This is a genomic window from Amycolatopsis eburnea, from assembly GCF_003937945.1.
In the GTDB taxonomy this organism is placed as follows: domain Bacteria; phylum Actinomycetota; class Actinomycetes; order Mycobacteriales; family Pseudonocardiaceae; genus Amycolatopsis; species Amycolatopsis eburnea.
In genome coordinates this window covers 55,527-168,143 of the sequence record NZ_RSEC01000066.1, presented here as the reverse complement: position 1 = coordinate 168,143, position 112,617 = coordinate 55,527, and the positions used below count along the sequence as shown (strand labels likewise).

Sequence of the window (112,617 nt, the reverse complement as noted above, 5' to 3'; positions counted from 1 at the left end):
CGAGGAGTACGCGGCGATCAAGGCGGACCTCGCCGAGCGGGGCGTGCCGAGCCGGGACGCGTGGGAACAGCTGGAGACGCTCAACGTCGGGCGCCTCCGCCTGGCGAGCAAGGGCATCGAACGCGTCGGCGCCGAGCTGCGCGACGTCGGCGAGGACCGGCAGCTCGCCGAGGGCATGTTCATGGCGGGCGAGGTCGCCGTGCTGCGCTCGGCCGTGACGACGATCGCCGACTTGCACCATGCGGGGGGAGAGGGTGCGAACGCCTTCCTGCGGGAGCGCGCCGTGTCCTTCGCGGCCGCCACGGCGGAGCCGCCCGCGCCCGAACCGCTCGACATCGCGATCGTCGGGATGGCGTGCCTGTTCCCGCAGGCACCCGACCTGGCGTCGTTCTGGGCGAACGTGCTGTCCGGAGTGGACGCCGTCACCGAGGTCCCGCCGCGGCGCTGGGACACCTCGCTGTACTACGACGCGGACGGGCAGGGCGAGAAGACGCCGTCGCGCTGGGGCGGGTTCCTGCCCGAGATCGGCTTCGACCCGCTGCGCTACGGCATCCCGCCGTCGTCGCTGGCCAGCATCGAACCCGTGCAGCTGCTGGCGCTGGAGGCCGCGCACCGGGCGCTGGTGGACGCGGGTTACGAGCAGCGCGCGTTCGACCGCTCGCGGACGTCGGTGGTGTTCGGCGCCGAGGCGGGCAGCGACCTGTCGAACGCGATGAGCCTGCGCACCGTGCTGCCGTCCTATGTGGGCGAACTGCCGTCCGAACTGGACGAACGGCTGCCGCGGCTCACCGAGGACTCGTTCCCCGGCGTGCTGGCCAACGTCATCGCCGGGCGGATCGCCAACCGGCTCGACCTCGGCGGGGCGAACTACACCGTCGACGCGGCCTGCGCGTCTTCGCTGACCGCCGTCGACGTCGCCTGCAAGGAGCTGACCGCGGGCACCAGCGACCTCGTCCTCTGCGGTGGCGCGGACCTGCACAACGGCATCAACGACTACCTCCTGTTCGCCTCGGCGCACGCCCTCTCGCCGACCGGGCGGTCGGCGACGTTCGACAGCACGGCGGACGGCATCGCGCTCGGCGAAGGCGTCGCCTGTGTCGCGCTCAAGCGGCTCGCCGACGCCGAACGCGACGGCGACCGGGTGTACGCGGTGATCAAGGGCGTCGGTGCGGCGTCCGACGGCCGCGCGCTGGGACTGACCGCGCCGCGACCGGAGGGCCAGCACGCCGCGCTGACCCGCGCGTACCGCAACGCCGGCGTTTCGCCCGCGCGGGTCGGGCTGGTCGAGGCGCACGGCACCGGCACCGTCGTCGGCGACCGGACCGAGCTGACCACGCTCACGAAGGTGTTCACCGAGGCCGGCGCCGCCCCGGGCAGCTGCACGATCGGGTCGGTGAAGTCGCAGATCGGGCACACCAAGTGCGCGGCGGGCCTGGCCGGGCTGATCAAGACCGCGCTCGCGCTGCACACCGGCGTCAAGCCGCCGACGCTGCACCTCTCTGCGCCGAACCCGGCGTGGGACGCTGCGACGAGCCCGTTCGTGTTCCAGTCGGCGGCGCAGCCGTGGGCCGCGCCGGCCGCGGACCGGATCGCCGGGGTGAGCGCGTTCGGCTTCGGCGGCACCAACTTCCACGTCGTGCTGGGCGCGCACGACAGCGTCCCGCCGGCCCAGGCGGCCGACGAGTGGCCCGCCGAGCTGTTCACCTTCGCGACGGACGCGGCGGCGCGGGACCTGCTGGCGCTGGCGGCGGACGTGCCGGCCGGCTACGAGCCGTGGCGGTTGCGGGACCTGGCGCTGAGCGCGTCGCGGCGGGCGGAGGGCCGGGACGCGCGGCTCGCGATCGTCGCGTCCACTGTGGACGAATTGGTTTCGCTGCTGCGCGAAGCACTCGACGGGCGGGACCCGGCTGGGGTGTTCCGCGGCGAGGGGGCCGAACCCGGTGAGGTGGCGGTGTTGTTCCCCGGTCAGGGCAGCCAGCGGCCGGGCATGTTCGCGGAGTTGTTCGTCGCCTTCCCGGACCTGCAGCGGTACCTGCGCCTCGACCCGGCAACGGCGGGCGTCGTCTTCGGCCCGGCGGTGTTCGGCGAGCCCGCGCGGCAGGCGGCGGCGGACCGGGTCACCGACACCCGTGTCGCCCAGCCCGCGCTCGGCCTGGCCGGGCTCGCGGCGTTCCGGCTGCTGACCCGCGCCGGCGTGCGGCCCGCGATGCTGGGCGGCCACAGCTACGGCGAGCTGACCGCGCTGGCGGCAGCCGGGGCCTTCACGCCCGAGGGGCTGCTGCACGCGAGCCACGCCCGGGCGGGGGCGATCCTGGACGCGGTGCCCGCGGGAGACCCGGGTGCGATGGCGGCGGTGTCGGCTTCCGCGGCGGAAGTCGAGGCGGTGCTCGGCACGTCGCCGGTGGTGCTGGCCAACCACAACTCGCCCAAGCAGACGGTGATTTCCGGCGCCACCGAAGACGTTTCGGCGGCGGTCGAGCGCCTGCGCGCCGCCGGGCTGGGCGCGAAACGGCTCCAGGTGGCGTGCGCGTTCCACAGCCCGCTGGTGGCGGGCGCGGGCGAGGCGTTCGGCCGCACGCTGGGCGCGATCGGCGTCGTCCGGCCCGCGGTCCCGGTGTACGGCAACCGGACGGCGGCGCCGTACCCGGCCGAACCGGACGGGATCCGCGGCGAGCTGGCCGCGCAGCTGGGCGCGCCGGTGCGGTTCGTCGAGCAGATCGAGGCGATGTACGCGGCCGGCGCGCGGGTGTTCGTCGAGGCGGGCCCGGGCGCGGTGCTCGCCAAGCAGGTCACCGCGATCCTCGGCGACCGTCCCCATCGGACGGTCGGCTTCGAGCAGCCGGGCCGCCGCGGCCTGCCGGGCTTCCTCGGCGCACTGGCGCGGCTGGCGGTGTCCGGGGTACCGGTCGAGACGGGCTGGCTGTTCCGCGGCCGCGACGCGGTCGACGCGGGCACGGCCCCGCGGCCGAAGCGTCCGGGGTGGACGGTCGACGGCCACCTCCTCCGCACCGCGGACGGCACGATCCCGGCCGGCGCACTCCGCCCGGCTGAGCGGATCTCCCTGGCATTTTCCCCCACGGCGGCTCCGACCTCGGAGGCAATGGTCGCGGACTTCCTCCGCACGAGCCGGGAGATGATCGCCGCCCAGCGCGACGTCCTGCTCGGCTTCCTCGGCAGCAGCGAGGCCCCGACCGTCGTGGTCCCCGAGCGCCCCAATGTGGCGTTGGTTGCGCCCAGCGCACCCAATGTGGCGTTCGGTGCGTCAGATGCACCGAACGCCACATTGGGGCGCTCGGTGCTGGAGACCGTGGTCGAGGTGATCGGGGAACGGACCGGGTACCCGGTCGACATGATCGAGCCGGATCTCGATCTCGAGGCGGACTTGAGCGTGGACTCGATCAAGCGGGCCGAGATCGCGGGCGAGCTGGCCGCGCGGCTGGGGCTGACCGGCGGTGACGTCGAGGAGTTCGCCAAGGCCCGCACGGCGGCGGCGATCGCCGGCCTGGTCGGGACTCCGCAGCAGCCCGAGGCCGGCACGTCGGTGCTGGAGACCGTGGTCGCCGTGATCGGGGAGCGGACCGGCTACCCGGTGGACATGATCGAGCCGGACCTCGATCTCGAAGCGGACCTGAGCGTCGACTCCATCAAACGGGCCGAGATCGCCGGCGAGCTGACCGTCCGCCTGGGCACCGGCGACGTCGAGGAGCTGGCCAAGGCCCGGACCGCGGCGGGGATCGCCGAACTGCTGGGCACGAGCCGCGACGAACCCCGGCCGGTGGCCGCCGAACCCCAGCCCGTGATCATCGCGCTGAAGCGGTACGTCCTGACCGAGGTCGAACTCGCCCCTGCCGGGACGCCTGACCTCGCGGGCCGCCGGTTCCTGGTCGTCGGCATGGGCGCGTTCGCCGAGGATGTCCGCGGAGAACTCGAGACCCACGGCGCCGAGGCCGAAACCGGCGAAGACGTGCGCCCGGGATTCGACGGCTACCTGTTCCTCGACCCCGTCCTGCCCACCGCCTTCCCGCGCTACCAGGACGCCCTCGCCACTCACCCCCGGTGGCTGCTCAGCGCCGGACCGGCCGAGGGTCTCCGCGGTTTCCACCGCAGCCTCGCCCGCGAGTACCCGGACACGCTCACCCGGGTCGTCGAGGGCGCGGACGCCGCGGGTCTCGTCGCCGAACTGTCCACAGCGGACGGCGAGCCGGTCGTCGTCCGCCGCGGGACCACCCGGCACGGCATCCAGCCCACGGAACAGGACCTCGGTCCCCTCGCCACCAACGGAGCCGGACCGGCCGGGGACGGCGTGGCCGAAGCCGCGGCCATCGGGCTGGACCGCGAGTCGGTCGTCCTCCTCGTCGGCGGCGCCAAGGGCATCACCGCCCGCGTCGCCCGGACGCTCGCGGCCACCGCGCGCTGCCGGATCGAGCTGCTCGGCCGGACGGCTCTCGCGACCGAAGACGAATTCCCGCAAGCGAAAGACGCCAAAGAACTCCGCGCCGCCCTCATCGCGTCCGGTCTGACCAGTGCCCCCGAGATCGAGCGGGCCGTCCGGCGGATCACCGGCGAGCGCGAGGTCCGGACCACCCTCGCCGAGCTGGAAGCCCTCGGCAGCCCGGTGCGCTACCAGCCCGTAGACATCCTCGACGCCGAAGCCGTCCACCGGGCGGTCAAGGAGATCCACGCCGAGCACGGGCGGCTCGACGGGATCGTCTACGCCGCCGGCGTCATCGAAGACAAGCTCGTCGCGGACAAGACCGCGGAGTCGTTCACCCGCGTCTACAGCACCAAAGCGGACGGGGCGCGAACCCTCCTCGAAGCGACCGCCGACCTGCCCGACGAGCCGAAGTTCGTCGTCCTGTTCGGCAGCATCGCCGCCGCGCTCGGCAACCGGGGCCAGGCCGACTACGCCGCCGCCAACGACGCACTCGAAAGCCTCGGTCGCCGGTGGCCCGCCGGGCGGGCGGTGACCGTCCACTGGGGACCGTGGGCCCCGTCCGCCGGCGGCATGGTGACAGCCGAGCTGATGCGCGACTACGCCCGCCGCGGGATCGCGCTGATCGACCCGGAGGAAGGCGCTCTCGGCCTGCTGCGCGAGCTGGCCTGGGGCCGCGCCGGCACCGCCGCCGTCGTCCACACCGCTTCCGGGTGGTGAGCGGGATGCGCGTGGCCATCGTGGGGATGTCGGTGCTGCTGCCCGGCGCGCCCGACCTGGCCACCTACTGGCGCAACCTAGTCGGCGGCGTCGACGCCATCACCGAAGTGCCGCCGGAGAAGTGGGACGCCGCGCACTACGCGCCGGCCGAACGGCGGGCCGACCGGGTCTACTGCCGCCGCGGCGGGTTCGTCGACGAACTGGCCGAAGTGGACGTCGCCGGGTTCGGCATCATGCCGACGTCCGTGCCGGCCACCGAACCCGACCAGCTGATCGCGCTGCGGGTCGCGGCGCAGGCCGTCGCCGACGCCGGCGGCCCGGACCGCCTGCCCGCGGACCGGGCGAAGGTCGGCGTCGTGCTCGGCCGCGGCGGCTACCTGACTCCGGGTCTCGTCCGGCTGGACCAGCGCGTCCGCACCGCCACGCAGCTCGTCCGCACGCTCGGCGAGCTGCTGCCGGACCTCGACCCGGCGAGCCTGGACGCCGTCCGGGCCGCGTTCACCGAGCAGCTCGGCCCGGAAGCGCCGGAGTCCGCGATCGGGCTGGTGCCCAACCTCGCGGCGTCGCGGCTGGCCAACCGCCTCGACCTGCGCGGCCCGGCGTACACAGTGGACGCCGCGTGCGCGTCCTCGCTGATCGCCGTCGACCACGCCGTCCGCGAACTGGCCAGCGGCCGGTGCGACGTCGTCCTCGCCGGCGGCGTGCACCACTGCCACGACATCACGTTCTGGAGCGTGTTCACCCAGCTCGGCGCGCTGTCGCCCACCGAGCGCATCCGGCCGTTCCACCGCGACGCCGACGGCGTGCTCATCGGCGAAGGCACCGGCGTCGTCGTGCTCAAGCGCCTCGCCGACGCCGAACGCGACGGTGACCGCGTCTACGCCGTGATCACCGGGACCGGGGTCGCTTCCGACGGGCGGACCGCGAGCCTCGCCAACCCGGACTCCGGCGGCCAGGTCCGCGCGGTCCGCCAGGCGTGGGCCGCGGCCGGGCTCGACCCCGCCGCGCGGGACTCGCTCGGCCTCCTGGAAGCCCACGGCACCGCGACCCCGGCCGGCGACGCGGCCGAACTCGCGACGCTGCACGAGGTCTTCGGCACCCGCGGCGAAGCGGTCCTCGGCTCGGTCAAGTCGATGATCGGGCACACCATGCCCGCGGCCGGCATCGCCGGGCTGGTCAAGGCCGCGCTGGCCGTGCACCACGGCGTCCTGCTGCCCACCCTGCACTGCGACGACCCGCACCCGGGCCTCGCGCGGACCCGGTTCTCCACTTTGGACACCGCGAAGGACTGGGACGCGGCCGTGCGCCGGGCCGGGGTCAACGCGTTCGGGTTCGGCGGGATCAACGCCCACGTCGTGCTGGAACAGGCCCCGGGCCGCCCGGTCCCCGCGGCCGTCGTCCGCGAGCCGGAGCGGGTGCTGCGCCTGGCCGCCCGCAGTGTCGACGAACTGCGTGATCTCCTGGAAACGCCCGGAAAGCCGCCGGCCGGCGACGGCCCGGTCCGCCTCGGCGTCGTCGACCCGACGGAGAAGCGCCTGGCACTGGCCAGGAAAGTGCTCGCGCGCGGCCGGCCGTGGCGCGGCCGCAACGACGTCTGGTTCGCCGACCGCCCGCTGCTCGGCCCGGGCGGCGGGAAGGTCGCGTTCGTCTTTCCCGGCCTGGAGTCGGAACTGGCGCTGAACTGCGGGGACGTCGCCCGCCACTTCGGGTTGCCGTGGCGGCACGCGGACGTCGAAGTCGGCGACGTCGGCCGCCAGGGCACGGCGGTCTTCGAGCTGGGGCGGCTGCTCCACGCCGCGCTCGGCCGCCTCGGCGTCGTCCCGGACGCGGTCGCCGGGCACAGCCTGGGGGAGTGGACGGCGATGGCCGTCGCCGGCGTGCACGCTCAAGACGAGGTCGACGCGTTCCTCGCCGGGTTCGACCCCGACGCGCTCGTCGTCCCCGGCCTCGCCTTCGCGGCGATCGGCGCGTCCGCGCCGCAGGTGACCGAGGAGCTGGCCGGGCGCACGGACGTCGTGCTTTCCCACGACAACTCGCCCAACCAGGCCATGGTCTGCGGCCCCGCCGCCGCGGTCGACCGGCTGGTGGCGGGCTTCCGGGAGCGCGGGATCGTCGCGCAGGTGCTGCCGTTCCGCTCGGGTTTCCACACGCCGATGCTGCGGCCCTACCTCGGGCCGATCCGCGACGCGGCCGCCCGGTTCACCCTGCACCCGCCCCGGCTGCCGATCTGGTCGGCGACGACGGTCGCCGAGTACCCGGCCGCCGAAGCGGACGTCCGCGAGCTGTTCGTGCGGCACCTGCTGGAACCGGTCCGCTTCCGCCCGCTCGTGCGAGCGCTGCACGCCGCCGGGTTCCGCGCGTTCGTGCAGGTCGGCGCGGGCCAGCTCGGCTCGCTGGTCGGCGACACGCTGCACGGCGAGGAACACCTGGTCGTGGCGGCCCACTCGGCGCACCGGCCCGGGCTCGCGCAGCTGCGCCGGGTCGCGACCGCGCTGTGGGCCGACGGCGCCGACGTCGACTTCACCCGGCTGCCCGGCGACCGCCCGGCGCCGTCCAAGGCGGTCAGGCTGGACCTCGGCGGCCGACTGATCTCCCTCGACGAAGAGGTCCGCGCGCGCATCGCGCTCCCGGCTCGCCGGTCCACTGTGGACGACCTGGCCGGGAAGGGCCCGCTCGCCGCGGAACTCGCCGCCCTGCTCACCGACACCGCCCGCCTGGCCTCCACCGCCCTCGCCGGCCGCCCCGAGCGCGCACTTTCACGTGAAAGTGCGGCCGAGCTGGACACGACGCTCGAGGTGTCGGTCGAGGCGATGCCGTACCTGCTCGACCACTGCTTCTTCAAGCAGCCGCCGCAGGCTGACGCGGGCGACCGGTGGCCGGTCGTGCCGGCCACCACGGTGATCGACCACCTGATGGGCTTCGCCGAGCAGGCCGCGCCCGGCCGCCGCGCGGTCGCGGTGCACGACGTCCGGCTCACGCAGTGGATCACCGCGGTCCCGGCGGTCACCGTGGGCGTCCGGGTCCGCCCGCACGGCCCCGGACGGGTCCTCGCCGCACTGGACGGCTACTCCCAGGCCGTCGTCGAACTCGCGCAGGCGTACCCGGCCGACGCGCCGGCGCCGTGGCGGTTCCCGGCGGAAGCGGAGCAGGTCCCGGAGACCACGGCCGCCGAGCTGTACGCCGACCGCTGGATGTTCCACGGCCCGCGCTTCCAGGGCGTCACCGAGCTGACCGCCGTCGGCGAGCGGCACGTCCGCGCGGTGCTGACCACGCCCGCCGCGCCCGGCGCGCTGCTCGACAACGTCGGCCAGGTGCTCGGCTACTGGATCATGTCCCGGCTGGCTGAACGCACCACGGTCTTCCCCGTCGCGGTGCGCGAAATCCGGTTCCACGGCCCGCACCCGGCGCCGGGGGAGCGCTTGGAGTGCCTGGTCAAGATCACCGGGCTGACCGGGGAATTCCTCGACGCCGACATGCAGCTGGTCCACAACGGACAGGTCTGGGCGCAGTTCACCGGCTGGCGCGACCGCCGGTTCGACAGCACCCCGCACATCCGCCAGGCCGACCGGACGCCCGAGTCCTCGACGCTGTCGGTCGAGCAGCCCGGTGGCTGGGCGCTGGTGCACGAGCAGTGGCCGGACCTGGCCACCCGCGAGCTGATCATGCGCAACTACCTCGCCGGCGCCGAACGCGACGCCTACGCGAACCGGTCGCCGCGCGGACGGCGGCAGTGGCTGCTCGGCCGGATCGCCGCGAAGGACGCCGTCCGCCAGTACCTCTGGGCGCGCGGCGAGCCCGCGATGTTCCCGGCGGAGCTGCGCGTCGGCAACGACGACGCCGGCCGCCCGTTCGTGACCGGCGCCTACGGCCGGGAGCTGCCGCCGCTGACGATCTCGGTGGCGCACCGGGCCGAAGCGGGCGTGGCGATCGCCCGGCCCTGGCCGTGCGGCATCGACGTCGAAGAGGTCGGCACGCGCCGGGAGTCCACTGTGGACGCCGCGCTCGGCGCGGCCGAGCAGGCGCTGTTCGCGAGCCTGCCCGGCGACCCGGAACGGTGGTTCGCCCGGTTCTGGACGGCGAAGGAAGCCGTCGCGAAGCTGCTCGGGACCGGCCTGCGCGGCGAGCCCCGCGACTTCGAGGTCGTCGCGGCCGCACCGGCGGAACTCACCGTCCGCGCGGGCGGGCGGAACCACCTCGTCCACTGCGCCGACGCCGACCGGCCGCCGCGCCGCTACGTCGTCGCCTGGACCGAAGAGACGAAGGAGACAGCCGGATGAGCGTCGAGACCACGGCCACGGACGAGGGGACCGTCCTCGCGCAGATCGCGGGGATGCTCCGGGAACTGCTGGAAGAGTACGGCCTGGACGATGCCGAGATCACGATGGAGACGACCTTCCACGACGACCTCGAACTCGAGAGCGTCGACCTGGTCGCGCTGTCCGGGCAGCTGCGCGAGCACTACGGCGACCGCGTCAACTTCGCGACCTTCATCGCCGAACGCGACCTCGACGAGATCATCGCGCTGACGGTCGGCGAGCTGGTCCGGTACACCGTCGCCTCGCTGCGGGCCACGGCGTGAGCCGCGTCCGGGCGGGCGAGCTGGACGTGCACGTCCAGCGGCTCGCGCCCGAGGTCCCGCTCGACGGCGACGCGCCGCTCGTGGTGTGCGTCCACGGCCTGCTCACCGACAGCCTCGCCAGCTACTACTTCACGCTCGGCCCGGCGCTGGCCGCGCGGGGGCTCGACGTCCTGATGTACGACCTGCGCGGCCACGGCCGCACCACCCGCCCGGTGTCGGGGTACCGGCTGGAGGAGTTCGTCGACGACCTGGTCGCCGTCCTCGACGTCTGCGAAGCGACGCGGCCGGTGCACGTGGTCGGCAACTCGTTCGGCGCGTCGGTCGCGTTCGGGCTGGCCGCCGCCCGGCCGGACCGGGTCGCGAGCGTGATCGCGATCGAGGGCGAACCGCCGACGGCCGCGTGGACGCAGCACATGGCGGACGGCCTCGCGGACGCCAAGACCCGGCTGGCGATCGACGAGGTCATCGGCTGGATCGCGGACAACCACGGCGCCCACACCGCACGGCTCTCGAAGGCCGCGCACCGGATCCTGGAGACCACCACGATCGCCGAGGACGTCCCGCGCAGCGCGACCATCGCGGCGGACCTCTCGGCCGTGCGCTGCCCGGTGTTCGCCATCTTCGGCGGGGACTCCGGGCTCGCCGCCCAGGTCCCGGACTTCGAGGCGAACCTGGCGTCCTGCCGCTGCGTGGTGCTGCCCGACCAGGGCCATTCGGTGCTGGTGGAGCGGACCGCCGAGGTGATCGACCTGGTCTTCGAGTGGGTCCGCGACACCTCGCGCGCCCCGGCACGGGTGCGGTAGTGGCCCGGTTCCTGTTCGTCGTCCCGCCACTGGTCGGGCACGTGAACCCGGCCGCGGGCGTGGCGGCCGAGCTGACCGCCCGCGGCCACGAAGTCGCCTGGGCGGGCCACGACGAGCTGCTGCGGCGGCTGGCCGGGCCCGGCGCGCTCGTGTTCCCGTGCGCCCTGCCGCCGGAGGTCCCCGAGCGGCCGCCGGACCTCAAGGGGCCCGCCGCGCTGCGGTTCCTCTGGCAGGACTTCCTCGTCCCGCTGGCCGACGCGATGGCGCCCGGGGTGGCCACCGCCCTCGACGCGTTCTCCCCGCACGTCGTGGTCGCCGACCAGCAGGCACTGGCCGGCGGGCTGCTCGCCGAAGCGCACGGCCTGCCGTGGGTCACCTCGGCGACGACGTCGGCGGAGCTGGTCGACCCCCTGGCCGGGATGCCGAAGGTGGCGGACTGGGTGGGCGAGCTGCTGACCGGCCTGCGTGCCCGGATCGCCGGCGGCCGCGGCACGGCCGACCCCCGGTTCTCCCCGCACGGCGTGCTCGCCTTCACCACCCGCGAACTGCTCGGCCCGGCCGCGCTGCCGCCGCGGGTCCGGCTGGTCGGCCCGGCCCTCGGCGCCCGGCCGTCGCCCGGAGACTTCCCGTGGGAGTGGCTCGACCCGGCGCGCCCGGCGGTGCTCGTCTCCCTGGGCACGGCGAACACCGGCGCGGGCGCGGGCTTCCTGGCGGCGACGGCGGAGGCGTTCGCCGGCCTGCCCGCCCGCGCCGTGATCGCCGACCCGGGCGGCGTGCTCGGCGTGGTGCCCCCGAACGTCCTCGTGCGGCCGTCGGTCCCGCAGCTGCCGCTGCTCGCGCGCGTCGACGCGGTGCTGTGCCACGCGGGGCACAACACGGTGTGCGAGGCGCTGTGGCACGGCCTGCCGCTGGTCGTCGCGCCGATCCGCGACGACCAGCCGATCGTGGCCGCCCAGGTGGTCGCCGCGGGCGCGGGCATCAGGTTGCGCTTCGGCCGCGCGAACCGCGAACGGATCACGACGGCGCTCGAAGAGGTGCTCACGGAACCCTCGTACCGCCGGGCGGCCGAAGCGGTGGCGGCGTCGTTCCGCGCGGCGGGTGGCAGCGCCGCGGCGGCCGGGCACCTGGAGCAGCTCGCGCTGGAGAGCCTGCTGCCGGAAACCTGAGGGCTACCGTGCCGGGATGACTGTTTCCGTGTGCGCTCCGGGTGACGTCCCGGCCCTCGTGGCCTCGGCCGCGGCGCTGTTCGAAGAGGACGGCGGCCGCCGCGATCCGTTCATGGACACCGGCTGGCCCGCCCGCGAAGGCGAGGCCTACTACGCGAGCCTCGTCGCGGACCCGGCCTGCCTGTGCCTGCTCGCCGCCGGCGGGCACCTGATCGGACGGCTGCGGCCCCCGGACCCGCTGCGGCCCGGCGCGGTGAGCGCGGTGCTGGAGAGCATGCGGGTCGGCCCGGAGCACCGCCGGTCCGGCGCCGGCGCAGCGCTGGTCGAGGCTTTCCTCGGCTGGGCACGGGACCGCGGCGCGAACGACGTCAAGGTCACGGCTTACGCGGCCAACCACGGCGCGCTGGAGTTCTACCGCGCGCAGGGTTTCGAGCCGTTCGAAGTGGTGCTGCGTCACCGGAACGAGTGGCTATCCACAGTGGACTCCGCGCACTAGCCTCGGAGGCCGAGCGAGGAGGGCGCGAGATGACGGCCACCGCGGAGGTCGCCCACGAGCCGGGGCCCGTGCCGCTGACCAAGGGGCGGGTCAACGCCGTCTTCGGCGCCGTGCTCCTCGGGATGCTGCTGGCCGCACTGGACCAGACCATCGTCGGGACCGCGCTGCCCACGATCGTCGGCGACCTCGGCGGAGCCGGGCACCTGTCCTGGGTCGTCACGTCCTACCTGCTCGCCGAAACCATCATGACCGTCGTCGTCGGCAAGCTCGGCGACCTCTTCGGGCGCAAGCTGATGTTCCAGCTGTCCGTGGTCGTGTTCGGCGTCGGCTCGTTCTTCGCGGGGTTCGCCGACAGCATGGTGTGGCTGATCGTCTGGCGCGCCGTGCAGGGACTCGGCGGCGGCGGGCTGATGGTCACCTCGACCGCGCTCATCGCCGACGTCGTCCCGCTGCGCGAGCGCGGCAAGTACCAGGGCGTGCTCGGCTCGGTCTTCGGCGTGGTGACCGTCGCGGGCCCGATGCTCGGCGGCTTCTTCGTCGACCACCTGTCCTGGCGCTGGGCGTTCTACGTCAACATCCCGCTGGTCGTCGTGGTGCTGGTCGTGGCGTCCTCGGCGATGCCGAACGCCCGCGCCGCGGTCAAGCCGGTCATCGACTACCTCGGCATTCTGCTCATCGGCCTCGCCGCGACCGGCCTGACCCTGGTCACGAGCTGGGGCGGCACGCAGTACGCGTGGGGCTCGCCGACGATCATCGGGATGGCGATCGGCTCGGTGGTGCTGCTGGCCGCGTTCGTCTTCGTCGAACTGCGGGCGAAGGAACCGATGCTGCCGATGCGGTTGTTCCGCAACCCGGTCTTCACCGTCGGCGGCATCATGAGCTTCGTCGTCGGCTTCGCGATGCTCGGCGCGCTGTCCTACCTGCCGACGTACATGCAGTACGTGCAGGGGACGTCCGCCACCTCGTCCGGGGTCCGGCTGCTGCCGATGGTGCTGGCGCTGCTAGTCGCGTCGATCGCGGCGGGCAACGCGGTCAGCAGGACCGGGCGCTACAAGATCTTCCCGCTGGTCGGCGCCGCGGGCATGACGATCGGGCTCTACCTGCTGTCCCGGCTCGACACCGACACCGGCTTCTGGGAGGCGTCGGCGTACATGGCCGTGCTCGGCCTCGGCATCGGGCTGGGCATGCAGGTGCTGACCATCGCCGTGCAGAACACCGTCGACTACGCCGACCTCGGCGTCGCCACCTCGGGCGTGACGTTCCTGCGCTCGATCGGCAGCTCGTTCGGCGCGGCGATCTTCGGCACGGTGTACGCCAACCAGCTGACGCCCAAGCTCGCGGCGCTCCCGGTACCACCGGGTGTCGACCCGCGCGCGCTGCAGGTGCCGACCGCGCTGCACGCCCTGCCGGCGTCGGTGTCGGCGCCGGTGATCGAGGTGTACAGCGACGCCCTGCACGTCGTGTTCCTCGCCGCCGCGCCGGTCGGCCTGGTCGCGTTCGCGCTGGCGTTCTTCCTCAAGGAGGTCCCGCTGCGCGACACCGCCCGCGCGGCCGCCCCGGACCTCGGCGACGGCTTCGCGATGCCGGAGGCCCGCACGGACGACCGCGAACTCGAACGCGCGGTCGCGACGCTGTTCTTCCGCGAGCGCCGCAAGGTGGCCCCGGCGATCGTCGAGCGGGCGGGCAGCGACCTCGACGAAGGCGGCATCTGGTGCCTCCTGCAGGTCCACCTGCGCGAACGCCGCGGTGAGCCGCCGACGCTCAAGGCGATCGGCGAGCACTTCGGCGTCCCCGCGCCGGTGCTCGAACCGGCGTTCAACCGCCTGGAACTGACCGGCCACCTGCGCTACTCCCGCGACGGCTGGGCGCTGACGCCCGAGGGCCGCACGGAGTTCGCGAAGGTGGTCGGCGCCTGGCACGACTGGCTGGCCGACCGCCTCGGCGACTGGGGCACCGCCAACCGCGCCGAGCTGGACGCGGCGATCGGCCGCGTGGCGGCCCGCCTGCTCGACCAGAGCGCCGAGTCCCGGGCGTACGGCCGCCACGCACTGGCCTGAACGCATCTTTCCTAGGGAAAGTGACGACCTGGGGGCGTAGCTTTCACGTGAAAGCGACCACCTGGGGGCGTAGCTTTCACGTGAAAGCGGCGGGTCTCAGCGGCGCCAGAAGTCGTGTGGGGTGCGGCCCGGCCGGAAGCCGCATGACTCGACGAGTGCGGCGGCGTCGGCGAAGCCGGCGCCGACCAGGCCCGGTTCGTGGGCGTCGCTGCCGAACGCCACCGCCTCGCCGCCGTCCTGGAACCACCAGCGCACGACCTCGCCCGGCAGGGGCACCTTCGTGTTGACCTCCAGGGCGCGTCCGCTCGCCTTCAGCGCGCGCAGCACCGTGCGGAACTCCTCCTCGAACTCCGCCACCGCGAACGGCGGGCCTTCGGCGGGCCACGACCGCAGCGCGTAGTCGATGTGGGCGAGCACCGCGAAGTCCGCCGTCGACTCGACGAGGCCCAGCACTTCCGTCAGGTACGCGCGCAGGATCTCGCCGGGCGGGCGGCCGGACACCACGGTCAGTTCGTGGTGGTGCCCGTCCTCGCCGGGCAGGGAGTGCACCGAGCCGAGCACGCGGTCGAAGCCGTGGGCCGCGAGCAGCGCGTCGGCGCGTTCGCGGTGCCAGTGCGGCTCGCTCAGCTCGACGCCGGAGAGGATCCGCAGGCCGGGGAACCGGTCGCGGCACTCCGCGACGCACGCCAGGTAGCCCTCGACCTCGAGGTCCGGCGGCTCCAGGACGCCGTCCGCGCGCAGCCGCACCCGGAAGTGGTCCGGCAGCAGCGGGCGGACCGGCTCGGGGATCAGCCACGGCGTCAGGTCCGCGTGCTCGGTGAACGCCACCGACGGCAGGCCCAGATCGAGGGCCCGCTCGCAGGAGCCGAGCATCGACCCGGTGACCGTGTCCCAGGACCATTCGGTGTGGACGTGACCGTCCGGCGGCAGGCTCACCGGCCCACCGTAACCACGTTTTTGAGCTAGCGTCTCAACCATGGCGCAGAAGTCTCCGTCGGTGGAGCTGGAGGTCGGGCCGCACGAGGTCCGCATCTCGAACCCGGACCGGGTCTACTTCCCGGCCCGCGGCGAGACGAAGCTCGACCTGGTCAACTACTACCTCTCGGTGGGCGACGGCATCGTCAACGCGCTGCGCGAGCGGCCGTGCATGCTGCACCGCTTCCCGTCCGGCGTGGCGGGGGAGAAGGTGCACCAGAAGCGCGTGCCGAACGGCGCGCCGCCGTGGCTGGAGACCGTCCGGGTCACGTTCCCGCGCTACAACCGGCACGCCGACGAGCTGTGCGTCACCGAGCTGGCGCACGTCGCCTGGGCGGTGCAGATGTCCACAGTGGAGTTCCACCCGTGGAACTCCCGGCGCGCCGACACCGAGAAGCCGGACGAGTGGCGCATCGACCTCGACCCGATGCCCGACTGCGGCTTCGACCGCGTCCGCCGCGTCGCCCACGTCGCGCACGAAGTCCTCGACGAGCTCGGCGCGGTCGGCTGGCCGAAGACCTCCGGCGGCCGCGGCCTGCACGTCTACGTCCGGATCGAACCCCGCTGGGGCTTCGCCGACGTCCGCCGGGCGGCGCTCGCCTTCGCCCGCGAGGTCGAACGGCGGGCACCCGACGACGTGACCACGACCTGGTGGCGCAAGGACCGCGACCCGCGCACGCTCTTCGTCGACTACAACCAGAACGCCCGCGACCACACCATCGCCAGCGCGTATTCGGTGCGCGGCAACCCCGAAGGCACGGTGTCGACGCCGATCCGCTGGGACGAGATCGACGACGTCGAGCCGGGCGACTGCACCATCGCGACCGTCCCGGCCCGCTTCGCCGAGCTGGGCGACCTCCACGCGGGCATCGACAAGGCCGTCTTCTCGCTGGAACCACTGCTGGAGTGGGCCGACCGCGACGGCGTCGAGGAACCACCCGACCCGGACTGACGTATTTCCCGGGCGGGTCCGCGGCTCGGCTCGGGGTGAAGGTCGTGGTGTCGGGTGTGGACGCGGGCGCGTGGAGCCTGCTGGCGTTGCAGGTGGTCCTCGAACGCGAGGGCCACGAGGTGCGCGTGGCGGCGGAGGTGCTCAAGGCGTGCCGCCGCGCGCGGCCGGACTGCCTGGTGCTGTCCACTGTGCACGGCGGTTCGGGCGTGGACGTGCTCCGCCGCGTGCGCGCCGACCCCGCGCTGGGCGGGTTGCCCGTGGTGCTCGCCGGCCGCCTGCGGAACACGCGCGCCGAACTGCTCGCCCTCGGCTACGACGAGGTGTTCCCGGTCGCCGCCGCGGATCCCGGGGGAGCCGTGGCGGCGCTGCGGGCGTACCTGGCGCGTCAGTCCAGGCGTTCGACGATGGTCGCGTTGGCGAGGCCGCCCGCCTCGCACATCGTCTGCAGGCCGTAGCGGCCGCCGGTCTGCTCCAGCACCGACAGCAGCGTCGTCATCAGCCGGGCGCCGCTGCCGCCGAGCGGGTGCCCGATGGCGATCGCGCCGCCGTTGACGTTGACCTTCGCCGGGTCCGCGCCGATCTCGTGCTGCCAGGCCAGCACCACGCTCGCGAACGCCTCGTTGACCTCGAACGCGTCGATGTCGGAGACGGCGAGGCCTGCCCGGGCGAGCACCTTGCGGGTGGCCGGGATGATGCCGGTCAGCATGAGGAGCGGGTCGTCGCCGGTGACGGCGAAGCTGTGGAGCCGCGCGCGAGGCCGCAGCCCGAGTGCCTTCGCCGTCTCGGAGCTGGTGATCATCAGCGCGGCGGCACCGTCGTTGATCGGCGACGAGTTGCCCGCGGTGACGTGCCAGCCGAGGCCGGGGAACCGCTGCTCCCAGACGTCGGCGCGGAAGGCGGGCTTGAGCCCGGCGAGGATTTCCGGCGTGGTGCCCGGCCGCACGGTCTCGTCGGTCGTGACGTCGGCCAGTGCCCCGTCCGGCCCCGGCGCCTTGAGCGGCGCGACCTCGCCGGCGAACTTCCCGTCCGCCCACGCCCGCGCGGCCCGCTGGTGGCTCCGGGCGGAGAACTCGTCCAGCTGCGCCCGGCTGAAGCCCCACTTCGCGGCGATGAGCTCCGCGCTGATGCCCTGTGGCACGAGGCCGTCCGGGTAGCGCGCGGCGACCTGCGGACCGAACGGGTCCCGCCCGGCGGCCTGGCTGCCCATCGGCACCCGGCTCATCGACTCGACACCGGAGGCGAGCACGACGTCGTACGCGCCGGCGATGACGCCCTGCGCGGCGAAGTGGACGGCCTGCTGGCTGCTGCCGCACTGCCGGTCCACGGTCACGGCGGGCACCGACTCCGGCAGCCCGGCGGCCAGCGCGGCCCACCGGGCGGTGTTCATGCTCTGCTCGCCGATCTGCCCGACGGCGCCGCTGATGACGTCGTCGATCCGGGCCGGGTCGACGCCGGTGCGTTCGACGAGCGAGCGGAGCGCGTGGGCGTGCAGGTCGACGGGGTGCACCCCGGCGAGCGTTCCGTTCGGCTTGCCCTTGCCGATGGGGGTCCGTACCGCGTCGACGATCACCGCGTCCGTCATGGCGTCTGCCTCCTCGCAGATCGGGGATGTGTCCGGTATACGCCGGGTGGGTTGGATTACACAACTCACCTGTTCGCGAGGTCACAGGGGTGTTGTTCGTCGGCGGCGGCGGTCGCGAACGACTCATTGGGGACGTTGGCGGGGCCCCGGCAACCTGCCGCGCTCGGCCAGCCTTGCCTCGCCAGGCCACGCCCGACCAAAGTGCTAGGTTGGATTTTCAACCCGATGGAGGTGGCATGGTCCGGCGTGGTCGCGAGTGCTCGGTCGCGGAGGCCCTCGAGGTCGTCGGCGAACGGTGGAGCCTCCTGGCGTTGCGCGAGATCATGCTGGGGAACCGCCGGTTCAACCAGATCGCCGAGAACACCGGTGCCAGCCGGGACATCCTGGCCGCGCGGCTGCACAAGCTCGTCGACGCCGGCGTCCTCGAAAAGGTCCAGTACGAGGCCCACCCGCCGCGGCACGAGTACTACCCGACCGAAGCCGGCCGGGCGCTGCAGCCGATCCTGCTCGGGCTGATGGCGTGGGGCGACAAGTACGTCCACCAGGGCGAACCGCCCACGCTGTGGTGGCACGCCTGCGGTGCGGAGCTGCACCCGGTCACCGTCTGCGCGCACTGCGGCGAGGCGGCCAACGCGCCCGGTACCCGCGCGATCCGCCTGGGAGCCGTCCACTCCTGACCCGACCGGCCCCAGGCCTCCTCGCATCCCCCGCGAGGAGGCCTTTTTGGTGTCCGGGCGTTGACTTGAGACCCGCGTCACGGTAACTCTTGAACGAATCAGTGCAAGAACCTGACAACGCTGTGAGAAATCTCGGCACGAGTCAGGAAGCCCTCGACGAAGAGGTGCCCATGCCGTGCTGCCCCCGTGCGCCCCCGGCGCCGGTCCGCGCGTGTCCGTTCCCTGGTTGTGCCGTCCCGACGCGTCTCCCCTCCTCCCCGGATCCGAGGAACCCCATGAGAACGAAGCGACTCCTGTCGCGCGCGGCGACCTACGCCGCCCTGTCCCTCCTGCTGCTCACCCCCGCCGTGGCCGCGAGCGCCGCCCCGGCCGCCGCGCCCGCCGGTGCCGCCGCGCAGGCGGCCACCGCGACCTACACCGCGAGCAGCCAGCTCGCCGGCTACCCCGTCTCGAACGTCGGCGACGGCAACCAGGCCTCCTACTGGGAGAGCACCAACAACCAGTTCCCGCAGTGGGTCCAGGCCGACCTCGGCACGGCCACGGATATCGCGCAGCTGGTGCTCAAGCTGCCGTCGAACTGGGAAGCCCGCACCGAGACCTTCAGCGTGCAAGGCAGCACCGACGGCACCGGCTTCAGCGACCTCAAGCCCGCCGCCGGCTACCGGTTCGACCCCGCCACCGGCAACACCGTCACCGTCGACGTCACGGCGAACACCCGGTACGTCCGGCTGAACGTCACCGCCAACACCGGCTGGCCCGCCGCGCAGCTGTCCGAGTTCGAGGTGCACGGCCCGGCCGGCGGGGACACGCAGCCGCCGTCCGCGCCCGGGAACCTCGCCTACACCCAGCCCGCGAGCGGCCAGATCCGGCTGACCTGGTCGGCTTCGACCGACAACACCGGCGTCACCGGCTACGACGTCTACGCCAACAACCAGCTGCGCGGCAGCGTGGCCGGCACCGTCCTGACCTACACCGACAACCAGCCCGACGGCACCACCGTGTCGTACTACGTCCGCGCGAAGGACGCCGCGGGCAACCAGTCGGCGAACAGCGCCACGGTGACCCGCACCGGCACCCAGGCCGGGACCAACCTCGCGCTGGGCAAGCCGATCACGGCGTCCTCGACGGAGTTCTCCTTCGTCGCCGCGAACGCCAACGACAACTCGGTGACGACCTACTGGGAAGGCGGCGGCGGGACGTACCCGAACCTGCTGACCGTCGCGCTCGGGTCGAACGCCGACGTGAACCAGGTCGTCGTCAAGCTGAACCCGGACCCGGTCTGGGGCCCGCGCACGCAGACGATCGCCGTCGAGGGCCGCGAGCAGAGCGCGGCCGCGTTCACCACGCTGGCCGCCGCGCAGACCTACAGCTTCAGCCCGTCGACCGGGAACACCGTGACGATCCCGCTCAGCGGCCGCGCCGCCGACGTCCGGCTGCGCGTCACCGCGAACTCCGGCGCGGGCGGCGGGCAGGCCGCGGAGTTCCAGGTCTTCGGCGTCCCCGCGCCCAACCCGGACCTGACGGTCTCCGGCGTGTCCTGGTCGCCGCAGAACCCGGTCGAGACCGACGCGATCACCGCGTCGGCGACGGTCCGCAACGCCGGGACGGCTGCTTCCGGCGCGACGAACGTCAACCTCTACCTGGGCACCACCAAGGTCGGCACCGCGAACGTCGGCGCGCTCGCCGCCGGCGCGTCGGCGACCGTGTCGGCGAACATCGGCACCCGGGACGCGGGCAGCTACCAGCTGACCGCGAAGGTCGACGAGGCCAACGCCGTCGTCGAGCAGAACGAGGCCAACAACTCCTACACCGCTTCGACGGCGCTGGTCGTCAGCCCGGTGCAGAGCTCCGACCTCGTCGCGGCCACGGCGTGGTCGCCGAACAACCCGGCCGCGGGCAACACCGTCACCTTCGCCACGACCCTGCGCAACCAGGGGACCGTGGCGAGCGCGGGCGGCGCCCACGGCGTCACGGTGACGATCGCGGACCAGAACGGCACCGTGGTGAAGACCCTCAGCGGCAGCTACACCGGCGCGATCGCCGCCGGAGCCACCGCGAGCCCGGTCACCGTCGGCACCTGGACCGCCGCCAACGGCCGGTACACGGTGAAGACCGTCGTCGCGAACGACGCCAACGAGCTGCCGGTCAAGCAGGCCAACAACACCAGCACGCAGGCGCTGTTCGTCGGCCGGGGCGCCAACATGCCCTACGACATGTACGAGGCCGAGGACGGCGTCGTCGCGGGCGGCGCGTCCGTCGTCGGCCCGAACCGGACGATCGGTGACCTCGCCGGGGAGGCGTCGGGCCGCAAGGCCGTCACGCTGAACTCGACCGGCTCGTCGGTGGAGTTCACCACCCGCGCGTCGACCAACACCCTGGTCACCCGGTTCTCCATCCCGGACTCCGCGGGTGGCGGCGGGATCAACTCGACGCTGAACGTCTACGTCGACGGCACGTTCCTCAAGGCCATCGACCTGACCTCGCACTACGCCTGGCTTTACGGCGCCGAAACCGGCCCGGGCAACTCACCGGGCGCCGGGCCGCGGCACATCTACGACGAGGCCGGCACGATGCTCGGCACGACCGTGCCCGCCGGGCACAAGATCAAGCTGCAGAAGGACGCGGCCAACAGCACGAACTACGCGATCGACTTCGTGAACTTCGAGCAGGCCACCGCGGTCGCGAACCCGGACCCGGCGCACTTCGCCGTGCCCACCGGGTTCACGCAGCAGGACGTGCAGAGCGCGCTGGACAAGGTCCGGCAGGACAGCACCCTCACCGGCGTCTACCTCCCGGCCGGCACCTACTCGCTGTCGAGCAAGCTGAACGTCTACGGGAAGGCCGTCACGGTGACCGGCGCCGGGCCGTGGTTCACGAAGTTCTCCGCGCCTTCGGGTCAGGAGAACACCGACATCGGCATCGACGTGCAGTCGAGCGCGAACGGCTCGACGTTCAGCGGGTTCGCGGTGTTCGGGAACTACACCTCGCGCATCGACGGCCCCGGCAAGGTGTTCAACCTGACCAACGTCGCGAACCTGACGATCGACAACATCTGGGTCGAGCACCAGGTCGTGATGGTCTGGGGCACCAACGTGGACAACACGACGATCAAGAACTCCCGGATCCGCGACACCTTCGCCGACGGCGTCAACCTCACGAACGGGAGCACCGGCAACCACGTCACCAACATCGAGGCCCGGTCCACCGGCGACGACAGCTTCGCGCTGTTCGCCGCCACGGACCTCAACCCGGGCAACCAGTACGACAACGTGTTCGAGAACCTGACCTCGCTCACCCCGTGGCGCGCGGCCGGGCTGGCGGTCTACGGCGGGTACAACAACACCTTCCGCAACCTCTACATCGCGGACACGCTGACGTACTCGGCGATCACGATCAGCTCGCTCGACTTCGGCTACCCGTTCCTCGGGTTCGGGCCGCAGCAGACGACGGTCCAGAACGCCTCGCTCGTCCGCGACGGCGGCCACTTCTGGGGCCAGCAGACGTTCCCGGCGATCTGGCTGTTCTCCGCGTCGAAGGAGTTCCGCGGCATCCGGGTGTCCGATGTGGACATCGAGAGCCCGACCTACAGCGGGATCATGTTCCAGACCAAGTACAACGGCGGTCCGGAGCACCCGGTGGAGGACACCGTGCTGACGAACGTGTCGATCACCGGCGCGCACCGCAGCGGTGACGCCTTCGACGCCAAGTCCGGGATCGGCATCTGGGCCAACGAGCTGCCGGAACCGGGTCAGGGTCCGGCCGTCGGCTCGGCGACGTTCACCGGGCTCACGCTGAGCGACAACGACGAGGACATCCGCAACAAGACGACCACGTTCACCATCATCCGCAACTAGCCGCGCGAAGTGCCGTCAAGGCCACCTTACCGGCGGCAGACGCCCGTAAGGTGGCCTTGACGGCTTTACGGCGGGAGGCGGCTCGTGCGGATCCTGGTCACCGGTGGCACCGGGCAGCTCGGCTCGGCGGTCGTGGCGCGGCTGCGGGCGGCGGGGGAGGAGGTCCGCGTGCTGAGCAGGCGGGCCGGGCCGGACGTCGTCCGGGGCGACCTGCGGACCGGGCGTGGCGTCGACAGCGCCGTGGCCGGCGTGGACGCGATCGTCCACTGCGCCACCGACTTCCGGCACGAGACGACCCTGGCGCGCACGCTGGCCGAGGCGGCGCGCTGGGCCGGCGGGCCGCACCTGGTGTACGTCTCGATCGTCGGCGTCGACCGCGTGCCGCTGGGCTACTACCGCGCCAAGCACGAGACCGAGCAGTTCATCGCCTCCTCGGGCCTGCCGTACACGATCCAGCGGGCCACGCAGTTCCACGGCCTGGTCCGGACGCTGCTCGCGGGCGCGTCCCGGCTGCCGGTGGTGCCGGTGCCGCGGATCTCGTTCCAGCCGGTGGACGTCCGGGACGTCGCCCGCCGGCTCGCGTCCGTCGTGCTGGACGACCCGGCGGGCCGGGTGGCGGACTTCGGCGGCCCGGAGATCCTGACGGCGGCGGAGCTGGCCGCCGCGGTGGGCGAGGTCAGCGGGCGGGTCCGGCGGATCGTGCCGCTGAAGGTGCCGGGGGAGACGTTCCGGGCGTACGCCGACGGCGGGCACCTGGCCCCGGAGCACCGCGACGGCGAGATCACCTTCCGCGAGTACCTGGCCGAGCACGCTCGTATGTAATCCGATTAATTACGAAGATTCTTGACCACGCTGCCGGATAGGTCATATGTTTGGCGGGCTTCACGGCCGGTTTCCGCCCAACGCCGAACGGACCAGTCATGCCGGATCAGTCGCTCCCGCCGTCGCGGCGGACCTTCCTCAAGCTCGGTGGCGCGGTCGGCGCCGGAGTCGCTGTCGGCGGCTTGCGCCCCTTTGCCGCCAACGCAGAAGTCCTCCGACCAGCCGACGAGGACCTCGTGCCCGAGGCGCGCGCCACCACGCTCTGGTACCCCGCGCCCGCGGCAGAGGACAAGATCATCGAACAGGGCCTGCCGATCGGCAATGGTCGGATCGGTGCGCTCGTCGGCGGCGACCCCGCGGCCGACTTCCTCTACCTCGCCGACGCGTCGCTGTGGACCGGCGGCGCCAACGACGTCCTCGAAGACGACGGGCAGTTCCCCTACGAACGCGAGAAGTTCGGCACCCTCGGCCTGCTCGCGAAGGCGCGGATCACCGTCCCGGCCCACACCGGCGTCACGGACTACCGCCGCACGCTCGACCTCAGCAACGGCCTGGTCACCGTCGCCTACACCCACCAGGGCACGCGCTACCGCCGTGAGGTCTACGCGAGCCACCCCGACGACGTCGTGGTCGTCCGGCTCACCGGTGGTCCGATGACCGGCACGGTCGCGCTGGAGCCGACGCGCGGGGAGACCCTGGCCGGACCCGCGTTCGAAGCGGCCTTCGCCAACGGGTTGAAGTACGCGAGCGCCGTCGCGGCGTCGGGTCGCGGCGGCCAGGTAGCGACCGACGGCACCACGGTCGCGTTCACCGGCTGCCGGGAAGTCCTGATCGTGCTCACCGGTGGCACGAACTACGTACCCGACGCGGCCCGGAAGTTCCTCGACGCGGCCGCGGACCCATTGCGCGTGGCGAAGGACAAGGTGGCCGCGGCACTGCGCGCGGGCGGGGACGCGCTGCGGGCGACGCACGTCGCCGACTACCGGCGGCTCTACGACCGGATGAGCGTCGACCTCGGCCAGTCGCCGCCGGCGAAGCGCGCGCTGGACACGTGGTCGCGGCTGCTGGCCCGCCACGACGACCCGGCCACGCCGGACCCGGAGCTGGAGGCGAGCTACCTGCAGTTCGGCCGCTACCTGACCATCACCGGCTCGCGCGACGGGCTGCCGATGGGGCTGCAGGGCCTGTGGCAGAACACCAACACGCCGGACTGGATGAGCGACTACCACACCGACATCAACGTCCAGATGAACTACTGGCTGGCCGACCGCGCGGGGCTGCCCGGGAGCTTCACTGCACTGGCGGATTACTGCCTGGCGCAGCTTCCCGTGTGGACGGACAGCACGAACCGCCTGTTCAACGACCCCCGCAACAGGTTCCGCAACACCAGCGGCAGGATCGGCGGCTGGGCGGTCGCGTTCTCCACCAACATCTACGGCGGCTCCGGGTGGTGGTGGCACCCGGGCGGCAACGCCTGGCTGTGCAACTCGCTGTGGGACCACTACGCCTTCACCCAGGACAAGGCCTACCTCGCGCGGATCTACCCGCTGTTGAAGGGTGCGTGCGAGTTCTGGGAGGCGCGGCTGCTGCCGATGGTGGTCGGCGGGCGCGAGGTGCTGGTCGACGACCACGACTGGTCGCCGGAGCACGGCCCGCAGGACACCCGCGGGAACACCTACTCCCAGGAGATCGTCTGGGACCTGTTCGAGCACTACCGCGAGGCCGTCGCGGTGCTGGGGCGGGACCGCGCGTACGGCGACCGGATTGCCGGCCTGCAGCGGAAGCTGTACCTGCCGGAAGTCAGCCCCACGACCGGCTGGCTCGAAGAGTGGATGTCGCCGGACAACCTCGGCGAGACCACGCACCGGCACCTGTCGCCGCTGATCGGCTTCTTCCCCGGCGACCGGATCGCGGCCGACACGGCCCCGAAGGAGCTGCTGGACGGCGTCCGGGCCCTGCTGGTCGCGCGCGGCATGGACAGCTACGGCTGGGCGACCGCGTGGCGCTCGGCGTGCTGGGCCCGGCTCAAGGACGCCGACCGCGCGCACCAGCTGCTGCTCACCGTGCTGCGGCCGTCGGTGGCCAACGGCAACGGGACCGCGCCGAACTTCTTCGACATGTACAGCCAGGGCAGCTACACGATCTTCCAGATCGACGCGAACCTCGGCGCGCCGGCGGCGATGGTGGAGATGCTCGTGTACTCCCGGCCGGGCGTGCTGGAACTGCTGCCGGCCCTACCTGCGGCGTGGGCGGCCTCGGGCCGCGTGACCGGCATCGGCGCGCGCGGCGGGTTCGAGGTCGACCTCGCGTGGCGCGCCGGGAAGGTGACGACGGCGGTGATCCGCAGCGTCGGCGGCACCAGGACGGAGGTCCGCGCCGGGACCTGGAAGCGCACGATCGGCCTGCGGCCGGGCGGGTCGGTCACGGTCCAGCCAAGTTGAGGCACGTCCTCCGGAAAGAGGTGTAGTGTTCAACTACTTTCTTCGGACCGGAGGTCACCGTGAACGTCGTCCTGTGGATCGTGGCGGGTGTGCTCGCCGCGCTGTACCTCGCCGCCGGGGGCATGAAGCTCGCGACCCCACGCGAGAAGCTGCTGGAGAACCCGAACATGGGCTGGACGGCGGACTTCTCGGGCGCGGCGGTCAAGGGCATCGGCGCGGTCGAGGTCCTCGGCGCGATCGGGCTGGTCCTGCCGTGGGCGCTGGACATCGCCCCGGTGCTGACCCCGCTGGCCGCCACCGGGCTGGCGGTGGTCCAGGTCGGCGCGATCATCGTGCACGCGCGGCGCAAGGAGACGAAGGCGCTGCCGATGAACGTCGTGCTGCTGGTGCTGGCGGCGTTCGTGGCGATCGGCCGGTTCGTCGGCTGACGCGGCCGCGGTGAACGCGTGCTGGTCGCCGGCGGCCCGGTACTCCATTTCCACCTTGGCCCAGTCGTAGATCCAGTCGCCGCGCATGCCCGACCCCTCACTCTCTCCGGTGCTGGAGCCCACGATCGTGCTGAGGCGGCGCCGCCCGCATCGGGCGAACACGCAGTCCGGGCCGGGAAACCCCTTACCCCGCCTTTGCTACCTTCGGGGCACCATGACCGCGAGGACGTTCCTGTTCGTGCCCGGCGACCGGCCCGACCGCTTCGGCAAGGCCGTGGCCAGCGGCGCCGACGTCGTACTGCTGGACCTCGAGGACGCCGTCGCCCCGGCGGACAAGGACGCCGCTCGCGCGGCCGTCGGCACGTGGCTCGACGGCGGCGGCACGGCGATGGTCCGGATCAACGCCCCGGGCACCCCGTGGTTCGACGCCGACGCCGCCCTCGTGGCCGCGCGCGGGGTGCCCGTCATGGTGCCGAAGGCCGAGCACCCGGGCGTGCTCGCCGGGTTCCGCGAAGTCGTGGCCCTCGTCGAGACCGCGCGGGGCGTCGAGCGGGCCGGTGAGCTGGCGGCCGTGCCGTCGGTGACGCGGCTGGCGTTCGGCAGCGTCGACCTGGCGGCGGAACTGGGCGTCGATCCCGACGACCGGGAGCCGTTCGCCTACGCGCGTTCGCGGCTGGTGATCGCGTCCGCGGCGGCCGGGCTGGCGCCGCCGGTGGACGGCGTGACGACGGACCTGCGCGACGACGACCGGCTGGCCGCCGACGTCCGGTACGCGCGCCGGCTGGGGTTCGGGGGCAAGCTGTGCGTCCACCCGCGACAGGTCGCGCCTGTCCAGATGGGCTTCGAGCCCACCGAAGCCGAGCGCGAGTGGGCCCGCCGGGTCGTCACGGCGGGCGCATCGGTGTCCACTGTGGACGGGAAGATGGTGGACCGGCCGGTGCTGGCCCGGGCCCGCCGGATCCTGGGGGAGTAGGCCGCTACACGGCTCCCCGGCGCCGCAACGCGTCCGCGTCGAAGCCGAACTCGGCCAGCACGGCGTCGGTGTGCTCGCCGACGTCCGGGACGGGGTCCATCCGGGGCGGCCGGCCGGCGACGGTGATCGGCGGCAGCGTGGCCCGGATCGGCCCGGCCGGTGTTCCCACCTCCGCGAACCGGTCGCGAGCCGTCAGCTGCGGGTGCGCCAGGACGTCGGGAAGCTCGCGGCGGCGCGCGTGCGCGATCCGGCCCGCCGCCAGCCGCCTCTCCAGTTCGGTGCCGGTCAGGCCGGCGAAGATCGCGTCGATCTCCCGCTCCAGCGCGGGCCGGTTCGCGACGCGGGCGCTGCCGGTCGCGAACCGCTCGTCGGTCACCCACTCCGGGCGTTCGACCGCGTGCTCGCAGAACGCCGCCCACTCGCGGTCGTTCTGCACGGCCAGCACCAGCTCGGTCCCGTCTCCCGCGGCGAAGGTGCCGTACGGCGCGATCGCCGGGTGGCTGGTGCCGGTCCGCGGCGGCGGCGTCCCGCCGTAACCCGCGTAGTAGAGCGGAAACCCCATCCACTCGACCAGCGAGTCGAACAGGCTGACCTCCAGCTCGGTGCCCTGCCCGGTGCGCTCCCGGTCGTAGAGCGCCGACAGGATGCCGGAGAAGGCGTACATCCCGGCGCCGATGTCCGCGGCCGGGATGCCGCTCTTGGCGGGCTCCGCGGCCGAGCCGGTCACCGAAACCAGCCCGGCTTCGGACTGGATGAGCAGGTCGTACGCCTTCGCGTCGCGGTAGGGCCCGCTCGAGCCGTACCCCGACACCGAGCACGTGATCAGCCGCGGCCGCGACGCGCGGATCGACGCCGCGCCGAGGCCGAGCCGCTCGGCGACGCCGGGGGCGAAGTTCTGCACGAAGACGTCGGCCCGGTCCAGCAGGGCCGCCATGACCTCGCCCGCGGCCGCGCTCTTGAGGTCGAGCGTGATGCTCTCCTTCGACCGGTTCAGCCAGACGAAGTGGCTGGACAGGCCGTGCACCGTTTCATCGTAGGCGCGGGCGAAGTCGCCGCTGCCCGGCCGCTCGACCTTGAGCACCCGGGCGCCGAGGTCGGCCAGGTGCCGGGTGGCCAGCGGCGCGGCGACCGCTTGTTCGCAGGACACGACGGTGACGCCGTCGAGGGGCAACGAGGGCATGGCCGCATCCTGCCACCGGCGTCAGACCGCGCGGGCGATGGCGATGTTCCCGGCGAGCCGCGCGCCCGCCTCGTAGATCATGTACTCGCGGCCCTGGTAGGTGCCGAAGCTCGGCGCCGCGCACCGCCCGTTGTCCGGGGCGCCGGCGAGGGGCGCGTGGAACACCCCGAGGTGGTTGCGCTTCGAGAAGTCGGTGCCGACCTCGGTGATCATCAGCTTCCCGCCGTGCGCGATGTCGGTGTTGTACACGACGTACGTGCTGTTGTTCCGCTCCAGCAGGTGCGGGCCGCCGATGTCCGACGCGCCGACGTCGGTGTGCCGCACCAGCGGCGTCTGGGCGAACGTCCAGTTCAGCGCGTCGGGCGACCAGCCCCAGCCGATGTCGCGGTGGTTGGTGGTGTTGTTGAGCATGAAGACCATGACGTACCGGGCGCCCTTCGCGGGCAGGTCGTGGCGGAACACCCGGGCGTACGACGTCTCGGTGGTGCCCGCGGGCTGCAGCCGCGTCGAGAGGACTTCCTTCTCGTAGGTGAAGTGGATGCCGTCGGCCGAACTGGCCAGCCGGGTCACGGTGTTTTCGCCGTGGAAGTAGAGGTAGAGCCGCTGGACGTCGTCGTTCCACAGGGCGTGCGGGGAGGAGACGTGGCTGACCGAGTACTCGCCCGGCCACGAGTTCTTGATGATCGGGTTGCCCGCGTACTCGGTGAACTCCTCGTCGAGGGAGTTCGCGTACGCCAGGCAGATCCCGCCGGGCGCGTCGTGCGGGGCGTAGTAGAGGTAGTACGCGCCGAGCGCGCCCGGGATGCGGCCCTTGGTGCCGCGGACGCACGGGAAGATCAGCTCGCCGGTGGGGTTGTAGCGCAGCTTGCTCTTCACGAGGGCGAGGCGCTGGTACCGGTAGTCCGGGAACCCGGCCGGCGCCGCGGTGGCGGCGCCGGGCAGGAACGCGGTCGCGCCGAGCGCGGCGGTGCCGGCCAGCAGGCCGCGGCGGGTGAGGGTCATGGCCGCTCCTTCGTCGTCGAAGTGTGCTGGGACGGTCGCATGAGCCGGGCGCGGCGACAAGAGAGTAATACGTATTACTGTCTCGCGGGCAGAGATGCGGGAGTTTCGGGCAAGGCCGCGGCGCCGTCGAATGATAGGAATGGCCGGTGACCGAACCGAACACCATCGAAGCCGCCGCGGCCGAAGCCGTCACGCTGACCAGCGAGCTCATCCGCATCGACACCACCAACACCGGGGACCCCGACACGCTGGTGGGGGAGCGGACGGCGGCCGAGTACGTCGCGGAGAAGCTGACCGACGCCGGCTACGAGATCACCTACGTGGAGTCGGGCGGGAAGAACCGGCACAACGTCTTCGTCCGGCTGGCGGGCGCCGACCCGGGCCGGGGCGCGCTGCTGATCCACGGGCACCTCGACGCCGTCCCGGCGGACCCGTCGGAGTGGTCGGTCCACCCGTTCTCCGGCGCGATCCAGGACGACTACGTCTGGGGCCGCGGCGCGGTCGACATGAAGGACATGTGCGGGATGGCGCTCGCGCTGGCCCGGCACTACAAGCTGAACGGCATCGTGCCCCCGCGCGACCTCGTCTTCGCCTTCCTCGCCGACGAAGAGGCCGGCGGCAAGTACGGCGCCCAGTGGCTGGTCGAGAACCGGCCCGAGCTGTTCGAGGGCGTCACCGAGGCGATCAGCGAGGTCGGCGGCTTCTCGATCACGCTCAAGGACGACGTCCGCGCGTACCTGATCGAGACGGCCGAAAAGGGCATCCGCTGGATGAAGCTGCGCGTGCGCGGCACCGCCGGCCACGGCTCGATGATCCACCGCGACAACGCCGTCACCAAGCTCGCCGAGGCCGTCGCCAAGCTCGGCAACCACCGCTTCCCGCTGGTGCTCACCGATTCGGTGAAGGAGTTCCTCGCCGGCGTCACCGAGATCACCGGCTGGGACTTCCCGGAGGACGACCTCGAAGGCTCGGTCGCCAAGCTGGGCAACATCTCCCGGATGATCGGCGCGACCCTGCGCGACACCGCCAACCCGACCATGCTGACCGCCGGGTACAAGTCCAACGTCATCCCGTCGGTCGCCGAAGCCGCGGTCGACTGCCGGATCCTGCCCGGCCGGCTCGAGGCCTTCGACCGCGAGCTCGACGAGCTGCTCGGCCCGGACATCGAGAAGGAGTGGATGGAGCTCCCGCCGGTCGAGACGACGTTCGACGGCGCGCTCGTCGACGCGATGACCGCCGCGGTGCTCGCCGAGGACCCGGGCGCGAAGACGCTGCCGTACATGCTCTCCGGCGGCACCGACGCCAAGTCGTTCCAGCAGCTCGGCATCCGCAACTTCGGTTTCGCGCCGCTGAAGCTGCCCGCGGACCTCGACTTCTCGGCGCTCTTCCACGGCGTCGACGAGCGGGTCCCGGTCGAGGCCCTGAAGTTCGGCACCCGCGTGCTGGACCGGTTCCTGCGCACGTCCTGATGACCGGCTTCGCGCTCGCCGACGGTACGTCCCTGCAGGTCATCCGCAGGGGCGACCCGGCGGCGCCGGTGACCGTGGTGTTCGTCCACGGCTACGCGCTCGACCAGCGCAGCTGGGGCCGGATCGCGCCGCTGGTGCCGGACGCGGCCGAGGGTCCGGTGGCCGTGCTGACCTACGACCAGCGCGGCCACGGCGGTTCGGGCCGGGCGCGGCGCGGCACCGCGACCATGGCGCAGCTCGGCGACGACCTCGCCGAGCTGCTCTCCCGGGAGGCGCCCGAAGGCCGGGTGGTGCTCGTCGGCCACGACATGGGCGGCCTGGCGATCATGTCGCTGTCGCAGCGGCACCCGGAGCTGTTCGCCGCGCGGGTGTCCGGCCTGGTGCTGCTGGCGACGTCGTCGGGGACCCTCGCCACCGAGGTCTCGGCGGCCTGGCCCAACGCGCTGGGGAAGCTGGCGCGCGACCTCGAAGCGGTGCTCGGCTCGAAGCTGTTCGGCGTCGTGCGCGAGCACACCAGCCGAGCGGTCAGCGCGGGCCTGCGCTGGTGGCTCTTCGGCGACGACCCGGACCCGGAGCTGGTCGAGCTGACCGTGAAGATGATCCGCGGCAACTGGCCGCACACCGTCTCGCTGTTCCGCCCGGCGCTGGACGCCTACGCGCGCGACGCGGCGCTGGCCCAGGTGAGCGGCGTGCCGGTGACGGCGATCGTGGGGGAGCGGGACCGGATCGTGCGGGCCTCCGACGTCGAGCAGTGGGCCGGCGGGCTCGATGACGGGACGGCCGTGGTGCTGCCGGGCGTCGGGCACGTCGTCCCACTGGAAGCCGCGGCCCAGGTGCTGCCGCGGGTCGTCGCGCTCGTCAACGCCAGCTACCGACAAGACAAGAGTTCTTGACAACTTCTCTGTTCGGCGCGAAGCTGGGCGCATGTTTTCCGTGGCGGTGATCGAAGACCCGGCCGCGGCCGAGGTGTCGCTGGACCCGATCCGCGCGCGCCTGCTGGCCGAGCTGGCCGAACCCGCGTCCGCGACGATGCTCGCGGCCCGGGTGGACCTGCCGCGCCAGAAGGTCAACTACCACCTGCGTGCGCTGGAGGCGCACGGCCTGGTGGAGCTGGTCGAGGAGCGGCGCAAGGGCAACGTCACCGAGCGGATGATGCGGGCGACGGCGTCGTCGTACGTCATCTCGCCGGCCGCGCTCGCCGCGGTCCAGCCCGACCCCGCGCAGTCGCCGGACCGGCTTTCGGCCCGCTGGCTGCTCGCCGTGGCCGGCCGGCTGGTCCGCGACGTCGGCCTGCTCATCACCGGCGCGGCCAAGGCGAAGCAGCGGGTCGCGACCTTCGCGCTCGACGGTGAGGTGCGGTTCGCCTCGCCCGCCGACCGGGCCGCGTTCGCCGAGGAGCTGACCACGGCGATCACCACCCTGGTCGGCAAGTACCACGACGAAGCGGCCGAGAAGGGCCGCGGCTACCGGGTGGTCGTCGCCGTGCACCCGAGCATCCCGGAGGAGACCGCCAGTGGGGCATGAGTTCGAGGCGACCGACGTCGCCGAAGTCGACGCGACGCCGGAGCAGGTGTGGGAGGCCATCGCGACCGGACCGGGCATCGACTCGTGGTTCATGGGCCGCAACGAGGTCGAGGGCGGCACCGGCGGCGTGGTCCGCGGCGCGTTCGGCGCGTACCAGCCGGAGTACCGGATCCGCGAGTGGGACCCGCTCGAGAAGCTCGTCTACGGCAACGAGCCGGGGCCGGACGGGCGGAAGATCGCCTACGAGTTCCTCATCGAGGGCCGCGACGGCGGCAGCTCGGTCATCCGCTGCGTCACCAGCGGCTTCCTGCCCGGCGACGACTGGGAGGACGAGTTCGAGGCGATGACCGCCGGCGGCGCGCTGTTCTTCCGCACGCTGGTCGAGTACGTCACCCACTTCGCCGGCCGCACGGCGGTCCCGGTGACGGTGTTCGGCCCGCCGGTGGCGGATTGGGACGAGGCGTGGGCCCGGCTCGGGACGGCGCTGGGGTTGCCGGCACGGCCTGCCCTGGGCGACCGCGTCTCACTCGGCGGCGTCGTCTACGCGGTCAACGACCAGACGGTCGGGATCCGGACGGCGGACGCGATGCTCCGGTTCATGAAGGGCTTCCACGGCCCGATGGTCGCGGCCCACCACATCTTCACCCCGGGCGCGGACGCGGCGACCGAGGAGAAGACCTGGAGCGACTGGCTGAACCGGGTGCTCGGCTGACAGTCGAGCGGCAGGGCCCGACCCCAAGCGCCCCAAGGCGGCCTTGGTTGCGTCTGACGCACCGAAGGCCGCCTTGGTTGCGTCTGACGCACCGAAGGCCACATTGGGGCGCTTGGCCCGGGCGAGGAACAAGGTGCGGTTCGGCTAGGTCGGGAGGGCGCCCGGCAGGCTCTGGGCCGTCTTCTTGCGGCGCAGCCAGACCCGGCGCGTGCCGTCGGCGTAGAGCCGCACGGTGCGCAGTTCCCAGCCCGCGAACTCCGCGTGGATGGAGAGCTGGATCGCCGCCGCACGCCGGGACACGCCCGGGGGGAGGTGCAGGCGGCGGTACTCCCAATCCCCTTCGACCACCGCCTCGCTGACCGTCGTCATGGCTGGATCACCTGGGTCCCTTCTCCGGCGGCCGAGCCGACGAGCACGCGGCCGCTGCTCTCGTCCACCCCGACCGAGTCCGGCTGGCGCACGGTCGGGAACCGGTACTTCTCCACGGGTTCGCCGCCGCGGACGTCGAACCCGACCACTTCGTTGCGTTCGGTGAGCGTCACCCAGGCCAGGCTCCGCTTCGCGTCGTAGGCGATCCCGTACGGCGCGCCGGGCACCGGGTACCGCTGGCGCATGATCAGCGGCGAAGCCGAGAACGCGATCAGCGCGCCCGCGCGCGCGTCGGTCACCAGCACGCGGCCGTAGGAGTCCGCCACCGCGTTCGCGGCGCCGTCGCCCGCGCGCAGGCCCTCGTTGACCTTCCCGGCCGCGACGTCGAGCGAGAACACCGCCGTCCGCAGCCGGTCCAGCACCACCACGCCCGTCCCGGTGTCCACGACGTCGTCGGCGCTGTAGAGCTGCCCGCCGATCGTCCGCGCCGGACCCGCCGCCGGCAGCACCTGGATGTCCTTCGCCGGCCCCATCGCGACCAGCCGGTCGGCGCCGTAGGCGATGCTCGACGCGGGCTGCCCGCCCGTCTTCGTCTCCGTGAGCTTCCGGTCCGGCAGCGACAGCCGTTGCACCACACCCTGCGCCGGCTCCGCGATCTCGACCCGCCCGGGCGTTACGGTCAGCTTCTCCGCCTTGCCGTATAACGGCATATTCATCGGGGCGGACGCGAGCGCGTTCAGGTCGTAGAGCCGCAGCGACGGCGGTTCGGAAAGCGCGACGACGAGGGTCGAGGTCTTCGCGTCGACGGCGAGGGCGGAAACCGCGCCGCCGGGCAGGACCTGCCCGGCGGGTTTCACGCTCACCGCGGGGGAGACCGCCGGGCGCGCCGCCTGCGGGTTCGCCACGATCTGCAGCTCGTCGCTGGTGTCCTTCGCCGACGAGCAGCCCGAGAGCACCAGGGCACCGGCCAGCGGCAGCGCGATCCACGACACGGCGGTGAGCCGACGCACGCTGTGGCCTCCGGATGTCCCTCGGTGGTTGGTCTTCACCAGCATGCCCCTCGATCCCCTTGCCGTCACGTCCGTGTCACCCAACAGACACCTACCGCGGCCAGCGCTCGGGGTAGCCGACCTCGATCGCGCTGACGTCGTCGAGCGCGGACCGGATGGCGGGCGGCAGGGTGATGGCTTCGGCGGCCAGCGAGCCGGTGAGCTGACCGGTGTCGCGCGCGCCGACGACCGGGGCGACGACGCCCGGCCGGTCGCGGACCCAGGCCAGCGCGACGGCCAGCGGCGAGGTGCCCAGCCCGTCGGCGGCGGTGGCGACCGCCTGCACGATCCGGGCGGCGCGGTCGGTGCGGTGGTGCTCGACGTAGCCGGCGTACGCGCTGTTGGCGCCGCGCGAGTCGGCGGGCGTGCCGGTGCGGTACTTGCCGGTCAGCACGCCGCGGCCGAGCGGCGCCCAGGGCAGCAGCCCGATGCCGTGGTGCTCGGCGGCGGGGACGACTTCGCGGTCGACGCCGCGTTCGAGCAGCGAGTACTCGACCTGGGTGGAGACGATCGGGGCGGCCGCCGCGGCGCCGGCGGCCGCGGTCGCCAGCTGCCAGCCCGCGTAGTTCGAGACGCCGACGTAGCGGACCTTCCCGCTGGTCACGGCGTACTCGAGGGCGGACAGCGTCTCGGCGAGGGGCACGCAGCCGTCCCAGGCGTGCAGCTGCCACAGGTCGATGTGGTCGGTGCCGAGGCGCCGCAGCGAGCCGTCGAGCGCGCCGAGCAGCGCGCCGCGGGAGGCGCCGCCGCCGAACGGGCCGTCGGTGCGCTTGGCGACCGCCTTCGTCGCGAGGACGACGTCTTCCCGGGGGACGAGGTCACCGAGCAGCGAGCCGAGCACGCGCTCGCTCTCGCCTTCGCCGTAGATGTCGGCCGTGTCCACCAGGGTGCCGCCGGCGTCGACGAAGGCGACCAGCTGGCTGGCCGCTTCCTCCGCGTCGGTGTCGCCACCCCAGGTCATGGTGCCGAGCGCCATCCGCGAGACGCGCAGTCCCGAGCGGCCGAGCAGTCGCTTTTCCACGACCGCCGAGCCTAGTGGGCGGGCCCCGGCGAACCTGACCAAGGTGAGTCGTGTCGCGGCCGAGGGCCCCCGTTAGGGTTCGGCCCCGTGCGACTCGGACTCAACCTCGGCTACTGGGGAGCGGGGAACGACCCCGCGAACCTGGCACTGGCGAAACAGGCGGAAGACCTCGGTTACGCCGTCGTGTGGGCCGCGGAGGCCTACGGCTCGGACGCGGTGACGGTGCTCACGTGGCTCGCGGCGAAGACGTCGCGGATCGACGTCGGTGCCGCCGTGCTGCAGATCCCGGCCCGGACGCCGGCGGCGACCGCGATGACCGCGGCGACGCTGGACACGCTCTCGGGCGGCCGGTTCCGGCTCGGGCTGGGCGTGTCGGGTCCGCAGGTGTCGGAGGGCTGGCACGGCGTGCGGTTCACCTCGCCGGTGGAGCGCACCCGGGAGTACGCCGCGATCGTGCGGTCGGCGCTGCGCCGCGAGCGCGTCCGGTTCGAGGGCGAGCACTTCACGCTGCCGCTGCCGGACGGCCCCGGCAAGGCGCTGCGGCTCACCGTCCGCCCGGCGCGCAAGGACCTCCCGCTCTACTTGGCCGCGATCGGCCCGAAGAACCTGGAGCTGACCGGCGAGATCGCCGACGGCTGGCTCCCGGTGTTCTTCGCGCCGTCCCACGCGGGGGAGCAGCTGGCGCGGATCCGGGCGGGTGCGGAGCGGGCCGGGCGCACGCTGGAGGGCTTCGACGTCGCGCCGAACGTGCCGCTGGTGCCCGGGGCCGACTGGCGGGAGTGCGCGGACGCCGTCCGTGCCTACGCGGCCCTGTACCTGGGCGGGATGGGGAGCAGGGAGAAGAACTTCTACAACCGGCTGGCGTGCCGGATGGGCTTCGCGGCCGAAGCCGCGAAGGTGCAGGAGCTGTACCTGGACGGCGACCGGGCCGGGGCGATGGCGGCGGTGCCGCTGGAGTTCCTCGACGCGACGTCGCTGCTGGGACCGAAGGAACGGATCGCGGAGAAGATGACCGAATTCGCCGAAGCCGGCGTGACGACCCTGTCGGTGTCGCCGTTCACCCCGGAGCCGGCCGGCGCGCTGGCCACCGCCGTCGAGGCGCTCGAGCTGGCGGGGGTGGCCTGACGTGGGCTGGTTCGAAGCACTGGTGCTGGGCCTGGTCCAGGGCCTGACCGAGTTCCTGCCGATCTCGTCGAGCGCGCACCTGCGCATCGTCGCGGCACTGGCCGGCTGGGACGACCCGGGCGCGGCGTTCACCGCGGTCACCCAGATCGGCACCGAGCTGGCGGTGATCCTCTACTTCGGCCCGAAGATCGGGAAGATCCTGCAGGCCTGGTTCTTCTCGCTGTACAAGCCGGAGTGGCGCCGCGCCCCGGACGCCCGCCTGGGCTGGCTGATCATCGTCGGCTCGCTGCCGATCGTGGTGCTGGGCCTGCTGCTGCAGGACCAGATCGACAGCGCGTTCCGCGACCTGCGGATCACGGCTTCGGTGCTGATCGTGTTCGGCCTGATCCTGCTGCTCGCCGACCGCATCGGGAAGCAGGAGCGCACGCTCGACCACCTGACCGTCCCGCACGGCCTCGGCTTCGGCTTCGCCCAGGCGCTCGCCCTGATCCCCGGCGTGTCGCGGTCGGGCGGCACGACGAGCGCGGGGCTGCTGCTGGGCTACACCCGCGCGGAGGCGGCGGAGTACTCGTTCCTGCTGGCGCTGCCGGCGGTGTTCGGGTCGGGCGTGTACAAGCTCAAGGACATCGGCTCCGGCGAGGTGCCGGCCCAGTGGGGCCCGACGATCCTGGCGACGCTGGTGGCGTTCGGGGTCGGGTACGTGGTGATCGCGTGGCTGATGGCCTACATCAAGAAGCGCAGCTTCGTGCCGTTCGTGGTGTACCGCCTGGTGCTGGGCGTGCTGCTGTTCGTGCTGATCTTCACCGGCGCGCTGGACCCGAACGCGGGCCCGGTCGGCCACTGATCCGCCGGGTCGCCGGGCGTCGCAGGGATGTCATGAAAGGGTCGTTCATGTCGTCTGACGAGGTGAACGACCCTTTCATGACGTCGCGAACCGCCGGACAGGCCGAACCGGCCCGACTTTGCCCTACGTGGGGACCGCGTGATCGGTCCCCACGTAGGGTGGGGCCCGTGAGTACGGTGATCCTCCTCCGGCACGGCAAGTCGACGGCCAACGGTTCCGGCGTCCTCGCCGGCCGCTCGCCGAAGGTGAACCTCGACGAGACCGGCCGCGCGCAGGCGGAGAAGCTCGTCGAGCGGCTGGACGGCGTCCCCCTCGCGGCGCTGGTCGTGTCGCCCATGCTGCGGTGCAAGCAGACGGTCGGCCCGCTGGCGGCGGCGCGCGGTCTCGAGAAGATCGTCGAGCCCGGGCTGTCCGAAGTGGACTACGGCGACTGGACCGGCAAGGAACTCAAGCACCTGGCGAAGGAACCGCTTTGGCGGGTCGTGCAGGCGCACGCCTCCGCGGCGGTCTTCCCCGGCGGCGAGGGGCTCGCGCAGATGCAGGCGCGGTCGGTGGCCGCCGTCCGCGCGCACGACCGGCGGATCGCCGCCGAGCACGGTGAGCACGCCGTGTGGCTCCTGTGCAGCCACGGTGACGTGATCAAGTCCATCCTCGCCGACGCGCTCGGGCAGCACCTCGACGCCTTCCAGCGGATCGTCGTCGACCCGGCGTCCATCTCGGTCGTGCGGTACACCGAGACGCGGCCGTTCGTGATGCGCGTCAACGACCACGGTGGCGACCTGCGCGGCATCGTGCCGCCGGAGCCCAAGCCGAAACGGGGCAAAAAGGCCGTGCCGAGCAGCGACGCCGTCGTCGGCGGTAGCACCGGGCGGTGAGCTTGGCCACCTCCGGAAAGCGCTGACATCGATGGCGGGGGAACCCGTAGGGTGGCGGGACCGAGTGTTCCACCCCGACCAGGAGCCTGCGCCGATGATTTCGCCGGACAACCCGTTCGCCGCACCCAGCGAGCTGCCCTACGCCCTGCCGCCGTTCGACCGGATCGCCGACGAGCACTACCGGCCCGCGTTCGAGGCGGGGCTGGCCGAGCACGCGGCGGAGATCGAGCAGATCGCGGCCCAGGACGCCGAGCCGACGTTCGACAACACCATCGTGGCGCTCGAGCGCGCCGGCGAGCTGCTGAGCCGCGTGGCGAGCGTGTTCTACAACCTTTCCGGGTCCAACAGCACCGACGAGATCCAGGCCATCCAGGCGGAGTTCGCGCCCAAGCTGGCCGCCCACCACGACGCGATCCACCTGAACCCGAAGCTGTTCGCCCGCATCGACGCCCTGCACGCCAAGCGCGGCGAGCTCGGCCTCGACGAGGAGTCGCTGCGGCTGCTGGAACGGCGGCACCTCGACTTCAGCCGCGCGGGTGCCGGGCTGGGCGAGGCCGAGCAGGCCCGCCTGCGCGAGCTGAACGGGCAGCTGTCCACCCTGCAGACGAAGTTCCAGCAGAACCTCCTCAAGGACACCAACGAGCTCGCCGTCGTCATCGAGGACCGGGCGGAGCTGGCCGGCTTCGGCGAGGGCGCGATCGCCACCGCGGCCGAAGCGGCGTCCGCCCGCGGTGAGGACGGCAAGTACGTCATCCCGCTGACCCTGCCGACGAGCCAGGCGTCGCCGCTGGAGACGCTGCGCGACCGCGAAGTCCGCGCGCGGATCCACGCCGCTTCGATGGCGCGGGGCAACGGCGGCAACGACTTCGACAACAACGGGGTCGTCGCCGAGATCGTCCGCCTGCGCGCCGAGCGCGCCGCGCTGCTGGGCTACCCGAACCACGCGGCGTACGTCATCGCCGACGAGACGGCCAAGACGGCGGAAGCCGCGGCCGGGCTGCTCGAGCGGCTGGCGCCCGCCGCGGTCGCGAACGCCCGCGCCGAAGCCGCGGAACTGCAGGAGCTGCTGGAAGCCGACGTGCCGGGCGCGAAGCTGCGGCCGTCGGACTGGCCGTTCTACGCCGCCCAGGTCCGCCGCGAGCGCTTCGACGTCGACACCGAGGCGCTGCGGCCGTACTTCGAGGCCGACCGCGTCTACCTCGACGGCGTCTTCTTCGCCGCGAGCAAGCTCTACGGCCTCACCATCACCGAGCGGGACGACCTGCCGAAGTACCACCCGGAGGTCCGGACCTTCGAGGTCTTCGACGCCGACGGCACCCCGCTCGGCCTGTACCTGCTCGACCTCTACGCCCGCGACGCCAAGCGCGGCGGCGCCTGGATGAACACCTTCGTCGACCAGTCCGAGCTGCTGGACCGCAAGACGGTCGTGGTGAACGTCCTCAACGTCGGCAAGCCGCCGGCGGGGGAGCCGACCCTGCTGACCTTCGACGAGGTCGTGACGGCGTTCCACGAGTTCGGCCACGCCCTGCACGCGCTGGTCTCCTCGGTCCGCTACCCGACCTTCTCCGGCACCAACGTGCCCCGCGACTTCGTCGAATACCCGTCTCAGGTCAACGAGATGTGGATGCTGTGGCCTGAGGTGCTGGCCAACTACGCCAAGCACCACGAGACGGGCGAGGCGCTGCCGCAGGAGCAGGTCGACAAGCTCCTCGCCGCCCAGCAGTACGGCGAAGGCTTCGCCACCACCGAGTACCTCGCGGCGTCCCTGCTCGACCAGGCCTGGCACGGGCTCGGCGTCGACGACCGGGTGGGGGAGGTCCAGCGCTTCGAGGCCGAGGCGCTCGTGAAGGCGGGCGTGGCCGTCGAGGCGATCCCGCCGCGCTACCGCACGACGTACTTCGCGCACATCTTCAGCGGCGGCTACAGCGCCGGGTACTACTCGTACATCTGGAGCGAGGTCCTCGACGCCGACACCGTCCAGTGGTTCCGGGAGAGCGGGGGACTGACCCGCGAGAACGGCGACCACTTCCGCCGCACCCTGCTGGGCCGCGGTGGCAGCGTCGACCCGATGGACGCCTTCCGGGCGTTCCGCGGCCGCGACCCGGAGATCGAGCCGCTGCTGGCCCGCCGTGGGCTCAACGGAGTCTGACCATCTGAGTGTATAACGACCTATACCGCGGGGCTGGTTTTCAGAACCGCCCCGCGGTTGCTTGTGACACCGCAAAACACGCATAGAACAGGGGGCCCTTTCAGGCGACCAGCCGCAACCAAGCTTCCGCGAGTGCCGCGTGGCCGGCGGGGGTCGGGTGCACGCCGTCCTTGGACCAGCGTCGCGGTCCGGTTTCCGCGGAGAGCGCGGCGAACATGCGGTCGGCGGCGAGCAGGTGGGCACCGTACTCGCTCGCGAGGTTCCGCACGGCCTGGATCTTCGGGTCGAGGCCGGCTCGCCAGTCCCGGCGCACGTCGTCGTCGATGCGGATGTCGCCGGCTTCGGTGACCCCTTCGACCGGCAGGAGGAACGGCTCGATGAGGATCAGCTCCGTGCCGGCTTCGGCGAGGGGGGCGAGCAGGCGGTCGTAGCCCGCCGCGAACTCGTCCGCGGAGACTTCGCGGACGTGGGGATCGAAGGTGTGGCGCCCGTTGTCGTTGACGCCGACGAGGACCGACACCACGTCGGGGTGGGCGTCGAGGACGTCGGTCTGCCAGCGGGCTTCGAGGTCGGTCACGGTGTGGCCGGCGTCGGCGGTGTCGAGCCAGGTGATGGGACGGCCGGGGTGGCGGAAGCACCATTCGCCGGCGACGAGCAGGGGGTAGCCGCAGCGGTCTTCGCCTTCCGGCCGCCAGAGGGTGGTGATGGAGTCGCCGGCGAAGAGCACGGTGCTGTGGGGCTTCAAGGTGATCGTCATGGGGCCGAGCGTGGTGGTGCCGGCTGGCGGGGGACGCACAGCGGGCTGGCATCCCCCGCTTTCGCGCTGTCAGGCCGTGGCGGTGCGTTCGTTCGCCACGATGTGGTCGACGAAGCCGTAGGTGAGGGCTTCGTCGGCGTCGAACCAGCGGTCGCGGTCGGCGTCGGCGGTGATGCGTTCGACGGTCTGGCCGGTCTGGGCGGCGGTGATCTGGGCGATGCGGCGTTTCATCTTGCCGAAGACCTCGGCCTGGATGGCGATGTCGGTGGCGGCGCCGCCGATGCCTGCGGAGGGCTGGTGCATGACGATGCGGGTGTTGGGGAGCAGGTAGCGCTTGCCGGGGGTGCCGGAGGTGAGCAGGAACTGGCCCATGGAGGCGACGAAGCCGAGGCCCCAGGTGGCGACGTCGGGTTTGACGAGCTGCATGGTGTCGTAGATGGCCATGCCGGCGGTGACGGAGCCGCCGGGGGAGTTGATGTAGAAGGTGATGTCCTTGTCGGGGTCGTCGGCGGCGAGGAGGAGGAGCTGGGCGACGATGCGGTTGGCGACCTCGTCGGTGACTTCGGAGCCGAGGAAGACGATGCGGTCGCGCAGGAGCTGCTGGTAGACCGATTCGTCGGGGCTCTGGGTCGGGGTGTGCATGTCGGGTAGGGCGAGAAGGGTCATGGGCCGACGGTAGGGCCGGAGATCCGTTGGGCGGGGCGGGTTTCGCTGTGGGCGTGCGGTGTTCGCCGGGCGCGAAAAGGGGCCGCCGTCCGGTGTGGACGGCGGCCCCTTGTGCGGGTGTGGGCTCAGATGAGGCCGAGCTTCTTGACGGTGTCGCGCTCTTCGACGAGCTCCGCGACGGAGGCGTCGATGCGGGCGCGGGAGAAGTCGTCGATCTCGAGGCCCTGGACGATCTCGTACTTGCCGTCCTTGGCGGTGACGGGGAAGGACGAGATGATGCCTTCGGCGACGCCGTAGGAGCCGTCGGAGACGACGCCGGCGGAGGTCCAGTCGCCGGCCGGGGTGCCGTTGACCCAGGTGTAGACGTGGTCGATGGCGGCGGAGGCGGCCGAGGCGGCGGAGGAGAGGCCGCGGGCTTCGATGATGGCGGCGCCGCGCTTGGCGACGGTGGGGATGAAGTCGTTCTCGAGCCAGGCCTGGTCGACCTCGACGGCCTTGCCGCCGACCTCGGCGTGCTGGACCGAGGGGTACTGGGTGGCGGAGTGGTTGCCCCAGATGGCGAGCTTCTTGAGGTCGGTGACGGGGACGCCGAGCTTCTTGGAGAGCTGGGCGAGGGCGCGGTTGTGGTCGAGGCGGGTCATCGCGGTGAAGCGGTCGGCGGGTACGTCGGGGGCGTGCGACTGGGCGATGAGGGCGTTGGTGTTGGCGGGGTTGCCGACGACGAGGACCTTGATGTCGTCGGCGGCGCCGGCGTTGATGGCTTCGCCCTGGGGCTTGAAGATGCCGCCGTTGGCTTCGAGGAGGTCGCCGCGCTCCATGCCCTTGCTGCGGGGGCGGGCGCCGACGAGGAGGGCGATGTTGGTGCCTTCGAAGGCCTGCTTGGGGTCGTCGAAGATGTCGATGCCGGCCAGGAGCGGGAAGGCGCCGTCGTCGAGCTCCATGGCGGTGCCCTCGGCCGCCTTGACCGCCTGCGGGATCTCGAGGAGCCGCAGCTTCACCGGGACGTCCTGGCCGAGGAGCTGACCGGAAGCGATGCGGAAGAGCAGCGCGTAGCCGATCTGGCCGGCGGCGCCGGTGACGGTCACGTTGACAGGGGCTTGGGTCATTGCGGTACTCCAGCTTGAGACGACTTTGGCTAGTGCAGTGGAGCCTATCCCTCCTGGGCGTCGCTGGTCGGGTGCGTCCAGTCACTGTTGCGTGGATCGCTTTTCAGCTGTCGGTGACGTTGGCGGCCAGTCGGTGGAGGAGGTCGGCGAGCTGGGCGATCTCGGTGTCGGTGAGGCCTTTTCGCATCCGTTGGTCGTGGGCGATGGCGGCGGTGGCGAGGCGGTGGAAGAGCTGTTCGCCGTGTTCGGTGAGTTCGACGAGGTGGACGCGGCGGTTTTCGGGGTCGCGGCGGCGGGTGACGAGGCCGGCGGTTTCCATGCCGTTGAGGTGGTGGGTGAGGGTGGCGCCTTGGATGCCGACGGCGTCGGCGAGTTCGCGTTGGTTGGCGACGGGGTGGGTTTTGAGGGAGATGAGGATCTGCCAGACGGGTTGGGAGCCGCCGGCGGCGGCGAGGGCCTGGTCGAAGGCGCGGCCTGCGGTTTTGGCGGTGCGGGCGAGGACGACGCCGATGGGGGCGGTGGTGGGTGGTGGCACGGGCAGGACCTTACCGCAGATGTCTAACCGTTTGACATCTAATCGTTCGACTTCTAACGTTGGGCTCATCGAACCGGAAGGGGAACGCGATGAGCACCGAAGAGCAGGTCCGCGAGTTCGGCCGCGTGTGGGCGGCGGCGGAGGAGCGGGGTGACACCGCAGTGCTGGCCGGCCTGGCCGCCGACGGGTTCCGGCTGGTCGGCCCGCTGGGCTTCGTCCTGGACCGAGACCAGTGGCTGGCCCGCTACGGCGGCGGTGACCTGGTGACCGAGAAGCTGACGTGGGACGAGGTGGAGGTCCGCGACTTCGGCACGACCGCGATCGCGATCGGCGTGCACGAGCAGGTCGCGAAGCACCGCGGCAACCCGGTGAACGGCCGGTTCCGCGCCACGCACGTCCTGGTCCGCGAGGATGACCGCTGGCTGCTGGCCGGCATCCACCTGAGCCCGATCGGCGGGCCGCCGCCGTTCGCACCGGCGGGAGAGCGGCGATGAGCGTCGAGCTGAATCACACGATCGTGTGTGTCACGGACCGGGAGAAGTCGGCGGAGTTCCTGGCCGGGATCCTCGGCTTGGCGGTGGGGCCGGTGACCGGGCCGTTCGTGCCGGTCCGGCTGGCGAACGGGGTCACGCTGGACTACCTGCGGGTCGACCGGGTGACGAGCCAGCACTACGCGTTCCTGGTCGGCGACGACGACTTCGACGCCGCGCTGGCGCGGATCGAGCGGGCCGGGATCGCGTACTGGGCGGACCCGTTCCACGAGCGGGCCGGGGAGCTCAACTCGATGAACGGCGGCCGCGGGGTCTACTTCGAGGACCCGGACGGTCACAACCTGGAACTGCTGACGAGGGGGTAGCCGTGCGGCTGAGCATCGGGGTCACGGACTTCTCGTGGCCGGACAAGCTGACCGAAGAGCTGGTCGCCGTCGCGGTGGCCGCCGAGGACGCCGGGCTGGACACGCTGTGGGTACCCGATCACCTGCTGCAGGCCGATCCGAACAGCACGCCGGATTCGGCGATGCCGGAGGCGTACACGACGCTGGGGTTCCTCGCGGCCCGGACGCACCGGATCGGGCTGGGGACGATGGTGTCGGCGGTGACGTTCCGGCCGGCGTCGCTGCTGATCAAGGCGGTCACGACGCTGGACGTGCTCTCCGGCGGGCGGGCGCGGTTCGGGGTCGGTACCGGGCACCACGAGGGTGAGGCGCGGGCGATGGGCCTGCCCTTCCCGCCGGTGGCCGAGCGGTTCGAGGTGCTGGAGGAGACGCTCCGGCTGGCGCGGCGGATGTGGGACGGCGACTCCTCGCCGTTCGAGGGCGCACACCTGCGGCTGGACCGTCCGATCGGGAACCCGCGTCCGGTGCGGCGGCCGCGGGTGCTGATCGGCGGGGCGGGTGAGCGGAAGACGCTGCGGCTCGTGGCGCGGTACGCCGACGCGTGCAACGTGTTCGACATCCCGGACGGCGGTAAGACCGTGCGGCACAAGCTGGACGTCCTCGCGCGGCACTGCGAGGCGGTGGGCCGGCCGTACGGGGAGATCGAGAAGACGATCAGCACCCGGCTCGCGCCGGGGGAGTCGGCGGAGTCGTTCGCGGCGCGGTGCGCGGAGTTCGCCGCGTGGGGGATCGAGCACGCGGTGGTGATCACGACGGGTCCGTGGTCACCACCGGCGGTCGGGACGCTGGGGCGAGCCGGGGCGCTGCTGGCGGGGTGAAACGATCAAGCCCGGACGTCGCGTGGGTGATCACCCGCGGCGAGCGGCGGTCCGGGTGTGCGAAATCGTTTTCCCCGGTATTCTTTCGTTTCCGTGGAATGCGGGTTCGAAATTATCGGTATACCGCGTGGCGGGACGGCTACGGCGTGTTGCTCCGTTCAGGGGCGTTTGCTCCCATGATCCTTTCGCTACCATGGTCGGCGCCCCCGTACCCAATTCGAATGTATTGGGAAGGATTTCGATGCTGTCTGCGGTCGTTGCTGCCGTAATGGCGCTGTCCTCTGTGGTCTCCCCGCATTCGTGGAACACTCCTCCGCCGCCCGACAAAATCGTCATCGACGTCGTGAACGCGATCGGCACGGGTTGTCCGCCGAACACGTCGGCGGTGGCGGTTTCGCAGGACAACACGGCGTTCACGGTGACCTACAGCGCCTACACGGCCTTGGTCGGCGTCGGCGCGGGTCCGCTGGACGCCAGGAAGAACTGCCAGATCGGCCTGCGGGTGCACGTGCCACAGGGTTTCACCTACGGAATCGCGCAGGCCGACTACCGCGGATTCGCGCACCTGGAACGGGGAGCGACCGGTCTGGAAAGAGCGAACTACTATTTCCAGGGGAATTCCCCGACGGCGTACGTGCAGCACCCGCTGGCGGGGCCGTTCGAGGACGACTGGCATTTCACCGATTCGACGGAGGTCGGTGCGATCGTGTTCAAGCCGTGCGGTGAGGAACGCAACTTGAACATCAACACGGAATTGCGTGCGGCGGCCGGGACGTCGGATCCGAAGAAGACGACGAGCTACGTCACGATGGACTCGACCGACGGGAGCATCACCACGGTGTACCACTTCGCGTGGCTGGTCTGCCCCTGATCGGCTCCGGCTCCGGGTGAGGCGGAGAAGGTGGAGAGGGGCGGCGCGGCCAGGAAACCGCGCCGCCCCGGCCCGTTACTTCGCCGGGGCCCGGGGGTCGGTGGCTTGGAGGCCGAAGACGCGGCCGAGGGAGACCAGGGCTTCGTCGAGGTGGCTGAGGCTGGACAGGACGGCGCGGGTTTCGGCCTGCTCGACGCGGTCGGAGACCGGGGTGCCGTCGTCGCGCACGAGCGTGCCGGGTGTGGGGCCACCCGGCGCGTCGAGCGCTTTGCGGAGGACGTCGATGTTGGCCAGCAGCCGGCCGGTGAACTGGCGGAGCCGGTCGGTGTCGGCGCCGGTGAGCATGCCGGGCTGGGCGCGGGCGGCGACGTGGCGGGCGCGGAAGGCGATGGTTTCGAGGGTGGTCAGGACGTGCCAGCCGTAGTCGCGGCGGGCGCTGCGCAGGTTGACCGGGTGGGTCAGCGGTTCGATGGTGGTCCGGACGACCTCGACGGAGCGGTCGAGGTCGCGGGAGAGCTCGATGATGTTGACGTTCTCCTCGCCGGCGAGCAGGCCGCGGGTGTGCTCGAGGAACTCCTCGAGCTCGTCGAGCACTTCGGCGATGTCGTCGAGCATGACCGAGCGGGTGCGGACCGGGACGATGACGACGGCGGCGAGGATGCCCGCGGCCGCGCCGACGGCGGTTTCGGCGACGCGGATCCAGAGCACGGCGAGGCTGAACGTGCCGAGCAGGCTGTAGAGCAGGCCGAGCATGCTGGTGATGAAGAACGCCATCACCACCTGCGAGACGCGTGCGGTGTAGACCATGCCGAACACGCAGACCAGGATCAGCGCGAGGGTGGCGGGGGTGTTCCCGCCGACCAGCAGTGCGAGCACGACCCCGCCGACGATGCCGATGAGGGTGCCGCCGAGGCGGCGGACGCCCTTGACGAAGGTGGCGCCGGCGCTGGAGGCGCCGATGAACACGACGAAGACGGTGAGCACGGCCCAGTACCAGCGCTGGTGGGAGACCAGTTCGCCGCCGAGCACGGCGAGCCCGCCGCCGACGACGGCCTGGATGGCGCTGCGGGTGCGGTTGTCGTAGGCGAACCGGGGCTCCGGCTCGTCCTCGTCGTCCTCGGGCGGGTCCACAGTGGATTCGGGGACGGCGGCGCGCTGGGCCCGGTCGTCGGCCAGCGCCAGTTCGGCCAGTGCCTTGCGGACGCCGTCGCCGGGGGCGGCGTGTTCGTCGATGCGGCTGCCTTCGACGAGCATGCGGCTGTACTCGCCGGTCTGGCTGATCAGCGGGAGTTCGCGCGGGTCGCGTTCCATCAGGGCGCGGAACCGGGCGAGCCGGGCGATGAGGTCGTCGCGGACGTCCGGGCCGAGTTCGTCGGAACAGGTGCGCTGCACGGTGCTGGCCAGCCACTGGACGGCGAGTTCCACTTCGATGGCGCGGCGGCGGAGGCGGTCGGCGGCGCGGGCGTCGACGACGTCGGGGGCGGCGTCCTCGATGAGCAGGACGCATTCGTGGAGCCGGGCCAGCGAGGTGCGCAGCTGCTTGCGCGTGCGGTCGCTGCCGCCCACGGCCAGGTACGCCTCGGTGGCGCGGACGACGGCGGCGAGGCGGGCACGGAAGGCCCGGCGGACCCGCAGGAACTCGGCTTCGGCGTGGTGTCGCAGCAGCACGAACCGGACGACGGCGTTGGCGAGCACCCCGACCGCGAGGGCCAGCAGCAGCTGCGGCACCTGCTTGAGGTGGGCCTGCAGGAACATCGGGAAGAAGAACAGGAAGAACGCGATCGACCCGAGCGCGGTGCCGCGGGGGCCGAAGCGCTGGGCGTAGACGGCGACGAAGATCAGCAGCACGAACACGACGCTGTCCAGCGGCGGCAGGGCCGAGCCGAGGCTGGCGGTGGTGATCGACGCGGCCCCGGTGAGGAACGCGAGGACGAGCGTCACGCCCTGGGCGCCCGGGGTGGCGTCGTTGACCGTGAACGCGGTCATCATGGCGGCGATGGCGCCGACGAGCATCACGGTCAGCGGCAGGTGCGCGGGCAGCAGCGCGCCCACGGCCAGGACGATGCCGAGCACGGCGGAGCCGGCCAGCCGGAGCCGGACCAGGCCGGGGTCGGCCGCCGCGAGCCGGTCGAGGGCGGCGAGGCGGTACCGGTTCATCGGGCGAGCAGCTCCCACTGGGTCAGCGTCGTGCGGCGGCCGCGGGTGGCGGTGATCCGCAGCCGGTAGCGGGCGTGCGCGGCCGGGGTGGCGAGGGCGAACGGCCGGGTCTGGCGGCGCCACCGGAACAGCTCGCCGGAGCGTTCGTCGAGGGTGGTCCACTCGGTGCCGTCGTCGGAGCCTTCCAGCACCCACGCGCTGGGGTCGCCGCGGCGGGCGCCGGAGGTGAGCGTGTACATCGTGACCGGGCGGGGTTCGCCGGTGACGGTGAACTCGATCGACGGCGTGGCGCCGCGGAAGGTGACCTGGGTGCGGGTGGTGTCGTCGAACAGCGCGCCGACGTTCTTGGCTTCGGCGCTGGTCGCGGTGCCGGTGAGGTCGGTGATCGGGGCCGGGTGTTCGGCGGGCGGTGGCGGGGTGCCCCAGCCGGTGGGTTCGGTGGTGAGGTCGAAGACCAGCTCGGCGCCGCCGGCGAGGGTGGCGTGGGCGATCGAGGTGTCTTCGTGCGGTTCGCCGTTCACCGTGAGCCCGCGGACGTAGACGGTCTCGTCGGTGTTGCCGGGTGCGTGGACGACGAGCTTCTTGCCCTCGCCCAGGTGGACGGTCGCCTTTTCGAACAGGGGCGAGCCGATGGCGTAGCGGGGGCTGCCCATCTGCAGCGGGTAGAAGCCGAGCGCGCTGAAGACGTACCACGCGGACATCTCGCCGTTGTCCTCGTCGCCGGGGTAGCCCTGGCCGATCGCGCTGCCGAGGTAGAGCCGTCGCAGCACTTCCCGCACGGTGCGCTGGGTCTTCGCGGGCGCGCCGGCGAGGTTGTAGACGTAGGGGATGTGGTGCGAGGGCTGGTTGGAGTGCCCGTACTGGCCCATGCGGACGTCGCGGGCTTCGGTCATCTCGTGGATGAGGCCGCCGTACGCGCCGGGCCGCCGTCCGGTCTCGGGCGTGGCGAAGAAGGTGTCCAGCTTGGCTTCGAGGCCGGCGTTGCCGCCGTGGAGGGCGGCGAGGCCGGGGCCGTCGTGGGGTGCGGTGAAGGCGGTGTTCCAGGCGTTGGTTTCGACGAAGTCGCCGCCCCAGGCTGCCGGGTCGTAGCCGGCCGGGGCGAACTTGCGGCGGCCGTCGCGGTGGCGGCCCTGGAAGAACCCGATTTCGGGGTCGAAGTGGTGGACGTAGTGCTTCGCGCGTTCGCGGAAGTAGGCCGCGTAGTCGGCGTACCGGCGGGCCCGCTCCCCGTCACTTTCACGTGAAAGTGCGTCGGAGAGGTTGGCGAGGCCGAAGTCGTTGATGCAGCCTTCGAGCGCCCACGACAGTCCTTCATGGACCGACACCGGGGTCCAGCCCAGGAAGATCGACTCCTCGAGGCCCTTGCGGCCGACCGAGCGGTGCGGCGGGGTGACGGTGGCGTTCTTCAGCCCGGCGTCGTAGGCGGCCTCGACGTCGAAGTCGCGGACGCCCTTGAGGTAGGCGTCGGCGAACGCGACGTCGGAGCTGGTCCCGGTCATCAGGTCGGCGTAGCCGGGTGAGGACCAGCGGGAGATCCAGCCGCCTTCGCGGTACTGCTGCACGAACCCGTCGACCAGCCGCCCGCAGTGCTCCGGGGTGAGCAGCGCGTACGCCGGCCACGTCGTGCGGTAGGTGTCCCAGAAGCCGTTGTTGACGTACAGCTCGCCGTCGACGACCTTCGCGCCGGTGCGGCGGCGGGTGCTCGGCCAGTACCGGCGCACGACCGGGCTCGCGTGCCGGATCCCCTTCGGCGTGTTCTCGTGCGCGACGTTCGGGTACAGGAACAGCCGGTAGAGGTTGGAGTACAGCGTCGTGGCCTGGTCCTCGGTCGCGCCTTCGACTTCGACGCGGCCCAGCTGCTCCTGCCACAGCCGTCTGGCCTGCGCCTTCACCTGCTCGAACGTCGTCCCCTCGGGGATCTCCAGCTCGAGGTTGCGTTTCGCCTGGGCGAGGCTGATCAGCGACGTCGCGATCCGCAGCGTGACGTCGGGGCCGTCGAACTCGAAGTACCCCGACACGCGCCGCCACGGCGGCCGCCGGACCTTCGCGCCCCGGGTCGCCGGCGCGTCGGTCACGCCGTAGACGAACATCCGGCGCGCCCCGGCCGACAGCCGGCTGCGGACCCGGGTGTACCCGCTGATCACGCCGGTGTCGGCGTTGATCCGCAGCCGGCCGCGGTTGCGGACGTTGTCGAACAGCAGCCAGCCGTGCTTGTCGGGGAAGGTGCACCGGATGATCGCCGCGTGCGACGTCGGGGCCAGGTCGGCGGTCATGCCGTTGGCGAACCGGACGCCGTAGTGGTGCGGCGAGTCGGTCTCGTCGGCGTGGGAGAAGGCCAGCGCGCGCTTGCGGCGGTTCGGCTCGACCGGGCCGGTGCCGGGCATGAGGTGGAAGGTGTGGCGGTCGCCCATCCACGGGCTGGGCTGGTGGCTCAGCGCGATGGCCTGGAGCGCGGGACGGTTCTGCTCGTCGTTGTGCCGGTGGTAGGAGTAGATCCAGTTGGTGACGCCGGCGTCGGTGACCGGGGTCCAGAAGTTGAAGCCGTGCGGCACCGCGGTGGCCGGGAAATTGTTGCCGCGGGAGAAGTCGCCGCTGGAGTGCGTGCCCCGGGTGGTGCGGACGTAGTCGACCGGGTCCCGCGGCGGGTCGGCGCGCTCGGCGACGCGGACGTCGTCGAGCCATCCCGTGATGTCGCCGGGGGCGTCGGTGCGCAGCACGATCCGGGCGATCCGGCGTCCGGCGAACGCGCCCAGCGGGCGGCGCACCGGGTTCCACTGGTCCACCCAGAGGGTCTTGTCGTCGACCGGCTCGAACCCGGCGCTCGTCCCGTCGGCGAATTCGACGTCGAGGCTGACCCGGGTCGCGTGGTAGGCGGGGATGTCGCCGTCGGCGGCGGGGAAGACCACATAGGACAGCTCGGTGCGCCTGGTCACCGGGACGTCGAGCTCGAACAGGACCGCGCGCGGCCGGGCGCTGTAGCGCAGGGCGCGCGCCCCGGTGAAGCCGACGCCGGTCTTGGCCGTGGGGGAGCGGTCCGGCCCGCTGTCCACGGTCAGCGCGGGATCCGCGGGCTGCGGGTCACCGCTTTCGAAGGAGGAGAAGAACACGGCGTCGGGCATGGGGACACCGTATCCGCCGAACGGCCCAGCCGCGCTCAGCCGGGCCGCCCGCCGGGCCGCCAGGCGCGCACTTCGACGGTGGCGTACTCCCCGCCGGTGAGAACGGCCCGGGCGGCGTCCGGGTCCGGAGCCCGGACCAGCGCGGCCGTGCCGAGGGTGGTGCCGCCGTCGTCGGACAGCAGCGGCCCGAAGGCGATCAGGTCGTCCCGCTCCGCCGGGACGGGTTCCCCGGCGCCGAGGCCGAGCACGAGGTACCGGTTCCCGCCGCCGGGGCCACCGGGGAACTGCCACATGGTCCGCCCCAGCGCGTTGCGCCACCGGCGCAGCAGCACGTCCCGGTACGCCCCGGCCTGGTAGCCGGGCTCGTCGAACGCGAACGCTCGGGCCGCGGCAGGGTCCGGCAGGTCGAGGACGTGCACGCTCCCGGTCAGCACCTCACCGTCGAACGTCGGCCCCCGGGCGATCATCCGATCGGCGAACCGGTCCATGTAGGCCCAGTGCTCCTCGACCAGCCGCTCCCGCAGCGGCGTCGACCCCACCCGGTCCCGGTGAAAACAGAAGAACTCCACCCCACCCCCCGAACGCCGTGAAGGCCACCTCCAGGAACTCTACGTTCCTCAAGGTGGCCTTCACGGCTTTACCGGGCTAGATCGTCGCGCACTGACCCGCGGCCGGGCCGCGGACGGTGTTCGGCAGGTCGTAGTCCGTCGGGACCGGCGAGTTGGACGAGCACGCCAGCGGGCCGCCGACCGTGCTCGACGTCAGCACCGGGCCGTGGTTGGCGGTCAGCGCGACCGGGCCGGCGATGTCGGTCAGCTCGATCGACACCGTCCCGGTCGTCCCGGTGATCGCCACCGGGCCGCCCACCTTCGTGCGGTTCAGCACGACCTGGCCGGCGCCGGTCGCCGACAGCGGGCCATCGACCCGGCCGCCGCGGACGATCAGGGAGGCGCCGCCGGACACCGTCACCGGGCCGGAGACCGTCGCGTCCTGCAGGCACACCGTGCCCGAAGTCACCGACAGCGGCCCCGACGTACCCGTCACGGTGCGGGTGCACGCCGCGTCCGGCTTGCCCAGCAGCTCGAACTCGGCCAGCTGCGCCGGGGCGCCGGTGCTGGTCGCGGTCACTTCGAGCTTGTAGTAGGCGTAGTGCGCCGGGTTGGCGACCTTGAACGCGCGGGTCTGCTGCCGCCAGCTGAACGACTGGTCGGCCTGCTGGTCGGCCACCGCCCACGTCTTGCCGTCGTAGGAGCCCTTCAGCGTCCAGCTCTTCGGGTCACCCGCACCGGTCTGGGACGTCAGCGTGTAGTTCGTGACGGCCTCGTCGGTGCTGTTGAGCTGGTACTGCACGGCGCCGGTGACCGCGGCCTGGGTGCGCGAGGTGTTGTCCACCAGCGCCTTCGCGTCCGAGCCGTCCGAAGTGGACAGCGTGCCCCTGCCGGGGCCGGTCTCGTCGTGCAGCGGCGCCGGGACGGCGTCACCCTGGGTGATCGACTTCGGCGCGTCGTTCGGGCCGGTGCCCCACGACGACGGGTTCGGGCCCATGTCGAAGTCGATGACCCCGCCGCGAGCGATCACGTCCTGCGGCAGCGACGTCGAGGAGTACGCCTTGCCGTTGACCTTCACACCCTGGACGTAGACGTTCTTCGCGCTGTTCTTCGGCGCGTTGATCACCAGGTCCTTGCCGCCGGCCAGGTGGATCGTCGCCTTCTTGAACAGCGGCGACCCGATCGCGTAGTTCGGGCTGCCCATCTGCAGCGGGTAGAAGCCCAGCGCGGAGAAGGTCCACCACGCCGACTGCTCGCCGTTGTCCTCGTCACCCGCGTAGCCCTGGCCGATCTCGCTGCCGGTGTAGAGCCGCGAGAGCGCCTCGCGGACCTTCTCCTGCGTCTTCGACGGCTGGCCCGCGTAGTCGTACATGTAGAGCGTGTGGTGCGAGGCCTGGTTCGAGTGACCCAGCTGGCCCATCCGGACGTCGCGGGCCTCCCGCATCTCGTGGATCACGCCACCGTAGGAACCCGGGAAGTTGGCGGTCTCCTGGTCGGCGAAGAACGCGTCCAGCTTCTTCGCCAGGCCCGCCTTGCCGCCGTAGAGGTTCGCCAGGCCCTGACCGTCCTGCGGCACGGAGAACGCCATGCCCCAGCCGTCGGTCTCGGTGTAGTCGATGCCCCACACCCGCGGGTCGTAGTCCTGCGGCGACCGGCTGAACTTGCCCTGCGCGTCCCGGCCCTGGAAGAACCCGACACTCGGGTCGAACAGGTTCACGTACTGCTGCGCGCGGCTGGTGAAGTACTCGTAGTTCGACAGGTACTCCTGCTTGCGCGGGTCGTTCGCCGGGGCTTCGTCGTAGAGCTTCTTCGACAGGTTCGCGATGCCGAAGTCGTTGACGTAGCCCTCGATCGACCACGAGAACCCGTGGTCGGCGGTGTTGGGCGCGTAACCGAGGAACATGCCCTCGTCGACGCCCTTGCGGCCGACCGCGTTGTTCGGCGGGGTCACCGTCGCGTCCTTCAGCGCCGCGTCGTAGAACGACTTGACGTCGAAGTTGCGCACGCCCTTGAGGTAGGCGTCGGCGAAGGCCACGTCGGCGCTGGTGCCGGTCATCAGGTCCGCGTAGCCCGGGGACGACCAGCGGGAGATCCAGCCGCCGTCGCGGTACTGCTGCACGAACCCGTCGACCATCTTCCCGGCCATGTCCGGGGTGAGCAGCGAGTACGCCGGCCACGTCGTGCGGTAGGTGTCCCAGAACCCGTTGTTGACGTAGGTCTGGCCGTCGACGATCTTCGCGCCGGTCTGCGTCGGGGTGTCCGCCCCGGCCTTCGGCGAGACGAAGCTCGCGTACTTGTACACCGGCTTCTCGGTCGTGCCGGTGTTCTCGAACGCCGAGTTCGGGTACAGGAACAGCCGGTAGAGGTTCGAGTAGAGCGTCGTGAGCTGGTCCTTCGACGCGCCCTCGACCTCGATCACCTTCAGCTGGTCGTCCCAGGCGCGCTGCGCGGCGTCGCGGACGGAGTCGAAGGTGGCGTTCGGGGCGATCTCCTGGGCCAGGTTCTTCTTCGCCTGGTCCACGCTGATCAGCGACGTCGCGATCCGCATGGTCACCGTCTTGTCGGCGCCGGCGGCGAACCGCAGGTAGCCGGCGACGTTGTCGTGGCCCTGCCCGGTGAGCTTCGCACCCGAGGTGACCGGCTTGTCGAAGGTGGCGTAGACGAACATCCGGCCCGCACCGGCCGACAGGCCGCTCTTGACGTCGGTGAAGCCCGACAGCGTGCCGCCCGCGGTGTCGAGCGTCAGCCCGCCCTGGTTCTTGTAGTTGTCGAAGATCAGGCTCGAGTCGCTGCCCGGGAAGGAGAACCGGAACACCGCCGCGTGGTCGGTCGGGGCGATCTCGGTCTTGATCCCGTTCTCGAACTGCACGCCGTAGTAGTGCGCGCGGGCGACCTCGTTGTCGTGCTTGAACGCCAGCGCGCGTGCCTCGTGATCGGCGTCCGGGACGCCGGCGGCGGCGGACGGCATCACCTGGAAGGTCTGCCGGTCGCCCATCCACGGGCTCGGCTCGTGGCTGACGCTGAACGCCTGCAGCTCCGGCAGGTTCTGCTCGTTGTTCTGGCTGTGGTAGTTGTACATCCACCGCACGTCGTCGTTGTCGGCGTTCGCGTCGGTCACCGGGGTCCAGAAGTTGAACCCGTGCGGCACCGCCGTGGCGGGGAAGTTGTTGCCGCGGGAGAACGAGCCGTTGGCCATCGTGCCGCGCGTGGTCAGCACGTTGTCGCTCGGGCGGGTGCTGGCCGGCGGGGTCGGCGTCGCCGAGATCTTGACGTCGTCGAGCCAGCCCTGCAGCGAGCCGGGGCCGTCGGGGTTGTCGTAGCCGACCAGGATGCGGTCGATCGTCTTGCCCTTGGCGACCGTGCCGATCGCCGAGCGCACCAGGTTCCACTGGTTGGTGTAGAGGACCTTGCTCTTGCCCTGGCCCTCGGGGGTCAGCGGGAAGCCGTACTGGTCGGTGGCGCCGAGGTCGCGCAGGCGGGTGCCGTCGGTGAACACGAGGTCGATCGCGACGTTGGTGCTCTGGTACTTCAGGTCACCGGTGATGAACTGCGGCTGCACCTTGTAGGACAGCTCGGTCGAGGGCACGACCGGGACGTCGACGTCGAAGACCTTGTTGTAGGACCAGCCGTGGGCCTGGGTCTGGCTGCCGGAGTAGCGGAACGCCTTGAGCCCGGTGAAGCCGACGCGGTTCTTGTTCGTGTAGCCGCTGGTCGGGCCGGAGTCGGTGAAGCTGCGCATGTTCGGCAGCGGCGGCGGGGCCGGGTCGTCGTTGGCCAGCAGCAGCTCCGAGAGCTGCAGGATCGGCCCGCCGTTGTTGCGGGTGATGTTCAGCCGGAAGAACTTGTACGCCGCGGTCGGCGCCGCGAGCCGGTAGTCCTTCTGCTGGAAGCGGGCGGTGAACGCCTGGTCGGCCTGCTTGTCGACGTCGGTCCAGGTGAGGGCGTCGTTCGAGCCCTGCAGCGTCCAGTCCTTGGGGTCGCGGTTGTCGAAGTCGTTGGCCGAGGACAGCGCGTAGTGCGTGATCGACGTCGGCTCCGACAGCGTGATCTGGGCCCACGCGGTGGGGTCCCAGGACAGCCACTTCGTGTCGGTGGTGCCGTCGACGAGGTTCGACACGACTTCGCCGCCGCTGGTGTTTTCGCTGCTGGCGCTGGTCTCGGTGACCTTGCCGCGGATGTCGCCGGGGATCGCGGTGCCGTTCGCGCCGTTGATCCCGGACGCGCGCGGCTTGCCGTCGGCGTCGGTGTCCACGGTGTCGGTCCAGGTCGGCTGGACGTCACCGGCCTCGAAGGAGGAGGAGAAGTCGGCGGGCAGAACTTCGTCGGCGGCCGACGAAGCCGCGGGGACGGCGACCAGGCCGGCGGCGACCACGGCGGCGGTCACCAGGAAAGCGACCGGTGGTCTGGCGCTTCGGGGCATCATTGCTCCCAGTGCTGGAGGGCGGGTTCATCAGGCGCCGCGCAGGCGGGGACCGGCGGCGCCCAGGAAGACAAACGCGCGGGTGACATCGATGTCAAGACCGGCCGACAAACCTGACCAGAAGTGGACAACCCGGCAGGCAAGGCCTCGGTAAACCACTCCCGGCGGACCGGCGTGATCGGTAGGGTCACGGCCATGACCGACCCCGCCGACCGGGTGCTCTCCCGGGCGTCCCTCGCCGAAGGCAATCCGACCGGCTGGTTCGACCAGCTCTACACCGCCGCCGAACGCGGCGAAGCGGTCGTCCCCTGGACCCGCGGCACCCCCAACGCCGACCTCGCCGAGTGGATCCAGCCCGGCGAGGGCCGCCGCGCGCTCGTCGTCGGCAGCGCCCTCGGCGACGACTCCGAACTGCTGGCCGCGCACGGCTGGGCGGTGACCGGCTTCGACGTCGCCCCGACCGCGATCAAGGCCGCACAGGCGCGTTTCCCGGACTCCGCGGTGGACTACGTCGTCGCCGACCTGCTGCACCCGCCGGGGGAGTGGAAGCAGGCGTTCGACCTGGTCGTGGAGATCATGAACATCCAGGCGATGCCCCGCGACTACCGCCCGGCGGCCCTGACGTCGCTGGCCGGCTTCCTCGCCCCGGGCGGCACGCTGCTGGTGTGCGAGGTCGCCGAGGAGAACATGGACATGACCACCTGGGTCTCCCCGCCGTGGCCGTTCAGCCGCGCCGAGGTCGAATCGGCCGCCCAGGACGGCGTCCACCTGATCGGCCTGGAGACCATCCGCGACGGCGCCCGCTACTGGGCGGAGTTCACGCGCTAACCACGCACCGAAGGCCACATTGGTTGCGTCCGACGCACCCAAGGGGCCCTTCGTTGCGTCAGACGCACCGAAGGCCACCTTGGGGCGCATTGCCCGGCGCTCGACCGGACCGCGCCGGGCATCCGGGGACCGGCCCGGAGTTCACGCGGTAGCCAGGAACCGGGACAGCACGCGGGTCCCGAAGTGCAGGCCCTCCACCGGGACCCGCTCGTCCACCCCGTGCGCCATCGCCCGGTACGGGAAGCCCTTCGGCAGCCACAGCGGCGCGAACCCGTAGTTGTCGATCCCCAGCTGCGCGAACGCCTTCGCGTCCGTCCCGCCGCCCAGGCAATACGGCACCACCACGGCCTCGGGGTCCTCCGCGCGCAGCGCCTCGGCCATCGCGGTGAACCACGGCGAGTCCACCGGTGCCTGCACCGGCGGCTGGTGCGCGACGAACTCCCGCGTCACCCCTTCGCCGAGCAGCTCGTCCAGCGCCGCGAACAACGACTCCTCGGTGCCCGGCAGCACCCGGACGTCGACCTGCGCGGTCGCCGTCGAGGGGATCACGTTCACCTTGTAGCCCGCGTCGAGCATCGTCGGGGTCGTGCTGTTGCGGACCGTCGGCACCACCAGCGAACCCGCCGGGCCCAGCGCGGCCACGGCCGCGTCCACACCGTCCGAAGAGGACAGGTCCACCGGCACGCCCAGCGCCGCGCCGGTCCGCTCCAGGAACGCCCGCACCGCCGGGGTCAGCGACACCGGCCACTCGTGGGCCGCGATCCGGTGCAGCGCACCCACCAGCCGGGTGACGGCGTTCTCGGTGTTCGGGCGCGAGCCGTGGCCCGCGCGGCCGCGGGCGGTCAGGCGCAGGTGGGCGGTGCCGCGCTCGGCCGTGCCCACCGGGTACAGGTGCACGTCGCGGCCGTCGGCGGCCGGCACGTGGTAGGTGTAGCCGCCGGACTCGCTGATCGCCGCCACGCAGCCCTCGAACAGCTCCGGGTGCTCGGCGACCAGCCAGTGCGCGCCCCACTCGCCGCGGTCCTCCTCGTCGGCGACGAACGCCAGCACCAGCTCGCGCCGCGGCCGGACGCCGCCGGCCAGCGCGGCGAGCACCATCGCCACGAAGTCCTTCATGTCGGTCGCGCCGCGGCCCCACAGGTACCCGTCGCGCACCTCGCCGGCGAACGGGTGCACCGACCAGTCCGCCGCGTCCGCCGGCACGACGTCGAGGTGCCCCTGCACCAGCAGCGCCGGCAGCGTGGGGTCCGTGCCCGGCACGCGGGCGATCACGCTGGCCCGCCCGGGTGCGGCTTCGAGGATGCGCGACGGGATCCCGAGGCCGTCGAGGAACGCGGCGACGTACTCGGCGGCGGGCCGCTCGGGCTCGGCGTCGTTGCCGCCGCGGTTGGTCGTGTCGAACCGGATCAGGTCCGCGCACAGCTCGACGACGTCAGCCATAGATGCCCTGCACCGCCCCCGCCGCGATCGCCGTGACGACCTTGAACGCCTTCATCGCCTCGGTCATGTTCGGCGCGTCGAACCCGACCCGCCGCGTGCCGATCTGCTCCACCGTCGGGATCACCGCGGTCGCCTGCGCCAGGTGGCTCGCGTCGAACTCCACCTCGATCCGGTGCGCCCGGACCCGCCGCTCCTCCCGGCCCGCCCGCGCCATCGCGTCGGCCGCCGCGCCGGTCAGCAGCTCCGCCGTGCGCGCCGGCGGCAGGCAGATGGCCGCGTACCGGCTCACGCACTCCTTCACCTGGACCAGCTCCGCCTCCGGAGCGTAGTCACGGGCGTCTTCACACGTTTCGTCGTCACCCGAAACGAGCAGGACAGGCACGCCGTACTCGGCCGCCACGGCCGCGTTCAGCCTGCCCTCGCTCGCCGGGACGTCGTCCAGCCACACCCCGGTGATCTGGTTCTCCAGGTAGGTGTGCGACAGCACCCCGTCGAACCCGGCACCGGCGTGGTAGCCCAGGAACACGACACCGTCCACACCGGAATCGATGCCCTGCATCATCGACAGCGGCTTGTGCCGCCCGGTGAGCATCCGCGCCCGCGGGTCGAGGTCCTCCAGCAGCAGGTTCCGCTGCGACGAATGCGCCTCGTTGACCAGCACGTCGCCGGCCCCGGCGTCGAACAGCCCGGCCAGCACGGCGTTGACGTCACCGGTGAACAGCCGCCGGAAGCGGTCCCACTGCGGCGAACCGGGCACGACGTCGTCGGTCCACGTGACGCCGGTGGCGCCCTCCATGTCCGCCGAGATCATGATGCGCATGACCGGCACTCTAACCAGACCGCGCCCGCCCCGGACGCGGAATCCCCGATCACGCAGCGTGACGCGAATCGATCGATAACGATCGGACACCTGCCGAGGCGGCAACATATTGCGCGGTTGTCCCGGTATGTGGTTACTTCTCGTCCTTGGGGAGGCTCACAAGCGAACGATGGGGTGGTTTTTGGTGCAGTTCCAACGCAGACTCGGGCGGTTCGCCCGCGTGGGCGCGGTCGCCGCGGCCGCGACACTGGCGGCGATCCCGCTCGCCGTACCGGCCCAGGCGCAACAGGGCAAAGTGCTGCGGGTCGCGCTGACCACCGGCATCGACCACCTGAACCCGTTCACCGCCGTGCTCGCCGCGTCGACGCAGATCGGCCGGTTCACCTTCGAGTTCCTCACCATCCCGAACGCCGAGAAGGCCGAGGCCTCGCCCGCGCTCGCGGAGTCCTGGACGCCGTCGCCGGACAAGCTGACCTGGACGTTCAAGATCCGCACCGGCGTCAAGTGGAGCGACGGGAAGCCGGTGACCGCCAAGGACGCGGCGTTCACCTTCAACCGCATGCTCACCGACGAGAACGCGCGCACCGCCAACGGCAACTACGTGGCCAACTTCGAGACGGTCACCGCGCCCGACGACACCACCCTCGTCATCAAGACCAAGACCGTGCAGGTCAACATGAACCTGCTCGACGTCCCGATCGTGCCGCAGCACATCTGGGAGCAGGTCACCGACCTCAAGGACCCCAAGACCGACGAGCTGGCCATCGCCGGCGTCTCCGACGGCCCGTACCAGGTCACCGAGTTCAAGCCGAACGAGTACGTCAAGTTCAAGGCCAACAAGGACTACTGGCGCGGCGCCCCGAAGGTCGACGAACTGCAGCTGCTGCAGTTCAAGGACACCGAAGCCGCCGTCAACGCGCTCAAGCAGGGCGAAGTCGACGTCATCAACCGGCTCAACCCCAACCAGTTCGCCGCGCTGCAGGGCCAGCAGGGCATCACCACCAACGCCGCGCCCGGCCGCCGCTACGACGAGCTGGCGATGAACTTCGGCGTCCAGGACAACGCGAACAACCCCATCGGTGACGGCAACCCGGTGCTCAAGGACATCAACGTCCGCAAGGCGATCACCCAGGCCGTCGACACCCAGGCGATCGTGGACAAGGTGCTCAAGGGCCTCGGCCAGGTCGGCGGCGGCGTCGTGCCCGCCGTCTACAGCGCCTACCACTGGGACCCCAGCGACAGCGAGAAGGTCAAGTTCGACCTCGCCGCCGCGAACGCCACCCTCGAGCAGGCCGGCTACAAGAAGGGCCCCGACGGCGTCCGTACCGCCCCCGGCGGCGCGAAGCTGGAACTGCGCCTGACCGGCCACTCCAACCGCAGCTACGACCAGGGCGTCGCCCAGTACGTCAGCGGCTGGCTCAAGGACATCGGCATCTCCGTCAAGCAGGACCTGGTCTCCGACGACGAGCTGTCCGACCGCACCGCCACCGGCAAGTACGACCTCGCCATCGGTGGCTACGGCACCAACCCCGACCCGGACTACGCGCTCTCGCTGCACACCTGCGCGGCGCGGCCCAGCGCCGACGCCAAGGGCGGCAGCACCGACACGTTCTTCTGCGACGCCCAGTACGACGACCTCTACAAGAAGCAGCTGACCGAGACCGACGACGCGAAGCGCGCCGAGTACGTCAAGCAGGCCCAGGCCCGCCTCTACAGCCAGTACCCGACGATCGTCCTGGACTACCAGAACGCGCTCGAGGCCTACCGCTCCGACAAGTTCTCCGGCTTCACCACCCAGCCGCAGCCCAAGGGCGCGATCCTCGAGCAGACCGGCTACTGGGGCGTCTACGGCGCCACCCCGGCCGGCACCGAGAACGCCGCGGACTCCGGCAGCGGCAACACCGTGCTGTGGATCGTCATCGGCGCGGTCGTCGTGGTGGTCCTCGTCGGCGGCGGCATCGCGCTCAGCCGCCGGAACAAGACCTCGGAAGACCGCGAGTAAGCATGACCGCCCCCGAACAAGCCGCGGTGCTCGTCGACCCCGACGAGCACCGCGGCGGGACCGGCACCGCCCGGTTCGTCCTCCGGAAGGTCCTCGAGGCGGTCATCAGCGTCGTGCTGGTGGTCGTCCTGTTCTTCTTCCTCTTCCGCATGCTGCCCGGCGACCCCGTCGCCGCGATGACCCGCGACCGCGTCACCAGTCCCCAGCAGATCGCCGAACTGCGCGAGAAGATGGGCGTCGACAAGCCCGTCTTCGTCCAGTTCGGCCAGTACTTCTGGAACCTGCTGCACGGGGACCTCGGCGAGTCCCGGCTGCTCAACAACGGCCGCCCGGTCGCCGACATGATCGGCGAACGGCTCTGGCCGACCATCCTGCTCGTCGGCAGCGCCACCGTCCTGGCCGTCATCATCGGCCTGTGGCTGGGCATCCGCGCCGCCTGGCGCCGCGACAGCTTCTTCGACCGCGCCCAGACCGGGATCGCGCTGACCCTCTGGTCGGTCCCGCAGTTCTGGCTCGGCCTCATGCTGCTGGTGGTCACCAACGGCCTGTTCCCCAGCCGCGGCATGCACTCCCCGGACGCCGCGCCCGACGTGCTGTCCCAGACCCTCGACGTCCTGCACCACCTGGTGCTGCCGTGCCTGACGCTGCTGGCGGTGTTCTACGCCCAGTACATGCTGATCATGCGGTCGTCGCTGCTGGGGGAGATGAACGCCGACTACCTCACCACCGCCCGCGCCAAGGGCCTGCGCGACGACCTCGTCCGTCGCCGCCACGCCGTCCCCAACGCCTTGCTGCCGACCACCACGCTGGTGTTCATGCAGTTCGGCCAGGTCGTCGCCGGCGCGGTCACCGTCGAAGCGGTGTTCAGCTGGCCCGGGCTCGGGCAGCTGACCTACGACGCCCTGCACGGGCCCGACCTGCCGGTGCTGCAGGGCGTGTTCACCGTGCTGGCGAGCGCCGTGGTGCTGATGAACCTGCTCGCGGAGCTGCTCTACCGCGTGCTCGACCCGAGGGTGCGTACCTCATGACCACCGCAGAGACGCCCCGCCAGATCGCCTGGCACCGCCGGCGCGCGTCGATCGCCCGGACCTGGCGGGAGTTCGCCGGGCAGCGCGCCGCGCTCGTCGGGCTGGTCCTGCTCGGCGCCACCGTCGTCGTCGCGCTGCTGCTGCCGCTGATCAGCGACCAGAGCGGCCTCGACGTCACCAAGGCCACCGGCGAGCCGCTGTCCCCGCCGAACGGCGACTTCTGGCTCGGCACCGACAACTTCGGCCGCTCGGTGCTGCTGATGACGATCTGGGGCACCCGGATCTCCCTGCTCGTCGGGTTCTCCGCCGCGCTGCTGTCGGTCGTCATCGGCACCCTGATCGGGATCACCGCCGCGCACTTCGGCGGCTGGGTGTCGGCGACGCTGCTGCGGTTCACCGACTTCTTCCTGGTCCTGCCGTCCCTGATCCTCGCCATCGCGCTCTCGGCCGTGCTGCCCAAGGGCGTCGGCACGATCATCGTCGCCATCGGCCTCACCGCGTGGCCGAGCACCGCCCGGCTGGTCCGGGCACAGACGTTGACCATCGAAAGCCGCCCGTACATCGAACGCGCCCACGCCCTCGGCGGCGGGCACCTGCACGTCATCGGCAAGCACGTCCTGCCCGGCGTGATGCCGCTGGTGCTGGCCAACACGACGCTGGTGGTCGGCAACGCCGTCATCGCCGACGCCACCCTGTCGTTCCTCGGCGTCGGCGACCCCAACTCCGTCACCTGGGGCCTGGTGCTCGAAAGCGCGCTCAACAACGGCGCCATCAGCCGCGGCGCCTGGTGGAACGTGCTCCCGCCGGGCATCGCGATCGTCCTCGTCGTCCTCTTCTTCACCCTGGTCGGCCGGGGCCTGGAGACCGTGCTCAACCCGAGGTTGAAGAAGTGACCACCCCGCTGCTGCAGCTCAAGGACCTCACCGTCACCTACGCCGTGGGCGACCAGGAGGTGCCCGCCGTCCGCGGCGTCGACCTCACCCTCGACCCCGGCGGCACCCTCGGCGTCGCGGGCGAGTCCGGCTCGGGAAAGTCCACCGTCGCGATGAGCGTGCTGCGCCTGCTGCCGCGCACGGCGAAGATCACCGGCGAGATCGCCCTCGACGGCGAGGACGTCACCGCCATGAAGTGGGGCCGCCTGCGCGCGGTCCGCTGGGCCGAGGCGTCGGTGGTGTTCCAGGGCGCCATGCACGCGCTCAACCCGGTCCGCAAGATCGGCGAGCAGATCGCCGAGCCGATCCGGCTGCACCCGCCCTCCGGCAAGCCGCTGTCCGACACCGAGGTCGACGCCCGCGTCGCCGAGCTGCTCACCCAGGTCGACCTGCCGCCGGGCCGCGCCGGCGCCTACCCCCACGAGCTGTCCGGCGGGCAGAAGCAGCGCGTCATGATCGCGATGGCGCTGGCCTGCTCGCCCCGGCTGATCATCGCCGACGAACCGACCACGGCGCTCGACGTCATCGTCCAGGCGCAGGTCCTCGCGCTGCTGTCGCGGCTGGTCGCCGAGCAGGACATCGGCCTGATCATGATCAGCCACGACCTGTCCGTCCTCGCCGCGACCTGCCAGCGGATCGCCGTGATGTACGACGGGCAGATCGTCGAGGAAGGCCCCAGCGCCGAGGTGATGGGCTCCCCCCAGCACGAGCACACCCGCGCGCTCGCGGCAGCGTTCCCGACCGTCGGTGATCCGGTGTCCCGCTTCGCCCCGGCGACCAGCAACCCGCTCCCACCCGAACCCGCGGAACGGACGGCGGGGGAGCCGCTGCTGGCCGCGGAGAACCTGCGCGTGTCCTTCCGCGACCGCACGGGCAAGCGGATCGACGCCGTCGCCGGGGTCGACCTGACGGTGTCGCGCGACGAGATCGTCGCACTGGTCGGCCAGTCCGGCTCGGGCAAGACGACCTTGGCCCGGACGCTGCTCGGCCTGCAGAAACCCGACTCCGGCGTGGTCCGCTACGCCGGCGAGCCGGTGCCTTCGGGCGGGGCCGGGCTCAAGGCGTACCGGCGGCAGGTCCAGCTGGTGCTGCAGGACCCGACCAGCGCGCTGAACCCGGCCCACACGGTGTACGAGGCCGTCGCGGAGGGCCCGCGGATCCACAAGCTTGCCGACGAGCGCGCGGTCGTCCACCGGGCGCTGGAGGCCGCGGAGCTGCGACCGGCGGAGAAGTACGCCGACCGCCTCCCGCACCAGCTCTCCGGCGGCCAGCGCCAGCGCGTCGTCATCGCGGGGGCCCTGGCGCTGGAGCCGTCGGTGGTGGTGGCCGACGAACCGGTCGCGTCCCTGGACGCGTCGGTGCGCGGCGAGATCCTCGGGCTGCTGCTGCGGCTGCGGCGCGAACTCGGCCTGGCGGCGCTGGTGATCACCCACGACCTGGGCCTGGCCTGGAACATCGCCGACCGCGTCGCCGTGATGTACCGCGGCGAGCTGGTGGAAACCGGGACGGTGGAACAGGTCCTGCTCGACCCGAAGCACGAGTACACGAAGTCGTTGCTGGCCGCGCTGCCCGGGGGCACGGCCCAGCGGCGCACCGTCGAAACCTGACGAGCCCGGCCCACGGGCTCGGTGAAGCCGGACCGGCGGCCCGCGATGTCATGAAAGGGTCGTTCACCTCGCCAGACGACATGAACGACCCTTTCATGACATCCCTGCGGCGCCGGGCAGACCACGCAGCCAGGCGACTCTGCCGCCGGTCACCCGCTCGCCACGGCCCGAAACCTGACACTGCGGTAACCCCGCCCGAGCGCGGTGTGTAATCTCCGAACGGAAATGGCGACCACCACCGACCCCGCACAGACGCCCTCGGCCGGACTGGCCGAGCGGCTCCGCGTGCCTTCGCGATTCCCGTACCGCACCATCGCGATGGGCACCGTCGGGAGCACCCTGCTCATGCTCGCCGCCTTCGGTGCCGGTGGCATCCTGATCAAGGACCCCGTGCTCGGCCACGGACCGCTCTCCTGGATCCGGTACGGCCACGGCCGCATGCTCGCCAACGCCGTCCTCTACACCGGCTTCGGCCTGGTCGTGTGGGCGTGGGTCCGCCTGGGCCGCTACGTGCTGGCCGGGCGCATCGGCAGCCGTCCCATCCTGGTCGCCGCGGGCTGCTGGATGGCGCCGCTGCTGATCTCGCCGCCGCTGTTCACCCGAGACGTCTTCTCCTACCTCGGCCAGGGCGCCCAGCTGCTCTACGGGCTCGACCCGTACGCCAACGGCCCCGCCGAGCTCGACGTGCTGCCGAACGTGGTCCAGAACGTCCACCCGCTCTGGCAGACCACCCCGGCGCCGTACGGGCCGCTGTTCCTGCTCATCTCGAAGGGCGTCGTCGCCACCACCGGCGACAACATGATCCTCGGCGTCATCCTGATGCGCGTCGTGCTGCTGGCCGGGCTCGCGGGCACGCTGTGGGCGCTCCCGCGGCTGGTCAAGCACCTCGGCGGCAAGCTCCCGGTCGCGCTCTGGCTCGCCGTGGCCAGTCCGATGATGGTGATCCACCTCTTCGGCGGCCCGCACAACGACCTGATGATGCTCGCCTTCCTCACCATCGGCGTCCTCGCCGCGCTGGAACGCAAGCACGTCCTCGCGGTGGTCCTGGTGACCATCGGCATGCTGATCAAGCCGACGGCCGCGATCGCGCTGCCGTTCATCGTCTGGATCTGGGCCAACCACCTCGAAGGCGAGTCGAAGGTCCGCAACTTCCTGCGCGCCGGCGCCGCGTCCGTGGGCCTGTTCCTGCCGGTGTTCGTCGCCGGCACCTGGATCTCGCTGGGCTCGCTGAACATGGGCTGGTGGTCCGGGCTCAAGGCACCCCAGCTGATCGCGAACTGGCTCAACATCCCGACCGGCATCGGCGAGGTGTTCTACAACCTGGTCCACCTCGTCGTGGACGTCCAGGTCTCGCCGTTTGTGACGGTCGCCCGCGCCGCGGGCATGCTTCTGCTGATCGCGTTCGGCGTCCGCCAGTGGTGGCTCGGCCGCGGCGGCGGCACCGAAGCGGTGTACCGGGCGGGCATTTCGCTGCTGGCGGTGGCGATCCTCATGCCACCGACCCTGCCGTGGTACCTGACCTGGGGTTTCGTGCTCCTGTCGGCGTTCAAGTGGCAGCCGCGGCACCTCGCGCTGGTGGTGGCGGTGTCGGTGTTCGTGACGCTGGTCTACTACCCGACGGGCGAGCAGGCCCTGTACGACTGGTGGTTCATCGCCCTGGTCGTGGTGGCCAGCCTGTACTCGGCGGCGTCGCTGCTGCGCCCGGACCCGCTGGGCATCATCGACGCCTGGCGCCGCCCGGAGAAGTTCCTCCGCGACTGACGCTCGTGAGTGTTTAGGGCGGTTCTAACCGCCCTAAACACTCACGAGCCGGTCCAGCCGCGCCAGGTGTGCACCGAAGTCACCACCACCGCGTGCTCCGGCGGCCGCTCCGCGTACTGCGCGTACTTCTCCACCAGCCACGAAACCGGCTCGGCGCGCTCGGCGTCCGGCAGCACCCGCGCGGTGCCGTCCGCGCGGGCCCACCACAGCCGTGACCAGTCCTCGTCGTAGCCGTCGGCCAGGAAGCACACCGCCGGGTTCTCCGCGATGTTCCGCAGCCGCCGCAACGCCCTAGTCGACTTCGGCTTGTGGTCCACCGCGAACACCACGAGATCACCGCGCACCGCGAACGTCACCGGCACCAGGTGCGGCACCCCCGCGGCCGACACCGTCGCCAGCCGCGCCACCCGCGCGGCGGCGAACCGCTCCCGTGCCTCCTCGGGCGTCATGTCAGCGCGGGGGAGTCGAACGTCAACGTCCCCAGGTCCGCGTCCAGCGTCACCGGCACGCCCAGCGGCACCGTCGGCGACGACGCCACGTGCCCGAACCCGAACTCCTCGACCATGGGCACCCCCAGCGGTCCCAGCCGCTCCAGCAGCAGCGCCCGCACCTCCGCCGGGTCGCCACAAGCCGCCCACGAACCCAGCACGATGCCGCGGACGCCGTCGAACCAGCCGGCGCGCAGCAGCTGCGTCAGCATCCGGTCCAGCCGGTAGACGCTCTCGGTCACGTCCTCCAGCAGCACCACGGCGTCCCGCGCCGAACCCGCCTCCGGCGTCCCCAGCCCGGCGGCCAGCAGCGACAGGTTCCCGCCGATCAACGTCCCCGACGCCCGGCCCGGCACCAGCGCCGCGCCCCCGCGGACCACGAGGTTCCGCTCGGGTTCGAACAGCGCCCGCCGCAGGTGCTCCACCGCGAAGTCGTCGAACAGCACGCTCGCCGGCATCGGCGAAAACAGGCTGGACAGTCCCAAGTGGACGTTCACCGCCCGGTGCAGCGCCGTGATGTCCGACGACCCGGCCAGCACCTTCGGCCCGGCGTCCCGCAACGCCGCCCAGTCCACCAGGTCCAGCATCCGCTGCGCCCCGTACCCACCGCGCGCCGCCAGCACGCAGCGCACCCCCGGATCCAGCCACGCGTCGGTGAACTCCGCCGCCCGCGCCGCGTCCGAACCCGACAGGTAGGGCGGCGAGCCGGGCGAAGCACGCACGCACGGCCCGACCCGCACCTCGACGCCCCAGCCGCTCAGCACCGGCAGCGCCTTCTCCAGCAGGTCCGCCGGCACCGGGCCGGACGGCGCCACCAGCGCCAGCGTGTCGCCGGCCCGCAACCGCGGCGGCCTCACCGCGACAGCTCCAGCCGCGGCACGCCCGGCGTCTCGAAGCCCAGCACCTGACCGTAGAACGACAGTTCCGCCTCCAGCGCCGCCACGATCGTCCCCGCCTGCCGGAACCCGTGCTGCTCACCCGGGAACCGCTGGTAGGCGTAGGGGATCCCGCGCCCGGCCAGCCCGGCCACGAACCGGTCCGCCTGCTCCGGCGGGCAGATCCGGTCCTCCAGGCCCTGCTGGAACAGCACCGGCCCGGCCAGCGACCCGGCGTTCGCCACCGGCGACCGGTCGACGTACCGCTGCCGGGCCGAGGGCAGCGGCCCGACCAGCCCGTCCAGGTACCGCGACTCGAAGTCGTGCGTCTCGCCGTCGGTGCCGGTCCACCCGGCCAGGTCCAGCACCGGGTACATCACCGTGCCCGCCCGGTAGGTCTTCGTCGTGGTCAGCGACGCCGCCGCGGTGAACCCGCCCGCGCTGCCCCCGCGGATCGCCAGCCGGTCGCCGTCGGCGAGCCCTTCGGCCACCAGCGCCTCGGCCACGGCCACGCAGTCGGCCACGTCGACCACGCCCCACTGCTCGCGCAGCCGCTCCCGGTAGGCCCGCCCGAACCCGGTCGACCCGCCGTAGTTCACCGCCGCCACGCCGATGCCGCGGCTGGTGAAGTACGCGATCTCCAGGTCGAGCGCCGCGAAGTGCTGCCCGGTCGGCCCGCCGTGCACCTGCACCAGCAGCGGCGGCAGCTCCCCTTCGGGCGCCGCGAAATCCGGGTTCGCCGGCAGGTACAGCACCACCGGGACGTCGGCGCCGTCCGCCGTCGTGACCACCCGCTCCCGCGGCACCGGCAGGTACTCCGCCGGCAGCTCCGGCTGCGGCGTCAGGTCCGTCACGACCGAGCCGGCGAGGTGCACCGCCGCGGCTTCCCGCAGCGGGCCCGCGGCGACGCCGACGAACCCGTCGCCGACCGCGGCGAACCCCGTCGAGGACCACGCCGTCAGCTCCTCGCCGAGCGACGTCACCGAACCGTCCGCCTCGTCGAGCACCGCCAGCCGGCCGCCGGCCAGCACCGCGTGCCGCCCGCCGCCGAGCGGGACGAACCAGCGCGAGCCCGCCTTCCACAGCGGCCCGCCCAGCTCCCGCGCCACCGGCGCCAGGTTCACCACCGACCCGTCCAGGCCGACCCGGTGCAGGTTCCACCAGCCGTCCGGGTCCAGCAACGCCAGCACCGACTCGGGTGTCTCCCACTCGACCTGGCACACCGAGACGTCCGCGCCGCCGGCCAGCACCTCGTGCGGCCCGAACGACCCGTCCCCGGCGACCGGGGCCACGCACAGCTCGGTCCCGTCCCACGGCATCGCCGGGTGGTCCCAGCCGAACCAGGCCGCGTGCCGCCCGTCCGGCGACAGCTTCGCCACGGTCAGGAACCGGTGGCTCGCGGCCAGCACCCGCTCCCCGTCGCCGGACAGCGCGATCGCCACCAGCTCCCGCTCGACGTCGGTCGGCCGCGGCCCGGTGGCGCGTTCCCGCACCGCCCACACCTCACCCGGCCGCCCGGCCCGCAGGTCGCCGTAGCGGACGCCCTGCGGCTCCGCGGGCTCCGGTGTCAGCGGCACCACACCGGTTTCGCTCAGCGCGTAAACCCGCTGATCCGCCCAGTGCGTGAACACCACGACACCGCCGGTGACCGCCCAGGGCCGGCCGCCGTACTCGTGCAGCCGGTTGCGGACGTTCCACGGCGACGGCAGCACGTCCTCCGTACCGCCGGGAACGGCCTTCACCAGCGCGACCCGGCCCTGCTCACCGGGCCGCGCCTCGGCCCACCACACCTCGTCCCCGACGACGTCGAGCCACTGCGGGCCGCCACCGGCGGCGGCCACTTCGGCGGCGGTGATGGGCGAAGACCAGGTTCCGTACGGCGAGATCCGAGACACCCCCAGAGGCTAGCGGCCCGTGAAGGTGGGGCGGCGGATGCCGATCATGCGGCGGTGGCCTAGGGTCGTCAGTGCTATGTCTCGCGTAATCCACGTCTTCCGCCAGCCGGATCGGTTCGTCGCCGGCACCGTCGGCGAGCCCGGCGATCGCACGTTCTACCTCCAGGCTTCCGAGGACGTGCGCACCATCAGCGTCACCATCGAAAAGCAGCAGGTCGTCGTCCTCGCGGAGCGCCTCAGCTCACTGCTGGAGGAAGTCGCCAGCCGCTTCGGCGCCGACGTGCCCGACGACGTCCCCGAGGACCTCGTCGACGTCGACCCCCTCACCGTGCCGGTCGAGGAGGAGTTCCGCGTCGGCACCATGGGCCTGGGCTGGGACGCCGACAGCAGCGCCGTCGTCATCGAGCTGCTCGCCATCACCGAGGGCGAGGTCGACGAAACGGTCGTGCTCGACGACACCGAAGAGGGCCCGGACGCCGTCCGCGTCTTCCTCAGCCCGGCCGCCGCCCGCGCCTTCGCCGAGCGCGCCGACCGCGTCGTCAACGCCGGCCGCAAGCCGTGCCCGCTGTGCGGCGAGCCGCTCGACCCGAACGGCCACATCTGCCCCCGGCAGAACGGCTACCGGCGCGAGACCGACGCGAGCGAAGACTGACCATGGCCACGACCCCCGATCCGGCCGACCCGGCGTCCCGCGAGCTGGTCACCCACGGCCGCATCGACGTCGAAGGCCGGCTGGTGGACGCCTCCAACGTGACGCTGTTCTGCGCCATCGAGCTCGACGGCGTCACCGGCCGGGTCGTCTACAAGCCGGTGTCGGGGGAGCGGCCGCTGTGGGACTTCCCCGACGGCACGCTGGCCGGGCGCGAAGTCGCCACCGCGATCGTCGCCGACGCCACCGGCATCGGCGCGATCCCGCCGACCGTGCTGCGCGACGGGCCGTTCGGCCCCGGCATGGTCCAGCTGTGGGTCGAGACCACCGACGACGACCTCGTCGAGGTCCTCCCGGCAGGCGAAGTCCCCGACGGGTGGCGCCCCGTGCTGCACGCCCACGACCGCGACGGCGAGCCCGCGGTCCTGGCCCACGCCGACCACCCCGGGCTGCGCGACCTGGCCGTGCTCGACATCGTCGTCAACAACACCGACCGCAAGGGCGGGCACCTGCTGCCCGGCGTCGACGGCCGCGTCTACGGCGTCGACCACGGCATCTGCCTGCACACCGACCCGAAGCTGCGCACCGTGCTGTGGGGCTGGATCGGCGAACCGGTGCCGCCGGACACCGTCGAGAAGCTGCGCAAACTGCGCTCGGAGCTCGACGGCGGCCTCGGCGAGACCCTGGCCGAGCACATCACCGGCTTCGAGATCCGCGCGCTCGCCGAACGCACCGACCTGCTGCTCGCCGAAGGCATCTTCCCCGAGCCGGGCGACGACTGGCGCGCCATCCCGTGGCCCCTGTTCTGATCGACGCCGCCGCCCGCGCGCGGCTGATCAGCCGTTTCGGCGCCGAGCTGGCCGAGCCGTGGTGCGATGCCCTCCCGGACCTGGTCGCCCGCCTGAACACGCAGTGGGGATTGACCGTCCGCGAGATCCGGCCCGGCAACAGCGGCCGCACCCTGCTCTGCACCGGCCCCGGCGGTGACCTGCGGGTTCTCAAGCTCACCCCGGACCCCGAGGTCGCCCGCCTCGAACACGCCGGGCTGCGCGCGTGGGCCGGCTGCCCGGCCGCGGTGCAGGTCCTCGACACCGACCTCGACGCCGGCGCGATCCTGCTCGAAGGCCTGGTCCCCGGCACCGAACTGCGCGACCGCGACGTCCCGTGGCCGCAGATCGGCGCCATGCTCACCCAGCTGCACGGCGTCGCGCCCCCGGCCGACCTGCCGCCGCTCACCGAGCGCGTGACGTTCATGTACGACATCACCGAGCGCACCGTCCCCGGTTCCGCGGCCGAGTCGCACCTGACCCCCGAAGTCCTCGCGCTCGCGCGGGCCCGGGCGATGGCGCTGGCCGAAGGCGGACCGGTCGCGGTCGTGCACGGCGACCTCCACCCGGGCAACGTCCTCGACGCCGGTCCGGTCCGCGGCCCGGTCGCCATCGACCCGCGCCCGAGCGTCGGCGATCCCGCCTTCGACCTCGCCGACTGGCTCTACCTGCCGCTGGCCGCCGGCGGCACGCTGGACGACGGCGTCGAGGCGCTCCGGCCGCACCTGCCCGGCCTCGACGCCGAACGTGCCCTCGCGTGGTGCGTCGCGCTGGCACCGCTGGCCGCCCATGCGCCGCTGCGCCGGGGTGTGCAACGGCCGTTCACCGACGCCCTGCTGGAACTGGCCCGCTGACCGGCGTGGCACGCCCCCTTCAGGTGCCCCGGCGCACTAAGTTGCCTGGTCGTGCGCTCCCACTCCTATGACGACGTGCTCGCCGGCCGACGCCGCAAGAAGGTGCCGGAGGTCCCCGCCGAACCCGGTCTCGTGGTCGAGGACCCGGTCAGCGGCTTCTGCGGCGCGGTGGTGAAGACCGAGTACGGCAACGTCGTGCTCGAAGACGCCAAGGGCCGCCACCGCGTCTTCCCGTTCGTCCCCGCCGGCTTCCTGCTGGAGGGCAAGCCGGTGACGCTGGTGCCGTTCAAGGCCCCGCCCCAGGCGCCGGCCCGGCAGATCTCGGCGTCCGGCTCGGTCAAGGTCCAGGGCCTGCAGGCCCGCGTCGCGCGCGACTCCCGCATCTGGGTCGAAGGCAAGCACGACGCCGAGCTGGTCGAACGCGTCTGGGGTCACGACCTGCGCGTCGAAGGCGTCGTCGTCGAACCGCTGGACGGCGTCGACGTGCTGGCCGACCGGATCGCCGAGTTCGGCACCGGCCCCGGCCGACGGCTCGGCGTGCTGGTCGACCACCTCGTGCCCGGCAGCAAGGAGTCCCGGCTCGTCGAGGCGATCCGCGACGAGAACGTGCTGGTCACCGGCCACCCGTACATCGACGTCTGGGAAGCCGTGCGCCCGGCGGCGGTCGGCATCCGGGCGTGGCCGAAGATCCCGCGCGGCACCGAGTGGAAGCAGGGGATCTGCGACGCGCTCGGCTGGGGGCAACCTTTCGAAGGCTGGCAACGTGTCCTGAGCGGGGTGAGCAGTTTCCGCGACCTCGAGACCCCGCTCATCGGGGCCGTGGAGCGGCTCATCGACTTCGTCACCGAACCCGCCGAGGAGGACTGAATGTCCGATTTGTCCAAGGTCACGCGAAGGTCACGTCCCGTCACCGCGCCGGTGCGATCCTGCGCGATCTGAGAGCATGAAGCCATGTCTTGGGCACTGGTCTGGTTGATCGTCGGCATCGCCCTGATGATCGCGGAGGTCGTCTCCGGCGACTTCGTGCTGATCATGCTGGGGGTCGCGGCGCTCTTCGGCGCCGGCGCCGAGGTGCTGACCGGGAACCTGTTCATCGACGTCGCCGTGTTCGCCGTCGCCTCGGTCGGGATGCTCGCGCTGGTGCGGCCCGCGCTCAAGCGGCGCTTCCTCACCGGACCGACGCACCACACCGGCATCGAAGCGCTGATCGGCGCCCGCGCCGTCGTCCTGTCCACAGTGGACTTCGAGGCGGGCCAGGTGAAACTGGCCGGCGACGTCTGGTCGGCGCGGAGCATGTCGGAGCACCTCCCGCCCATCCAGCCCGGCACGTCGGTCACGGTCGTCGAGATCTCCGGGGCCACCGCCGTCGTTTCGGCCGAGCCGTGAGCCTCGGGCTCGTCACCGTCGGCGAAGGCCGGGCCGCGGTGATCGAACGGCTCGGGAAGTTCCGCGTCGTGCTCGGCCCCGGCCGCCACTTCGTGGTGCCCTTCATCGACAGCGTCCGGGTGCGCGTCGACCTGGGCGAGCAGGTCCTGTCCGCGCCACCGCGGCCCGTCGGGACCGGCGACGGCAAGGAAGTCGACATCGGGTTCGAGATCGTCTTCGCGGTCACCGACCCGCAGCTGGCGACGTACGCGATCGCCAACCCGGCCCTCGCGATCGAGCAGCTGACCCGCACCGCGCTGCGGCAGGAAGCCGGCCTGACCACCGCCGAGCGCGCCGTCACCGCGCCGGGGGAGCTCCACCGTACAGTGTGGACGGTCCTGCACGAAACCACCGGCCGCTGGGGCGTCGCCGTGCAGCAGCTGAAGCTCTCGGTGCGTCCGCCCGCGGCACCCGGAACACCGTCAACCGCCCAAGAATGGTACTAGGTAAGGGGAAATTCTCTTGACCGGATTTGTGATCGGCTTGGTCATAGCCTTGGCCTTGCTGGTGATCATCACGATAGCCAAGGCGGTCATGGTGGTGCCGCAGGCGCAGTCGGCCGTGATCGAGCGGCTCGGCCGGTTCCGCACGGTCGCCTCGCCGGGCCTGAACATCCTCGTGCCGTTCCTGGACAAGGTGCGCGCCCGGATCGACCTGCGCGAGCAGGTCGTCTCGTTCCCGCCGCAGCCGGTGATCACCGAGGACAACCTCACGGTGTCGATCGACACGGTCGTCTACTTCCAGGTCACCGACTCGCGCGCCGCGGTCTACGAGATCTCCAACTACATCGTCGGTGTCGAGCAGCTGACCACCACCACGCTCCGCAACGTCGTCGGTGGCATGAGCCTCGAGCAGACCCTGACCTCCCGCGACTCCATCAACAGCCAGCTGCGCGGCGTCCTCGACGAAGCCACCGGCCGCTGGGGCATCCGCGTCGCCCGCGTCGAGCTGAAGGCGATCGACCCGCCGCCCTCCATCCAGGACTCGATGGAGAAGCAGATGCGCGCCGACCGCGAGAAGCGCGCCATGATCCTCACCGCCGAAGGCCAGCGGGAGTCGGCGATCAAGACCGCGGAAGGCCAGAAGCAGAGCCAGATCCTCGCCGCGGAAGGTGCCCGCCAGGCCACCATCCTCGCCGCCGAAGCCGAGCGGCAGTCCCGGATCCTGCGGGCCCAGGGTGAGCGGGCCGCGCGCTACCTGCAGGCGCAGGGCCAGGCGAAGGCGATCGAGAAGGTGTTCGCCGCGATCAAGGCCGGCCGCCCGACGCCGGAGGTGCTGGCCTACCAGTACCTGCAGACGCTGCCGCAGATGGCGCAGGGCGACGCGAACAAGGTCTGGATGATCCCCAGCGACTACGGCAAGGCCCTCGAAGGCTTCGCCCGCGCGCTCGGCGCCCCCGGCGACGACGGCGTGTTCCGGTACGAGCCGCCCAAGGACGACGTCCCGGACAAGCCCGACCTCGAGGACGAAGAGGTCTCCAGCTGGTTCGAGACCAAGAGCGACCCGAAGGTCGCCGAGGCCGTCGCGGCCGCGGAAGCCGTGGCCCGCAAGGAGGTCCCGGCGATCGGGACCCCGTCGACGCCGTCCGCGCGCCCGTCGATCCCGCGTCCGGCCCAGCAGCAGCCGGCGCCGGAAGCCGACGAGGACCGCGGCACGGAGGTCACGCCGTCCCCGCAGCAGCAGCCGCCGACCCCGCAGAGCGGCCAGCCCGCGCTGCCCCAGCCGCAGCCGCCTGCCGGTCCGCCGCCGGGTGGCCAGTACCAGGGCCAGCCGCAGTCGCCGCCCCCGGGCCAGTTCGGTGGCCCGCAGCAGCAGAACCCGGGCAGCGGCCCCTTCCCGCAGCAGCCCCCGTTCGGCGGCCCGCGCCGCTGACGCGCAAAGCCGTGAAGGCCTCCTTCCCGGGCTAAAACGCCGGGAAGGAGGCCTTCACGGCTTTTCAGCGCTGGTACACCGAGACATCGTCGATGTCGGCGCGGGAGCGGTCCCGGAGCGCGAGCACGCACGCCACCGTGACCACCGCCGACAGGATGATGTAGCCCGAGATCGCGTACGGCGTCCCGGTCTTGTGCAGCAGCCACGTCGCCAGCAGCGGCGCCGGCCCGCCCGCGAACACCGACGCCAGCTGGTACCCCAGCCCGGCCCCGCCGTAGCGCAGGTGCGTCGGGAAGCTCTCGCCGATCAGCGCCGCCTGCGGCCCGTACTGCAGCGCGTGCGGGATGAACGACACCACGACCGCGGCGAACACCAGTGCGTGGCTGCCGTGCGCCAGGATCGTGAAGTACGGGAACGCGATCACGGCGGTGAACACGGCACCGGTCAGGTAGACCCGCTTGCGCCCGAAGCGGTCCGACAGCGCGGAGAACAACGGGATCAGCGCGAGCTCGCACGCCGCCCCGACGAGGACCGCGTTGAGCACGAACGTCTTGCTGAACTCGTGCCGCGCGACGACGTAGATCAGCACGTAGCTGGTGAACAGGTAGAACGGCATCTGCTCGCTGAACCGGACCCCGGCCGAGAGCAGGATCTCCCGCCAGTGGTGCTTGATCGCGTCGAGCACCGGCGTGCGCGCGGTCTGCTTGGTCTCGACGAGCTTGGCGAACATCGGCGTCTCGAGGATCTTCAGCCGGATCACCAGACCGACCGCGACGAGGATCAGGCTGGCCAGGAACGGCAGCCGCCAGCCCCAGGAGTCGAACGCGTCGGGGGAGAGCGTCGCCGACAGCAGCGTCATGCCGCCGGTGCCGAGCACCAGGCCGACCGGGACGCCGATCTGCGCGAAGCTGCCGAGCAGGCCGCGTTTCTTCTGGTCGCCCCACTCCATCGCGAGCAGCACCGAGCCGCTCCACTCGCCGCCGATGGCGATGCCCTGCACCAGCCGCAGCAGCACCAGGATCAGCGGCGCGGCGATCCCGATCGCCGACGTCCCGGGCAGCATCCCGACGACGCCGGAGGAGATGCCCATCAGCAGCAGGGTGACGATCAGGGTCGCCTTCCGCCCGATCCGGTCACCCCAGTGCCCGAAGATCGCGGCGCCGACCGGCCGCGCGGCGAACCCGACCGCGTAGGTGGCGAACGACTGCATGGCGCCCGCGTAGGCGCTCGACGCGGGGAAGAACAGGTGCGGGAAGACCAACGCCGCCGCGGTGTTGTAGAGGAAGAAGTCGTACCACTCGATCGTCGTGCCGATGGCGCTCGCCAGCGCCGCCCGGCGTACTTGCACTCGCCCTGACCTGCTGTCCGGCTCCACCTTGTGAGTGACTCCGTTGTCGCCCAAGACCATCTCGCAACACCTCCGGTGACTGATGTCACACAACAGTGTGACGCCCGTGGACGGTTTAGGCGATCGATGACCGGCATCTCGTCCGGTCAGTGATGAACCAAAGTGCAGATTCGGCAACTTTGCAGATTCGGCAAAGTTCGCTATGGTGGGTGCATGGACGCCCAAGGCCTGCGCGAACGCAAGAAGCACGAGACCCGCATCGCGCTGAGCTGGGCGGCCATCCGGCTGACCGTCGAACGCGGCTTCGACAACGTCCGCATCGAAGACATCGCCGCCGAAGCCGGGGTCTCGACGCGGACTTTCAGCAACTACTTCGGCAGCAAGGGCGAGGCCATCGTCGCCCGCCACCACGACCGGGCCCGGGCGATCGCCGCCGCGCTGCGGGAACGGCCCGACGGCGAACCGATCTGGGAAGCCATCACCCAGGCCGCGCTCGACGGGTTCGCCCTCGGCGAGCCCGCTCCCACCGGACAGCCCGCCGACCAGTCGTGGGTCGAGGGGCTGCGGCTGATGATCGCGGAACCCGCACTGCAGGGCGAGTTCCAGAAAGCCGGCGCGGCGGCCGAGGCCGAGTTCGCCGCCGCCGTCGGCGAACGCACCGGCACCGATCCCGCCCGGGACGTCTACCCGCGGCTCGTCGCGGGGGTCGTCGGGGCCGCGCTCAACGTCGTCACCCAGCAGTGGCTCATCGCCGAGCCGCCGCAATCGCTCGAAGGTGTCCTGCGCGACGTGTTCGACCGGCTTTCCGCCGGGCTGCCCGAACCGCGCTGACCGTCCACTTCAGACGCCCGCTCGCCGGGCCAGTTCGTCCTGCCCAGAAGGAGTTCCGCCATGGAAGACGTCGTCATCGCCGGAGCCGGGCCCAACGGCCTCATGCTCGCCTGCGAACTCGCCCTCGCCGGCGTTCGCCCGCTGGTGCTGGAGCGGCTGTCCGAGCCCACCACCGAGAACCGCGCCAACGGGCTCGTCGGCCAGGTCGTCCGCCTCCTCGACCGCCGCGGGCTGCACGAGCGGCTGGCCGGTCCGCTCGGCCCGCCCGTGCCCGCCTTCGTCTTCGGGGCGATGCGCCTCGACCTGACCCTGACCGATCCCAACCCGCTGACGATCCTCGGCGTGCCGCAGCGGCGCGTCGAGGCGATGCTCAACGAACGCGCCGCCGAACTCGGCGTCGAAGTCCGCCGCGGCCACGAGCTCACCGGGCTCAGCCAGGACGCCGACGCGGTCACCCTCGACGTCACCGGTCCTGACGGCCCCTCGCGGATCACCGCGCGGTACCTCGTCGGCGCGGACGGCGGCCGCAGCGTCACCCGCAAGCTCGCCGGCATCGGCTTCCCCGGCGTCACCGAAGACCGCACGCTCTCCTACACCGCCAACGCCACCGTGCCCGCCGAGTTCACCGACCCGGCGTCCGGTGGCCTGCGGGTGCCCGGGCACGGCGTCATCCCGCCGTTCTTCCACTACCGCACCGAAACCGGCTTGTTCGTCTACGCGCCGTTCCCGGCCGGCACGCTCGTCACCACGATGGAGTGGACCGACGAGGAAGAGACCGGCGACGAACCGCCGATGACCCTCGACGAGCAGCGCGCGAGCATCCGCCGCGTCCTCGGCTTCGACCTGCCCCTCGGCCCGCCCGAGGGCGACGGCCCGCACCTGCTGCGCCGGCTGCGCGGGCGCAACACGCGGCTGGCCGACCGGTTCCGCGAGGGCCGCGTCCTGCTGGTCGGCGACGCCGCGCACGTCCACTCCGCGATCGGCGGCCCCGGGCTCAACCTCGGCCTGCAGGACGCGGCCGGCCTCGGCTGGAAGCTCGCGGCCACCGTGCGCGGGTGGGCGCCGGCCGGGCTGCTCGACACCTACGAGAGCGAACGCCGTCCGGTCGCCGAGCGCGTCGTGATGCAGACCCAGGCCCAGTCCGCGCTGGTCTCGCCCGGAAGCGACGTCACCGCGCTGCGCGAGCTGTTCGGCGAACTGCTGCGGCTGCCGAGCACCGTGCAGCACATCGCGGACCTGATGTCCGGTGCCGACGTCCGGTACGAACCGGCCACCGACCACCCGCTCGACGGCCGCTGGGCCCCGGACCTGGTGCTGGCCGACGGCACCCGGCTCGCCGAGCTGACCACGACGGCCCGGCCGCTGCTGCTGGACTTCACCGGATCGCTCGGCGACGAGCTGCGCGGCTGGACCGACCGGGTCGACCTCGTCACCGGCTCGGCGAAGGGCGACGTGACCGCACTGCTCCTCCGGCCCGACGGCTACGTCGCCTGGGCGAGCAGCGCGGTGGAGCCTGACCGCAAGGCGCTGCGCACGGCGCTGGAGCGGTGGTTCGGCACCCCGGTTGACATGTAGGAGATCTCCTACGTATTGTCGGCCGCATGACGATCACCCACGTGCAGTTCCTGACCCTGCCCGTCGCCGACCACGCCCGCGCGCGGGACTTCTACGTCGGCAAGCTCGGCTTCGAAGCGCTGGTCGACCGCCGCACGCCCGAGGGCGGCCGGTTCGTGCTGGTCGCGCCGAAGGGGGCGAAGACCGGGGTCGTGCTGACCGACCAGCAGGTCACCGGGGTCGAGCCGGGGCCGCGGCACTTCCAGCTGCAGACCACCGACCTCGACACCGACGTCGCCGCGCTGCGGGCGGCCGGGGTCGAGGTGGCCGAGCCGCGGGAGCAGCCGTGGGGGCGGGCGACGTCGTTCAAGGACCTCGACGGCCACGTCCTCGGCTTGCTGCAGCCGTCGGACTTCGGCAACGTGCCGAACTGATGCCGGTCAACGACGACGTCTTCGCCGCGCTGGCCAGCCCGGCCCGGCGCGAGGTCCTGCGGCTGCTGCTGGACGGCCCGATGCCGGCCGGCGCGATCGCCGAGCGGTTCGAGATGGCCCGGCCGAGCCTGTCGGAACACCTCCGGGTGCTCCGGGAGGCCGGCCTGGTCGCCGAGCAGCGGCAGGGCCGCAACCGCGTCTACCGGCTGGACGCGGCGCCGCTGGAGGAAGTCGCGGACTGGCTGACGCCGTACGAGCGCTTCTGGCGCAGCAAGCTCGCCAACCTGCGTGACCTGCTGGACGAGGAGGAAGACCTGTGAGCGGCGAAGACCCGACGGCGATCCACGTCGACCAGTTCCTCGCCCACCCGGCCCGCAAGGTGTGGCGCGCGCTGACCGAGCCGGACCTGCTCGAGCGCTGGATCAACATGCCCAACGACATCAGACCCGTGGTGGGGCACCGGTTCCAGTTGCTGGCCGAGCCGGTGCCCGCGGCCGGGTTCGCCGGCGGCCCGGTGGCGTGCGAGGTGCTGGAGGTCGAGCCCGAGCGCAAGCTCAGCATCCGCTGGGGTCCGCAGTGGACGGTCACCTGGCGGCTGGTCCCCGAAGGCACCGGCACCCGCCTGTTCCTCAGCCACGAAGGGTTCGACCCGGACGACGAGTTCCAGCGGGTCTCGCGCCGGATCATGGGCGGCGGCTGGCGGTCCCACGTACCGCGGGCGCTGGCCCGGTTGCTGGACACGCTGCCGGACGCGGCGCCGTTAGGATCGGGTGGTGAGCCCCGCGACCGCTGATCCCGCCGCGTCCAAGCCGCTGCGCGCCGACGCCCGCCGCAACCGCGCGCGGGTGCTGGAGGCCGCCGAGAGCGTGTTCGCCGCGAAGGGCACCGGCGCGCCGACGGAAGAGGTCGCCCGCGCCGCCGGGGTCGGCATCGGCACGGTGTTCCGGCACTTCCCGACGAAGGAAGCACTGCTAGAAGCGGTGCTCTACGCACGGCTGCAGCGGTTCGTCGACGAGGCCGAGGCCGCCGTCGCGGCGGAGTCCGCGGACCCGGGCGAGGCGTTCTTCACGTTCCTGACCAGCTGGATCGAGATGTCGAGCGCGAAGAACGCCTACTTCGAAGCGCTCACCGCGGCCGGCGTCACCGTGCCGGTGTCGAAGTCCGACATCGGCGCCCGCCTGCTGGAGTCGCTCGGCGTGCTGCTGTCCCGCGCGCAGGACGCGGGTGCGGTGCGCAAGGATCTCGTGGTCGGCGAGCTGATCACGGTGATCATCGGGGTGGCGCGGGCCGCCGAGTACGCCGGCCCGGACGCGCGCCTGCGCGACCGGGCCGTGTCGATCCTCTTCGACGGCCTCCGCCCGTCAGCGGGGGAGCGGCGCTGAGGCGACCGGCTCCAGTGTCGGGCGCTTCGCGGTGAGCGTGTCCCCGGAGGACTCGCCTCGCAGCCGGCGCCGCACCCACGGCAGCGCGTGTTCCTGCGCCCACCGCAGGTTCTGGCTGCGCCGGGCCGCGGCGCTGAGCACCTCACGCGGCCCCAGCTCGGCCGCCGTCAGCGGGTGCTCCACCCCGAGGGCGGCCAGCACCGCGATGGCGACCTCGGTGTGACCGTGGGCGTTGAGGTGCAAGCGATCCGGGGCCCACCGCCGCCGGTCGCGCAGCTGCCGCATCGCCCACATGTCCACCAGCAGCGCGCCGTGCTTCGCGGCGATGGCGCGCACGAATTCGTTGTAGATCGCGACCCGCCCGCGCATCTTGCGGAACAGCGCGTCCTCGACCCCGTCGACCCCGGTGAACAGCACCAGCCGCGCCCCGGTGGCCCTGATCCGCGCGACGGCGACCTCGTAGTCGACCATCAGCGCGTCGATGTCGACCTTCGGCCGCATCAGGTCGTTGCCACCGCCGTAGAGGGTGACCAGATCGGGCGCCATGGCCAGCGCGGGCTCGAGCTGCTCGGCCAGGATCTGCGGCAGCAGCTTCCCCCGGATCGCGAGGTTGGCGTACCGGAAGTCCTCCTCGCGCGCGGCGAGCTGCTCGGCGACGCGGTCGGCCCAGCCGCGGACTCCGTTCGGGTAGGCGGGATCGTCGTCGCCGACTCCTTCGGTGAACGAGTCCCCCAGGGCCACTAAGCGCTTGCTCATGTCTGCAGTCTAGGCACCGCCGGTCAGGCGCTGACCTGCCGGGCCCGGTGGTCGGCGACGTGCACCCGGGTCGCGCACCGCGTCGAGCAGAACCGCCGCCGCCCATTGCGGGACGTGTCGACGTACGCCATCTCGCACCCTTCACGACCGCAGATCCCGAGCCGGTCCGGCGCCTCGCACACCAGGTGCGCCAGCCCGCCCGCGGTGTACGCGCGAACGCGCCCCACGGGCCCGGCGTCCGCCGCCGAGTAGTGCAGGTGGGGTGGCTTGCCGTCGTGGGTGGTGATGTACGGGCGGCACGCCGCCTCCGCCAGCAGCGCGTTGACCAGCTCCGGGCGTTCCGGCGGCGAAGCGGCGAACACCGGCCGCAGCTGCTCGGCCCACGTCCCGATCCGCGTGGCTTCGTCGTCGGTCAGCGCCTTGATCGCCATGCCGTTGCGGACCATGCCGTCGAGGAGCTCGCTCGCCGAGCCCGCGTTGACCAGGTCGGCGGCCACGAGCGCGGCCGGGCCGCCGTAAGGGTTGAAGTGCACTAAGTCATTACAGCACGATCGGGGGCATGGACGTCAACCGTTGCCCCCGCTGCGGCTGGCCGCTCGCCGAACTGCCGGCGACCGCGGCCCAGCGCGCCTCCCACCGGCTCGACTACGTGCGCTGCGTCTGCGGCAGCTGGCTCGCCCGGCTCGACGGCGAAGTCGTCGGCGCCACCCGGCCGGCCCGGTGATCAGAGGTCGAGCACGCCCGCCGCGTTGTCGTTCCACTGGTCGACGCGGCGGATGTACTCGTAGAGCGCGCGGCTGCCGCGCACCCAGCGGCCCTGGTCGGCGATGGCGAGGTCGTCCGCGCCGGCCCGGCGCGCCTCGGTCGCGAAGCCGGACCGCAGGGAGTGCCCGGTCACCGGGTACGGCAGGCCCGCCCGGACCCCGGCCCGGGTCAGGATCTGGTTGACGCCGGTGGTGCTCAGCGCGGGCGCGCCGACGTTGCCGTGCCGGTCGACCCGGCGGAACGCGGGCCCGTCGGTGATCCCGGCGCCGGAATGCCACGCGTGCCAGGCCCGCACCGGGTCGGTTTCGGGGCTTTCGCGCCGTGGGACGACCATGTCGCCGGTGCTCTTGCCGTGCCGCACGGTCACCGCCAGCCCCCGGTCGTCGACCGGCTCGACGTCGGTGACCAGCAGGTTCGCCAGGTCCGAGCAGCGCGCGGCGATCGGGAACCCGATCAGCAGCATCGCCCGGTCGCGCGCGCCGGCCAGGGTGTCCGGGCAGGCGCGCGACATCGCCCGCAGGTCGGCGAGGGTCACCATGGTGGCCTTGCCTCGCCCGCGCTGGATGCCCTCCTGGGCGAGCCGCTGCCGGTAGCCCTTCAACGCCCGCCACGCGGCGCGGCTCGCTTCGGGATCGACGGCGACCTTGTGGTGCCGCAGCCCGGCCAGCGCTCCGGTGAGCCGCCGCTCGATCGTCGACGGCGCCGCCGGCGCGGCCCGCTCCGGCACCTCGGGCACCGCGCGTTCGTCCGGGCGCAGCGTGCGCCCGCGTTCGAGCCACACGACGAACCCGGTCAGCGCGCCGATCGTCGCCGACAGCGGCGGGATCCCGGCCTCGGCGGTGTAGTCCTGCCAGACCTGCCAGTCCTGCGCGTAGGCCTTGAGCGTGTTGGCCGGCCGCTGCCCGTCGACGTGCCGGGCCGCGGCTTCGTCCAGCAGCGCGAGCCGGTCGGCCGGACTGGCGGCGGCGAGAGCGGCGTCGGGCACGGGGTGCAGGTCGGGCACGCGCCGAGGTTACGGGATGTCGATCTCCGCGGGCAGGAACCGGTCCAGGGCGTCGGCCACCTCATCGGGGCGTTCCAGGGTCTGGATGTGCGGGGCGCCGGGCACGACCTCCAGCTTCGCGCCGCCGCCGATCCGCGCGGCGATGGCGGCCATGCCGTCGATGGTGATCGACGCGTCGGCCTCACCGGCGAGCGCCAGCGCCGGGGCCGGGAAACCGCGCAGCCGCTGGTAGACGTCGAGACCGCCGTAGCCGCGCCAGATCGACGCCCATGTGACCGGGTCGAACGAGGTGACGCAGTCGCGGGCGTAGCGCACGCCTTCGGTGTCGGCTTCGAGCGCGGCCGCGGTGAACCACCGTTCCAGGGTCGGCCCGACCAGCGGTTCCATGCCGGCGGTCTCGGCGATCCGCGCGCGTTCCTCGAACGCCGCCGGAACCGGCCGGTCCGGCGCGCCCAGCAGGGTCAGCGAGGCGAAACGGCCGGGTGCGGCGACGGCGGCGGTCTGCGCGATCGCCCCGCCCAGCGACAACCCGGCGACGTGGGCGATCCCCAGCTCGAGCGCGTCGAGCACGGCCACGAGGTCGGCGCCGGCGGCGGCCATGGTGAACGGCAACGGCGCGCCGGCGGCGGATCCGTGCCCGCGGACGTCGTAGGCGAACACCCGCCGTCCGGTCGCGAGCCGGTCGAGTACGGGGTCCCACATGCGGCGGTCCAGGCCCAGGGAGTGCACGAGCAGCACGGCCGGCCCGTGGGTGCCCCGGGCGGTCACGGTGGTCTCGTGGTCGGACGCGTGAATCCTCATGCCTTGATCTTCCCGGTGGCGTCCACGGAAAATCCGTGCCGGGATGCTGTCGATCCGCCCGGGCCCCGTTCGTATCAGCGGTGACGACACCACCGAGGAGGACGACGTGAAGCAGTACCTGCTCAGCATCTACCAGCCGGACGGCCCCACCCCGCCGCCGGAGGTGCTCGACGAGGTCGTGAAGAAGCTCGACGCGCTGAACGCCGACCTCAAGGCGGCCGGGGCGTGGGTGTTCGCCGGCGGCCTGCACCCGCCCTCGACGGCCACCGTGCTGCGCGCCACCGACGGAGACACCCTCGTCACCGACGGCCCCTATGCAGAGGGCAAGGAACACCTCGGCGGGTTCACCATCATCACCGCCCCCGACCTCGACGCGGCCCTCGCCTGGGGCGGGCGCCTCGCCGACGCCGTGGCGCCGCTGCCGGTCGAGGTGCGGCCGTTCAGCGGATGAGGATCGAGGACGTCTACGCCGCCGAGTACGGGCGCGCGGTGTCGGTCCTGGTCCGGGTCTTCGGGGACATCGACGTCGCCGAAGAGGCCGTGCAGGACGCGTTCGCCGAGGCCGTCCGGCGCTGGCCGGCCGCCGGGCTCCCGCCGAGCCCGACGGGCTGGATCATCACCACCGCCCGCAACCGCGCGGTCGACCGGCTGCGCCGCGAGGCCGCGCGCGCGGACAAGCACGCCCAGGCGGCGCTGACGCACGCCGAAGCCGAGCCCGTGGAGGAGGGCGCCGTGCCCGACGACCGGCTCCGGCTGATCTTCACCTGCTGTCACCCGGCGCTGGCCCGCCCGACGCAGGTGGCGTTGACGCTGCGGCTGCTCGGCGGCTTGACGACGGCGGAGATCGCGGCCGCGTTCCTGGTGCCCGAGCCCACGATGGCCCAGCGGATCGTCCGCGCGAAGAACAAGATCCGCGACGCGGGCATCCCGTACCGCGTCCCGCAGGACGCCGACCTGCCCGCACGGCTGTCGGGCGTGCTGGGCGTGCTGTACCTGATCTTCAACGAGGGCTACACGGCCAGCACAGGGGAGCACCTGGTCCGCGACGACCTCTGCGGCGAGGCGATCCGGCTGACCCGGGCACTGGCCGGGCTGATGCCCGACGAGCCGGAGGTCTGGGGCCTGCTCGCGTTGCTGCTGCTCAGCCACTCACGCCGGGCCGCCCGCACGACCCCGGACGGCGACCTGGTGCTGCTGGCCGACCAGGACCGGTCCCGCTGGGACGCGGCATCGATCGCCGAGGGCCAGGAGATCGTCCGCCGCTGCCTGCGCCGCAACCAGCCGGGCCCGTACCAGATCCAGGCGGCGATCCAGGCCGTCCACAGCGACGCCCCGACCGATTGGACGCAGGTCAAGGCGCTGTACGACCAGCTGCTGGCCATCGCGCCGACGCCGGTGGTGGCCTTGAACCGGGCGGTCGCGGTCGCCGAGGTCGAGGGACCGGCGGCGGGGCTGGCGCTGGTCGAGGCCCTCGATCTCCCGCGTTTCGGGCTGTACCACGCGATCCGCGCGGACCTGCTGGACCGGCTCGGCCGCCCGGAGGAGGCGGCGGAGGCGTACGCGGTGGCGATCGAGCTGACGGGGAACGGTGCCGAGCGGGAGCTTCTGCGGCGCAAACTCGCTGCGTGCCGTCAGCGGCTGCTCGGCGAGAGAGCGTAGGAGAACCGGCGAACGCGCGGAACCCAGGTCTGGAAAACGCGGATGTCCGGCAGCGTGATCAGGGGCTCGAGCTCGGACAGGCTCCGGTGAAGGTGCTCCCAGTGCACGACCTCATCGCCTGATATCCGGCCGACGGCCCGGCTGGTCCACTGGTCTTCGCTCTTGACCGGCAGCAGGTCAGCGACGAAGTCGCTCCACGGTTCCTCCGAACTCCGGCTGAGCAGCGCGTCGGACAATCTTCCGAGCAGTCGGCCGTGCGCGGTGCACACGCCCAGCAACACGACCACCGCTTCGTACTCGTGGTCGAGGAAGGCCGACGCCGCCGAAAGGTCCCGGGTCGCGCGCAGCATCCGGTAGAGGTTGATGAGGCGCTTCGCATCCCGAGGCGTGTCGATCATCCGATCCAGCCGTGCGAGGAGCGCGAGCTCGAGCTCGGTCAGCGGCTGCGGGGGCTTGGGTGGCTCGGCCGGATCCAGCTGCGCGGCCACCTGCGAACCAGGCTCCACGGGAATGCTCGTGGCTGGGCGATCCTGTCCGGCTGCTGCGTCGACGGTGACGTCGGCAGGCTCCGGTTCTGTGTCGTCGACGTGCTCTGCGGGCGGACCTTCGACCATGCCGCGCAGCAACCGCGCAAGGCTTCCCGGCGGCATCCGGGGCAGGACCAACGGGATGTTGAGGATCTTCTCCAGGTAGTCCTCCGGAGTCACGTGCCACTCGCCGGCCCGCACGACGGGATCCGCTTCGATCAACCGGTCGTAGTGCGCGCTGAGCGAGCGCAGCAGCCAGCGCGGATCCACGCCGACGACCACCACGAACAGGTCGAACGCGAGCAGCAGGTGCACGGCTTGGAGCACCTCGACCACCTGCGACGGGCTGCACCGGTCGAGGTCGTCGATGTACAACACGATCCGATCCAGCGGACGGGGTCCGCCATCGTGCTTCCCGGCCGGAGCCGTCATCAGCGCGACGAGCTTCTCGAAGTCTTTGCGGATGGTGGAGATGAGGCCGAGGTTGCCGTGGTAGTCGTCGGTGCGGGAACGTTCGGCGATGAAGGCGTACAGCCGCCGCCCCGGTGTCAGCTCGGTGAGCTGCCGACCCAGTTCGCCGATCCGCGCGACGACTTCGTCCAGCTGCCTTTCCGCGATCTGCGCGTCGACGTCGGCCTGGCGCAGCGCGGACACGTCCTCCTGCATGGCATCGTCGAGGGCGCCCTGCACCTCCCGAGCCAGGGTCCGCAGCCGCCCCAGCCCGGCTCGGGCCGCGCTCATGAGTTTGAGCCCGGCCGCGGTCAGGGGCGCGCACACCACGCAGATCCCGATCACCACGCTTCGCACGTCCGGGACGACGGCGGTCAGGCACAGTCCGGCCAGCAGCAGGATCCCGGCGGCGATCAGGACGGCCGTACCGTGGCGATAGCGTGAAATGCGGCGGAGCTCCCCGACCTCCCGGCGCACCCCTTGGATCTCGTCGGCCAGGAGTTCGCCCTGTTCGACGGGGTCGCCGTCAACGCCGAGTTCCCGCCACAACCCGGCGTACTGCTTCCGGAGCGAAGCGGACTTGGACACGGCCGTCACCAAGTTGACCGCACGGCCTTTTCGACTCTCCCGAGCTTCGCTGATCTTGCGCTTCAGGGCTGCGGCCTCCACCTGCGCGCGCTCGGTCACCGCGGTCAGTTGCCTCCGCTGCTCCAGTTCGGCGGACAGCTGTTCGCGCAGGAGGTTGCCTTCTCGGAGCCGGGCCAGGTGCTCGGTGTCCGGCTCGCCGGGCTGCCGGGCCGGCTCCGCCAGCTGGCGGAAGATCTCGTCCCCGAGGCTGGCCCAGAGGTTCGCATCGGCGTAGTGCCAGGCGTTGAACCCGATTTGCGCGATCTTCGCGCATTGACCCGGCGTTCCTTCCAGCTTCTTGACCTGGCCGCGCAGCATGCCCATGAAGAAGCTCTTTCCGGCGCCCCACTCACCGAAGACGCCGATCGACAACGGCAACGGCGTGTCCTTCGCGGCGATCACCGTGGCGAGCATCGAGACGTAGGGCTTGACGCCGAGGCCGTCCCGGGCGAGCGGGATGCACTCGTTCGGATCGACGAGGTCCTTCGCCATCCCGCCCGCGAGCTCGTCGGTCGAGTACGCCGACGTCGCCGGTTCGCCGGTGGTGCGCGCGGACAGGGGCAAGGCCGCCCACACCTGCGCGATCGTCTGCACGTGGTCCCCGCGGAGCGAGAAGAAGATCACCTTGCGGACGGTGCGGTGCACGGCCTGAGCCCCCGCGATCAACGCGGCGGCGGCGACGCGCGGCTGGGCCCCCAGGTCCCCGGTGGCGAAGAGCGGCAAGGCAACGGCCGTCGCGCCGGCATCGGCGGCGGCCGTGATGGCGCTCGCCGACGCGGTGGTGATCGATTCCGCCATCGCCGCCCGCAACTCAGGGGAGTGCGGAGTCGCCAGCACCGCCAGCCGGAGCTGACGTTGCCCGGTGTGCTCACCGATGTCGATGACCGAGGGCGAGTCGGAGGTGATCGGGTCGAGCGGTATCGCATCCCAGTCGATGGCGGGGAATTCCTGGGCCAGCGCTTGGGCGACCTGGCCGAAGGACGCTCCGACGGACACCGCCAAAGCGTCCACCGGGAGGTCCCACGGACGATTGGTCCTTGCGACGCCGTAGGAGACGCCGTCGACGGTCTGGAGGGGCAGGACCTCCGGAGGTTGCGGTGCGCTCACCGTCCCTGACTCGCCGGTGCCGCAGCCATCGTTACGCAGGCGGACCGCAAACCACTCGTCCGGGCGCGAGGCAAGGGGGCACCCAGTTTTTGTGGACGCTCCGGCCCATCAGGCTCGTCTGGGTTCGGATATGTGACCTTATCCAAACCCAGACCCCGGGGCCTCTATCTTTAGATTTTGAACAGATGGTTCTAGTTCTGATTAGCAGCCTTGATACGCTCTCGATCATGACGGAAGACGCTGGTCAGATCCGGGTTTGCGAGTACCGGCGATGCGGAGCGCCGCTGCCGCCCGCGGTGGGGCGGGGGAGCCGGGCGCGGTTCTGCCAGGACGGGAAAACCTGGGGGCGGCGGAACCTCACCTGCCGGGACGCCGAGGCCGTGCTGGCGGACGCCGAGTCGCTGCGGGAGAGCGACACCGAGCTGGACGACACCGCCGTCACGGCGCTCGCCGGTCAGGTCGATCGGGTGCTCGAACCGGCTCGCGGGCTCGTCGAGACGCTCACGACGCTGCGCCACCAGCTCGAGGCGACCACGGCTGCCGCCCTCGCCGAGCGGGACGCGGCGCTGGCCGAAGCCGACGAACATCGGCTGCAGCGTGGCCGTGCCGAAGCCGCCGCCGCGCACGACCGGGATGAGGCCGAAGCCGCTGTCGCCGCGGCGAAAGCCGCCGAACAGGTCAAAACCGCCGCGCTGCGGGAGCGGGACGAGGAGCTCGCGGCCCGGCGCGCCGCCGTGCAGGAGCAGCAGCGGGCCGAAGGGCAGCTGGCCGCCGTCCGGGACGAACTCGCCCGGGTCGCCGATCGCGCTGACGCCTCCGCGGCCTTGGCCGGCGAACGCGCCGCGGCGATCGCGACCCTGACCGCCGAACTGGCCGCCGCCCGCGCGGCCACCGACGAGGAACGCGGCCGTACCGAGGCTGCCGCCGCGAGGGTCGAGGCGGCCGAACGGCGCGCGGACGCCGTCCAGGAACGGCTCGACGCCGCCCGCGCGGACCACGCCAAAGCCGTTGCGGCGCAGGAGGAACGCGCCCGGGTCGATGCCGAGCGCCTGCGCGCCGGGTACGACCAGCGGCTCGCCGAGGCGCAGGCCGCGCACGAGCAGACCGTCCGCTCGATGCACGAGACCACCACGAACCTCGGCGCCGAACTCCGGGCCGCGGTGAGCCGGGGCGACGCGGCCGAGCGGGAACTGAGCCGAGTGCTCACCCTCCTGCGTGACACGCCGGAGCTACCCGAAACACTTAAGCAGTTACTTGACCAACCGCCGGTCCTGGACCTAACTTAAGTAGATGCTTAACCATGAGGAGTCGCTGGACCTGGTGTTCCGCGCACTGGGCGACCGGACGCGGCGGGCGCTGGTGGAGCGGCTCGTGCGCGGTCCGGCGTCGGTCAGTGAGCTGGCCGCGCCGCTGACCATGTCGCTGGCCGCGGTCGTGCAGCACCTCCAGGTGCTGGAGACCGCGGGGATCGTGCGGTCGGAAAAGGTCGGCCGCGTCCGCACCTGCCGGATCGAACCGGAGGTGCTGCGCGCCGGCGAGCACTGGCTGGGGCGGCAGCGCACCACGTGGGAGGGCAGGCTCGACCGGCTCGGTGACTTCCTCGCCGGGCCGGGGACCTCGGAAGGGAGCACGTCATGACCGTCAAGCACGCCACCTTCACCCTCGAACGCACCTACCCCGTACCGCCGGAGCGCGTCTTCGCCGCGTGGTCGGACCCGGCCGCGAAGGCGCGCTGGTTCGTCCCGGACGGCACGCACACCCTGGACTTCCGGGTCGGCGGCACGGAGACCGTCGACGCGCTGGGTCCGGACGACACGAAGCTGAGCGTCGTCTCGACCTACCACGACATCGTGCCGCAGCGGCGGATCGTCTACGCCACGACACTGAGCGGCGGGACCGCGCTCGCCACGGTGTCGATCACCACGGTCGAATTCGAAGCCGACGGCGACGGCACCCGGCTGGTGCTCACCGAGCAGGGCGCCTTCCTCGACAGCGCCGAGCAGCCGGAGTGGCGCGAGCAGGGCACGGGCGACTGGCTCGACCGGCTGGGTGAGGCGCTGAAATGACCGCCGCGCTCATCGAGCCCCGCGCCACCGGCGAAGCCCTCACGACGCTGGTTCCCGCGTCCGGTACTGCTGCGGGCTGACGCCGAATTCGCGCTTGAAGGCCGTGCTGAGGGCGAACGCGCTGCCGTACCCGACCTGGCGGGCCACCGAACCGATCGTGGTTTCCCGGTGCTGGCGCAGCAGGTCCGCGGCCAGCGCGAGCCGCCACCCGGTCAGGTAGGCCATCGGGGTCTCGCCGACCGCCACGGCGAAGCGGCGGGCCAGCGCGGCGCGGGAAATGCCGGTGGCCGAAGCGAGTTCCGCGACCGTCCACGGTTCGGCCGGCTGGTGCTGCAGCAGCCGCAGCGCCTGGCCGACGACCGGGTCTTCGTGGGCGCGGTACCAGGCGGGCGCCGCGGTGTCCGGCCGGTCGAACCAGGCCCGCAGCGCCGCGATCAGCAGCAGGTCGAGCAGCCGGTCGAGGACGGCTTCCTGGCCCGGCACGTCCCGGCCGATCTCGGCGGCGAGCAGCGCCACCAGCGGGGTCGGCCAGTCGGCCGCCCGCAGGACGATCAACGCGGGCAGGGCCGCCAGCAGCCGTTTGCTCAGCTCGCCTTCCATCGTGTACGTGCCGGTCAGCAGCACGACCGGGCCGTCGGTGCCGTGACCCCAGGTGCGGACGCCGAGGCCGGCGAGCTCGGTGAGGTGCCCGCCGTCGGGGGTCCGGCACTCCTGGCCGGGCAGGATGATCGCCTGCGGTGGCGTCGCGGGGTGGTCGGCGACCAGGTACGGGTCGGGGCCGCGGGCGATCGCGACGTCGCCTTCGCCCATCGAGACCGCTTCTCCGCCGTCGGGCACGATCCACGCTTCGCCGCGGACCACGGCCACGACGGTCAGGGGTGCCCGGTCTTCGATGCGCAGCGACCACGGCGGAGTCAGGACCGAGCGCAGCAGGAAGGCGCCGTGGGCGCGGGGGCCGTCGAGGAGCGCGGCAAGCGGGTCCATGCGCCGAAGTGTAGACGCTGGAACATGCCATCGAGGTTCTGAACTATGGAGAGTCTCATCGCTGGGCGGTTGACTCAGGGGGTGAAGGAGAAGGGGAAACCGATGTCCATTGTGGTGCTGGTGGCCGCGCTGGTCGCGGCCGGGCTGATCGCCGGGCTGTTCTACGCCTACGCCTGCTCGGTGATGCCGGGCCTGGCGCGCGGGGACGACAAGACGTTCGTCGAGGGGATGCGCGGGATCAACGTCGCGATCCTGAACCCGGTGTTCATGCTGACGTTCCTGGGCGCGCCCGTGCTGGCGGGCGTGGCGGTGTTCCTCGGCACCGGGGCGCGGCCGTGGGTGATCGCCGGGTTCGCGTTCCTGGTGGCGATGCTGGTGATCACCGGGGTGGTGAACGTGCCGCTCAACAACGCGCTGGACGCCGGCGGTGACGACTACGCGGCGGTGCGGGCCCGGTTCGAGGCGGTGTGGGTGCGCTGGAACGTCGTGCGCGCGGTGGTGAGCACGGCCGGTTTCGGCTGCCTGGTCGCGGCCGTGCTCACCCAGCGCGGCTGATCAGTCCGCGATGCGGAAGAGCAGGTCGGTGACCCACTGGGCGGGGTCGGGCACTTCGAGGGGGTTGCTGCGCAGCACTTCCAGGCGGCAGCCCCACTCTTCGCCGTCGGGTCCTTCGCGGCGGTCCCACTCGATGCCCTCGGCCGCACCCCATTCCAGGACCGACGCGGTCGCGGCGGCCAGGCCGTCGGGGGCGCCGACGTAGGTGTCGAGGACGTAGTGGCCCGCCGGGAGCTCGCCGGCGAAGGCCGGGGCTTCCGGGGCGAAGCCGTCGTCGACGGGCACGCCGGCTTCGACGGTGAACCGCATCCCCGGGTGCAGCACCCGGTAGCGGAAGAACGGCGCTCCCGCCGGGACGACGGTGCCGATCAGGGCCGGGAGCCGGTCGGCGATGCGCGGGAACTCCGGGATGGTGACGGTGGCGCGTTCGGCGACGTACCGCTGGGCCGTCCGCTCGACGATCGCGGGCATCAGGCGAAGTCCTCCGGGCCGAGCATCGGGCGGACTTCGATGCTGCCGTAGGTGGCGGCGGGGTGCTTGGCCGCGACCTCGAGCGCTTCGTCGAGGTCGTCGCACTCGATCACGACGAAGCCGCCGATCTGTTCCTTGGCCTCGGTGAACGGCCCGTCGGTGAGCAGGACTTCGCCGTCGCGCACCCGGATGGTCGTGGCTTCCGACGGCGGGCGCAGGCCGCCGCCACCGTGGATCTTGCCGCGGCGTTCGAGGTCCTCGCCCCAGCCGCCGCAGCCGTCGTTCTGGTGTGCTTCGGCGCTCTCGTCGCCGGCGATCATCAGCAGGTACCGCATGTCAGCATCCTTCCAGGACGGCGCGCAGGCGCGAGGCGAAAGCGACCGGCTCGGCTTCGAAGCCGCCGTGGTCGCCGGGGAACGGCTCGGCGGTGAGCCCGAGATCGGCGGCCAGGCCCAGGCCCGCTTCGTGGGCGGGCAGGCCGGCGGACTTCTCCCCGACGCCGACGACCAGCCGCGCGGACGTCGCCCGCAGCGCGTCGAGGTCGGGCTCGTAGGCGCCGATCGCGGCCATCAGGTGCCCGAAGAAGTAGGCGAAGTTGCCTTCCATCACCTTCATGTGGGCGAGCTCTTCGGGTGTGGGGTCGGTGGGCGGGGCGATGTCGAACCCGGCCATCTCCATGAAGGCGGCGATCGCGGCGCCGATGCCGTGCTCGCGGTAGATCGCCGGGATGTCCGGGCCGTCGAGGACGCCGGCGCCGAGGTAACGCGTGACCGGCGGTTCGTGCAGCACGGCGATGCGGACCTCGCCGGGGTGGCGCACGACGTGCTCGAGCAGCGTGATCGCGCCGCCGCTGCTGGCGAAGACGTCGGCGGGACCGACCTCGGTGAGCAGGCGGTGGACGTCGTCGGCGTGTTCGCGGATGGTGTCGGGGCCGGGCTCGCCGTGCAGGGGGCTGCGGGAGATGCCGCGGGGGTCGTAGGTGACGACGGTGTGGTGCTCGGCCAGCAGCGGGCGGATCGGGGCGAACATGGTGGAGTCGGCGGCGCCGCCGGGCACGAGCAGCAGGACGGGGCCGCTGCCGGTGACGTCGTAGGTGAGGGTCGCGCCGGGCACGGCGAGGGTGGTCATGGGGTCTCCTCCGGTCGGGGTTCGTCCACCCGACGAACGGGAGCGCCCGGGAAAGACACCGTCTCCGAAATCCTTCGCGTGAGGTAGGCGCGCTCGGCGTCGGTGGGCGCCAGCTCGCGCGCGGCGGCGTACCACCGGGCGGCTTCGTCGTGACGGCCGAGACGGCGGAGGAAGTCGGCGCGGGTGGCCGGCAGCAGGTGGTAGTTCGGCAGGTCCAGGTCGTCGAGCAGGGCGAGGCCGGCCGCGGGGCCCTCGGCCATGCCGACCGCGACGGCCCGGTTGAGGTCGACGACGGCGCTGGGGACGAACTTGCGCAGCTCGCGGTAGAGGCCGGCGATCTGCGGCCAGTCGGTGTCGGCGGCGCGGGCCGCGGTCGCGTGGCAGGCGGCGATGGCGGCCTGGATCTGGTACGGCCCTGGCCGGCGTCGGCGCAACGCGGTCTCCAGTACCTGCGTGCCTTCGGTGATGCGCTCGGCGTCCCAGCGGGTGCGGTCCTGCTCTTCGAGCGGGACGAGCTCGCCGTCGTCGCCGACGCGGGTGGCGCGGCGGGCGTGCTGGAGCAGTAGCAGCGCGAGCAGGCCGAGCGCTTCGGGTTCGTCGGGCATCAGCCCGGCCAGGACGCGGGCGAGGCGGACGGCTTCGGCGGCGAGGTCGGGGCGCTGCAGGTCGGGTCCGGCGCTGGCGGAGTAGCCCTCGTTGAACGTCAGGTACAGCACGCCGAGCACGGCGTTGGTGCGTTCGGGCAGCAGGTGCGCGGGCGGGACGCGGTAGGGGATGCGGGCGTGGCGGATCTTGCGCTTCACCCGCACGAGCCGTTGCGACATGGTCGCTTCCGGGACGAGGAAGGCGCGGGCGATCTCGGCGGTGGACAGGCCGGCCAGGGTGCGCAGCGCGAGCGCGACCTGGGCTTCGGTGGCCAGCGCGGGGTGGCAGCAGGTGAAGATCAGGCGCAGCCGGTCGTCGGTGACGCCGCTGTCGTCGTCGGGTGCGGGTTCGCCGGGGACGTGCACGCGGGCGGCCTCCTCGAGCTTGGCGGCACCGACGGCGTCGCGGCGGAGCCGGTCGGTGGCGCGGTTGCGGGCGGCGGTGGTCAGCCAGGCGCCGGGCTTGCGCGGGACGCCGTCGCGGGGCCAGGTGCGCAGGGCGAGGGCGAACGCCTCCTGGGCGCACTCCTCGGCCAGGTCCCAGTCGCCGGTGACCCGGATGAGCGTGGCCACGACCTGGCCCCACTCGTCGCGGAACGCTTCGGCGACCGCGGTCTCGACGTCCACCTCGTGCTCCTCCCGCCGGTTCACCCACCCGACGAACGGGCCGGCCCGGGATCGACAGCGGCGGCGTGGCAGGCGCCGAACCCCTCGGCGCGCGCCACGATCCGGCCGTCCTCGACCCGCACCGCCGTTTCGGTCGCGTCGCTGACCGCGGTGACGCCGGCGGCCGCGGCCAGCTCGCCGCTCGCGTCGCAGACGAGCCGCAGGCGGGGGCGGGCCGGCGGGGCGATCGCCTGGTCGAGGCAGCCGCGCAGGTCGGCGACGGCGAGGCGGGCCAGCGGGGCGAGTTCGCCCGGGTCGCTGGTGACGAGCACGGCGGTGACGTCGGCGCCGGTGCGGACGGCTTCCTCGAAGGCCGAGGCGCGGTGCAGGCCGAGGACGGTGACGACGCCGTCGCCCGGCCGGATGGTTTCGCCGGTCAGCAGGTCCGTCGCCGCGGGTGGCTGCCACGGCTGGTCGGCGGGCCGGGCCTGGGTGGTGATCGGCGGGACCGCGGGCCAGTCGTCGCTCAGGTCGAGGTCGAGCAACGCGGTGCAGGCGGTGACGAGGTGGAACGGCTCGCCGAAGCCGGGCGCGGCGGCCGCCAGCTGGCTCGCGCCGTGCAGTGTCGTGAGGGCGGCTTCGGCGACCCGCACGAGCCGCCGTCCCGGTCGGGTGCGTTCGAGGGCGAGGCCGAGCAGGATCGCGTTGACGCGCATGAGCTGGGCGAACGGCCGGCGGGTGTGCTCGTCGGCGAGGACCTCGGGCAGCAGGTCGCGGGCGAGGCGGGCGTCTTCGCCGTCGCTGTCGGTGGCCAGGGGCAGGCGCGCGACCCAGGCGCGGGCGAACGCGGCCAGGACGTCGGCGGCGCTCGCGTCGGGGGGCGGGGTGGCCGGGCGCGGGGCGCGCTCGGCGAGGTCGGCCAGTACGGCGAAGTACAGGGCGCGCTTGCCGGGGAAGTTGGAGTAGACCGCGCCGCGGGTGAGCTCGGCGCGGTCGGCGATGACGTCGACCTTGGCTTCGCGGAAGCCTCGGCCGGCGAACTCGTCCCGGGCGGCGGCCAGCACCTTGGCGCGGTTGCGTTCCTGGGTTTCCGCCCTGCTGAGCCTGACCATCGTCCTCCTTGCCGCGGTGTCGGGGATCAAGATACCGTGACCACTGAGATGACATGACCATCTGATCTGAACATCTGGAGTGGTGGATGACCCCCGAAATCGATCTCACGGACCTCGCGGTCCTCACCGACCCGTTCACCGCCTACGACCGCGCGCGGGAACAGCGGGCGGTGGCCAAGCTGGTCATCCCCGGGTTCGGCCCGTTCTGGGCGCTGACCCGCTACGCCGAGGCCCGCGCGATGCTGGCCGACCCGCGGTTCGAGGTCCGGTCCGAGAGCTTTATGCGGCCGCCGGGCATCCCCGAGCACTGCCTCGAGTACATGCGCACCATGGCCGAGCAGGACGGCCCGGAGCACCTGCGGCTGCGGCGGCTGGTCGCCCCGGCCTTCACCCCGAAGCGCGCCGCGCAGCTGCGGCCGCGTCTGGTCGCCATCACCGAGCGGCTGCTCGACGCGCTGCCCGCGCACGCCGAAGACGGCGTCGTGGACCTGGTGGCGCACTTCGCGCGGCCGTTGCCGATGGACGTCATCTGCGAGCTGGCCGGCATCCCGCAGGCCGACCGCCCGCGCTGGCGCGAGTACGGTGCCGCGGTCGCGAGCGGCGTGGGGCCGGACTTCGCCGCGGCCATCCCGGCGATCATCGAGGGCGCGAAGGAAGCCGTGGCGCGCAGCCGGGCCGAGCCGGGTGACGACCTCATCGGCGACCTCGTGCGCGCCCAGGACGACGACCGGCTCACCGACACGGAGCTGGTCACCCTGGTCTGGCACCTGGTGCTGGCCGGGCAGACGCCGGTGAACCTCGTCGCCAACGCCGTCGAGGCGCTGCTGCGGCACCCGGACCAGCTGAAACTGCTGCGCGCGGACCCGCGGCTGTGGCCGGGCGCGGTCGAGGAGCTGATGCGCTTCTGCAGTCCGCAGCTGCTGACCACGCCGCGGTTCGCGCGCGAGGACGTCGAGGTCGACGGCAAGGTCATCCGCGCGGGCGAGCGGGTGACGGCGGCGATGGTGGCCGCCGACCGCGACCCGCGGGCGTTCGACGGCGCCGACCGGCTCGACGTCACCCGGAAGGGGCCGGCGCAGCTGGGCTTCTCGCACGGCCCGCACTTCTGCCTCGGCGCGTCGATCGCCCGGGTGGAGACCGAGGTGGCGCTGTCGCTGCTCTTCGACCGCTACCCGGACCTGGCGCTGGCCGGCGATGTGCCCCGGGCGCCCGACGGCGGGACCTGGCGGCCGGCGAAGCTACCGCTGACGCTCTGAGACGAGCACTTCGATGCCGTCCAGGATCCGGGCGAGACCGAAGCGGAAGGTGTAGCCCGGGTTCTCGGCGGCGTTGTGGGCTTCGCCCGCTGCCGTGCCGACCCGGGCGGAGATCGGGTGGTGCGCCGAACCGGCGGCCGGGATTTCGGCCAGCACCGGCGCGGCGCGCTCCCACCACTGCGCGTCGGTCAGGCCGCTGGCGCGGACCAGGCGGGCGTTGTCGACCGAGCTGCGCGCGGTGGTCCGGACGAGGCCGGTGATCAGGCCGACCACGGCGTCCATCTCGACGTCGTCGAGGCCGATGCCCTCGACCGCGCGCAGTTCGTTCTCGTACTTGGCGAAGCTGTGCGGGCCCAGCGCCGAGCGGCTGGTGGTGACCTGCAGCAGCCAGGGGTGCCGGTGGAACAGCGCCCACTGCGCTTCGGCGACGGCGGTCAGCGCCTCGCGCCAGCCGAGGCCCGGCTCGGGGGCCGGGAGCTCGCCGTGGACGTGGTCGACCATCAGGTCGATCAGCTCGGCGCGGCCGGGCACGTACGTGTAGAGGGACATGGGGGAGACGCCGAGCAGCTCGGCGACGCGGCGGATGGTGACCGCTTCGAGGTCGTCGGCGTCGGCCAGCAGCACTGCCGCGCGGACGACGTCGGCGGTGCGCAGCTTCGGCTTCGGGCCCCGGCGCGGGGCGGGCGAGACGCCCCAGAGCAGCTCGATCGCCCTGCGCGGGTCGCCTTCGCCGTTGTCCTCGGTGCTCACACCGGCCATTGTGCCCACCCGTTCTTCGTACTTTGTACGGAGTTGTGCTACTGTCGTTCTTCGTACAACGTACAGAGTAAAAGGGGGAGCATGACTGCGCAGATCCACGCCGAGGGGGTCCGCAAGCGGTACGGCGACGCGTACGCCCTCGACGGGTTCGACCTGTCCGTCCCGGCGGGCACCCTGTGCGGCCTGCTGGGGCCGAACGGCGCGGGCAAGACGACGGCGGTGCGCGTGCTGTCCACGCTGCTGCGTCACGACGAGGGCGTCGCACGGGTGGCCGGCTTCGACGTCGCCACTGAATCAGCGAAAGTGCGGTCCGCGATCGGGCTGGTCGGCCAGCAGGCCGCGGTCGACGAGATCCTGTCCGGGCGGCAGAACCTGGTGCTGTTCGGCCGGCTGCACCACCTGGGCCGGCGCGAGGCCACGCGGCGGGCCGACGACCTGCTGGAGCGGTTCGGCCTGGCCGAGACGGGGTCCAAGCCGGTGTCGGCCTACTCGGGCGGCATGCGGCGACGCCTCGATCTGGCCGCTTCGCTGCTGGCGGCGCCGCGGGTGCTGTTCCTCGACGAGCCGACGACCGGGCTCGACCCGCGCAGCCGCCTCGAAGTGTGGCGGGCGGTGCGGTCGCTGGTCGCCGACGGCACGACCGTGCTGCTCACGACGCAGTACCTGGAGGAAGCCGACCAGCTCGCCGACCGGATCTCGCTGGTGGAACACGGCCGCGTCATCGCCGAAGGGACGCCCGCGGAGCTGAAGGGCTCGCTCGGCGCGACCCGGATCGACCTGGTGCTGACCGATCCGGACGTCCTCGGTGCGGCGACGGCGTTGCTGGCCCGCATCACGGGTGCCGAGCCGGTCGCCGAGGAGCTGCGGGTCAGCGCGCCGGCCGAACCGTCGATGCTGGCCGACGTCGTGCGCGAGCTGGCGGCGACCGAGCTGCCGTTCGCCGACGTGGCGCTGCGGCACCCGACGCTGGACGAGGTGTTCCTGGAGCTGACGGGGGTGGCGCGATGAGGTGGGCGGTGGAAGACGGCTGGACGCTGACCCAGCGCTACCTCGCTCAGCTGGCGCGGCGCCCGGCCCGGCTGGCGACCGTGGTGGCGTTCCCGATCCTGATGGTGCTGATCTTCGCCTACCTGCTCGGCGGCGGGATGAGCGTGCCCGGCGGCGGCCCCTACCGCGAGTTCCTGATGCCGGGGATGTTCGCCATGACCATGGCGTTCGGGCTGTCGGGGACGATGATCGCGGTGCTGGACGACGCGACCAAGGGCGTCACCGACCGGTTCCGGTCGCTGCCGATGGCGCCGTCGGCGGTGCTGACCGGAAGGGTGGCCGCGGACCTGGCGAACGCGGTGCTGGCGCTGGTGGTGCTGCTGGGCTGCGGGTTCGCCGTCGGCTGGCGCCCGCACGGATCGCCGGCCGAGACGCTGGCCGCGGTCGGGCTGCTGCTCCTGCTGCGCACGGCGCTGGTGTGGGCGGGGATCTACCTGGGGCTGCTGACGTCGGACCCGTCGATGGTGACGCTCGCGCAGACCCTGGAGTTCCCGTTCGGGTTCCTCTCCAGCGCGTTCGTGGCGACCGCGACGATGCCGGCGTGGCTGGGAACCGTGGCGGAGTGGAACCCGTTGTCCTCGACGGTGACCGCCGCGCGGGTGTTGTTCGGCAACCCCGGCGCGGCCGGGACGTCCTGGGTGAGCACGCACCCGGTGCTGATGGCCGTGGTCTGGCCGCTGGTACTGCTCGCGGTCTTCGTACCGCTGTCCGTGCGCCGATACGGGAGGCTGGGGAACTGAACGTCGACTTCACACCGGGGGAACCACCGCGGGCCGGGCGGCTCGCCGTGGACGGCCGTGAGCTGTCCATCGTGGACGGGCTCGGGGAACTGCTGCGCGAACCGGACGGGTTCTGGGGAACGGCTGCCACGGCTGCGCTGCGGCTGGTCGCCGCCGGGCGGCTGCTGCCGGGGGTGACCGCGGCCGGGTACGACGCCTGGCGCGTGGGGCCGCTGGAACCGGCGGAAGCCGCGTGGCTGCGCGACCTCGCGGCCGCGATGCCGCCGGACGGCCGGGCGCCGGAGCCGGTGCTGCGGGCGTTCCTCGACGCCGTCGCCGACACGCTGCCCCGCACGCCCGCCGCGGCGAAGGCGGCCGGCAGTCGGTTGTTCGCGGCGGTCGCGCCGCAGCGGGCCGAGCCGTTGCGCGACTGGGCGGACGAGCTGGCCGCGGGCCTGGACTCGGGCATCCGGGTGTCGCTGCGGATCGAGGCGCCCGGCGGGTTCGACGCCGGCCGCTACCGCGCGGTGGTGCAGGTGCACAGCCTGGCCGATCCCGGCCAGGTCGCCGACGCGGCGGAGCTGTGGGAAACCGGCCGGTTCGGGCCGCGGGCGCGCATCGACGTCGTGCTGGCGCTGCGGCGGGGCGCGCAGGTCTGGCCGGCGCTGAGCCCGTTGCTGACTTCGGCGGTGCCGGACGAGCTGGCGCTGGTCGAGGACGAGGTGACCGAGCTGGTCGCGGCCGCGGCCCCGCGGCTGGCGGCGGCCGGGATCGAGGTGCACTGGCCCGCCGAGCTGGCGGGGTCGCTGACGGCGCGGGCCGTGGTCCGTGCCGGCGACGCGCCGGGTGACCTGCCGTCGTTCTTCGGCGGCGGCCGGGCGCTGGAGTTCGACTGGCAGCTCGCGCTGGGCGGTGAGGTGCTGACCGAGGCGGAGCTGGACGAGCTGGCCGAGGCGCGCCGGGCGGTGGTGCGGCTGCGTGACCGGTGGGTGCTGGTCGACCCGGCGCTGGCGGCGAAGGCGCGGGAACGGGTGCTGAAGCCGCTGACGCCGGTGGACGCGCTCGGCGCGGTGCTCACGGGAACCACCGAGGTCGACGGCGAAGCGGTCGAGGTCGTCACCGAGGGCTGGCTGGCGCGGTTGCGGGAACGGCTGTCCGCGCCGCCGGAGCCCGAGGTGCCCCCGGCCGGGCTGGCCGCGCAGCTGCGGGACTACCAGCTGCGCGGGCTGCAGTGGCTGGCCACGGTGACCGGGCTGGGGCTCGGTGGCTGCCTGGCCGACGACATGGGCCTGGGCAAGACGGTCACGCTGATCGCGCTGCACCTGCACCGGGCGTCGGGGCCGACGCTGGTGGTGTGCCCGGCGTCGCTGCTGGGCAACTGGGAACGCGAGATCCGCCGGTTCGCGCCCGGGGTGCCGGTGCGGCGCTTCCACGGCAGCGCCCGCTCGCTGGCGGACCTCGACGGCTTCGTGCTGACGACGTACGGCACGCTGCGCACCGATCCGGCGCCGCTGGCCGCCGTGCGGTGGGGGCTGCTGGTCGCCGACGAGGCCCAGCACGTGAAGAACCACCGCTCGGGCACGGCGAAGGCGTTGCGGCTGGTGCCGGCAGCGGCACGGGTGGCGCTGACCGGCACGCCGGTGGAGAACACGCTCTCGGAGCTGTGGGCGATCCTGGACTGGTCGGCGCCGGGCCTGCTGGGGTCGTTGCCGGAGTTCCGGGAGCGCTGGGCGAAGCCGATCGAGGCCGGGGACCCGGCGGCGGCCGAGCGGCTTTCGCGGCTGCTGCGGCCGTTCCTGCTGCGGCGCCGCAAGTCCGATCCGGGGATCGCGCCCGAGCTGCCGCCGAAGACCGAGACCGACCGGCCGGTGGCGCTGAGCCCGGATCAGGTGGCGCTGTACGAGGCGGTGGTGCGGGAGCTGATGGCCGACATCGCCGCCAGCGACGGGATGGCGCGGCGCGGGCGGATCGTGAAGCTGCTGACCGCGCTCAAGCAGATCTGCAACCACCCCGCGCAGTACCTCAAGGAGCCGGGTGGCCGCTCGGGCAAGCTGGAGCTGCTCGACGAGCTGCTGGACACGATCCTCGCCGAGGGCGGCGCGGTGCTGGTGTTCACCCAGTACGTCGCCATGGCGCGGCTGCTGGAGAAGCACCTGGCCGGGCGCGGGATCGCGACGCAGCTGCTGCACGGCGGGACGCCGGTGGCTCGCCGCGAGGAGCTGGTGGCGCGGTTCCAGGCGGGCGAGGTGCCGGTGTTCCTGCTGTCGCTGAAGGCGGCCGGGACGGGGCTGAACCTGACCCGCGCCGACCACGTCGTGCACTTCGACCGCTGGTGGAACCCGGCGGTGGAGGACCAGGCCACCGACCGGGCCTACCGGATCGGGCAGACGAAACCGGTGCAGGTGCACCGGCTGGTGGCCGAGGGCACGGTCGAGGACCGGATCGCGGCGATGCTGCGGGAGAAGCGGGCGCTGGCGGACGCGGTGCTGGCCGGTGGCGAGGCGGCGTTGACGGAACTGACCGACACCGAGCTCGCGGAGCTCGTCGAACTGAGGAGCCGCGGATGACCGACGACCGGGTGCGCGGGTTCCCCGCGTTCGGGGCGGCCGGGCGGTTCGCCCGTTCGTGGTGGGGGCGGGCGTGGGTGCGCGCGATGGAGGACACCGCGCTGGACCTGCGGCAGCTGAAGAAAGGCCGCCGGTACGCCGCGGCCGGGCTGGTCGGGCCGATCACGGTCAGCCCGGGCCGGATCGCGGCGGTCGTCGAGGACGCCGACGGCGGGCCGTTCCGCACGGAGCTGCGGCTGGCGGAGCTGTCGGACGGCGACTGGACGCGGTTCTTCGACCGGGTGGCGTCGCGGTCGGGGCACCTGGCGGCGCTGCTGGACCGGGACATGCCGCACGACCTGGTCGAGGCGGCGGACGACGCGGGGGTGCACCTGCTGCCTGGGATCGGCGACCTCGACCCGGAGTGCGACTGCCCGGGCTGGGAGCTGCCGTGCTGGCACGCGGCGGCGTTGTCTTTCCAGGCGTCGTGGCTGCTGGACGCGGACCCGTTCGTGCTGCTGCTGATGCGCGGGCGGGGCGAGCGGGAGATCCGGGAGGAGCTGGAAAGCCGGCTGGCGCCGGAGGCCGAGGCCGTCGTCCCGGCCGACCGGACGCCGGGGCCGCTGCCGGACCTGGCGGCGTTCCGGCCGTCGGGCGCGCCGTCGATCCCGGCGGCGCCGGGGGTGCCCGTGGCGGCGTTCGAGCTGCTGGCGGCCAACGCTGCGGCGCAGGCCCAGGCGGTGCTGGCGGGCGAGCCGTGGCCCGGACGGCGGCCCGACGCGGTCCGGCTGGCCGCGCGATTCCCCGCCGTGGCGGAGCGGCTCGGCACGGGTGCCGACTTCGACCGCGCGGTGGCAGCGTGGTCGTTCGGCGGACGCGACGGGCTCGAGGTGCTGGACTCGGCGTGGAGCCCGCCGAAGCCGGTGCTGGCGGCGGCGCGGGCCGCGCTCGCCGGCGAGGACCCGGTGTTCGAGCGCAACCACTGCACGATCGGCGACGTCCAGCTGCGGCTGGATCGCCGTGGCCGGTGGCACCCCTACCGCCGTGAAGGGGACGCCTGGTGGCCGTCGGGACCGCCGGAGACGGATCCGGGGCTGCTCTCGGGCTGAATTCCGCGGAATTCGCGGTATCCAGCGCGGGGGTCGTTGCCTCCTGTCCGCGACGGCGGCGTTCCGCCGGGCCACTGGGGGTGCGGGCGCGCGGGTGCGGCTCTTCCCGCGCGCCCGCCCGGACCTTTCTCGTCGGTGTCCGACCTGCGGCGCTCGTCAGCCCACCGGCGAGACCGCGTAGTCCTTGACCTGCATGGAGTCGTGCATGCGGACGCCGCCGGTGTTCAGCTTCGCGATCGCGCGGCTGACCCCGGCCGGCAGGGCCGAGACGAGCCGGCCGCCGTTGGCCAGTGCCCAGACGCCCAGGCGGGACGCCGGGATCAGGCTCCGGGCCGCGCCGGCGGCGAAAGCACGGCTCTGGCGGACCAGCTCGGCCATCTCCCGTTCGTAGGCGGCGAACGCGCGTTCGTGGTCCCCGCCGGCCGTGGCCAGCTCACCGGCGAGGACATACGCGCCGAGCACGGCCAGGCTCGTGCTGCCGCCGACCGCCGGGCCGGGGCAGTAGCCGGCGTCGCCGACGAGGGTGACGCGGCCACGTGACCAGGACTCCAGCCGCAGCTGGGTGATCGAGTCGAAGTAGAACGGGCCCGGGCCGTCCAGGCCGGCGAGCCAGCCGTCGACCTGCGGGTGCATGCCCGCGTACGCCGCGCGCAGCAGCTCCTTCTGCCGGGGGACGTCGCGGTGGTGGTACTCGAGCTCCTCGTCGCGGCGGAACAGGAACACCGCGCGCGCTTCGTCCAGGTGGCGGGCGCTGTAGATGCCGGCGGTGCGGCCCGGCCCCAGGTGCAGGGTGGTCTCGCCCTCGCCGAGGCCCGCGGTGCCCGGCAGGGACAGCACGGCCAGGTAGGCCCCGATGAACGTCGTCAGCCCGGCTTCCTCGCCGAAGACCAGGCGCCGCACGTTCGAGTGCAGGCCGTCGGCGCCGACGACCACGTCGAAGCGCCGCGGCGGGGCGTGCTCGAAGGTGACGTCGCCGTCGGGGGAAAGGGCGGTGATCGAGTCGCCGAAGAGGTACTCGACGTCGTCGCGGCCGGCGTCGTAGTAGATCTCGCTGAGGTCGTCGCGCATGACTTCGACGTGCCGGTCGGACGTGGCCTGGTAGATCTTCGACAGGTCCACCCGCGCCGGACGGCGGACGCCTTCGCGGTGCAGCGTCATCCGGGTGGTGCCGGTCTTGAGCGCTTCCACGCGCGGCAGGACGCCCATCTTCTCGGTGATGTCCATGGCGGGCCGGAACAGGTCGACGGCGTGGCCGCCGGTCTTGCGCAGCTGCGGGGCGCGTTCGACGACGGTGACGTCGAAGCCGTGACGGGTGAGCCAGTACGCCAGCACCGGCCCGGCGATGCTGGCGCCGGAAACGAGGATCCGCATGAGTACCTCCCTGACTTAACGGTAGGTAAGTTGTACCACGTGTCCTTACCTATCGTTAAGTCAGTTATGCTGTGACCGTGCCGAAACCCTCCGACACCAAGCAGCGCATCCTGGACGTCGCCCGCGAGCTGTTCACCAGCCAGGGCGTCCAGCGCACCAGCCTCCAGGACATCGCCGGCCGGCTGGGCATCACCAAACCCGCCCTCTACTACCACTTCCCGTCCCGCGACGACCTGGTCCGCAGCATCGTCCAGCCGATGCTCGACGACGGCGAGCAGTTCCTCCTCGCCCAGGAAGCCCGCGGCGACGCGCCGGTGCGGGAGCTGATCGAGGGGTTCTTCGACTTCAACTACCGCCACCGCGCGGACGTCATCATGCTGCTGGCCGAGATGCCGACGCTGGCCGACCTCGGCCTGATCGACAAGGCACTGGGCTGGCGCACCCGGCTCACCACGCTGATCTGCGGCCCGTCGCCCACGCTCGAGCAACAGGCCCGCGCGATCCTCGCGCTGGGCGGCCTGCAGGACGTCTGCATGCAGTTCCCCGACGCCCCCGTCGAAGACCTCAAAGCCGCCGCGGTCGCCGGCGCCCTCGACGCGCTCGGCGGCTGATGTCGAAACCCGGATCGCGGCTCCGTGACGCGCTCGGCGGCTGATGTCGAAACCCGGATCGCGGCTCCGTCCCAGGGGTAGCAGCGGCCACCACGGGCCGCCCCGGCACCGGAGGACACCATGGAGCAGCACGCGATCACCGAGGTTCTGAACCGCCCGTACGCCAAGGAGCTGCTGGCCCGCGACATCACCCGCCTGGCCTACGTCGCCCAGGACGGCACCCCGCGTTCGGTCCCGATGGCGTTCACCTGGAACGGCTCGGAGATCGTCATGTGCACCGCGAAGAACATGCCGAAGCTGCGCTCCCTGCGCGCGAACCCGGCCGTCGCCCTCACCATCGACACCGAATCCCACCCGCCGAGGATCCTGCTGATCCGCGGCCGCGTCGAACTCGACGTCGTCGACGGCATCCCCGCCGAGTACCTGCAGATGAACGGCAGCTACGAGATGACGCCCGAGCAGCGCGTCGAGTGGGAGCGCGAGGTGCGCTCGCTCTACGACGGCATGGTCCGGATCGTCGTCACCCCGACCTGGGCGAAGCTCATCGACTTCGAGGAGACCCTGCCCAGCGCGGTCGAGGAGCTGGCCCGGCAGCGCGCCGAACGCGGCTAGCGGACGGCGGCGCGCTCGAGGATCGCTCCCGTGTCGACGCCGGCCGGGAGCGTGCCGAACGCGATGCCCCAGTCCCCGCCGAAGCGGGAGGCGCAGAACGCGTCCGCGACCGCCGGGTGGCCGTGGCGCACCAGCAGCGAACCCTGCAGGACCAGCGCCATCGACTCGACCACCCGCCGCGCCCGGTACTCGATCGCCGCCAGGTCGGTCAGCTCCTTCTTGAGCCGGTCGACGGCGTCGTCCAGCCGCGCGTCGCCACCGGCGGCCTGCTCGACCTCGGTGAAGAACGCCGCCACCGATTCGGGCTGCTTGCCCATGGCGCGCAACGCGTCCAGCGCCGCCACGTTGCCCGAGCCCTCCCAGATGGACGACAGCGGGGCCTCGCGGTAGAGCCGCGGCATGCCCGACTCCTCGACGTAGCCGTTGCCGCCGAAGCATTCCAGGGCCTCGGCGGCGTGCACCGGCGCGCGCTTGCACACCCAGTACTTCGACACCGCCAGCCCGAGCCGCCGGAACGCCTGCTCCTGCGGGTCGCCGGGCCGGTCACCCGCCGCGGCCAGCCGCATCGCCACCGTCGTCGCCGCCTCGGACTCGACCACCAGGTCGGCCAGCACGTTGGCCATCAGCGGCTGGTCGACCAGAGCCTTGCCGAACGCGTGGCGGTGGGTCGCGTGGTGCACCGCGCGGACCGTGCCCAGCCGCATCCCGGACGCGCTGCCCAGCGTGCAGTCCAGCCGGGTGTTGTTGACCATCTCGATGATCGTGCGGACCCCGCGGCCCTCTTCGCCGACCAGCCAGCCCACGGCGTTGTCGTACTCGATCTCCGACGACGCGTTCGACCGGTTGCCCAGCTTGTCCTTCAGCCGCTGCAGCCGGATCGGGTTGCGGGAGCCGTCGGGCAGGACGCGGGGGAGCAGGAAGCACGACAGCCCGCCCGGGGCCTGCGCCAGCGTGAGGAACATGTCCGACATCGGCGCGGAGGTGAACCACTTGTGCCCGACGAGGGTGTAGCTGCCGTCCGCGCTCGGGGTCGCCGTGGTCGTGTTGGCGCGGACGTCCGAGCCGCCCTGCTTCTCGGTCATCGACATGCCCGCGATCAGGCCGCGCTTGGTGCCCGGCTCGCGCAGCCCGAAGTCGTACTCGGTCGCGGCCAGCAGCGGCTCGTACCGCGCGGCCAGCTCCGGGTTGGCCCGCAGCGCCGGGATCGCCGCGTAGGTCATCGAGATCGGGCAGCTGTGGCCGAACTCGGCCTGGCCCCACACGTAGAACTTCGCCGCCCTCGCCGCGTGCGCTCCCGCGCGCTCGTCCCGCCACGGCGTGCCGTGCAGGCCGTGCGACACCGCGACGTTCATGAGCTCGTGCCAGTACGGGTGGAACTCGACCTCGTCGATCCGGTTGCCGTAGCGGTCGTGCGTGCGCAGCACCGGCTCGTTCTCGTTGACCAGCCGGCCCCACTCCTGGACCCGCTCGCTCCCGGCCAGCCGGCCCAGCTCGTGCACCTCACCGGCCGCCCACCCGGCACCGGCCCGCTCGAGCCCTTCCAGCAGCGCCGGGTCGTCCCCGACGTCGTGGCCGGCCAGCGGCGGGACCTGGTTGGTGACCTCATGCGTGGCGGGCATCGGAACCTCCTAGAGCGCGGACGACGAACGTGCGGAGCTCGGCGACGTCACCGGCGTTGCCGCTGGTCAACGGGCCGATCAGGACTTCGGCGGCGGCCCCGACCAGCGCGGCGGCGGTCAGCCGGCCATCCTGTGGCGGCAGCACCCCCGCCTTGACACCGGCCGCGACGTGCTCGGCGACCACCTCGGTGAACGCGCGCCGGAACTCGAGCCGCTCGGCGTCGATCAGCGCGTCGACCGGCTCGGCGAGCAGCGCGTAAGCCTGCCGAGGCGCCTTCAGCGCGCGCTGGGCGAAGGTCTCGAACACGGCCAGGACCCGCTCGGCGGGCTCACCCGGCCGCGCGGACGCCGCCCGCACGGCTTCGACCTCCCGCGTCACGACCTGCCGGAACACGTGCACGACCAGATCGGCCTTCGTGGGGAAGTGCCGGTAAACGCTGCCCACGGCCACCCCGGCGCGCTCGGCGACCGCGGCGACGGAACACCCGCTGTAGCCGTGCTCGGCGAGCTGCTCGGTCGCCGCGGCGACGATCGTCTCGCGCTGGGCGTCCAGGCGTTCCTGCACCTTCGGGGTGCGGCGGTAGGGCACGTCAAGAAGTGAAGCACTGATTCACCGCTTCAGTCAACGCTCCAGCAGCCGCTTCGCACCCCGGACCTCCGCCTCGACGTCGGCGCGGAGCTTGCGACGCAGCACCGGTTCGGCCAGCCAGCGCAGGGGAGCGGCGAACCCGAACGCGATCCGCCGGGTCACCCGAGTCCCACCGGCAACCGGCACGCACGCGAAGGACGCTTCGAACGTCGACACCCGCCGCGCCAGCCGGTTCTCCGCCCGGTCGGGCAGACGCACGTCGACGCGCTCACCCGGCGTCAGCGTCATCCTCGACACGACTTTCGGGCCCGGCCCCAGCCCGGGCAACGCCGACCGAAACCGGAACTCGGTGACGTCGCCATCCCGGCGCACCCAGTCGATCGGCCCGACCTTGCGGTCGACCTCCGCGTACCGCCGCGGGTCCATCACCAGGGCCAGGAAAGCCTCGGGGGTGCACGACACGATCTCTTCCACGGTCACATCCACCATGGAAAAAGGGTAGTTTCTCGCCGCACCCGCCAAGCCTTGCGCTGGAGCGCACTCCAGCTCCTACCGTCGAAACCATGACCACCCCGCAGCACAAGATCGGCTCCGGCTTCGGCGCCACCAGCACCGCCGCCGAAGTCCTCGACGGCATCGACCTCACCGGCACGCTCGCCCTCGTCACCGGCGGCTACTCCGGCATCGGCCTCGAAACCACCCGCGCCCTCACCGGCGCCGGCGCCCGCGTGATCGTCCCCGCCCGGCGCCGCGCCACCGCCGAAACCGCGCTCGACGGCATCGCCGAAGTCGACGAACTCGACCTCGGCGACCTCGACAGCGTCGACGCCTTCACCGACCGCTTCCTCGCCACCGGCCGCCGGCTCGACCTCGTCATCGACAGCGCCGGCATCATGGCCTGCCCCGAAACCCGCGTCGGCCCCGGCTGGGAAGCCCAGTTCGCCACCAACCACCTCGGCCACTTCGCCCTGGTCAACCGCCTCTGGCCGGCCATCGCCGACGGCGCACGCGTCGTCTCCGTCTCCTCCCGCGGCCACCACTTCTCACCCATCCGCTGGGCCGACCCCCACTTCCAAACCGGCTACGACAAGTGGCTCGCCTACGGCCAGGCCAAAACCGCCAACATCCTCTTCGCCGTCCACCTCGACCGCTTCGGCCGCGACCGCGGCGTACGCGCCTTCGCCCTGCACCCCGGCTCCATCCTCACCAACCTCGCCCGCCACATCCCACAGGAAGAACGCGTCGCCCAAGGCTGGGTCGACGAGAACGGCGTCCCCAGTGGCTACTTCAAGACCCCCGAAGCCGGCGCCGCCACCCAGGTCTGGGCCGCCACCTCACCCCGCCTCGACGGCATGGGCGGCGTCTACCTCGAAGACTGCGACATCGCCGAACGCGCACCCGACGACGACGGCATCACCGACGTCGGGCTCCGCGTCGGCGTCCGCGACTACGCCATCGACCCCGCCGAAGCCGCCCGCCTCTGGACGCTCTCGGCCGAGCTCACCGGCGTCGACGCAACGTCCCGCTGAGCCTCAAGCGGCGTGCTTGACCAGCGCCACCAGATAACGGCAGGGGAGCGCGCCCGGGTTCGCGAACACGCAGTCCGACGGCGCGCCCAGCTGCAGGCAGTCCCCGGCGGCCAGCTCGTGCACCCGCGCGCCCTCGTGGAACCGCAACCGCCCGGCCAGCACCCAGATCTGCTGGTGCAGGAATGCGTACGTCCCCGCCGCCATCGGCACCTCCGCGCCCGGCGGCAGCTCGACCTCCACCAGCTCCAGCGGACGGCCACCGGCGGGGGAGACCGCGCGGCGGCGGTAGCCGGTCTCCGGGTCCACCCACACCGGCTGCTCCGCCGCGCGCACCAGCCGCCGCTCGTCACCCTCGGCCCGCGCGATCAGCTCCGACAGCGTCAGGCCCAGCGCGTCCGACAGCTTCGCCAGCAACGCCGCCGTCGGCTGCACGTCACCCCGCTCGATCTTGCCGATCATCCCGCGCGACACCCCCGACCGGTCGGCGAGCGCGGCGGCCGAAAGACCACGGGACGTCCGGGTGGCGTGCACGGTCGCCGCCAAGCGGGCGGACAGGGGATCGGTCATAACCCTGGATACTATACGACTCATCGTGGCTACCATATGAGCCATGATTCGCGACGCCACCCCTGAAGACGCCCCTGCCTGCGCGGCCCTCTACGCGCCCTACGTCACCGACACCGCCATCTCCTTCGAGACCGAACCACCCGACGACGCCGAAATGGCCCGCCGCATCACCGCGGCCCACGCCTGGTTCGTCCTCGACGACGACGGCCACGTCGCCGGATACGCCTACGCGACCCCCTTCGCCGCCCGCGCCGCCTACCGGTGGTCGTGCGAAACGAGCATCTACCTCGAACGCGGCCGCCGCCGCACCGGAGCCGGGCGCGCCCTGTACGAGACGCTGTTCGAGCGGCTGCGCGAGCGCGGGTTCCACCGCGCCTTCGCCGGCATGACCCTGCCCAACGAAGCCAGCGCCGGGCTGCACCGCGCCCTCGGCTTCGAACCCGCCGGCGTCTACCGCCGCGTCGGCTGGAAGCACGGCTCCTGGCACGACGTCGCCTGGGTCCAGCGCGACCTCAACGCAACTGAAGGTTGCACATCGCCGCCGACCGGGCTACCGTGACAAGCAACCAAACGTTGCACAAGGAGCAGGCATGGACCACGGCACCCTCGAACGCGAAATCCACATCGACGCCACCCCCGACGTCGTCTTCGACGTCGTCAGCAACCCCGAACACGTCCGCGAATGGTGGCCCGACGAGGCCGAATACCCCGTCGAACCCGGGGGAGAAGGCCACATCGCCTTCGACGGCCACCCCGTCCGCTTCACCGTCGTCGACGCCATCCCGCCCAAGCTCTTCTCCTTCCGCTGGACCCACGCCGAAGGGGAGACCGCCGCACCTGGCAACTCCTTCCTCGTCGTCTTCGAACTCGAACCCGCCGGCACCGGCACCCGCCTGCGCATGACCGAAACCGGCTTCCGCGAACGCGGCTGGGACGAAGCCAAGATCGCCGCGGAATACGCCGACCACGAAAGCGGCTGGGACCACTTCCTGCCCCGGATCCCCGCCGTCACCGCCAAGGTGGGAGCCACCTCGTGACCACCGTCGTGGACGACGACCTCTGGTCGGCCATCGGCGACCCCACCCGCCGCCGCATGCTCGACCTCCTGCTCAGCGAAGGGCGGGGAACCGCCACCAGCCTCAGCGAACACCTCCCGGTGACCCGCCAGGCCGTCGCCAAGCACCTCGCCGTCCTCGACCGCGCAGGCCTCGTCCACGCGCAGGCCGAAGGCCGCGAAAAGCAGTTCCGCGTCGACGAAACCCAGCTCGCCCGCGCCGTCGCCCAGCTCGCCGACGTCGGCAACGCCTGGGACGCCCGGCTCCGCCGCATCAAGCACATCGCCGAAACCATCGAACGGAAGAAGCAGTAGAAATGGACATCCTGCACCGCATCGGCATCCAGCACGCCACCCCGGAGAAGGTCTACGACGCGCTCACCACGATCGACGGCCTCGCCGGCTGGTGGACGGAGAAAACCGAGGGGGAGACCGGCGTCGGCGGCGTCATCGCCTTCCGCTTCATCCCGGGCGGCTTCGACATGAAGGTCATCGAGCAGGAGCCTGGCCGGCTCGTCCGCTGGGAGGTCGTCGAAGGACCGCCGGAGTGGATCGGCACGACGATCAGGTGGGACCTGGAGCAGCGCGACGACTACACGATCGTCCTGTTCAAGCACGAGGGCTGGCGCGAGGCCGCCGAGTTCATGCACCACTGCAGCACGAAGTGGGCGATCTACCTGATGAGCCTCAAGCAGCTCGTCGAGACCGGGGAAGGCGCCCCGGCACCGCGGGACGTGATGATCAGCGACTGGCACTGACGTTACTTGACATAATGTACATTATCGGCACTTGAGGACACGCTGGGGCGGACGGCCGGGAGGGGTGCCCGCCGTCCGCCACCGGGGGTTGCACATCGAGTTCGTCAGAACAGCTTCTCCTGAGGTTTCTCGCCGTCCCGTTCCTGGTATCGGAAGCCAGGCGCCGCTGAGGGCACGTTCTGAGGGACCA

103 protein-coding genes (1 of these 103 cut by a window edge) are annotated in these 112,617 nt (G+C 72.3%); 65 read left to right on the top strand and 38 right to left on the bottom strand.

What is annotated here, in order from left to right:
- The 7 genes in view from EIY87_RS46800 to EIY87_RS46770 are tightly spaced (at most 29 nt apart) and all read left to right on the top strand, a layout consistent with a single transcriptional unit that may run on beyond the window.
- Window positions 1-5,152, top strand: the 3' portion of a protein-coding gene (locus tag EIY87_RS46800; RefSeq protein ID WP_125316559.1) for a type I polyketide synthase. Its footprint begins 1,565 nt before the window's first position; only the last 5,152 of its 6,717 coding nucleotides appear in the window; the start codon falls outside the window, past its left edge; it ends in the stop codon at window positions 5,150-5,152.
- Between the two features lie 5 nt (window positions 5,153-5,157).
- On the top strand, window positions 5,158-9,429 hold the full coding sequence (locus EIY87_RS46795) for a beta-ketoacyl synthase N-terminal-like domain-containing protein (protein ID WP_125316558.1): 4,272 nt from the start codon (window positions 5,158-5,160) through the stop codon (window positions 9,427-9,429).
- A complete protein-coding gene (locus EIY87_RS46790) occupies window positions 9,426-9,731 on the top strand; it encodes an acyl carrier protein (protein ID WP_125316557.1) in 306 nt (101 codons plus the stop codon). Before EIY87_RS46795 ends, EIY87_RS46790 begins: the two co-directional genes overlap by 4 nt.
- The gene (locus tag EIY87_RS46785; protein WP_125316556.1) at window positions 9,728-10,534 is read left to right on the top strand and encodes an alpha/beta fold hydrolase; all 807 of its coding nucleotides are present in this window, start codon (window positions 9,728-9,730) and stop codon (window positions 10,532-10,534) included. Before EIY87_RS46790 ends, EIY87_RS46785 begins: the two co-directional genes overlap by 4 nt.
- Window positions 10,534-11,700 carry a glycosyltransferase gene (locus EIY87_RS46780; RefSeq protein WP_125316555.1) on the top strand — a complete coding sequence of 389 codons (1,167 nt, stop codon included), beginning with the start codon at window positions 10,534-10,536 and terminating at the stop codon, window positions 11,698-11,700. Before EIY87_RS46785 ends, EIY87_RS46780 begins: the two co-directional genes overlap by 1 nt.
- A 16-nt stretch (window positions 11,701-11,716) precedes the next feature.
- Window positions 11,717-12,196, top strand: coding sequence for a GNAT family N-acetyltransferase (locus EIY87_RS46775; RefSeq protein ID WP_125316554.1), 480 nt, complete (start codon window positions 11,717-11,719; stop codon window positions 12,194-12,196).
- A 29-nt stretch (window positions 12,197-12,225) separates the two neighbouring features.
- Window positions 12,226-14,253: an MDR family MFS transporter gene (locus EIY87_RS46770; RefSeq protein ID WP_125316553.1), complete on the top strand. Its 2,028-nt coding sequence runs from the start codon at window positions 12,226-12,228 to the stop codon at window positions 14,251-14,253.
- Between the two features lie 96 nt (window positions 14,254-14,349).
- Here EIY87_RS46770 and EIY87_RS46765 read toward each other — a convergent pair whose 3' ends face one another.
- Window positions 14,350-15,189, bottom strand: coding sequence for a PHP domain-containing protein (locus EIY87_RS46765; protein ID WP_125316552.1), 840 nt, complete (start codon window positions 15,187-15,189; stop codon window positions 14,350-14,352).
- 40 nt (window positions 15,190-15,229) lie between these two features.
- Here EIY87_RS46765 and ligD point away from each other — a divergent pair, with 40 nt between their 5' ends.
- Window positions 15,230-16,180 carry a non-homologous end-joining DNA ligase gene (gene ligD / locus EIY87_RS46760; protein ID WP_125316551.1) on the top strand — a complete coding sequence of 317 codons (951 nt, stop codon included), beginning with the start codon at window positions 15,230-15,232 and terminating at the stop codon, window positions 16,178-16,180.
- 44 nt (window positions 16,181-16,224) lie between these two features.
- A complete protein-coding gene (locus EIY87_RS46755; protein ID WP_225440444.1) occupies window positions 16,225-16,635 on the top strand; it encodes a response regulator in 411 nt (136 codons plus the stop codon).
- Here EIY87_RS46755 and EIY87_RS46750 read toward each other — a convergent pair.
- On the bottom strand, window positions 16,566-17,762 hold the full coding sequence (locus tag EIY87_RS46750; RefSeq protein ID WP_125316550.1) for a thiolase family protein: 1,197 nt from the start codon (window positions 17,760-17,762) through the stop codon (window positions 16,566-16,568). The two genes, EIY87_RS46755 and EIY87_RS46750, sit on opposite strands and share 70 nt — an antisense overlap.
- Window positions 17,763-17,998: 236 nt before the next feature.
- Here EIY87_RS46750 and EIY87_RS46745 point away from each other — a divergent pair, with 236 nt between their 5' ends.
- From EIY87_RS46745 to EIY87_RS46720, 6 genes are all read left to right on the top strand, one after another.
- Window positions 17,999-18,439 (top strand): winged helix-turn-helix transcriptional regulator, encoded by a 441-nt coding sequence (locus EIY87_RS46745; RefSeq protein ID WP_125316549.1) that lies wholly within the window; start codon window positions 17,999-18,001, stop codon window positions 18,437-18,439.
- Window positions 18,440-18,714: 275 nt separating this feature from the next.
- A complete protein-coding gene (locus EIY87_RS46740; protein WP_125316548.1) occupies window positions 18,715-22,293 on the top strand; it encodes a discoidin domain-containing protein in 3,579 nt (1,192 codons plus the stop codon).
- An 84-nt stretch (window positions 22,294-22,377) separates the two neighbouring features.
- A complete protein-coding gene (locus EIY87_RS46735) occupies window positions 22,378-23,115 on the top strand; it encodes an SDR family oxidoreductase (protein WP_125316547.1) in 738 nt (245 codons plus the stop codon).
- Window positions 23,116-23,213: 98 nt separating this feature from the next.
- Window positions 23,214-25,556, top strand: a complete 2,343-nt coding sequence (locus EIY87_RS46730) for a glycosyl hydrolase family 95 catalytic domain-containing protein (RefSeq protein WP_125316546.1) — start codon at window positions 23,214-23,216, stop codon at window positions 25,554-25,556.
- 59 nt (window positions 25,557-25,615) lie between these two features.
- The gene (locus EIY87_RS46725) at window positions 25,616-25,984 is read left to right on the top strand and encodes a DoxX family protein (protein WP_125316545.1); all 369 of its coding nucleotides are present in this window, start codon (window positions 25,616-25,618) and stop codon (window positions 25,982-25,984) included.
- A 214-nt stretch (window positions 25,985-26,198) separates the two neighbouring features.
- Complete coding sequence (locus EIY87_RS46720; protein WP_125316544.1) at window positions 26,199-26,957, top strand: HpcH/HpaI aldolase/citrate lyase family protein; 759 nt, start codon at window positions 26,199-26,201, stop codon at window positions 26,955-26,957.
- Between the two features lie 4 nt (window positions 26,958-26,961).
- Here EIY87_RS46720 and EIY87_RS46715 read toward each other — a convergent pair whose 3' ends face one another.
- Together EIY87_RS46715 and EIY87_RS46710 are read right to left on the bottom strand one after the other, a co-directional pair.
- On the bottom strand, window positions 26,962-28,137 hold the full coding sequence (locus EIY87_RS46715) for a CaiB/BaiF CoA transferase family protein (protein WP_125316543.1): 1,176 nt from the start codon (window positions 28,135-28,137) through the stop codon (window positions 26,962-26,964).
- Between the two features lie 21 nt (window positions 28,138-28,158).
- Entirely contained in the window at window positions 28,159-29,139 is a 981-nt protein-coding gene (locus EIY87_RS46710) for a glycoside hydrolase family protein (protein ID WP_125316542.1), read from the bottom strand.
- 146 nt (window positions 29,140-29,285) lie between these two features.
- On the opposite strand from EIY87_RS46710, the gene EIY87_RS46705 reads away from it, so the two are divergent.
- The 4 genes from EIY87_RS46705 to EIY87_RS46690 are packed head-to-tail and all read left to right on the top strand — an operon-like array spanning window position 29,286 to window position 32,844.
- Window positions 29,286-30,608: a M20/M25/M40 family metallo-hydrolase gene (locus EIY87_RS46705; protein ID WP_125316541.1), complete on the top strand. Its 1,323-nt coding sequence runs from the start codon at window positions 29,286-29,288 to the stop codon at window positions 30,606-30,608.
- Window positions 30,608-31,501 (top strand): alpha/beta fold hydrolase, encoded by an 894-nt coding sequence (locus tag EIY87_RS46700; RefSeq protein WP_125316540.1) that lies wholly within the window; start codon window positions 30,608-30,610, stop codon window positions 31,499-31,501. Before EIY87_RS46705 ends, EIY87_RS46700 begins: the two co-directional genes overlap by 1 nt.
- Before the next feature lie 31 nt (window positions 31,502-31,532).
- Entirely contained in the window at window positions 31,533-32,132 is a 600-nt protein-coding gene (locus tag EIY87_RS46695) for an ArsR/SmtB family transcription factor (RefSeq protein WP_166640904.1), read from the top strand.
- On the top strand, window positions 32,122-32,844 hold the full coding sequence (locus EIY87_RS46690; protein ID WP_125316539.1) for an SRPBCC family protein: 723 nt from the start codon (window positions 32,122-32,124) through the stop codon (window positions 32,842-32,844). Before EIY87_RS46695 ends, EIY87_RS46690 begins: the two co-directional genes overlap by 11 nt.
- A gap of 144 nt (window positions 32,845-32,988) precedes the next feature.
- Here EIY87_RS46690 and EIY87_RS46685 read toward each other — a convergent pair whose 3' ends face one another.
- The 3 genes from EIY87_RS46685 to EIY87_RS46675 all read right to left on the bottom strand — a co-directional run bounded on the left by EIY87_RS46685 (window position 32,989) and on the right by EIY87_RS46675 (window position 35,283).
- Window positions 32,989-33,213: a DUF5703 family protein gene (locus EIY87_RS46685; RefSeq protein ID WP_086863416.1), complete on the bottom strand. Its 225-nt coding sequence runs from the start codon at window positions 33,211-33,213 to the stop codon at window positions 32,989-32,991.
- Window positions 33,210-34,223 carry a YncE family protein gene (locus EIY87_RS46680; RefSeq protein ID WP_125316538.1) on the bottom strand — a complete coding sequence of 338 codons (1,014 nt, stop codon included), beginning with the start codon at window positions 34,221-34,223 and terminating at the stop codon, window positions 33,210-33,212. Before EIY87_RS46680 ends, EIY87_RS46685 begins: the two co-directional genes overlap by 4 nt.
- 91 nt (window positions 34,224-34,314) lie before the next feature.
- Window positions 34,315-35,283, bottom strand: a complete 969-nt coding sequence (locus tag EIY87_RS46675; RefSeq protein ID WP_191984537.1) for an aldo/keto reductase — start codon at window positions 35,281-35,283, stop codon at window positions 34,315-34,317.
- A gap of 87 nt (window positions 35,284-35,370) precedes the next feature.
- On the opposite strand from EIY87_RS46675, the gene EIY87_RS46670 reads away from it, so the two are divergent.
- From EIY87_RS46670 to EIY87_RS46655, 4 genes are all read left to right on the top strand, one after another.
- Window positions 35,371-36,408 (top strand): LLM class F420-dependent oxidoreductase, encoded by a 1,038-nt coding sequence (locus EIY87_RS46670; RefSeq protein WP_125316537.1) that lies wholly within the window; start codon window positions 35,371-35,373, stop codon window positions 36,406-36,408.
- A gap of 1 nt (window position 36,409) precedes the next feature.
- Window positions 36,410-37,252 (top strand): undecaprenyl-diphosphate phosphatase, encoded by an 843-nt coding sequence (locus EIY87_RS46665; protein ID WP_125316536.1) that lies wholly within the window; start codon window positions 36,410-36,412, stop codon window positions 37,250-37,252.
- Window positions 37,253-37,419: 167 nt separating this feature from the next.
- On the top strand, window positions 37,420-38,127 hold the full coding sequence (locus EIY87_RS46660; protein ID WP_125316535.1) for a histidine phosphatase family protein: 708 nt from the start codon (window positions 37,420-37,422) through the stop codon (window positions 38,125-38,127).
- Window positions 38,128-38,221: 94 nt separating this feature from the next.
- Window positions 38,222-40,276, top strand: coding sequence for a M3 family metallopeptidase (locus EIY87_RS46655; RefSeq protein WP_125316534.1), 2,055 nt, complete (start codon window positions 38,222-38,224; stop codon window positions 40,274-40,276).
- A 100-nt stretch (window positions 40,277-40,376) separates the two neighbouring features.
- On the opposite strand, the gene EIY87_RS46650 is transcribed toward EIY87_RS46655, so the two are convergent.
- The 4 genes from EIY87_RS46650 to EIY87_RS46635 form a co-directional block, all read right to left on the bottom strand.
- Entirely contained in the window at window positions 40,377-41,033 is a 657-nt protein-coding gene (locus EIY87_RS46650) for an SGNH/GDSL hydrolase family protein (protein WP_125316533.1), read from the bottom strand.
- A 69-nt stretch (window positions 41,034-41,102) separates the two neighbouring features.
- A complete protein-coding gene (locus EIY87_RS46645; protein ID WP_125316532.1) occupies window positions 41,103-41,699 on the bottom strand; it encodes a ClpP family protease in 597 nt (198 codons plus the stop codon).
- Between the two features lie 125 nt (window positions 41,700-41,824).
- A complete protein-coding gene (locus EIY87_RS46640; protein WP_125316531.1) occupies window positions 41,825-42,805 on the bottom strand; it encodes a malate dehydrogenase in 981 nt (326 codons plus the stop codon).
- 103 nt (window positions 42,806-42,908) lie between these two features.
- Window positions 42,909-43,340: a MarR family winged helix-turn-helix transcriptional regulator gene (locus EIY87_RS46635; protein WP_191984536.1), complete on the bottom strand. Its 432-nt coding sequence runs from the start codon at window positions 43,338-43,340 to the stop codon at window positions 42,909-42,911.
- An 89-nt stretch (window positions 43,341-43,429) separates the two neighbouring features.
- Between EIY87_RS46635 and EIY87_RS46630 the strand changes: the two genes are divergently transcribed.
- The 4 genes from EIY87_RS46630 to EIY87_RS46615 all read left to right on the top strand — a co-directional run bounded on the left by EIY87_RS46630 (window position 43,430) and on the right by EIY87_RS46615 (window position 45,924).
- On the top strand, window positions 43,430-43,834 hold the full coding sequence (locus tag EIY87_RS46630; protein WP_125316530.1) for a nuclear transport factor 2 family protein: 405 nt from the start codon (window positions 43,430-43,432) through the stop codon (window positions 43,832-43,834).
- Window positions 43,831-44,196, top strand: coding sequence for a VOC family protein (locus EIY87_RS46625; RefSeq protein ID WP_125316529.1), 366 nt, complete (start codon window positions 43,831-43,833; stop codon window positions 44,194-44,196). The genes EIY87_RS46630 and EIY87_RS46625 overlap by 4 nt, the downstream gene beginning before the upstream one ends.
- A 2-nt stretch (window positions 44,197-44,198) precedes the next feature.
- Window positions 44,199-45,053 (top strand): TIGR03560 family F420-dependent LLM class oxidoreductase, encoded by an 855-nt coding sequence (locus tag EIY87_RS46620; RefSeq protein ID WP_125316528.1) that lies wholly within the window; start codon window positions 44,199-44,201, stop codon window positions 45,051-45,053.
- A 241-nt stretch (window positions 45,054-45,294) separates the two neighbouring features.
- Window positions 45,295-45,924, top strand: coding sequence for a DUF4360 domain-containing protein (locus tag EIY87_RS46615; protein ID WP_191984535.1), 630 nt, complete (start codon window positions 45,295-45,297; stop codon window positions 45,922-45,924).
- A gap of 75 nt (window positions 45,925-45,999) precedes the next feature.
- Here EIY87_RS46615 and EIY87_RS46610 read toward each other — a convergent pair whose 3' ends face one another.
- From EIY87_RS46610 to EIY87_RS46595, 4 genes are all read right to left on the bottom strand, one after another.
- A complete protein-coding gene (locus EIY87_RS46610) occupies window positions 46,000-48,081 on the bottom strand; it encodes an FUSC family protein (protein ID WP_125316527.1) in 2,082 nt (693 codons plus the stop codon).
- A complete protein-coding gene (locus tag EIY87_RS46605; RefSeq protein WP_125316526.1) occupies window positions 48,078-51,200 on the bottom strand; it encodes a GH92 family glycosyl hydrolase in 3,123 nt (1,040 codons plus the stop codon). Before EIY87_RS46605 ends, EIY87_RS46610 begins: the two co-directional genes overlap by 4 nt.
- Before the next feature lie 35 nt (window positions 51,201-51,235).
- Complete coding sequence (locus EIY87_RS46600) at window positions 51,236-51,769, bottom strand: YciI family protein (RefSeq protein ID WP_125316525.1); 534 nt, start codon at window positions 51,767-51,769, stop codon at window positions 51,236-51,238.
- A 76-nt stretch (window positions 51,770-51,845) separates the two neighbouring features.
- Window positions 51,846-56,168, bottom strand: coding sequence for a GH92 family glycosyl hydrolase (locus tag EIY87_RS46595; protein WP_125316524.1), 4,323 nt, complete (start codon window positions 56,166-56,168; stop codon window positions 51,846-51,848).
- A 195-nt stretch (window positions 56,169-56,363) separates the two neighbouring features.
- Here EIY87_RS46595 and EIY87_RS46590 point away from each other — a divergent pair, with 195 nt between their 5' ends.
- A complete protein-coding gene (locus EIY87_RS46590) occupies window positions 56,364-56,996 on the top strand; it encodes a class I SAM-dependent methyltransferase (RefSeq protein WP_125316523.1) in 633 nt (210 codons plus the stop codon).
- A gap of 141 nt (window positions 56,997-57,137) precedes the next feature.
- On the opposite strand, the gene EIY87_RS46585 is transcribed toward EIY87_RS46590, so the two are convergent.
- Window positions 57,138-58,436, bottom strand: a complete 1,299-nt coding sequence (locus EIY87_RS46585) for a M20/M25/M40 family metallo-hydrolase (RefSeq protein ID WP_125316522.1) — start codon at window positions 58,434-58,436, stop codon at window positions 57,138-57,140.
- Window positions 58,429-59,256 (bottom strand): M55 family metallopeptidase, encoded by an 828-nt coding sequence (locus EIY87_RS46580; RefSeq protein ID WP_125316521.1) that lies wholly within the window; start codon window positions 59,254-59,256, stop codon window positions 58,429-58,431. The genes EIY87_RS46585 and EIY87_RS46580 overlap by 8 nt, the downstream gene beginning before the upstream one ends.
- Window positions 59,257-59,425: 169 nt before the next feature.
- Between EIY87_RS46580 and EIY87_RS46575 the strand changes: the two genes are divergently transcribed.
- The 5 genes from EIY87_RS46575 (at window position 59,426) to mptB (ending at window position 66,586) form a co-directional block, all read left to right on the top strand.
- Complete coding sequence (locus EIY87_RS46575) at window positions 59,426-61,258, top strand: ABC transporter substrate-binding protein (protein ID WP_125316520.1); 1,833 nt, start codon at window positions 59,426-59,428, stop codon at window positions 61,256-61,258.
- Between the two features lie 2 nt (window positions 61,259-61,260).
- Window positions 61,261-62,286: an ABC transporter permease gene (locus EIY87_RS46570; RefSeq protein WP_125316519.1), complete on the top strand. Its 1,026-nt coding sequence runs from the start codon at window positions 61,261-61,263 to the stop codon at window positions 62,284-62,286.
- Window positions 62,283-63,179: an ABC transporter permease gene (locus EIY87_RS46565; RefSeq protein WP_125316518.1), complete on the top strand. Its 897-nt coding sequence runs from the start codon at window positions 62,283-62,285 to the stop codon at window positions 63,177-63,179. The genes EIY87_RS46570 and EIY87_RS46565 overlap by 4 nt, the downstream gene beginning before the upstream one ends.
- A complete protein-coding gene (nikE, locus tag EIY87_RS46560; RefSeq protein ID WP_125316517.1) occupies window positions 63,176-64,825 on the top strand; it encodes a nickel ABC transporter ATP-binding protein NikE in 1,650 nt (549 codons plus the stop codon). The genes EIY87_RS46565 and nikE overlap by 4 nt, the downstream gene beginning before the upstream one ends.
- Window positions 64,826-65,050: 225 nt before the next feature.
- Complete coding sequence (gene mptB, locus EIY87_RS46555) at window positions 65,051-66,586, top strand: polyprenol phosphomannose-dependent alpha 1,6 mannosyltransferase MptB (RefSeq protein WP_125316516.1); 1,536 nt, start codon at window positions 65,051-65,053, stop codon at window positions 66,584-66,586.
- 41 nt (window positions 66,587-66,627) lie between these two features.
- Here mptB and EIY87_RS46550 read toward each other — a convergent pair whose 3' ends face one another.
- The 3 genes from EIY87_RS46550 to EIY87_RS46540 are packed head-to-tail and all read right to left on the bottom strand — an operon-like array spanning window position 66,628 to window position 69,844.
- Window positions 66,628-67,035, bottom strand: a complete 408-nt coding sequence (locus EIY87_RS46550; protein ID WP_125316515.1) for a TIGR03668 family PPOX class F420-dependent oxidoreductase — start codon at window positions 67,033-67,035, stop codon at window positions 66,628-66,630.
- Window positions 67,032-67,931, bottom strand: a complete 900-nt coding sequence (locus tag EIY87_RS46545) for a S66 peptidase family protein (protein ID WP_125316514.1) — start codon at window positions 67,929-67,931, stop codon at window positions 67,032-67,034. The genes EIY87_RS46550 and EIY87_RS46545 overlap by 4 nt, the downstream gene beginning before the upstream one ends.
- Complete coding sequence (locus tag EIY87_RS46540; RefSeq protein WP_125316513.1) at window positions 67,928-69,844, bottom strand: prolyl oligopeptidase family serine peptidase; 1,917 nt, start codon at window positions 69,842-69,844, stop codon at window positions 67,928-67,930. The genes EIY87_RS46545 and EIY87_RS46540 overlap by 4 nt, the downstream gene beginning before the upstream one ends.
- A gap of 76 nt (window positions 69,845-69,920) precedes the next feature.
- On the opposite strand from EIY87_RS46540, the gene EIY87_RS46535 reads away from it, so the two are divergent.
- From EIY87_RS46535 to EIY87_RS46505, 7 genes are all read left to right on the top strand, one after another.
- A complete protein-coding gene (locus EIY87_RS46535) occupies window positions 69,921-70,496 on the top strand; it encodes a DUF3090 domain-containing protein (RefSeq protein WP_125316512.1) in 576 nt (191 codons plus the stop codon).
- 2 nt (window positions 70,497-70,498) lie between these two features.
- The gene (locus EIY87_RS46530) at window positions 70,499-71,302 is read left to right on the top strand and encodes an SCO1664 family protein (protein ID WP_125316511.1); all 804 of its coding nucleotides are present in this window, start codon (window positions 70,499-70,501) and stop codon (window positions 71,300-71,302) included.
- Window positions 71,287-72,174, top strand: a complete 888-nt coding sequence (locus EIY87_RS46525; RefSeq protein WP_125316510.1) for an aminoglycoside phosphotransferase family protein — start codon at window positions 71,287-71,289, stop codon at window positions 72,172-72,174. Before EIY87_RS46530 ends, EIY87_RS46525 begins: the two co-directional genes overlap by 16 nt.
- A 51-nt stretch (window positions 72,175-72,225) precedes the next feature.
- Window positions 72,226-73,041 (top strand): DUF3097 domain-containing protein, encoded by an 816-nt coding sequence (locus EIY87_RS46520; protein WP_125316509.1) that lies wholly within the window; start codon window positions 72,226-72,228, stop codon window positions 73,039-73,041.
- An 84-nt stretch (window positions 73,042-73,125) separates the two neighbouring features.
- Complete coding sequence (locus tag EIY87_RS46515) at window positions 73,126-73,560, top strand: NfeD family protein (RefSeq protein ID WP_125316508.1); 435 nt, start codon at window positions 73,126-73,128, stop codon at window positions 73,558-73,560.
- A complete protein-coding gene (locus tag EIY87_RS46510) occupies window positions 73,557-74,045 on the top strand; it encodes an SPFH domain-containing protein (protein ID WP_125316507.1) in 489 nt (162 codons plus the stop codon). The genes EIY87_RS46515 and EIY87_RS46510 overlap by 4 nt, the downstream gene beginning before the upstream one ends.
- An 88-nt stretch (window positions 74,046-74,133) precedes the next feature.
- On the top strand, window positions 74,134-75,471 hold the full coding sequence (locus EIY87_RS46505) for an SPFH domain-containing protein (RefSeq protein WP_404800168.1): 1,338 nt from the start codon (window positions 74,134-74,136) through the stop codon (window positions 75,469-75,471).
- Between the two features lie 64 nt (window positions 75,472-75,535).
- On the opposite strand, the gene EIY87_RS46500 is transcribed toward EIY87_RS46505, so the two are convergent.
- Window positions 75,536-76,879 carry an MFS transporter gene (locus EIY87_RS46500; RefSeq protein ID WP_125316505.1) on the bottom strand — a complete coding sequence of 448 codons (1,344 nt, stop codon included), beginning with the start codon at window positions 76,877-76,879 and terminating at the stop codon, window positions 75,536-75,538.
- A 153-nt stretch (window positions 76,880-77,032) separates the two neighbouring features.
- Between EIY87_RS46500 and EIY87_RS46495 the strand changes: the two genes are divergently transcribed.
- Genes EIY87_RS46495 through EIY87_RS46470 form a run of 6 tightly spaced genes read left to right on the top strand, consistent with a single transcriptional unit; the run spans window position 77,033 to window position 81,020 of the window.
- Entirely contained in the window at window positions 77,033-77,650 is a 618-nt protein-coding gene (locus EIY87_RS46495; protein WP_125316504.1) for an acyl-CoA-like ligand-binding transcription factor, read from the top strand.
- 60 nt (window positions 77,651-77,710) lie between these two features.
- Window positions 77,711-79,225: an FAD-dependent monooxygenase gene (locus EIY87_RS46490; RefSeq protein ID WP_125316503.1), complete on the top strand. Its 1,515-nt coding sequence runs from the start codon at window positions 77,711-77,713 to the stop codon at window positions 79,223-79,225.
- Window positions 79,226-79,251: 26 nt separating this feature from the next.
- Entirely contained in the window at window positions 79,252-79,638 is a 387-nt protein-coding gene (locus EIY87_RS46485) for a VOC family protein (protein ID WP_125316502.1), read from the top strand.
- Window positions 79,638-79,958 (top strand): metalloregulator ArsR/SmtB family transcription factor, encoded by a 321-nt coding sequence (locus EIY87_RS46480; RefSeq protein WP_125316501.1) that lies wholly within the window; start codon window positions 79,638-79,640, stop codon window positions 79,956-79,958. The genes EIY87_RS46485 and EIY87_RS46480 overlap by 1 nt, the downstream gene beginning before the upstream one ends.
- The gene (locus EIY87_RS46475) at window positions 79,955-80,431 is read left to right on the top strand and encodes an SRPBCC family protein (RefSeq protein WP_125316500.1); all 477 of its coding nucleotides are present in this window, start codon (window positions 79,955-79,957) and stop codon (window positions 80,429-80,431) included. The genes EIY87_RS46480 and EIY87_RS46475 overlap by 4 nt, the downstream gene beginning before the upstream one ends.
- Window positions 80,412-81,020 carry a TetR/AcrR family transcriptional regulator gene (locus EIY87_RS46470; RefSeq protein ID WP_125316499.1) on the top strand — a complete coding sequence of 203 codons (609 nt, stop codon included), beginning with the start codon at window positions 80,412-80,414 and terminating at the stop codon, window positions 81,018-81,020. Before EIY87_RS46475 ends, EIY87_RS46470 begins: the two co-directional genes overlap by 20 nt.
- Here the strand turns inward: EIY87_RS46470 and EIY87_RS46465 are convergent.
- Both EIY87_RS46465 and EIY87_RS46460 read right to left on the bottom strand, forming a co-directional pair.
- Window positions 81,000-81,776 (bottom strand): SGNH/GDSL hydrolase family protein, encoded by a 777-nt coding sequence (locus tag EIY87_RS46465; RefSeq protein WP_191984534.1) that lies wholly within the window; start codon window positions 81,774-81,776, stop codon window positions 81,000-81,002. The genes EIY87_RS46470 and EIY87_RS46465 overlap by 21 nt on opposite strands.
- Window positions 81,777-81,799: 23 nt before the next feature.
- On the bottom strand, window positions 81,800-82,309 hold the full coding sequence (locus EIY87_RS46460) for a CGNR zinc finger domain-containing protein (RefSeq protein WP_125316498.1): 510 nt from the start codon (window positions 82,307-82,309) through the stop codon (window positions 81,800-81,802).
- 26 nt (window positions 82,310-82,335) lie between these two features.
- Here EIY87_RS46460 and EIY87_RS48210 point away from each other — a divergent pair, with 26 nt between their 5' ends.
- Window positions 82,336-82,500 (top strand): hypothetical protein, encoded by a 165-nt coding sequence (locus EIY87_RS48210; RefSeq protein ID WP_166640695.1) that lies wholly within the window; start codon window positions 82,336-82,338, stop codon window positions 82,498-82,500.
- Here EIY87_RS48210 and EIY87_RS46455 read toward each other — a convergent pair whose 3' ends face one another.
- Window positions 82,501-83,544, bottom strand: coding sequence for a site-specific integrase (locus EIY87_RS46455; RefSeq protein WP_125316497.1), 1,044 nt, complete (start codon window positions 83,542-83,544; stop codon window positions 82,501-82,503).
- Between the two features lie 9 nt (window positions 83,545-83,553).
- Window positions 83,554-84,345: an alpha/beta fold hydrolase gene (locus tag EIY87_RS46450; RefSeq protein ID WP_125316496.1), complete on the bottom strand. Its 792-nt coding sequence runs from the start codon at window positions 84,343-84,345 to the stop codon at window positions 83,554-83,556.
- A 106-nt stretch (window positions 84,346-84,451) separates the two neighbouring features.
- Between EIY87_RS46450 and EIY87_RS46445 the strand changes: the two genes are divergently transcribed.
- Window positions 84,452-84,796, top strand: coding sequence for a YciI family protein (locus tag EIY87_RS46445; RefSeq protein ID WP_125316682.1), 345 nt, complete (start codon window positions 84,452-84,454; stop codon window positions 84,794-84,796).
- On the top strand, window positions 84,793-86,004 hold the full coding sequence (locus EIY87_RS46440; RefSeq protein WP_125316495.1) for an RNA polymerase sigma factor: 1,212 nt from the start codon (window positions 84,793-84,795) through the stop codon (window positions 86,002-86,004). The genes EIY87_RS46445 and EIY87_RS46440 overlap by 4 nt, the downstream gene beginning before the upstream one ends.
- Here the strand turns inward: EIY87_RS46440 and EIY87_RS46435 are convergent.
- Complete coding sequence (locus EIY87_RS46435; protein WP_125316494.1) at window positions 85,977-88,604, bottom strand: P-loop NTPase fold protein; 2,628 nt, start codon at window positions 88,602-88,604, stop codon at window positions 85,977-85,979. The two genes, EIY87_RS46440 and EIY87_RS46435, sit on opposite strands and share 28 nt — an antisense overlap.
- Window positions 88,605-88,942: 338 nt before the next feature.
- Here EIY87_RS46435 and EIY87_RS46430 point away from each other — a divergent pair, with 338 nt between their 5' ends.
- From EIY87_RS46430 to EIY87_RS46420, 3 genes are read left to right on the top strand one after another with little or no spacing between them, the layout of a single operon-like run.
- Window positions 88,943-90,001: a coiled-coil domain-containing protein gene (locus tag EIY87_RS46430; RefSeq protein ID WP_225440443.1), complete on the top strand. Its 1,059-nt coding sequence runs from the start codon at window positions 88,943-88,945 to the stop codon at window positions 89,999-90,001.
- A 4-nt stretch (window positions 90,002-90,005) separates the two neighbouring features.
- The gene (locus EIY87_RS46425) at window positions 90,006-90,353 is read left to right on the top strand and encodes an ArsR/SmtB family transcription factor (protein WP_125316493.1); all 348 of its coding nucleotides are present in this window, start codon (window positions 90,006-90,008) and stop codon (window positions 90,351-90,353) included.
- Complete coding sequence (locus tag EIY87_RS46420) at window positions 90,350-90,781, top strand: SRPBCC family protein (RefSeq protein ID WP_125316492.1); 432 nt, start codon at window positions 90,350-90,352, stop codon at window positions 90,779-90,781. Before EIY87_RS46425 ends, EIY87_RS46420 begins: the two co-directional genes overlap by 4 nt.
- A 39-nt stretch (window positions 90,782-90,820) precedes the next feature.
- On the opposite strand, the gene EIY87_RS46415 is transcribed toward EIY87_RS46420, so the two are convergent.
- Complete coding sequence (locus tag EIY87_RS46415; RefSeq protein ID WP_125316491.1) at window positions 90,821-91,765, bottom strand: AraC family transcriptional regulator; 945 nt, start codon at window positions 91,763-91,765, stop codon at window positions 90,821-90,823.
- Window positions 91,766-91,867: 102 nt separating this feature from the next.
- Here EIY87_RS46415 and EIY87_RS46410 point away from each other — a divergent pair, with 102 nt between their 5' ends.
- Window positions 91,868-92,320, top strand: a complete 453-nt coding sequence (locus EIY87_RS46410) for an anthrone oxygenase family protein (protein WP_125316490.1) — start codon at window positions 91,868-91,870, stop codon at window positions 92,318-92,320.
- On the opposite strand, the gene EIY87_RS46405 is transcribed toward EIY87_RS46410, so the two are convergent.
- The 5 genes from EIY87_RS46405 to EIY87_RS46385 are packed head-to-tail and all read right to left on the bottom strand — an operon-like array spanning window position 92,321 to window position 96,281.
- Entirely contained in the window at window positions 92,321-92,791 is a 471-nt protein-coding gene (locus EIY87_RS46405) for a GyrI-like domain-containing protein (protein WP_125316489.1), read from the bottom strand.
- On the bottom strand, window positions 92,791-93,126 hold the full coding sequence (locus EIY87_RS46400; protein WP_125316488.1) for a YciI family protein: 336 nt from the start codon (window positions 93,124-93,126) through the stop codon (window positions 92,791-92,793). Before EIY87_RS46400 ends, EIY87_RS46405 begins: the two co-directional genes overlap by 1 nt.
- Window position 93,127: 1 nt before the next feature.
- Window positions 93,128-93,919: an alpha/beta fold hydrolase gene (locus EIY87_RS46395; RefSeq protein WP_125316487.1), complete on the bottom strand. Its 792-nt coding sequence runs from the start codon at window positions 93,917-93,919 to the stop codon at window positions 93,128-93,130.
- Complete coding sequence (locus tag EIY87_RS46390) at window positions 93,916-95,190, bottom strand: RNA polymerase sigma factor (protein WP_125316486.1); 1,275 nt, start codon at window positions 95,188-95,190, stop codon at window positions 93,916-93,918. The genes EIY87_RS46395 and EIY87_RS46390 overlap by 4 nt, the downstream gene beginning before the upstream one ends.
- A 20-nt stretch (window positions 95,191-95,210) precedes the next feature.
- Window positions 95,211-96,281, bottom strand: coding sequence for a TetR/AcrR family transcriptional regulator (locus EIY87_RS46385; RefSeq protein WP_125316485.1), 1,071 nt, complete (start codon window positions 96,279-96,281; stop codon window positions 95,211-95,213).
- Window positions 96,282-96,367: 86 nt separating this feature from the next.
- Between EIY87_RS46385 and EIY87_RS46380 the strand changes: the two genes are divergently transcribed.
- On the top strand, window positions 96,368-97,537 hold the full coding sequence (locus EIY87_RS46380; protein ID WP_125316484.1) for a cytochrome P450 family protein: 1,170 nt from the start codon (window positions 96,368-96,370) through the stop codon (window positions 97,535-97,537).
- Here EIY87_RS46380 and EIY87_RS46375 read toward each other — a convergent pair.
- The gene (locus EIY87_RS46375) at window positions 97,520-98,296 is read right to left on the bottom strand and encodes a TetR/AcrR family transcriptional regulator (protein WP_125316483.1); all 777 of its coding nucleotides are present in this window, start codon (window positions 98,294-98,296) and stop codon (window positions 97,520-97,522) included. The two genes, EIY87_RS46380 and EIY87_RS46375, sit on opposite strands and share 18 nt — an antisense overlap.
- An 81-nt stretch (window positions 98,297-98,377) precedes the next feature.
- Here EIY87_RS46375 and EIY87_RS46370 point away from each other — a divergent pair, with 81 nt between their 5' ends.
- From EIY87_RS46370 to EIY87_RS46355, 4 genes are read left to right on the top strand one after another with little or no spacing between them, the layout of a single operon-like run.
- Window positions 98,378-99,304: an ATP-binding cassette domain-containing protein gene (locus tag EIY87_RS46370; protein ID WP_125316482.1), complete on the top strand. Its 927-nt coding sequence runs from the start codon at window positions 98,378-98,380 to the stop codon at window positions 99,302-99,304.
- Window positions 99,301-100,083 carry an ABC transporter permease gene (locus tag EIY87_RS46365; RefSeq protein WP_125316481.1) on the top strand — a complete coding sequence of 261 codons (783 nt, stop codon included), beginning with the start codon at window positions 99,301-99,303 and terminating at the stop codon, window positions 100,081-100,083. Before EIY87_RS46370 ends, EIY87_RS46365 begins: the two co-directional genes overlap by 4 nt.
- A 47-nt stretch (window positions 100,084-100,130) precedes the next feature.
- Window positions 100,131-102,629, top strand: a complete 2,499-nt coding sequence (locus tag EIY87_RS46360; RefSeq protein ID WP_125316480.1) for a DEAD/DEAH box helicase — start codon at window positions 100,131-100,133, stop codon at window positions 102,627-102,629.
- Window positions 102,626-103,717: an SWIM zinc finger family protein gene (locus EIY87_RS46355; protein WP_125316479.1), complete on the top strand. Its 1,092-nt coding sequence runs from the start codon at window positions 102,626-102,628 to the stop codon at window positions 103,715-103,717. The genes EIY87_RS46360 and EIY87_RS46355 overlap by 4 nt, the downstream gene beginning before the upstream one ends.
- 156 nt (window positions 103,718-103,873) lie before the next feature.
- Here the strand turns inward: EIY87_RS46355 and EIY87_RS46350 are convergent, their stop codons facing one another.
- Window positions 103,874-105,088 carry an FAD-dependent monooxygenase gene (locus EIY87_RS46350; protein WP_125316478.1) on the bottom strand — a complete coding sequence of 405 codons (1,215 nt, stop codon included), beginning with the start codon at window positions 105,086-105,088 and terminating at the stop codon, window positions 103,874-103,876.
- A 77-nt stretch (window positions 105,089-105,165) separates the two neighbouring features.
- On the opposite strand from EIY87_RS46350, the gene EIY87_RS46345 reads away from it, so the two are divergent.
- The gene (locus EIY87_RS46345; RefSeq protein WP_125316477.1) at window positions 105,166-105,699 is read left to right on the top strand and encodes a TetR/AcrR family transcriptional regulator; all 534 of its coding nucleotides are present in this window, start codon (window positions 105,166-105,168) and stop codon (window positions 105,697-105,699) included.
- Window positions 105,700-105,819: 120 nt separating this feature from the next.
- Window positions 105,820-106,311 (top strand): pyridoxamine 5'-phosphate oxidase family protein, encoded by a 492-nt coding sequence (locus EIY87_RS46340; protein ID WP_125316476.1) that lies wholly within the window; start codon window positions 105,820-105,822, stop codon window positions 106,309-106,311.
- Here the strand turns inward: EIY87_RS46340 and EIY87_RS46335 are convergent.
- The 3 genes from EIY87_RS46335 to EIY87_RS46325 are packed head-to-tail and all read right to left on the bottom strand — an operon-like array spanning window position 106,308 to window position 109,008.
- Window positions 106,308-107,930, bottom strand: coding sequence for an acyl-CoA dehydrogenase family protein (locus EIY87_RS46335; RefSeq protein ID WP_125316475.1), 1,623 nt, complete (start codon window positions 107,928-107,930; stop codon window positions 106,308-106,310). The two genes, EIY87_RS46340 and EIY87_RS46335, sit on opposite strands and share 4 nt — an antisense overlap.
- Window positions 107,914-108,519, bottom strand: a complete 606-nt coding sequence (locus EIY87_RS46330) for a TetR/AcrR family transcriptional regulator (protein ID WP_125316474.1) — start codon at window positions 108,517-108,519, stop codon at window positions 107,914-107,916. Before EIY87_RS46330 ends, EIY87_RS46335 begins: the two co-directional genes overlap by 17 nt.
- A gap of 33 nt (window positions 108,520-108,552) precedes the next feature.
- Window positions 108,553-109,008: an SRPBCC family protein gene (locus tag EIY87_RS46325; RefSeq protein WP_125316473.1), complete on the bottom strand. Its 456-nt coding sequence runs from the start codon at window positions 109,006-109,008 to the stop codon at window positions 108,553-108,555.
- Between the two features lie 74 nt (window positions 109,009-109,082).
- Here EIY87_RS46325 and EIY87_RS46320 point away from each other — a divergent pair, with 74 nt between their 5' ends.
- Entirely contained in the window at window positions 109,083-110,048 is a 966-nt protein-coding gene (locus EIY87_RS46320; RefSeq protein WP_125316472.1) for an SDR family NAD(P)-dependent oxidoreductase, read from the top strand.
- 3 nt (window positions 110,049-110,051) lie between these two features.
- On the opposite strand, the gene EIY87_RS46315 is transcribed toward EIY87_RS46320, so the two are convergent.
- On the bottom strand, window positions 110,052-110,615 hold the full coding sequence (locus EIY87_RS46315) for a helix-turn-helix domain-containing protein (RefSeq protein WP_125316471.1): 564 nt from the start codon (window positions 110,613-110,615) through the stop codon (window positions 110,052-110,054).
- Window positions 110,616-110,658: 43 nt separating this feature from the next.
- Between EIY87_RS46315 and EIY87_RS46310 the strand changes: the two genes are divergently transcribed.
- Genes EIY87_RS46310 through EIY87_RS46295 form a run of 4 tightly spaced genes read left to right on the top strand, consistent with a single transcriptional unit; the run spans window position 110,659 to window position 112,427 of the window.
- On the top strand, window positions 110,659-111,174 hold the full coding sequence (locus EIY87_RS46310) for a GNAT family N-acetyltransferase (protein WP_125316470.1): 516 nt from the start codon (window positions 110,659-110,661) through the stop codon (window positions 111,172-111,174).
- Window positions 111,175-111,205: 31 nt separating this feature from the next.
- Window positions 111,206-111,652, top strand: a complete 447-nt coding sequence (locus EIY87_RS46305) for an SRPBCC domain-containing protein (RefSeq protein ID WP_125316469.1) — start codon at window positions 111,206-111,208, stop codon at window positions 111,650-111,652.
- Window positions 111,649-111,984: an ArsR/SmtB family transcription factor gene (locus EIY87_RS46300; protein ID WP_125316468.1), complete on the top strand. Its 336-nt coding sequence runs from the start codon at window positions 111,649-111,651 to the stop codon at window positions 111,982-111,984. The genes EIY87_RS46305 and EIY87_RS46300 overlap by 4 nt, the downstream gene beginning before the upstream one ends.
- Before the next feature lie 2 nt (window positions 111,985-111,986).
- Window positions 111,987-112,427, top strand: coding sequence for an SRPBCC family protein (locus tag EIY87_RS46295; protein WP_125316467.1), 441 nt, complete (start codon window positions 111,987-111,989; stop codon window positions 112,425-112,427).
- Window positions 112,428-112,617 lie beyond the last annotated feature (190 nt).

What these genes read in the sequence shown, in the direction of transcription:
- EIY87_RS46320 (WP_125316472.1), top strand. Translation starts at nt 109,083, where the DNA reads ATGACCACCCCGCAGCACAAGATCGGCTCCGGCTTCGGCGCCACCAGC.
- EIY87_RS46640 (WP_125316531.1), bottom strand. Translation starts at nt 42,805, where the DNA reads ATGACCCAAGCCCCTGTCAACGTGACCGTCACCGGCGCCGCCGGCCAG.
- EIY87_RS46400 (WP_125316488.1), bottom strand. Translation starts at nt 93,126, where the DNA reads ATGCGGTACCTGCTGATGATCGCCGGCGACGAGAGCGCCGAAGCACAC.
- EIY87_RS46405 (WP_125316489.1), bottom strand. Translation starts at nt 92,791, where the DNA reads ATGCCCGCGATCGTCGAGCGGACGGCCCAGCGGTACGTCGCCGAACGC.
- EIY87_RS46305 (WP_125316469.1), top strand. Translation starts at nt 111,206, where the DNA reads ATGGACCACGGCACCCTCGAACGCGAAATCCACATCGACGCCACCCCC.
- EIY87_RS46340 (WP_125316476.1), top strand. Translation starts at nt 105,820, where the DNA reads ATGGAGCAGCACGCGATCACCGAGGTTCTGAACCGCCCGTACGCCAAG.
- EIY87_RS46335 (WP_125316475.1), bottom strand. Translation starts at nt 107,930, where the DNA reads ATGCCCGCCACGCATGAGGTCACCAACCAGGTCCCGCCGCTGGCCGGC.
- EIY87_RS46595 (WP_125316524.1), bottom strand. Translation starts at nt 56,168, where the DNA reads ATGCCCCGAAGCGCCAGACCACCGGTCGCTTTCCTGGTGACCGCCGCC.
- EIY87_RS46615 (WP_191984535.1), top strand. Translation starts at nt 45,295, where the DNA reads ATGCTGTCTGCGGTCGTTGCTGCCGTAATGGCGCTGTCCTCTGTGGTC.
- EIY87_RS46495 (WP_125316504.1), top strand. Translation starts at nt 77,033, where the DNA reads ATGGACGCCCAAGGCCTGCGCGAACGCAAGAAGCACGAGACCCGCATC.
- ligD (WP_125316551.1), top strand. Translation starts at nt 15,230, where the DNA reads ATGGCGCAGAAGTCTCCGTCGGTGGAGCTGGAGGTCGGGCCGCACGAG.
- EIY87_RS46650 (WP_125316533.1), bottom strand. Translation starts at nt 41,033, where the DNA reads ATGACGATCACCTTGAAGCCCCACAGCACCGTGCTCTTCGCCGGCGAC.
- EIY87_RS46730 (WP_125316546.1), top strand. Translation starts at nt 23,214, where the DNA reads ATGCCGGATCAGTCGCTCCCGCCGTCGCGGCGGACCTTCCTCAAGCTC.
- EIY87_RS46500 (WP_125316505.1), bottom strand. Translation starts at nt 76,879, where the DNA reads ATGGTCTTGGGCGACAACGGAGTCACTCACAAGGTGGAGCCGGACAGC.
- EIY87_RS46550 (WP_125316515.1), bottom strand. Translation starts at nt 67,035, where the DNA reads ATGACGCCCGAGGAGGCACGGGAGCGGTTCGCCGCCGCGCGGGTGGCG.
- EIY87_RS46465 (WP_191984534.1), bottom strand. Translation starts at nt 81,776, where the DNA reads ATGAGCAAGCGCTTAGTGGCCCTGGGGGACTCGTTCACCGAAGGAGTC.
- EIY87_RS46630 (WP_125316530.1), top strand. Translation starts at nt 43,430, where the DNA reads ATGAGCACCGAAGAGCAGGTCCGCGAGTTCGGCCGCGTGTGGGCGGCG.
- EIY87_RS46375 (WP_125316483.1), bottom strand. Translation starts at nt 98,296, where the DNA reads ATGGCCGGTGTGAGCACCGAGGACAACGGCGAAGGCGACCCGCGCAGG.
- EIY87_RS46580 (WP_125316521.1), bottom strand. Translation starts at nt 59,256, where the DNA reads ATGCGCATCATGATCTCGGCGGACATGGAGGGCGCCACCGGCGTCACG.
- EIY87_RS46485 (WP_125316502.1), top strand. Translation starts at nt 79,252, where the DNA reads ATGACGATCACCCACGTGCAGTTCCTGACCCTGCCCGTCGCCGACCAC.
- EIY87_RS46790 (WP_125316557.1), top strand. Translation starts at nt 9,426, where the DNA reads ATGAGCGTCGAGACCACGGCCACGGACGAGGGGACCGTCCTCGCGCAG.
- EIY87_RS46410 (WP_125316490.1), top strand. Translation starts at nt 91,868, where the DNA reads ATGTCCATTGTGGTGCTGGTGGCCGCGCTGGTCGCGGCCGGGCTGATC.
- EIY87_RS46505 (WP_404800168.1), top strand. Translation starts at nt 74,134, where the DNA reads ATGGTGGTGCCGCAGGCGCAGTCGGCCGTGATCGAGCGGCTCGGCCGG.
- EIY87_RS46310 (WP_125316470.1), top strand. Translation starts at nt 110,659, where the DNA reads ATGATTCGCGACGCCACCCCTGAAGACGCCCCTGCCTGCGCGGCCCTC.
- EIY87_RS46655 (WP_125316534.1), top strand. Translation starts at nt 38,222, where the DNA reads ATGATTTCGCCGGACAACCCGTTCGCCGCACCCAGCGAGCTGCCCTAC.
- EIY87_RS46450 (WP_125316496.1), bottom strand. Translation starts at nt 84,345, where the DNA reads ATGAGGATTCACGCGTCCGACCACGAGACCACCGTGACCGCCCGGGGC.
- EIY87_RS46530 (WP_125316511.1), top strand. Translation starts at nt 70,499, where the DNA reads ATGGCCACGACCCCCGATCCGGCCGACCCGGCGTCCCGCGAGCTGGTC.
- EIY87_RS46365 (WP_125316481.1), top strand. Translation starts at nt 99,301, where the DNA reads ATGAGGTGGGCGGTGGAAGACGGCTGGACGCTGACCCAGCGCTACCTC.
- EIY87_RS46645 (WP_125316532.1), bottom strand. Translation starts at nt 41,699, where the DNA reads ATGACCCTTCTCGCCCTACCCGACATGCACACCCCGACCCAGAGCCCC.
- EIY87_RS46575 (WP_125316520.1), top strand. Translation starts at nt 59,426, where the DNA reads ATGGGGTGGTTTTTGGTGCAGTTCCAACGCAGACTCGGGCGGTTCGCC.
- EIY87_RS46625 (WP_125316529.1), top strand. Translation starts at nt 43,831, where the DNA reads ATGAGCGTCGAGCTGAATCACACGATCGTGTGTGTCACGGACCGGGAG.
- EIY87_RS46700 (WP_125316540.1), top strand. Translation starts at nt 30,608, where the DNA reads ATGACCGGCTTCGCGCTCGCCGACGGTACGTCCCTGCAGGTCATCCGC.
- EIY87_RS46325 (WP_125316473.1), bottom strand. Translation starts at nt 109,008, where the DNA reads ATGGTGGATGTGACCGTGGAAGAGATCGTGTCGTGCACCCCCGAGGCT.
- EIY87_RS46565 (WP_125316518.1), top strand. Translation starts at nt 62,283, where the DNA reads ATGACCACCGCAGAGACGCCCCGCCAGATCGCCTGGCACCGCCGGCGC.
- EIY87_RS46695 (WP_166640904.1), top strand. Translation starts at nt 31,533, where the DNA reads ATGTTTTCCGTGGCGGTGATCGAAGACCCGGCCGCGGCCGAGGTGTCG.
- EIY87_RS46770 (WP_125316553.1), top strand. Translation starts at nt 12,226, where the DNA reads ATGACGGCCACCGCGGAGGTCGCCCACGAGCCGGGGCCCGTGCCGCTG.
- EIY87_RS46605 (WP_125316526.1), bottom strand. Translation starts at nt 51,200, where the DNA reads ATGCCCGACGCCGTGTTCTTCTCCTCCTTCGAAAGCGGTGACCCGCAG.
- EIY87_RS46685 (WP_086863416.1), bottom strand. Translation starts at nt 33,213, where the DNA reads ATGACGACGGTCAGCGAGGCGGTGGTCGAAGGGGATTGGGAGTACCGC.
- EIY87_RS46710 (WP_125316542.1), bottom strand. Translation starts at nt 29,139, where the DNA reads ATGACCCTCACCCGCCGCGGCCTGCTGGCCGGCACCGCCGCGCTCGGC.
- EIY87_RS46355 (WP_125316479.1), top strand. Translation starts at nt 102,626, where the DNA reads ATGACCGACGACCGGGTGCGCGGGTTCCCCGCGTTCGGGGCGGCCGGG.
- EIY87_RS46350 (WP_125316478.1), bottom strand. Translation starts at nt 105,088, where the DNA reads ATGCGGATCCTCGTTTCCGGCGCCAGCATCGCCGGGCCGGTGCTGGCG.
- EIY87_RS46430 (WP_225440443.1), top strand. Translation starts at nt 88,943, where the DNA reads ATGACGGAAGACGCTGGTCAGATCCGGGTTTGCGAGTACCGGCGATGC.
- EIY87_RS46395 (WP_125316487.1), bottom strand. Translation starts at nt 93,919, where the DNA reads ATGACCACCCTCGCCGTGCCCGGCGCGACCCTCACCTACGACGTCACC.
- EIY87_RS46610 (WP_125316527.1), bottom strand. Translation starts at nt 48,081, where the DNA reads ATGAACCGGTACCGCCTCGCCGCCCTCGACCGGCTCGCGGCGGCCGAC.
- EIY87_RS46385 (WP_125316485.1), bottom strand. Translation starts at nt 96,281, where the DNA reads ATGGTCAGGCTCAGCAGGGCGGAAACCCAGGAACGCAACCGCGCCAAG.
- EIY87_RS46585 (WP_125316522.1), bottom strand. Translation starts at nt 58,436, where the DNA reads ATGGCTGACGTCGTCGAGCTGTGCGCGGACCTGATCCGGTTCGACACG.
- EIY87_RS46715 (WP_125316543.1), bottom strand. Translation starts at nt 28,137, where the DNA reads ATGCCCTCGTTGCCCCTCGACGGCGTCACCGTCGTGTCCTGCGAACAA.
- EIY87_RS46415 (WP_125316491.1), bottom strand. Translation starts at nt 91,765, where the DNA reads ATGGACCCGCTTGCCGCGCTCCTCGACGGCCCCCGCGCCCACGGCGCC.
- EIY87_RS46440 (WP_125316495.1), top strand. Translation starts at nt 84,793, where the DNA reads ATGAGGATCGAGGACGTCTACGCCGCCGAGTACGGGCGCGCGGTGTCG.
- EIY87_RS46750 (WP_125316550.1), bottom strand. Translation starts at nt 17,762, where the DNA reads ATGACGGACGCGGTGATCGTCGACGCGGTACGGACCCCCATCGGCAAG.
- EIY87_RS46425 (WP_125316493.1), top strand. Translation starts at nt 90,006, where the DNA reads ATGCTTAACCATGAGGAGTCGCTGGACCTGGTGTTCCGCGCACTGGGC.
- EIY87_RS46315 (WP_125316471.1), bottom strand. Translation starts at nt 110,615, where the DNA reads ATGACCGATCCCCTGTCCGCCCGCTTGGCGGCGACCGTGCACGCCACC.
- EIY87_RS46535 (WP_125316512.1), top strand. Translation starts at nt 69,921, where the DNA reads ATGTCTCGCGTAATCCACGTCTTCCGCCAGCCGGATCGGTTCGTCGCC.
- EIY87_RS46795 (WP_125316558.1), top strand. Translation starts at nt 5,158, where the DNA reads ATGCGCGTGGCCATCGTGGGGATGTCGGTGCTGCTGCCCGGCGCGCCC.
- EIY87_RS46420 (WP_125316492.1), top strand. Translation starts at nt 90,350, where the DNA reads ATGACCGTCAAGCACGCCACCTTCACCCTCGAACGCACCTACCCCGTA.
- EIY87_RS46745 (WP_125316549.1), top strand. Translation starts at nt 17,999, where the DNA reads ATGGTCCGGCGTGGTCGCGAGTGCTCGGTCGCGGAGGCCCTCGAGGTC.
- EIY87_RS46490 (WP_125316503.1), top strand. Translation starts at nt 77,711, where the DNA reads ATGGAAGACGTCGTCATCGCCGGAGCCGGGCCCAACGGCCTCATGCTC.
- EIY87_RS46590 (WP_125316523.1), top strand. Translation starts at nt 56,364, where the DNA reads ATGACCGACCCCGCCGACCGGGTGCTCTCCCGGGCGTCCCTCGCCGAA.
- EIY87_RS46775 (WP_125316554.1), top strand. Translation starts at nt 11,717, where the DNA reads ATGACTGTTTCCGTGTGCGCTCCGGGTGACGTCCCGGCCCTCGTGGCC.
- EIY87_RS46740 (WP_125316548.1), top strand. Translation starts at nt 18,715, where the DNA reads ATGAGAACGAAGCGACTCCTGTCGCGCGCGGCGACCTACGCCGCCCTG.
- EIY87_RS46480 (WP_125316501.1), top strand. Translation starts at nt 79,638, where the DNA reads ATGCCGGTCAACGACGACGTCTTCGCCGCGCTGGCCAGCCCGGCCCGG.
- EIY87_RS46720 (WP_125316544.1), top strand. Translation starts at nt 26,199, where the DNA reads ATGACCGCGAGGACGTTCCTGTTCGTGCCCGGCGACCGGCCCGACCGC.
- EIY87_RS46570 (WP_125316519.1), top strand. Translation starts at nt 61,261, where the DNA reads ATGACCGCCCCCGAACAAGCCGCGGTGCTCGTCGACCCCGACGAGCAC.
- EIY87_RS46295 (WP_125316467.1), top strand. Translation starts at nt 111,987, where the DNA reads ATGGACATCCTGCACCGCATCGGCATCCAGCACGCCACCCCGGAGAAG.
- EIY87_RS48210 (WP_166640695.1), top strand. Translation starts at nt 82,336, where the DNA reads ATGGACGTCAACCGTTGCCCCCGCTGCGGCTGGCCGCTCGCCGAACTG.
- EIY87_RS46380 (WP_125316484.1), top strand. Translation starts at nt 96,368, where the DNA reads ATGACCCCCGAAATCGATCTCACGGACCTCGCGGTCCTCACCGACCCG.
- EIY87_RS46515 (WP_125316508.1), top strand. Translation starts at nt 73,126, where the DNA reads ATGTCTTGGGCACTGGTCTGGTTGATCGTCGGCATCGCCCTGATGATC.
- mptB (WP_125316516.1), top strand. Translation starts at nt 65,051, where the DNA reads ATGGCGACCACCACCGACCCCGCACAGACGCCCTCGGCCGGACTGGCC.
- EIY87_RS46370 (WP_125316482.1), top strand. Translation starts at nt 98,378, where the DNA reads ATGACTGCGCAGATCCACGCCGAGGGGGTCCGCAAGCGGTACGGCGAC.